Origin of the sequence: Streptomyces toxytricini (genome assembly GCF_014649915.1) — a bacterium.
In the GTDB taxonomy this organism is placed as follows: domain Bacteria; phylum Actinomycetota; class Actinomycetes; order Streptomycetales; family Streptomycetaceae; genus Streptomyces; species Streptomyces toxytricini.
Genome location: NZ_BMTY01000002.1, coordinates 116,223 through 223,440, shown reverse-complemented (window position 1 = coordinate 223,440; position 107,218 = coordinate 116,223). Strand labels below are relative to the sequence as shown.

The window sequence follows — 107,218 nt, the reverse complement described above, 5'->3', positions numbered from 1 at the left end:
GCGCAGGAACTGCAGGTAGGCGCCGTCGTTCGCGAGGCGTTCCGCCTCGAGCTCGTCCAGCCGGAAGGCCTTCATCGTCGTTGTGCCCCTCGTGTTCTCGCGTCCCGGCATCAGCGGATCCGCCGATGTCCCACCGGGATCTTCTCTGCCACGATCAGACACATGACGAATTTCGTAGTCAAGACGCTGGCGAACGCCGCCGCCCTCGCCGTGGCCATCTGGCTGGTCGCCGGCATCACGCTGGACGACCACTCGAGCTCCCTGGGGCACAGGACGCTGACCCTGGTGCTGGTCGCCCTGGTCTTCGGCCTGGTCAACCTCATCGTCAAGCCGGTCGTGAAGTTGCTGTCACTGCCGCTCTTCGTCCTGACCCTGGGCCTGTTCACCCTCGTCGTGAACGCCCTCATGCTGCTCCTGACGTCCTGGCTGGCCGAGCAGCTCGACCTCAGCTTCCACGTCGAGGGCTTCTGGAGCGCCCTGCTCGGCGGCCTGATCATCTCCGTCGTGTCCTGGGCCGTGAACCTGGCCCTGCCCGACAAGGACTGACCGGCCGCAGAGCCGGCCCACCGTGAAGGAGCACACCGCATGAACGGGAACGACCGCACCGATGGCCGGGCTCCCGCACCCGCCCCGGCGGGGGAGGGCACCCGCGCCGTGCGGGCCGGCCTCCCGGACCCGGTGAAGAACGAGCCGCCGCTGCCCGGCCCGGTCTTCGCCGCCCACTTCCACCTGCCCGGCGACGTCGAGGGCCCGTACACCTACGGACGGGACACCAACCCCACCTGGACCCTGCTGGAGCAGGCCATCGGCGAGCTGGAGGCCCCCGGTACGGACGGCGCGCAGACCGTGGTCTTCGCCTCCGGCATGGCCGCCGTCTCCGCCGTTCTCCTCTCCCAGGCCCGGGCCGGCGACACCGTCGTCCTGCCCGACGACGGCTACCAGGCGCTGCCCCTGGTGCGCGAGCAGCTCGCGGCGTACGGGGTCAGCGTCCGCACCGCCCCCACCGGCGGGGATGCCCAGCTCGCCGTCCTCGACGGTGCCCGGCTGCTGTGGATCGAGACGCCCTCCAATCCCGGGCTGGACGTCTGCGACGTACGGCGCCTGGCCGAGGCGGCACGGGCGGGCGGCACCCTGGTGGCCGTCGACAACACCCTCGCCACCCCGCTCGGACAGCGGCCGCTGGAGCTGGGCGCCGACTTCTCCGTGGCAAGCGGCACCAAGGGGCTGACCGGCCACGGCGACCTCCTGCTCGGCTACGTCGTCTGCCGCAGCCCTGAACTCGCGGCGGCCATCCGGCGCTGGCGCAAGATCATCGGCGCCATTCCGGGCCCCATGGAGGCCTGGCTCGCCCACCGCTCGCTGGCCACCCTGCAGCTGCGCACCCGCCGCCAGTGGTCCAACGCCCTGGCCGTCGCCGAAGCCCTGGCCGGACGAGCCGAGGTCACCGGGCTCCGCCACCCGGGACTGCCCGGCGACCCCTCGCACGCCACGGCGGCCCGCCAGATGCAGGGCTTCGGCTCCGTCGTCTCCTTCACCCTGCCCGACCGGGCCCACGCCGAGCGGTTCATGGCCGCGCTGCACCTGGTCGAGGACGCGACGAGTTTCGGCGGCGTCCGGTCCACCGCGGAACGGCGGCGCAGATGGGGCGGTGACGCCGTCCCGGAGGGCTTCATCCGCTTCTCCGCCGGCATCGAGGACGAGGACGACCTGGTCGCGGACGTGCTGCGGGCCCTCGACGACGCGGCCGCGGACGGGCCTTGAGCAGGCGCGGAAGGCGGTCCGAGCCTCCCCCCTCCTGGCTCGGACCGACCCCGGGTTCCGCGCAGGAACCGTGCGCTCAAGGCTAGTTGACCGTGCGTCAGAGTCCAATCACCGTAGCGACAGGGGCCTATCGGCATATTTATAGTGGAAGGCCCACCGAGAGGGGCCGCCATGGACCTGGCCCTGCTGCGCACCTTCGTAGCCGTGCACCGGGCGGGCTCGTTCACCCGGGCCGCAGCCCTGCTCGGGCTGTCGCAGCCCGCCGTCACCTCGCAGATCCGGACCCTCGAACGCCAGTTGGGACGACCCCTGTTCCACCGACGCTCCCGCGGGGTCACCCCGACCGCCGTCGGCGACGAGCTCGCCCACAAGGCCGCCCCGCACCTCGACGCCCTGCTGCGGATCACCGAAGCCGAGCGGGAGGCGGCCGGCGCCCAGCGGACGCTGCACCTCGCCGGTCCGCCCGAGTTCCTCTCCCTGCGGGTCCTGCCCGCGCTCGCCCCGCTCGTCGGCCAGGGCCACACCCTGCGCACCGCCCTGCGGACCGACGCCGAAGAAGCCCTCGACGGCCTCGCCGCCGGCCACCACGACCTCGTCACCACCACCGTCCGGCCGCGCGGCGGGCTCTTCACCGCCACCGCCCTCTGCGACGAGGAGCACCTGCTGGTCGCCGCCCCGTACTGGGCGGCACTCGTCGACGCCGACCGGCTGCGCGAGGCAGGGCCGGCCACCCTCGACGGCATCCCGCTGGTCGAGGTGCACGAGAGCATGCCGCTGGCCACGCGGTACTGGGCGGCAGTCTTCGAGAGCCGGCCCGAGACCCGGCCCGACGCCGCGACCGTCGTCGTACCCGATCTGCGGGCCGTGCTGGAGTGCGTACGGGCGGGCGCCGGGCTCGCCGTGCTGCCGCGCTACCTGTGCCGGGAGGCCCTCGACCGCGGGGAGGTCGTCGCCCTGCCCGAGCCGCCCGTCCCCCCGCTGCGCACCTGGTTCCTCGTCGTCCGCACGGGAAGCCTCGCACTCTCCCACCTGTCCCGCGCCCACGAGCTGCTGGTGGGTGCGGCGGCGCACTGGTGAACCGGCGCATTCCGGCCGACGGCGCGTTTCAGAACCGGAGTCCCGGGCCACTCTTTCCCCATGACCGAACGTCCCGTGGTCAAACGCACCGCCCGCGCGATCCTGCTCGACGGTGACGACCTGATCCTCATCAAGCGCACCAAACCCGGCGTCGACCCCTACTGGCTCACCCCCGGCGGCGGTGTGGAGCCCACCGACGCCACCGTCGTCGACGCCCTCCACCGCGAGGTCCACGAGGAGCTCGGAGCCAAGATCACCGATGTGGTGCCCTGCTTCGTCGACACCGTCGAGCACATCGCCGAGGGCGGGGTCACCGGGGTGAAGGTGCAGCACTTCTTCGTCTGCCGCCTGGCCTCCATGGACCCTGGCCAGCGGCACGGCCCCGAGGTCGACCAGCCCGAGGGCGAGTACGAGATCGTCCGCGTGCCGTTCAGCCGGGTCGGCATCGCCGCAGTCCACCTCGTCCCGCTGTCCCTGCGCCACTACCTCGACGGCAACATCGAGGGGGTCCGGGCCATGCACGCGCCCGATCTGGGCTGAGCCCGCAGCGGCCGGCCGGTTCCAGGAGCCTCGGGCGTCAGCCGGCCGCGCCCACCAGCTCACCGACCGCGTCGTAGCGGATACGGTCCTGCGGGATGCCGATCCGCCGCAGCTCGTCCACCCCGCTGCGGATCATCGCCGGCGGCCCCGAGACGAACGCGTCGTACGAACTCCACGGGCCGTGCTCGCCCACGGCCTGGGGGAGCTGCCCGGCCAGCCCCTCGCCGACCACCGGGCGCACCGACAGCCAGGGGTGCGAGCGCTGGAGGCCCAGCAGGGTGTCCTTGTCGTAGAGGTCCCCGTCGCTGCGCGCCCCGAAGAAGACCTCCACCGGCCGGCGCTCGCCGTGTTCCGCCACGTCCTCGATCAGTGCCTTGATCGGGGCGATCCCCGTGCCGCCGCCCAGGCAGAGCATGCCGTTGTCGGTGCTGTGGTCGACCACCATGGACCCGGCCGGGGGACCGAGCCGGAGCACGTCACCGGGCCGGGCGTGGCGCACCAGGGCATTGGAGACCCAGCCCGCGGGCACGGCCTTCACGTGGAAGGAGAGAAGCCCGTCGGCGCGCGGCGCGGAGGCGAAGGAGTAGTGGCGCCACACGCGGGGCCACCACGGGGTCTCCAGGCTCGTGTACTGGCCCGCCACGAAGGGGTACGGCTGGTCGGGGCGGACCGTCAGCACCGCGATGTCCTGGGTGCGCAGCTCGTGGGAGACGACCTCCGCGTGCCACCAGGCCGGGGACGTCCGCTCGTCCTCGGCAGCCGCGTCGATCATCGTCTGGGAGATGGCGGTGTACGCGCGCACCCACGCCGCTTCCGCCCCGGCTCCCCAGGTGGCGGTCGCGTAACGGGCCAGCGCGCCGATCAGCGCCTCGCCGACCACCGGGTAGTGCGCGGGCTGCGTGCCGTACTTGCGGTGGCCCGTGCCCAGGCGCCGCAGGTACGGGGTGAGCGCGCCGGGGTCGTCGATGTGCTCGGCGGCGGTCAGCAGCGCCTTGAGGAGGCGGTCGCGCTGGGTGTCCATCGCGGCGGGGAACATGTCCCGCAATTCCGGGTGCCGGGTGAAGACCAGGGCGTAGAAGTAGGACGTCACCCGGTCTGCGACGGGGGCGATCTCCTCCAGGGTCCGGCGGATGAGCACCGCGTCCGGGGACGGTTCGGCCCGGCAGCTCCCGGACGGTATCCGGGCCGCGGGTCTGGCCGGTCTGGTGGGCGGAGCGTCCATGCGGTGCCTCGCTTCGAGCATCTCGGTCGACAAGCACGCCACGGCCTTCGATCCGTGGTTCCGGGTCCCACAGCCTGCCAGCCGATCGAAAAAACCCGCGGGGGATTGGGGAAAGTCCGCGTTCCCGACGCTCTTTCCTCCTAAGATGCTGCGACTCCCGGGCGTGCCTCGGCGACGAGCTGGTAGGCCTCCCGGAGGTCCCGGCCCTCGTAGACGTGCGTCGCCCGCTCGGCGAGGAAGGGGCGGGCGTTGACCGCCACCGACACCGGCACGGCTGCGAAGAGCACCTCGTCCGTAGCCGAATCCCCGTACGCCACGCATTCGGTCCGGGCCAGCCCAAACCGCTCGCACAGCCGGTCTGCCACCGTGACCTTGTCCTTGGGCGTCAGGATGCCCGCGACGTCCATCGGGCCGATGAACGGCACCTGCGGGAAGAGCGAGCCGTGGGCGGCGTGCGCACCCCACTCCAGCAGCAGCTCCACGAAGAACGACGGCGACAGCGAGACCACGGCGCAGAACTCGCCGCGCTCCCTGATCTCCGACCACACCTCCCGGATGCCCGACAGCCAGGGGGAGCCATCGAAGGCCGCGCGGACATGCGCCGGCGTCAACTCCGCCCACAGCGCGTGCACCGCGAGGGAGAACTGCGACGGGTCCAGCTTCCGGGCGCTGAAGGCCCGCTCCAGCTCCGCGATCTCGGACCCCAGGCCGAGCTGCCGGGAGATCTCGACCGGTGCCGCCGATCCGTACATCAGGGTGCCGTCGAGGTCGAACAGGTGCAGGCGCGTCATGGCAGGGAGGCTAGCGGCTGGTTTCACGTGAAACGGCGCCTTCCACGGGAAACCCCGGCATGGTTTCACGTGAAACTCCGCCAGGTTTCACGTGAAACATCAGCCGGTTCGCCGGCGAACTTCGGCCGAATTCCCCTGGACGCCCTTCCCGTGATGATCCAGTCTGGGCCGGTGACACCACCACACCTCACCGACCTGCCGATCCGGGCGCTGACCGTGGACGATCTCCGCCGCTGCGCCGACCTGTCCCAAGACCGCGGGTGGCCGCGCGAGGACCACAAGTGGGGGCTCCTCCTCGCCGCAGGCTCCGGTTACGGCATCGACGCTCCGGACGGAGCAGGGCTCGCCGCGGCCTGTGTCGTCACCTCGTACGGACCTTCCCCCGATGAACCGGAACTGTCGGCGATCGGGATGGTCCTGGTGGCCGACCGGTACGCCCGCCGCGGCCTCGGCCGCCGGCTGATGACGCATGTGTGCGATGACGTCCTGAAGGGCGTGCCGCTCACCCTCCATGCCACGCCCTACGGCCGCCCCCTCTACGAGGAGCTCGGCTTCGCCGTGACGGGGAGGGCCGAGATGCTGAGGGGCTCCTTCCGCCCCGGTCCGGCAGGGCCGGATCCGGCCGCGGCAGTGGTGCGCCCGGCCACCGGCGAGGACATCCCGCGGATCGTGCACCTGGACACCGAGGTCTTCGGAACCGACCGCACGCACATGATCACGCGGCTCCCGGCGTTCGCGGACCGCCTGCTCGTCGCCGAGGACGGAGCGGGCCGGCTCATCGGCTACGCGGCCATGTGGCCGAACATGGAGACGCATGTGATCGGCCCGCTGATCGCCCGGGACACGGAGGGCGCGAAGGCACTGACGACCGCACTCGCGGACCTGACCGACCGCCCCCTGCGCACGGATGTCGACGTACGCCACGAAGAGTTCATCGCCTGGCTCAGGCGGCGCGGCCTGGAGTCCGTTGCCTTCAACGCGGTCATGACCCGCGACCTCACCGCCCTTCCCGGAGACTGGACCCGCCGCTGGGCCCCGCTCACCGTGGCCGCCTGCTGAGAAAGGAAGCACCGTGTCAGACCTGCCCGAGGCCGTCATCCGCCCGGCATCCGAAGAGGACCTTCCGGCCATCGTCGCCATGCTGGCCGACGACCCCCTGGGTGCCGCGCGCGAGTCGCCGGACGACCTCACCCCCTATCGGGCGGCCTACCGGCAGCTCGCCGCGGACCCGAACCAGCACGTGATGGTCGCGGTCCGCGACGGCCGCGTGGTGGGCACCCTCCAACTGACGTTCATCCCGGGCCTCTCCCGCAAGGGCGCGATGCGCTCGGTCATCGAGGGCGTCCGCGTCCACGCCGATGAACGGGGCAGCGGCCTGGGCACCCGGTTCATCGAGTGGGCGGTCGAGCAGTCCCGGGCGGAAGGCTGCCGGCTGGTGCAGCTCACGTCGGACGTGACGCGAAAGGACGCCCACCGCTTCTACGAGCGGCTCGGCTTCACCGCCTCACACGTGGGCTTCAAGCTCGCCCTCTGACCGCGGCCGCTCAGCCGATGCCGCGCCAGCCCTGCGGGTCCACACCGCCCGGAACGGGCGCCTCGGGGTCGTAGGGCTGCCGGGTGAACACGAAGGAGCCGAGGTCGAGGTGGCTCACGGTGCCGTCGGCCCGGCGCACGGCCCGCAGGGTCTCGCCCGCGTAGTAGCCGGAAAGGCCCAGCCAGCTGCCGTCGGGCTGCGGGCGGAACCGGGCGGCACGGCCCTGCGCCGCCACCGGGCCGAGCTCCAGGTGGCCGTCGGAGCGCAGCCGCACCGCGTGCGCGGCAGTCCCCCAGTACCAGGGGCCGCACACCTCCAGGGCCACCGGATCCGCCTCCGCGAACGGCTTCCACGGGGCGGGGATCGGCGGCTCCGCCTCGGCCACGAGGTGCAGCAATTCCGCCGCGACGGTCGCGGCGGGCAGGCCCGACGTGCAGTTGGCCAGCACGACCGCCGACACGTCGTCCGCCGCGCTCACCCACAGGCCGGCGACGAAGCCGGGCAGCGAGCCGCTGTGGCCGGCGATCCGCCGGTCGCCGCTCTGCACGAGCTGCAGCCCCAGGCCGTACCCGTGGTCGGCGAGCCCCGGCTCCGGAGGGGACGCCGCGACGGCCATCTCCGCGACCGTCGCGGCGCCGAGGACACGGTCGTCGCCGTGGATCAGGAACTGCCCGAACCGCGCGAGGTCCCGGGTCGTGGACCACAGTTGGCCCGCCGGGGCCATCAGGCCGAGGTCCTCCGCGGGTTCGGGAAGCATCACGTCGGCCCACGGGTGGACGGCCCAGCCGCCCGCATGCGGCGCCTGCGGCTGCACGGTGGTGCGGTCCAGGCCGAGGGGCTCCAGCACCTCCGCACGGAGCACCTCCTCCCACGGCCTGCCCCGCAGCGCCTCGACGAGCGAACCGAGCAGCGTGTAGCCCGGGTTGGAGTAGTGGTGGCGGCGGCCCGGCGCGAACCGGAAGGGCTCCTCGCCGAGTACGTCCGCGAGTTCCGGGCGGAGCGCCGAGGAGGAGCGCTCCCACCACTCGCCGGGGGTCTCGGCGGCCAGTCCGCCGGTGTGGGACAGCAGTTGGGCGACCGTCACCTCACCGGCACCGGTGCCGGGCAGGTGCTTATCGACCGGATCGGCGAGGGAGAGCAGCCCTTCGTCGCGCAGCCGCATCACGAGGACCGCGGTGAACGTCTTGGTGATGGAGCCGATCCGGTACTGCACGTTCCCGTCGGGCCCGTGCCCGTCCACCGAGGTGCGCGCACCCTCCCAGACGACGGCGCCGCCGCGGGCGACCGCGGCGGCCAGCGAGGGCGCCCGGCCCGCGCTCTGGGCGGCGGCGATCCGGTGGAGGAGCGCGCGCCGGGTGGCGGGAAGCAGGTGCAGTTCTTCAGGCAGGGCGTCCATGCCCGGATGCTACGTGTTGGCCATGTCCACGAACCGCGAATAGTGGCCCTGGAAGGCCACCGTGATCGTCGCGGTCGGGCCGTTTCGGTGCTTGGCCACGATCAGGTCCGCCTCGCCGGCGCGCGGCGACTCCTTCTCGTACGCGTCCTCGCGGTGCAGCAGGATGACCATGTCGGCGTCCTGCTCGATGGAGCCGGACTCACGCAGGTCGGAGACCATCGGCTTCTTGTCGGTGCGCTGCTCGGGGCCGCGGTTCAGCTGGGAGAGCGCGATCACGGGCACCTCCAGCTCCTTCGCGAGGAGCTTGAGGTTGCGGGACATGTCCGAGACTTCCTGCTGGCGGCTCTCGGGCCGGCGGGAGCCGCCGGACTGCATCAGCTGGAGGTAGTCGATGACCACCAGGGCCAGGTCGTTGCGCTGCTTGAGGCGGCGGCACTTCGCCCGGATCTCCATCATGGACAGGTTCGGCGAGTCGTCGATGTAGAGCGGGGCGGCCGAGACGTCGGGCATCCGGCGGGCCAGGCGGGTCCAGTCGTCGTCGGTCATGGTGCCGGAGCGCATGTGGTGCAGGGCCACGCGGGCCTCCGCGGACAGCAGGCGCATCGCGATCTCGTTGCGCCCCATTTCCAGGGAGAAGATGACGCTGGGCAGGTTGCTCTTGATGGAGCAGGCGCGCGCGAAGTCCAGGGCGAGGGTCGACTTGCCCATGGCGGGACGGGCGGCGATGACGATCATCTGGCCGGGGTGGAGGCCGTTGGTGAGGGAGTCGAGGTCGGTGAAACCGGTCGGGACGCCGGACATCTGGCCGCTGCGCGACCCGATGGCCTCGATCTCGTCGAGCGCGCCTTCCATGATGTCGCCGAGCGGCAGGTAGTCCTCGGAGGTCCGCTGCTCGGTGACGGCGTAGATCTCGGCCTGGGCGCTGTTGACGATCTCGTCGACGTCGCCGTCGGCCGCGTACCCCATCTGCGTGATCTTCGTACCGGCCGCGACCAGGCGGCGCAGGACGGCGCGCTCGTGGACGATCTCCGCGTAGTACGAGGCGTTCGCGGCCGTCGGGACCGACTGGACCAGCGTGTGGAGGTAGGAGACGCCGCCGACCTTGCCGATCTCGCCGCGCCGGGTGAGCTCCGCGCCGACCGTGATCGGGTCGGCGGGCTCGCCCTTGGCGTACAGGTCGAGGACGGCCTGGTAGATCGTCTCGTGGGAGGGCCGGTAGAAGTCGTGGCCCTTGATGATCTCGACGACGTCCGCGATGGCGTCCTTGGAGAGCAGCATGCCGCCGAGCACGGACTGCTCGGCGTCGAGGTCCTGCGGCGGGACGCGCTCGAAGCCGCCGCCGTCCCAGGCGCCGCCCTCGCGGCCGGACTCACGCTGCTCGTCCCCGCGGCCGCGGCCGTCCCCGCCGCGGCGCGAGCGGGTGGGGAGACGGTCGCCGGGACCGCTGTCGGCCCAGGGGTCGTCCGTGGGCTCGGGGATACTCACCGGGCCGCCTCCTCCCGTCCGCAGCGCGGACCTCGCCGTGCCCGTCTTCTACGGCACGGCTCTGACATTCGGGACACCCGGATCCGCTCCCGGCGGGTCGGGCAACGCACAACGGTAGGCCCGGAGGCGGCATCAGCCAATCTTGTTATCCACAGGGTGTGTGGATGAGATGTGGACGACCGAGCCAATGCTGTGGGTAACTCGCCCGAAGCTGTGCACGGACCGGGGGACAGCGCTGTGGACAAAATCACCCGCCACCCCAAAGCACCGCGCTGACCTGCGCGTTCCTCAATGAAAGCCCGCCGCGGAGAAAAATCTCGGCACCTTCCCCCAGATCGCCTCGGACGAGGTGGCGCGCACACCCGAACACCTCCTCACGTAAGGAGTACTAGCGCCTTGCATCTATTACCTGTGGAAGATTAGATTGAGCCCCATGACACAAGCCCTCGAACCGCGGAAGGCGGCACCGCGACGGCACGACCGCGAAATCCTCGCCCTCGCCGTCCCGGCCTTCGGCGCACTCGTCGCCGAGCCCCTCTTCGTGCTGGCCGACAGCGCCATCGTGGGCCACCTCGGCACCCCCCAGCTGGCCGGCCTGGGCATCGCCGCCGCCCTCCTCACCACCGCCGTGAGCGTGTTCGTGTTCCTCGCCTACGCCACCACCGCGGCGGTCGCGCGACGCGTCGGCGCGGGCGACCTCAAGGCCGCCATCCGCCAGGGCATGGACGGCATCTGGCTCGCCCTCCTGCTCGGTGCGGCCGTCGCCGCCGCGGTCCTGCCCACCGCACCCTGGCTGGTCTCTCTCCTGGGCGCCTCCGACACCGTCGCCCCACATGCCACGACGTACCTGCGGATCTCCGCCCTCGGAATCCCCGCGATGCTGATGGTCCTGGCGGCCACCGGAGTCATCCGGGGCCTGCAGGACACCCGGACCCCGCTCTATGTCGCCGTCGGCGGCTTCGCCCTCAACGCCGGCCTGAATGCCGCCCTCGTCTACGGGGCCGGCCTGGGCATCGCGGGCTCCGCGTGGGGCACGGTCCTCGCCCAATTCGCCATGGCCGGTGCCTACCTCGCCGTGGTGGTCCGCGGCGCCCGCCGGCACGGCGCCTCCCTGCGCCCGGACGCGGCCGGGATCCGGGCCTGTGCACAGGCAGGCGCACCCCTGCTGGTGCGGACGCTCTCCCTGCGCGCCGTCCTGATGATCGCCACCTTCGTGGCCGCGCGCCTCGGCGACGCCGATGTCGCCGCCCACCAGATCCTGCTCTCCCTGTGGAGTCTGCTCGCCTTCGCCCTCGACGCCATCGCCATCGCGGGCCAGGCCATCATCGGCCGGTACCTGGGCGCCGGGGACACCGGCGGGGCCAAGGCCGTGTGCCGCCGCATGGTGCAGTGGGGCATCGCCTCGGGCACCGTCCTCGGCCTCCTGCTGGCCGCCGCCCGCCCGCTGATCGTGCCCCTCTTCACCACCGATCCGGCGGTGGAGGAGGCCCTGCTGCCGGCCCTGCTCGTCGTGGCCGCCTCGCAGCCGGTCGCCGGGATCGTCTTCGTCCTCGACGGCGTCCTCATGGGCGCCGGAGACGGCCGCTACCTGGCCTGGGCCATGCTGGCCACCTTGGCGGTGTTCGCCCCTGCCGCCCTGCTCGTACCGGCCCTGGGCGGCGGCCTGACGGCCCTGTGGTGGGCGATGACGCTGATGATGCTGGTCCGCATGGCGACCCTGCAGCTGCGGACCCGCTCCGGACGCTGGGCCGTCGCCGGGGCGACCCGCTGAAGCGGGGCGCATGTTTCACGTGAAACACGGCGAAGGGCCGCACCCCGAGGGGTGCGGCCCTTCGTGCGCAGCACTCAGGCGGCGACGACCTCGACGCCCACGTTCGCGGCGACCTCGGCGTGCAGACGCACGGAGACCTGGTACGAACCGAGGGTCTTGATCGGGGCAGCCAGCTCGACGCGGCGCTTGTCGACCTTCGGACCACCGGAAGCCTCGATCGCCGTGGCGATGTCGGCCGGGGTCACGGAGCCGAAGAGGCGGCCGGCGTCACCCGAGCGGGTGGCCAGACGGACCTTCGTGCCCTCGAGCTTGGCCTTGACCTCGTTGGCCTGCTCGATGGTCGCGATCTCGTGGATCTTGCGGGCGCGGCGGATCTGCGCCACGTCCTTCTCGCCACCCTTGGTCCAGCGGATCGCGAAACCGCGCGGGACCAGGTAGTTGCGAGCGTAGCCGTCCTTGACGTCGACGACGTCGCCGGCGGCACCGAGGCCCGAGACCTCCTGGGTCAGGATGATCTTCATTGGTCGGTCACCCTTTCCTTATCGCGCGGTGGACGTGTAGGGCAGCAGCGCCATCTCACGGCTGTTCTTCACGGCCGTGGCGACGTCACGCTGGTGCTGCGTGCAGTTGCCGGTGACGCGGCGGGCACGGATCTTGCCGCGGTCGGAAATGAACTTCCGCAGCATGTTCGTGTCCTTGTAGTCCACGTACGCGGTCTTGTCCTTGCAGAACGCGCAGACCTTCTTCTTCGGCTTGCGCACAGGCGGCTTCGCCATGGTGTCTCTCCTGTGTGATCAAGAAGTGGGGATGCGAGCTTCCCTAGAAGGGGGGCTCGTCCGAGTAGCCGCCGCCGGAGCTTCCGCCCCAGCCACCGCCGCCGCCCTGCTGCTGCTGGCCGCCGGCCGGCGCGCTGGACGCCCACGGGTCGTCGGAGGGAGCTCCGCCGCCCTGCGGGCCGCCGGAGCTTCCGCCCCAGCCACCGCCGCCGCCCTGCTGCTGCTGGCCGCCGCCGTATCCACCCTGGCCGCCGCGACCGGTGGTCTTGGTGACCTTGGCCGTGGCGTTCTTCAGGCTGGGGCCGACTTCCTCGACGTCCAGCTCGAAGACCGTGCGCTTGACACCCTCACGGTCCTCGTACGACCGCTGCCTCAGCCGGCCCTGCACGACGACGCGCATGCCCCGCTGGAGGGACTCGGCGACGTTCTCGGCCGCCTGCCGCCACACCGAGCAGGTCAGGAACAGGCTCTCGCCGTCCTTCCACTCGTTCGTCTGGCGGTCGAAGGTGCGGGGGGTGGACGCGACACGGAACTTCGCGACCGCCGCACCCGAGGGGGTGAAGCGCAGCTCGGGGTCGTCGACGAGATTGCCGACGACCGTGATGACGGTCTCGCCTGCCATGGATGAACCTCTCGGCGGGGATTGCTGCTGGCTGCTGTGCTACTCGAACCCGATTACCGCTGAACCGGAGTTCAGTGGGTCTCGGGGCGGAGGACCTTGGTCCGGAGAACCGACTCGTTCAGGTTCATCTGGCGGTCGAGCTCCTTGACGACCGCAGGCTCGGCCTGCAGGTCGATGACCGAGTAGATGCCCTCGGGCTTCTTCTTGATCTCGTAGGCGAGACGGCGACGGCCCCAGGTGTCGACCTTCTCCACCTTTCCGTTGCCCTCACGGACGACGGAGAGGAAGTTCTCGATCAGCGGGGCGACAGCGCGCTCCTCGAGATCCGGGTCGAGGATGACCATCACTTCGTAGTGACGCATGTGGAACCCACCTCCTTTGGACTCAGCGGCCACGGTCGTTCCGTGGCAGGAGGGTCGTGATGCGTACTGCACGGCGCCTGAGAGCAGACACCGCGCAGACCGTACAGACTACCCCGCCGACTCCTTCCGGTTGAAATCCGGCACCGGAGCGCCACAATCTGTAGGCAACGGGTGTGCTCGGTGCTATGCCCGGCCGGGCCGCGGCCAGCCGCAGCACCCCCCGCCCCAGCCAGGAGGTGCTTTTCCGATGGCACAGGCAGTACGCACCCAGTCGTCCATCTCGCTGCTCGCAACCGACGGCAAGCCGCACCCCGTCCAGGACGCCCTGATGGCGGCCACCCTCGTCCTCGGCTTCGTGTCGTTCATCACGGCCTTCTTCCACGACCTCCACCTGCTCACCTCGTGGACCGGCCTCTTCGGCATCCTGACCGGCGCCTACGGCCAGTTCATCTCCGAGACGACACGCGAGCGCTTCGCACTGATCATCGGCCTTGGCGCGTCGGGCTTCGGCTTCTTCCTCGGCATGGCCCACGGCGGGCTCTTCGGGGGCTGGCTGGGCTGACCGGGGGCCCTCCGCGGCAGGGCACCCGCCGCTGACCGGGTGCGGGACCGGCCCGTCCCCCAGAAGGGTGGCGCCCTTGTCGCAGTAGGCTTCGCGCCATAGCCAGCGAAGCCGCCGGAGGAGACGCCCCGAATGAGCCTGTCCCTGAGGACCATCAGCCGAGAGCAGCATCTGGGATACCTCCAGACCCTGCCCTCGGCTAGCCACTGCCAGGTCCCGGCGTGGGCCGACGTGAAGAACGAGTGGCGGTCCGAGAACCTCGGATGGTTCAACCAGAACGACGAACTCGTCGGTGCCGCACTCGTGTTGTACCGCCAGCTGCCCAAGGTGAAGCGGTACCTCGCCTACCTGCCCGAGGGCCCCGTCATCAACTGGTTCGCCCCGAACCTGGAGGAGTGGCTCCAGCCGATGCTGGCCCACCTCAAGCGGCAGGGCGCCTTCACCGTGAAGATGGGCCCGCCCGTCGTCATCCGGCGGTGGAACTCCGCCGCCATCAAGGCCGGCATCCAGGACCCCGAGGTCAAGCGGCTCCGCGACGTCGAGGCCTCGCACATCGAGCCCCGCGCCTTCGAGGTGTCCGACAAGCTGCGCCGCATGGGCTGGCAGCAGGGCGAGGACGGCGGCGCCGGCTTCGGCGACGTCCAGCCGCGCTACGTCTTCCAGGTGCCGCTCGCGAACCGCTCGCTGGACGACGTCCTCAAGGGCTTCAACCAGCTGTGGCGCCGCAACATCAAGAAGGCCGAGAAGGCCGGCGTCGAGGTCGTCCAGGGCGGTTACGAGGACCTGGAGACCTGGCAGCACCTGTACGAGATCACGGCCGTGCGCGACAAGTTCCGCCCGCGCCCGCTCAGCTACTTCCAGCGCCAGTGGACGGCCCTCAACTCCGAGGACCCCAACCGCATGCGGCTCTACCTCGCCAAGCACGAGGGCGAGGCCCTGGCCGCCGCCACCATGATCACCGTCGGCCAGCACGTCTGGTACTCGTACGGCGCCTCCGCCAACCACAAGCGCGAGGTGCGCCCGTCGAACGCGATGCAGTGGCGCATGCTGCGCGACGCCTACGCCCTGGGCGCGAGCGTCTACGACCTGCGCGGCATCAGCGACACGCTGGACGAGAACGACCACCTGTTCGGCCTCATCCAGTTCAAGGTCGGCACGGGCGGCGAGGCCGTCGAGTACGTCGGCGAATGGGACTTCCCGCTCAACAAGGTGCTGCACAAGGCGCTCGACATCTACATGTCGCGCCGCTGACGCCCCGCACCCCCACACCACCGCACCGCTGCATCAGCAGCCATTTCCAGAGAGGCTCCGGACGGGCATGGCGCTCACGCTCTACGTCGACACCGCGCGCTGGCGTGCGCACCACAAGCAGATCCTCGACCAGTTCCCCGGAATGGTCCCGGTCTGCAAGGGCAACGGCTACGGCTTCGGCCACGAGCGGCTCTGCGAGGAGGCGACCCGGCTGGGCACCGACATCCTGGCCGTCGGCACCACCTACGAGGCCGCGACCATCAAGGACCTGTTCGGCGGCGACCTGCTCGTCCTCACCCCGTTCCGGCGGGGCGAGGAGCCGGTGCCGCTGCCGGACCGGGTGATCCGCTCCGTGTCCTCCCTGGACGGGGTGCGCGGCCTGGTCGGCGCCCGCGTCGTCATCGAGTGCATGAGCTCCATGCGTCGCCACGGGATCTCCGAGCAGGACCTGGGCCAGCTGGCCTCGGCGATCGAGGACGTGCGGCTGGAGGGCTTCGCCCTGCACCTGCCGCTGGACCGCCCGGACGGCTCGGACCCGGTCGAGGAGGTCATCGGCTGGATGGACCGCCTGCGGGCGGCCCGCCTGCCGCTGCACACCATGTTCGTCAGCCACCTGCGCTCCGAGGACCTGGCCCGCCTCCAGGCGCAGTTCCCGCAGACCCGCTTCCGGGCTCGCATCGGCACCCGGCTGTGGCTCGGCGACCACGACGCGACCGCCTACCGCGGCAGCGTCCTGGACGTCACCCGCGTCGCCAAGGGCGACCGGTTCGGCTACCGCCAGCAGAAGGCCGCCTCGGACGGCTGGCTCGTCGTGGTCGCAGGAGGCACCTCGCACGGCGTCGGCCTGGAGGCCCCCAAGGCCCTCCACGGCGTGATGCCGCGCGCCAAGGGCGTGGCCCGGGCCGGCCTGGCCACCGTCAACCGGAACCTTTCGCCGTTCGTGTGGGCGGGCAAGCAGCGCTGGTTCGCGGAGCCGCCGCACATGCAGGTCTCCATCCTTTTCGTGCCGTCCGACGCGCCCGAGCCGAAGGTCGGCGACGAGCTCGTGGCGCACCTGCGCCACACCACGACGCAGTTCGACCGGCTCCTCGACGCGTAGAAGGCGGCGGGCCCGGGGCAGTCCGCCCCGGGCCCGCCCGCCCGTGCCCGGGGCGGGCAGCCGCCGGGCGCGCTCCGTCATCCGCCGCGGGCGGCGCCCCACTCGACCAGCTGCTCCGGCTCCTCGTGCCGCTGCCCCCGCAGGGCGTCCGACAGCGTGAACACGTCCCCGGCGCCGTCCAGGACGCCGCCCGACGGGTCGTCCGAGCCGTCGCGGCGTACGACGTCCCGCTCGGGCATCAGGATGTCGCGGACCACCACCGCGCACAGGTACAGCGTCCCCAGCAGGTGCACCGCGATGGCCAGCTGGTAGCCCTCGGGCGGCAGCCCCTGGTGCTTGTCGCCGCTGGTGGTGTAGGCCAGGTAGAGCCAGATCCCGAGGAAGTACATGACCTCGCACGCCTGCCACACCAGGAAGTCGCGCCAGCGCGGCCGGGCCAGCGCCGCCAGCGGGATCAGCCACAGCACGTACTGCGGCGAGTAGACCTTGTTGGCCAGGATGAAGACGGCCACCACCAGGAAGGCCAGCTGGGCGAAGCGCGGGCGGCGCGGGGCCGTGAGCGTCAGCAGCCCGATGCCCGCGCAGAGCAGCAGCGTCAGGCCCGTCGCGTAGGTGTTGGCGCCGGTCAGGGGGTTCCCCGTCCGCTGCGAGATCAGCAGCCACACGGAGCCGAAGTCGATGGGCCGCTCCTGGCTGAACGTGTAGAACTTCTGCCAGCCCTCCCAGGCGAACAGCATGACCGGCAGGTTCACCACGAGCCACGACGCGGCCGCACCGAGGGCCGCCGCGCCGAAGGCGCGCCACTTCCCGGCCCGCCAGCACAGCACGAACAGCACCCCGAGCAGCAGCACGGGATAGAGCTTGGCTGCCGTCGCCAGCCCGATCAGGACGCCCGCGAGGAGGGTGCGGCTGCGGGACCACGCGAGCATGCCCGCCGCGGTCAGGGCGATGGCCAGCAGGTCCCAGTTGATCGTCGCCGTGAGTGCGTACGCCGGGGCGAGGGCGAAGAGCAGCGCGTCCCAGGGCCGGCTGCGGTGCGTGCGGGCGACGCACACGGCGATGGCGGCGGCGCAGGCCATCAGCATGCCCGCGTTGGCCATCCAGTACATCTGCTCCCGGTGCTGCATCGAGCCGCCGCCCGGGGTCAGCCAGGACGCGACCTCCATGAAGAGGCCCGTGAGCACCGGGTACTCGAGGTAGGCCATGTCGCCGGGGATCCGGTCGAAGTACGGCGTGAGGCCGTCGGCGAAGCCCCGGGCCACGAAGAGGTGCGGGATGTCCGAGTAGCAGGCGTGGGTGTACTGCGAGCCCGCGCCGCGGAACCACGCCCAGTTGTAGCAGGGCAGCTTCTGCACCATGCCGAGCGCGAACATCCCGATCGCGGTCAAGGCCACGACCCGCACCGGGTGGAGCCAGTGGCCGCCCAGCCTGGCGTGGCGGCCGATCGGCCCGCCGATGAACTCGCTGCCGGCCGCGGCGACCTCGTCCTCCCGGGTGGGAAGTGCGAGCCGGCCCTCGTGCACCTTCGTCATGCGCTCATCCTGCCGTACGCCGCCGGACGCGCGGGAGGGCCGCCGCAACCGGTGCGGCGGCCCTCCGGGGCGCGAGGGGCGGCGGGGTCAGCCCGTGAACCCCGTGCTGCCGCCCCAGCTGGTGACGCCGCCGGGGCGTCCCGGCCTGACCGATGGGGACGGGCTCGGCGAGCCGGACGAGCCGTCGCTGCCGCCGTCGACACCGCCGCTGTCGTCGGGGATGCAGTACAGCTCCCACGGCTTGCAGGGGCGGCCCGTACCGCCGCGGGAGCGGCTCGGGGACGGCGACGGGGAGGCCGAGGGGGACGGCGAGGCCGACGCCGACGGCGAGGGGACCGCCGAGGGGCTGGGGGAGGGCGCGCCCGCCCCGTCGGCGATCACGCCGATGTCCTCCGGCTCGGGGAACTGCTTGACCGGAGTGCCCTTGAGGGCGTCCTTCATGTACGCGGTCCAGATGACGGCCGGAATGTCGCCACCGTGGATGGAGTCGGTGCCGCCGACGCCCTTCATGGACATCAGCTCCTTCTCCTTCGAGTTCGGGTCGGTGCGGAAGAGGGCCACCGAGGTGGACAGCTCCGGGGTGTATCCGACGAACCACGCCGACTTGTTCTCGTCCGTCGTACCGGTCTTGCCGGCCGCCGGGCGGCCCAGCTTGCGGGCCTTGGTGCCGGTGCCGTTCTCGACGACGTTCCGGAGCACCTTGGTGACGTTGTCGGCGATGGCGTCGTCCATCGCCCGCTCCTCCTTGGGCGGCTCGAACCCGGGGAGGTCCCGGCCGTCCTTCTGGACGCTGCGCACCGAGTAGGGCTCGCGGTGGATGCCGGAGGAGGCGAACGTGGCGTACGAGTCGGCCATGCGGATGGCGCTGGGCGTCGAGGTGCCCAGGGCGAACGAGGCGTCGTTGTTCGGGTTCATGGACGAGTCCAGGATGCCCGTGGCCTTGGCCACGTCCCGGACCTTGCCGTGGCCCACGTCGAAGACGAGCTGGGCGAACGGCACGTTGATCGACTTCTCCATCGCCTCGTGGAGCGTCACGTAGCCGTACGGGTAGGGACTCTCGTTCTTCTGTCGGAACGGCTTGCCGCTCGCGTCCCGCAGCGGCTTGCCGTCCCGGTTGTTGATCACCGTGAGGTCGTTGGCCTGGTACTTGCTCTGCGGCGAGATCCCGCGGCCGCCCGAGTTCTGCGTCCCGTACTCCATGGCCGCCGCCAGCACGTACGGCTTCCAGGTCGAGCCGACCGGGACGCCGATGGTGTTGGCGTTGTTGCTGAAGTACTTCTTGTCCATGCCGGGGCCGCCGTACAGGGCGACGATCGCGCCGGTCTTCACGTCGACGGAGGCGGCACCGAACTGGACGAAGGTGTCGTACTCGGGCCGGGCCTTCTCGTCCAGGAAGTCCTTGCGGGTGTCCTCGACCGCCTTGGCCAGGGCGTCCACCTTCGGCTTCTGGAAGGTGGTCTTGATCTGGTAGCCGCCGCGGGCCATCTGCTCGGGGGTGAGCTTCGCGACCTTCATCACGTACTGCTTGGCCGTCTCGACCAGGTAGCCGGTCTGGCCGGCGAGGCTGCGGGCCTGCTCGGAGTCGACGAGCTTGGGGAACTCCCGGTACTTCTCCCGCTCCGCCTTGTCCATGCGCCCGACCGCCACCTCGCGGTCGAGCACCCAGGCCCAGCGGGCGTGGGCGCGCTTGGTGTTCTCCTCGGGCGTGGCGTTGTCGCCGACGCCGCCGTCCGGGTTGTACAGGTTGGGGCCCTTGAGCACGGCGGCGAGGAAGGCGCTCTCGGACGGGTTGAGGTCCCAGCAGTCCTTGCCGAAGTAGGCGCGCGCGGCCGCCTGGATGCCGTAGGCGTCGCGGCCGTAGTAGGCGGTGTTCAGGTAGCCGGCGAGGATCGTGTCCTTCTCCTCGGAGACGCCCAGCCTTATCGAGATGAAGAGCTCGGTGACCTTGCGCTTCAGCGTCTGGTCGGAGTCCAGGTACGTGTTCTTCACGTACTGCTGCGTGATCGTGGACCCGCCCTGGGTGGAGCCGCCCTTGGCCATGTTCCAGACGGCCCGCACGATGCCCATCGGGTCGACGCCCTTGTCGGTCTCGAAGGACTCGTTCTCCGCGGCGATCACCGCGTTCTGCATCGTCCTCGGGATCTTGTCGATCGGCACGATCTGCCGGTTCATCGAGCCGCCGGTGGCGACCATCTGGGTGTCGTCGGCCCAGTAGAAGACGTTGTTCTGCGCCTGGGCCGCCAGGTTCGGGTTGGGCGTGTCCACCGCCGCGATGCCGATGCCGGCGCCCGCGAAGACGATCGCGAAGAAGCCCAGGGCCGTGCCGCCGACCAGCTTCCAGGACGGCACGAAGCGCTGCCAGCCGTCCTTGTCGGAGCGCGGATAGTTGATCAGCCTCTTGTCCGGGCGGCCTGCTCCGCGGCCGCGTCCCGCGGGCCCCTGGGGGGCTCGCCGCGCTCCGCGGCTGCCGTGCCCCCCGCGCGGGTCTGCGTACGGTCCGCTGTGCGACGCGGTGGGGACGTTGCCCGCGGGCCCGGCACCCCGTCCGGGGCGCTGCTGGGCAGCCCTGCGGGCTGCGGCACGTCCGCCGCCTTCGGGCTGCGGCGGTTTGCGGCGGTGCTCGCTCATCGAACGACTACTCCTCGGGCAGGCGAGTGGCCTGGAAGCGGCTTGTGAGTTCCGATCCCCCCGGTGTCACGCCGCAAGACTACGCACGCTCAAAACCCGAACAGTGCCGAAGTTCACCCCAAATCAGGCAACTCGCATCCTGCGAATTGGTGATGTGATGCCGGTCACCTGATCGCTACTTGTCGCCGGAAGGCACCCGTTCTATCGTCTGGATGTATCGAGCCGATACATCAGCTCGTCATAAGGCTCAGGGTTGCAGGGGAGGCAGGCGGATGAGCAGGCGCTCGGGCATCCTCGAGTTCGCCGTCCTCGGCCTGCTCCGCGAGGCCCCCATGCACGGCTACGAGCTCCGCAAACGGCTCAACACCTCGCTGGGGGTGTTCCGGGCGTTCAGCTACGGGACGCTCTACCCCTGCCTGAAGACGCTGGTCGCCAACGGCTGGCTCGCCGAGGAACCGGGCAGCGCCCCGGAGGACGCTCTCGCCGCTTCACTCGCAGGGCGCCGCGCCAAGATCGTCTACCGGTTGACGGCCGCCGGTAAGGAGCACTTCGAGGAGCTCCTCTCCCACACCGGTCCCGACACGTGGGAAGACGAGTCCTTCGCCGCCCGCTTCGCCTTCTTCGGCCAGACCGAGCGGGACGTGCGCATGCGGGTCCTGGAAGGCCGCCGCAGCCGCCTCGAGGAGCGCCTGGAGAAGATGCGCGCCTCACTGGCCCGCACGCGGGAGCGCCTCGACGACTACACGCTCGAACTGCAGCGGCACGGCATGGAGTCCGTGGAGCGCGAAGTGCGCTGGCTGAACGAGCTCATCGAGAGTGAGCGGGCGGGACGGGATCGGAGACGACCCGGTCCGCCCGACGAAACTGCAAAGTGAGGCCTGCACCGCGCAGGCCTCGTCCGAGAACAAACAGGGAGCAACCGGAATGGGTTCGGTTCGCGTAGCCATCGTCGGCGTGGGCAACTGCGCCGCCTCGCTGGTGCAGGGCGTCGAGTACTACAAGGACGCCGACCCGGCGGCCAAGGTCCCCGGTCTGATGCACGTCCAGTTCGGCGACTACCACGTGGGCGACGTCGAGTTCGTCGCCGCGTTCGACGTCGACGCGAAGAAGGTCGGCCTCGACCTCGCGGACGCCATCGGGGCCAGCGAGAACAACACCATCAAGATCTGCGACGTCCCCACCACGGGCGTGACCGTCCAGCGCGGCCACACCCTGGACGGCCTGGGCAAGTACTACCGCGCGACCATCGAGGAGTCCTCCGAGGCCCCGGTCGACGTGGTCCAGGTCCTCAAGGACCGCCAGGTCGACGTTCTGGTCTGCTACCTGCCCGTCGGTTCCGAGGACGCGGCGAAGTTCTACGCCCAGTGCGCCATCGACGCCAAGGTCGCCTTCGTCAACGCCCTCCCGGTCTTCATCGCCGGCACCAAGGAGTGGGCCGACAAGTTCACCGAGGCCGGTGTCCCGATCGTCGGCGACGACATCAAGTCGCAGGTCGGCGCCACCATCACGCACCGCGTGATGGCGAAGCTGTTCGAGGACCGCGGTGTCCGCCTGGAGCGCACCATGCAGCTCAACGTGGGCGGCAACATGGACTTCAAGAACATGCTGGAGCGCGACCGCCTCGAGTCGAAGAAGATCTCGAAGACGCAGGCCGTCACCTCGCAGATCCCCGACCGCGACCTCGGCGACAAGAACGTCCACATCGGCCCGTCCGACTACGTCGCGTGGCTCGACGACCGCAAGTGGGCCTACGTCCGCCTCGAGGGCCGCGCCTTCGGCGACGTCCCGCTGAACCTCGAGTACAAGCTCGAGGTGTGGGACTCCCCGAACTCCGCCGGTGTCATCATCGACGCCCTGCGCGCCGCGAAGATCGCCAAGGACCGCGGCATCGGCGGCCCGATCCTCTCGGCGTCCAGCTACTTCATGAAGTCCCCGCCGGTCCAGTACTTCGACGACGAGGCGCTGGAGAACGTCGAGAAGTTCATCCGCGGCGAGGTCGAGCGCTAAACAGGTCCGGTCCGGAGCGCCGGGGCCGCCGTCCCCCGGTCTCCACCCGCCGTTCCGCCGGGGTCCCCGGGCAATCTGCCCGGGGACCCTCCGCGTGTGTGAACCTTGCCCTCATGCCCGTCGTACGTGATCTGCGCGTACTCCTGCGCCTGAGGGACTTCCGCAACCTGCTCGCCGTAAGGCTGTTCTCGCAGGCCGCCGACGGCGTCTACCAGGTGGCCCTGGCGACCCACGTGGTCTTCTCCCCGGAGAAGCAGACCTCGCCGGCCGCCGTCGCCTCGGCCATGGCGGTCCTACTGCTGCCCTACTCCCTCGTCGGGCCCTTCGCCGGAGTCCTCCTGGACCGTTGGCGCCGCCGCCAGGTCTTCCTCTACGGAAACCTGCTGCGGGCCCTCCTCGCCTGCATCACCGCCGTGCTGGTCGCCGCCTCCGTCCCCGAGTGGCTCTTCTACGCCTCGGCGCTGTCCGTGACGGCCGTCAACCGCTTCGTCCTGGCGGGGCTCGCCGCCTCCCTGCCCCGTGTCGTCGCACCCGGCCGGCTGGTCACCGCCAACGCACTGTCCCCGACGGCCGGGACCCTCGCCGCGACCGCAGGCGGAGGCCTCGCCTTCCTGCTGCGGTTCCTCGCCGCCGACTCCGACGCCCTCGTGGTCCTGCTCGGCGCCGCCCTCTACCTCGGAGCGGCGCTGATGTCCCTGCGCCTGGCCGTCGGCCTGCTGGGGCCGGACCATCCGCCGGGCACCGTCCACCCGTCCGTGCTCCAGGGCGTCGCGCTCACCGTGCGCGGGATGGCCGCGGGGCTGCGGCACCTCGCCGAGCGCCGCGAGGCCGCCCAGGCGCTGGCCGCCATGACCATGATGCGGTTCTGCTACGGGGCCCTGACGGTGACGCTGCTGATGCTCTGCCGCTACGCCTGGTCGGACACCGAGTCGGACGGCCTCGCCCTGCTGGGCCTCGCGGTGGGCGTCTCGGGGGCGGGCTTCTTCGCCGCGGCCGTGGTCACACCGGGGGCGGCCGGCCGCCTGGGCACCCGCGGCTGGATCACCGTGTGCTCGGCGACGGCAGCGCTCCTGGTGCCCGCCCTCGGCCTTTCCTTCCTGCCGGAGCCCATGCTGGCCGCCGCCTTCGTCCTCGGCCTCGCCACCCAGGGAGCCAAGATCGCCACCGACACGGTGGTGCAGTCCCGGGTGGACGACGACTTCCGAGGGCGGGTCTTCTCCCTCTACGACGTGCTGTTCAACGTCGCGTTCGTCGCCGCCGCGGCCGTCAGCTCGCTGGTGCTCCCCGCGGACGGCCGCTCGGCCGTGCTCCTCGTGGGCGTCGCAGTCCTCTACGCCCTGACCGCGCTGTACCTGGGGCGGCGACCCGATGTTTCACGTGAAACACGCCCCTGACCCCTCCGGGGGGCGGGCCGGGCCCGCGGCATGTTTCACGTGAAACACGTCCCGGGCCCCTGCCGCATTCAGGCCTGCGCGGCCCACCAGTCCCGGAGGGCCGCGACCGCCGCCGCGCGCTCCATGGGACCGTTCTCCAACCGCAGCTCCAGCAGGAACGCGTAGGCCTTGCCGACCACGGGGCCGGGACCGACGCCCAGCTCCTGCATGATCTCGTTGCCGTCCAGGTCGGGCCGGATCGCGTCCAGCTCCTCCTGCTCCTGAAGCTGCGCGATGCGCTCCTCCAGGCTGTCGTACGTCCGGGAGAGCGCGTTGGCCTTGCGCTTGTTGCGCGTCGTGCAGTCGGACCGGGTCAGCTTGTGCAGGCGGTCCAGCAGCGGGCCGGCGTCGCGCACGTAGCGCCGCACCGCCGAGTCGGTCCACTCGCCGTCGCCGTAGCCGTGGAACCGCAGGTGCAGCTCGATCAGCCGGCAGACGTCCTTGACCATCTCGTTGGAGTACTTCAGCGCGGTCATGCGCTTCTTGGCCATCTTGGCGCCCACCACCTCGTGGTGGTGGAACGAGACCCGGCCGTCGCTCTCGAAGCGGCGGGTGCGGGGCTTGCCGATGTCGTGGAGGAGTGCGGCGAGCCGCAGGACCAGGTCCGGGCCGTCCTCCTCCAGCGCCATCGCCTGCTCCAGAACGATCAGCGAGTGCTCGTAGACGTCCTTGTGCCGGTGGTGCTCGTCGCTCTCCAGCCGCAGCGCCGGCAGCTCGGGCAGCACCCGGTCCGCCAGCCCGGTGTCGACGAGGAGGCCGAGGCCCTTGCGCGGGTGGGCGGAGAGCATGAGCTTGTTCAGCTCGGCCTGCACCCGCTCCGCGGAGACGATCTCGATGCGCTGCGACATCGCCCCCATCGCGGCCACGACGTCCGGCGCGACCTCGAAGTCGAGCTGGGCGGCGAACCGCGCCGCGCGCAGCATCCGCAGCGGGTCGTCGGAGAAGGAGTCCTCCGGGGTGCCGGGCGTGCGCAGGACACCCGCCCGCAGGTCCTCCAGGCCGCCGTGCGGGTCCACGAACTCCTTCTGCGGCAGCGCCACGGCCATCGCGTTCACGGTGAAGTCGCGCCGGACGAGGTCCTCCTCGATGGAGTCGCCGTAGGAGACCTCGGGCTTGCGGGAGGTCCGGTCGTAGGACTCCGAGCGGTACGTCGTGACCTCGATCTGGAAGCCTGCCTTCTGGGCGCCGACGGTCCCGAAGGCGATCCCGACGTCCCAGACCGAGTCCGCCCACGGTCGGACGATCTTCAGGACGTCCTCGGGGCGGGCGTCGGTGGTGAAGTCGAGGTCGTTGCCGAGACGGCCGAGCAGCGCGTCGCGGACGGACCCGCCGACCAGGGCGAGGCTGAATCCCGCCTCCTGGAACAGGCGGCCGAGCTCGTCGGCGGCAGGAGCGACCCGCAGCAGTTCGCTGACCGCGCGGCTCTGCACCTGACTCAGGGCACTGGGGGTGTCTTCATTGGCGTTCGGCACAACAGAAAAGGGTACGTGCCCCGCCCGGAGGGGGCTCCCCCGTTTCCGGCACCCCGCTCTCCGGGGGCCGCGGTGCCGGGCCGATCATGTGGAGCAAGGCGCGGCACTCGCGCCCGGCGGGTCTCGTTACCATTCCTGGACGCACGAACGACGACCACTGACACTGCGAGGGACGGGTTAGCGCGTGGCCGAGCCGGCAGACAACCAGGGGGCTTCCCCCGCTCCTGCCCGGCGCCGCTGGCTGCGGCGCGCCGTCGTCCTGCTCTGCGGGACACCGCTGCTCGGCGCCCTCGTCCAGCCACCCGCCCCGGCGGACGCGGCCGAGACGGGCTCCGTGGATGTGCAGCTCACCACAGTGGCTCCCGCGGCCCCGGTCAAGGGCGACACGCTGACGATCTCCGGAACGGTGGTCAACAACGGCCGCGAGACGATCACCGCGGCCCACGTGGGGCTGCGGGTCGGGTCCGCCCTGAGCGACCGCACCTCGATCGACGAGGCAGCGGACCGGACCGGCTTCCGGGCGGGCACCGATCCCGGCGAGGTCGACCAGGCGTACTCGGTGAAGATCGCCTCGCTGCCCTCCAAGGTGAGCCAGACGTTCACGCTGACGATCCCGGTGAACAAGCTGGAGCTGGAGAAGGAGGGCGTCTACCCGCTGGGCGTCTCACTCTCCGGCGAGACCGACAGCCGCCCCTACGAGCAGGTCCTGGGCATCAAGCGGACGTTCCTGCCGTGGCAGCCGGAGCCGGCCGCCAAGCGCTCCCAGCTGACGTACCTGTGGCCGCTTGTCTCCACGACCCGCCTGACGGCCGAGACCGGCTCGGACGAGGTGCAGACCCCGGTCTTCCTCGACGACTCCCTCGCGGACGAGCTGCGGACCGGCGGCCGGCTGGAGCGGATGGTCTCCCTCGGCAAGGAGCTGCCGATCACCTGGGTCATCGACCCCGACCTGCTGTACACGGTCGACGCGATGACGAAGGGCTACCGCTACCGGACCCCCGACGGCCGGGTCGTCCAGGGCCGGAACAAGGCCGTCGCCGAGCAGTGGCTCGCCTCGCTGGAGGCGGCGGTCCAGGGCAAGAAGGTCGTGGCCCTGCCGTTCGCCGACCCCGACATCGCCTCCCTCGCCCACCAGGGCAAGGACGTCTCGGGCACCCTCGGGCAGCTCCGGCCGGCCACGGACAAGGCGAAGCAGGCGGTGGAGACCGTCCTGCACGTCACCCCGTCCACCGACTTCTCCTGGCCCGTCGACGGCGCGATCGACCCGTCGATCGTGAACGTGGCGACCTCGGCCGGGGCCCACCACGTGCTGGCGCGCAGCGACAGCCTGCAGGAGACCGGCGCTCTCGGCTACACCCCGTCGGCGGCCCGCCCCATCGGCGCGGGCGCCACGGCCGTCGTGGCTGACGCCGACCTGTCGACCGCCTTCGAGGGCGACATGCTGAGTGCCGCGAACTCCACGCTCGCCGTGCAGCGCTTCCTCGCGCACAGCCTGGCCCTGAACCTGCAGAAGACCGACAGCCAGCGGAGCTTCGTCGTCACCCCGCAGCGGATGCCGACCGCCAGCCAGGCCCAGTCCATGGCAGAGGCCCTCCGCGCCCTCCAGGCGGGCCGCTGGACGCAGCCCGCCGACCTGGAGGCCGCGGCCGCCGCCAAGCCCGACGCAGGCGTGAACACGCAGGTGCCGGGCGCCGGCCAGTACCCGGACGCGCTGCGCAAGACGGAACTGCCCGTCGCCGCCTTCGAGAAGATCCGCACCACCCTGAACACGCTCGACCACTTCAAGGCCATCCTGACGGCGCCCGACCGCGTCGAGATCCCGTTCGGGAACACCACGAACCGCGAGATGTCCACCTCGTGGCGAGGCCGCCCCCAGGACGCCGGGCACTACCGCAACCAGGTCCAGCAGTACCTGGTCGGCCTGACCGAGAAGGTCAAGCTCGTCCCCAAGTCCGACGCCACCCTGTCCGGCCACAGCGCGACGATCCCGGTGAGCGTCCAGAACGGCCTGGTCCAGGACGTGCAGGGCCTCGTCCTGCGGGTGAAGTCGGCGAATCCGACCCGTCTGGTGTTCGGCAAGAGCGGTCAGGCGGAGCAGCAGGTCACCGTCCAGGGCGGGCACAGCCAGACGGTGAAGTTCACCGCGAACGCGACGGCGAGCGGCCCCGTCGAGGTCACCGCCCAGCTCTTCACCGAGAACGGCGTCCCGTACGGCAAGGAGCGCAGGTTCACGGTGGAGGCCACCGAGATCACCCCGACCGTGATGCTCGTCATCGCGGGTGGTGTCCTCCTCCTGGTGCTGGCGGGCGTCAAGATGTACGCCAGCCGCAAGCGCGTGGCCGCCCGGGCCGCCGCGGGGGATGCCGCGGAGCCGGCCGGGGACGGCCGGGAGCCCGCCGGGGATGCCGCGGAGCCGGCCGGGGGCGGGCAGCCGGCCGACGGCATGCAGCCGAGTGACGGCACCCCGGACACCGGAGCGCAAAGCACCGGCCGGTCCGGCGCGGGTGAGACAGTGGACCGTTGAGCGATGCCGTGGCCGGCCGGCCTGGGGACGATGAGGTGGGGTTTCGATGAACGCGCCGTACGACGGTGACCGCGCGCAGGGCACTGGCGCGCCCGCGCCCTACCCGGGCGCCGACCCGGGCGCCGCGCCGCCCGGGCAGGTTCCCGCGCCCGCCCCCGGGCCGGACCGGGACCCGTACGTCCAGGACGCCTACGAACGCGACCCGTACCGGTCGCACGACCTGTCGGCGCAGGACCCCGTGGCCGAGGTGCTGTACGACCGGGCCTCCCACCCCCCGCCGCCGCCCGGCACCTACCAGGAGCCGGGGCCGCTGTACGCGGCCCCGCAGACGGCCGCGCCCGCCCCCGACCCCCGCGTGTGGGCCCAGACGCCGCCGCCCGAGCCGGACGGCCCCTCGCGCCACCTCCCGTACGGCGACCGTGCAGGCACCACCGAGTTCGTCGGCGTCGACGCGCTGGTCACCACCGCCGGCGAGGACGAGCCGCAGACCGACGCCTTCGCGCACCTGTACCGCGACCAGCAGGCCGCGCCCGGCGCGGCCGTCGAGGACGCCCCCGTCGCGTCCCCGGCGCCGAGCAAGCCGGCCGGCCGGGCCTCCGGGCTGCTGAAGTCCAGCGCCCTGATGGCCGCCGGAACGATCGTCTCCCGCATCACCGGCTTCCTGCGGACCCTGGTCATCGCCGCGGCGATCGGCGTCGGCACGTTCAACGACACCTACCAGATCGCCAACACGCTGCCGACGATGATCTACGTACTGGTCGGCGGAGGCGCGCTCAACGCCGTCTTCATCCCCCAGCTCGTACGCGCCATGAAGAACGACAGCGACGGCGGCCAGGCCTACGCCAACCGGCTGCTGACCCTCGTGGTCGTCCTGCTGGCCGCCATCACCACCATCTGCGTGCTCGCCGCACCGGTGTTCATCACGATGATGTCGCCGAAGATCGCCTCCGACCCGGACCAGATGGACGTCGCGGTCGCGTTCGCCCGCTACTGCCTGCCCACCATGTTCTTCATGGGTGTGCACGTGGTGCTCGGTCAGATCCTCAACGCGCGCGGCCGGTTCGGCGCGATGATGTGGACCCCGGTCCTCAACAACATCGTCGTCATCGCCACGTTCGGGGCGTTCATCTGGGCCTTCGGCGGCTTCACCACCTCCGGTGTCAGCGCCGCCACCGTCACCCCGGAGGGCGTGCGCCTGCTCGGCCTCGGCACCCTCCTCGGCCTCACCGTGCAGGCCCTGGCGATGCTGCCGTACCTGCGCGACGCCGGATTCTCCCCGCGCCTGCGCTTCGACTGGAAGGGCCACGGCCTCGGCAAGGCCGCCCGCCTCGCCAAGTGGACGTTCTTCTTCGTCCTCGCCAACCAGGTCGGCCTCGTCGTCGTGACCCAGCTCGCGACCTGGGCCGGCTCGGTCGCCGAGAAGCAGGGCCACCCCGGCACCGGCATCACCGCCTACAACTACGCGCTGCTGCTGTGGCAGATGCCGCAGGCCATCATCACCGTCTCCGTCATGACGGCCGTCCTGCCCCGCATCTCCCGCTCCGCCCACGACGGCGACGCGGCCGCCGTCCGCGACGACATCTCCTACGGCCTGCGCACCTCGGCCGTCGCCATCGTGCCCTGCGCCTTCGCCTTCCTCGCGCTCGGCGTCCCGATGGCCATGCTGCTGTACGCGGGTTCCGGCGACGGCGCCCGCAACATCGGCTACGTGCTGATGGCGTTCGGCCTCGGCCTCATCCCCTACTCGGTCCAGTACGTGGTCCTGCGCGGCTTCTACGCCTACGAGGACACGCGCACGCCCTTCTACAACACGGTCATCGTGGCCGCCGTCAACGCAGCCGTCTCCACAGCCGCGTTCTTCGTGCTCCCGGCCCGCTGGGCCGTCGTCGGCATGGCCGCCGCCTACGGACTCGGCTACGCGGTCGGCGTCGGCGTCGCCTGGAAGCGGCTGCGCAAGCGGCTCGGCGGCGACCTCGACGGCGCCCACGTGCGGCGCACCTACGCACGCCTCACCGGCGCCTGCATCCCCGCGGCCGCCGTCGCCGGCGGCGTCGCGTACGCGGTCACCCGCTGGCTGGGCAGCGGAGTCGCCGGCTCCCTCGCGTCGCTGACCACGGGTCTCATCGCGCTGGCCGCCGTCTTCCTCCTGGCCGCCAAGCGCATGCGCATCGAGGAGCTCAACGCCATGGTCGGGATGGTTCGCGGACGCATGGGGCGCTGATGCGCACAACCGTCGCACTCCTTCGCGTGTCGTGCATAGCGCGGGACTGTGGGCACAATTGGCATGGCTTCGCAGACTGGCCGACAGCGCGTAACGGATGGGGAGGCAGGAACGACGGTGGCGGAACGTAGCACGGCTGCCGTCGACGTGGCCGACAACGGCGGCGACCAGCCGCCGGCCGCTGGTGCGGCCAAGGCCACGGCCGACGGGGTGGAGACCCAGAACGGACGAGCCGCGGACAAACCCGTCCCCGAGGAAAAGGACGGCGAACACAGGACCGCGGCACCGGCCGCAACCCCCGAACTCCACAGCGGCCACAAGCTCGCCAGGCGCTACCGCCTGGAGGAGTGCGTCACCCGTCTGGACGGATTCAGCAGCTGGCGCGCGGTGGACGAGAAGCTGCGCCGCGCCGTCGGCGTCCACCTGCTGCCCGCCGACCACCCCCGCGCCCGGTCCGTCCTCGCCGCGGCCCGCTCCTCCGCCCTGCTCGGCGACCCCCGGTTCGTCCAGGTCCTCGACGCCGTGGAGGAGAACGACCTCGTCTACGTCGTCCACGAGTGGCTGCCCGACGCCACCGAGCTGACCTCCCTCCTCGCCGCCGGACCGCTGGAGCCCCACGAGGCCTACCAGCTCGTCAGCCAGGTCTCCCAGGCCATGGCCGCCGCCCACCGCGAAGGCCTCTCCCACCTCCGGCTCACACCCGGCGCGATACTGCGGACCTCCACCGGGCAGTACCGCATCCGCGGTCTCGCCGTGAACGCCGCCCTGCGCGGCATCACCAGCGACACCCCCCAGCGCACCGACACCGAAGCGATCGGTGCGCTGCTGTACGCCTCCCTCACGCAGCGCTGGCCCTACGAGAACGACGCCTACGGGCTCGCCGGCCTCCCCAAGGACCTCGGCCTGATCCCCCCGGACCAGGTGCGCGCCGGCGTCCACCGCGGCCTGGGCCAGCTCGCGATGCGCGCCCTCGTCAACGACGGGGCGACCGCCTCGCGGCAGGAGCCCCCCTGCACCACGCCGGAGGAGCTGGCCAAGGCCGTCGCGGCCATGCCGCGGATCAGACCGCCGGAGCCCGCCTTCACGGCGCCGCCCGAGTACCAGCACACCACCTACCAGCAGGGCAGCTACGGCCGCCCGCCGGCGCACCCCGGGACGCCCGCCACCCAGGTCATCGTGCCCCCGCCGCCCCCACTGCAAAGCCGCGCGGGCCGCGTCCTGAAGTGGGCGGTGTCCGCGCTGCTCATCACCGCGCTCGGCCTGGGCAGCTGGCAGCTGGCCGACACCCTCCTGGACCACGGCAAGGGCGACAGCGGCAACGGCGGCTCACAGCAGACCGCCCCCACCGGCGAGCCGCCGAAGGTACGGGAGCCCAAGCAGCTGAAGGTGAGCTCCGCGAGCGTCTTCGGCAGGGAGCAGATCGAGAAGGAAGACGTCCACAAGGCCGTGGACGGCGACCGCTCCGCGGGGTGGGTCACCAACCACTTCAAGGGGCAGCCGAACTTCGGCAACCTCCCCTCCTACGAGGACGGGAGCGGCGTCATCGTCGACCTCGGCAGCGTGCAGGAGGTGACCAAGCTCGAAGCGGACATGTACCTCGCGGGCCACAAGGCCCAGGTCCGCGCCGCCGCGGCCGACGCCTCCTCGCCGGTCACCCTCTCCGACTTCCCCCAGGAGCTCACGAAGCCGCAGACCACGGGGAAGACCCTGGAGACCAGGCTCGAGGCGCCGGTGAAGACCCGGTTCCTGCTGGTGCACATCACCGAGCTGCCCGCCGAGGGCGGCGTTTACCGGGGCGGCATCAACGAGATCAAGGTCATGGGCCTGGTCGACTGACGGCCGCGGCCGGGTCGCACGGCACTGGGGCCGCGGTGCACGGGACGGGCGTCCCAGGGCACCGCGGCCCTCGCCGTCTGCGGGTCGGGACGCGGGGGGCCGCCCCCTCGTGCTCGGGCCGTACAGGCCCTAGTCTCCATGCCGGGAGAAGCGAGGTGTGATGCACGAAGCAACGGCGGACGGCCGCAGCGACCGGGAGCTGCTCGCGTCGCACGCCGTCGGCGACCCCGACGCCTTCGCGGAGATCGTGCGCCGCCACCGCGACCGGCTCTGGGCCGTGGCCCTGCGCACCCTCGGAGACCGCGAGGAGGCCGCCGACGCCGTGCAGGACGCGCTCGTCTCCGCCTACCGGGCCGCCCACACCTTCCGAGGCGAGTCTGCCGTCACCACCTGGCTGCACCGGATCACCGTGAACGCCTGCCTCGACCGCGCCCGCAAGGCCGCCGTACGCAGAACCTCCCCGCTCGACGACACCGAGCGGCTCGAGCGCCTGCTGGAGCCCCACGAGTCCGCCGAGGCCCCGGCCGAACGGGAGGACCTGCACCGACAGCTCCTCGCCGCCCTGGGCACCCTGCCGGCCGACCAGCGCGCCGCCCTGGTCCTCGTCGACATGCAGGGGTACTCCGTGGCGGAAGCCGCCGACGTGCTCGGCGTCCCCTCCGGCACCGTGAAGAGCCGGTGTGCGCGCGGCCGGGCCAAGCTGGTCCCGATGCTCACTCATCTGCGCTCGAATGCCGGGGATAACACCGCCGCGGAGCGGGGAAGGAACCGGACGCCGGGGACACCCGTCCCACCAGCGGCAGACCCCGGTCATCCAGCCCCGGGCGCAGACACGGTGAAGGGCGGAGGTGGACGAACGTGACTCCCGCAGCCGGCACGATCCGGCACCCGGACGTCTCGGAGATCTCCGACCTGGCCGAGGGGCTGCTCCCCCCGGCCCGGACCGCGCAGGTGCGCCGCCACCTGGCCGAATGCCCCCTGTGCGCGGACGTGCTCGCCTCTCTGGAGGAGATCCGCTCCCTGCTCGGCACACTGCCCGGGCCGCCGCGCATGCCCGCGGACGTCGCCGGACGCATCGACGCGGCCCTCGCCGCCGAGGCGCTGCTGGACTCCACCACGCCGAGGACCGACGAAGCCGCCGCCGGCCCGGAGGCGGATGACGCTGCTCAGCCGGCTGCCTCCGGTGCTTCCGCCGCCCCGGTGCCCCGTCCGGGCGGACGGCGGCCCGCGGGCCACCCGGACGGAGCAACCGGCCCGGGCCGGCGCCGCGCCCGGCGCCGGATCGCCGTCGCCGCCGGACTGGCGGGCGCCGCGGCGTGCACCTTCGGCATCCTCTTCGCCGGGGGCCTGTTCGGATCGGGCTCGCCCGACACCGCTGCCCGCACCTCCGACCCCCGTACGACGGCCCAGCCGCCGGCCGGCGGCAGCTACACCGCCCAGGGCCTGCAGGACAGCGTGCGGCGGCTCCTCGGCCCGGCCGACGGCGCGAAGAAGGCGACCCCTCCCGAGGCGAACAGCACCTTCGGAGCGGAGAACGCCCCGCAGAGCCAGGGCCTCGCCCCCGGCGACCGGGCAGTCGGCACGGACGCGGCCGACGTGCCCGCCTGCGTACTCGGCGCCACCCGCCGTACCGAGGCCCCGCTCGCCACCGAACGCGGCAGCTACCAGGGCAGGGAGGCCTTCCTCCTCGTCCTCCCGCACCCCGGAGACGCCGGCCGCGTCGATGCGTACGTCGTCGGCACCGGGTGTACCGCCACCCCTTCGGGCGGTGCCGGAGAGCCCCTGCTGACCAGGACCTACCCGCGGAGCTGACAGCTTGGCACCCGGACGGGGAGGGCCAGGGAATGGACGCGCCTTAGGATCCGTTGGGTGGGGTGAGGCTCCACACCGGCCCCCGGCCAGCAGCGCGCAGTCCACAGAGACGAGGAAGAGACCCGTGAGCGACGTCCGAAACGTGATCATCATCGGTTCCGGGCCGGCCGGATACACGGCCGCCCTCTACACCGCACGCGCTTCGCTCAAGCCGCTCGTCTTCGAAGGCGCCGTCACCGCCGGCGGTGCGCTGATGAACACGACCGAGGTCGAGAACTTCCCCGGCTTCCGCGACGGCATCATGGGCCCCGACCTGATGGACAACATGCGCGGCCAGGCCGAGCGCTTCGGCGCCGAGCTCGTCGCGGACGACATCGTGTCCGTCGACCTGACCGGTGAGATCAAGACCGTCACCGACACGGCCGGCACCGTCCACCGCGCCAAGGCCGTCATCGTGGCCACCGGCTCGCAGCACCGCAAGCTCGGCCTGCCCAACGAGGACGCCCTCTCCGGCCGCGGCGTCTCCTGGTGCGCCACCTGCGACGGCTTCTTCTTCAAGGACCAGGACATCGCCGTCGTCGGCGGCGGCGACACCGCGATCGAAGAGGCCACGTTCCTCTCCCGGTTCGCCAAGTCCGTCACCGTCGTCCACCGCCGCGATGCGCTGCGCGCCTCGAAGGCCATGCAGGACCGCGCCTTCGCGGACCCGAAGATCCGGTTCGCCTGGGACAGCGAGGTCGCCGTGATCCACGGCGAGCAGAAGCTCTCCGGTCTGACGCTGCGCAACACCAAGACCGGCGAGACCTCCGAGCTGCCCGTGACCGGCCTGTTCATCGCCGTCGGCCACGACCCGCGGACCGAGCTCTTCAAGGACCAGCTGGAGCTCGACGACGAGGGCTACCTCAAGGTGGAGGCCCCTTCGACCCGCACCAACGTCACCGGCGTGTTCGGCGCGGGCGACGTGGTCGACCACACATACCGTCAGGCCATCACCGCCGCGGGCACCGGCTGCTCGGCCGCCCTCGACGCCGAGCGCTTCCTCGCGGCCCTCTCGCACGCCGAGAAGGCCCACGCGACGGTCTGACTCCCAGACTCCCCCCACTCAACACCCCGCAGGAAGAAATAGGAGGCCGCTGTGGCCGGCACCCTCAAGAACGTGACCGACGCCGACTTCGAGACCGAGGTCCTGAAGAGCACCAAGCCCGTCCTGGTGGACTTCTGGGCCGAGTGGTGCGGCCCGTGCCGCCAGATCGCGCCGTCCCTGGAGGCCATCGCGGCCGAGTACGGCGACCAGATCGAGATCGTCAAGCTCAACATCGACCAGAACCCGGGCACGGCGGCCAAGTACGGCGTCATGTCCATCCCGACCCTGAACGTCTACCAGGGCGGTGAGGTCGTCAAGACCATCGTCGGTGCCAAGCCCAAGGCGGCCATCCTGCGCGACCTGAGCGACTTCGTCGGCGGCCCGACCGCCTGACGGCAGTCGCCTCGGCAATGTTTCACGTGAAACGGGGCCGCCCCTGAGGGGCGGCCCCGTTTCGCACGTTTCCGGCTCCGATCGGAGCCGCGGGCGTTCACAGGGGGCGCAGTGCCGGCTCCTTGCGGGCGGCTCCGAGGAGCCGGTCCAGTGCCAACTCCACGTCCTCCTTCCAGGAGAGCGTGGAGCGCAGCTCCAACCGCAGTCGCGGGTGCGTGGCGTGCGGCCGCACGGTCTTGAAGCCCACGGCCAGCAGGTGGTCGGCGGGGAGCAGGCAGGCGGGGCCCTCCCAGCGGGCGTCGCCGAACGCCTCGATGGCGCGGAACCCGCGCCGCAGGAGGTCCTTGGCCACCGTCTGCACCATCACCCGCCCCAGGCCCTGCCCCTGGTACCCGGGACTGATCCATGCGGTGATCAGCTGCACCGCATCCGGTGAGACCGGGCTCGTGGGGAAGGCCGTCGAACGGGGGACATAGGCAGGCGGCGCGTACATCACGAAGCCGACGGGGACGTCGTCGACGTAGACGACGCGGCCGCACGAACCCCACTCCAGCAGGACGGCGGAGATCCACCCCTCTTTTTCGAGTTCGGACGTCCCGGCCTTCACAGCGGCCTCGCCGCTGACCGGGTCCAGCTCCCAGAACACACAGGACCGGCAACGCCGAGGCAGGTCCTGCAGGTTGTCCAGTGTGAGTGGTACCAACCGACGCCCCATGAGCGCATCGTATCCAGAGCCCGAATCAGGAGAAACCGCTCCAAGCCAAAGGGGCGGACCGCTCCGGCAGCACCGGCGCGATCCGCCCCTCGGCGGGCGGGAGACTCACTCCGCGGACTGACCCTGCTCCAGTACCCGGCCCTCGCCGGGAGCCAGGGTCGCCAGGATCCGCTCCAGGTCCTCCATCGAGGCGAACTCGACGGTGATCTTGCCCTTCTTCTGCCCGAGGTCGACCTTCACCCGGGTCTCGAAGCGGTCGGACAGCCGCGTCGCCAGCTCACTGAGAGCAGGGGACACCCGGCCGCCCGCGCGGGGGCCCTTCGGCTTGACCGCGGCCTCCGGCTCCGAGCCCATGAGCGAGACGATCTCCTCGACCGACCGCACGGAGAGCCCTTCGGCCACGATGCGGGCGGCGAGCTGGTCCTGGGCCTCCGGGTCGTCCACCCCGAGCAGGGCGCGGGCGTGGCCGGCCAGCAGGACACCGGCCGCCACCCGGCGCTGCACCTTCGGCGACAGCTTGAGGAGCCGGAGGGTGTTCGTCACCTGCGGACGGGAGCGGCCGATCCGGTCCGCCAGCTCGTCGTGGGTGCAGTTGAAGTCCCGCAGCAGCTGGTCGTATGCGGCGGCCTCTTCCAGCGGATTCAGCTGAGCCCGGTGGAGGTTCTCCAGCAGGGCGTCTAGCAGCATCTTGTCGTCTTCGGTGGCCCGGATGATCGCCGGAATGCGCTGGAGCCCGGCTTCCTTGCAGGCCCGCAGCCGCCGCTCGCCCATGATGAGCTCGTAGCCGCCGGCCGAAGCCCGCCGCACGACGATCGGCTGGAGCAGTCCGACCTCCCGGATGGAGGTGACCAGCTCGGCCAAGGCCGCTCCGTCGAAGACCTCACGGGGCTGCCACGGGTTCGCCTCGATCTCCTCCACGGCGATTTCCGCGAAGGTGGCTCCCGCCACCGCACCGGCCGCGGGCCCGACAGCAACCGTGTCGATCGGCTCGGCGACCGCGACCGATGTTTCACGTGAAACATCGACCTGGGCGAGGGAGGTCAGCTTCGCCGCGGCGATCCCCCGCTCGGAACCGGGCCCCGGCAGGGAGGCCGCGGCCGTAGGCCCCGTGCCTGCCGCCGCCGGCGTCCTCTCCTGGGGAGCTGCGGGGATCAGCGCGCCGAGCCCCCGCCCCAGACCCCTACGTCGCTCACTCATTGGATCCCCTCCGCCATGCTCTGCGTGCTGTTCATGCCCGCGCCCACGTGGGCGTTGCGGCCGTCGTAATGGAGTCCGGCCCCCCGCAGCGCCATCTCCCGCGCCGCTTCCATGTAGGAGAGGGCGCCGCTGGAGCCCGGGTCGTAGGTAAGCACCGTCTGCCCGTAGCTCGGTGCCTCGGAGATGCGCACCGACCGGGGGATGCTCGTCCGCAGCACCTCGCTGCCGAAGTGGGTGCGGACCTCCTCCGCCACCTGGGAGGCCAGCCGCGTCCTGCCGTCGTACATCGTCAGCAGGATCGTGGACACGTGCAGCGCCGGGTTCAGGTGCGCCCGCACCAGGTCGACGTTGCGCAGCAGCTGGCCCAGTCCCTCCAGAGCGTAGTACTCGCACTGGATCGGGATCAGTACCTCTGCGCCGGCGACCAGCGCGTTCACCGTCAGCAGACCCAGGGAGGGCGGGCAGTCGATGAGGATGTAATCCAGCGGCTGCTCGTACGCCTGGATGGCCCGCTGGAGGCGGCTCTCACGCGCCACGAGCGAGACGAGCTCGATCTCCGCACCGGCCAGATCGATGGTGGCCGGGGCACAGAAGAGCCCCTCCACGTCCACGACCGGCTGGACGACTTCGAGCAGCGGGCGGCTGTCCACCAGGACGTCGTAGATCGACGGCACCTCCGCGTGGTGGTCGATGCCGAGCGCGGTGGAGGCGTTGCCCTGCGGGTCGAGGTCGATGACCAGGACCCGTGCACCGTGCAGGGCCAGGGAGGCCGCGAGGTTGACGGTCGTCGTGGTCTTGCCCACGCCGCCCTTCTGGTTGGCGACCACGATGACGCGGGTCTGCGCCGGCCGCGGCAGCCCCTCGCCCGACCGGGCCAGCGGCTCGGCAGCGAAGGACGCGGCTGCGCCGATCGGCGCGTCGTTGTCGACAAGAGGCGGGGGCGGTGTTTCACGTGAAACATCGCCGCCCGCCGATTCAGAGCGGGGACCGGGGACCGGATCGGCCATCGGCCCCGCGAGGTTGGCGTCGGACCGCACGGTGTCACTCTCCTCGACATCAGGCTCGGGCTGAACAGAGCCTGCCATGTCACCGGGGTCGCGAACCAGCGGGGCCCGTGCACCTGTGGATGAATCCACACCTGTGGACAAGTCCGTCCCCCCTGCCTCCTTGCGTGAGCGGGGGGCCGCGGCCGCACGGCCGCGACTGATGATTCCGTGCAGCAGAGAGCGACGTTTCACGTGAAACACGATGCCGAAACGGAGTCTTCAGACCCCTCCGACACTCCGAAATCCGTACCTATCGGGCGCAACGGGTCCGATCCCGAACCCGCCGCACCCGAGGAGCGCCGTCTTCAGCGGCGGCGGCGTGTGCGGCCCACCCGGGCCGCCTTGGCCCGCTTGGCGGCGAACCTCACCCCGCCGGGGCTCTCGCCGACCTCCACACGGACCACCGTCGACATGGGATCCACCACACCCTCGCCGACATGGAGCACCGAAGTCTTCACCACACCGAGCTTGGCCAGCGCGGTCTTCGCCGCCACCAGCTCCTCCTCAGCGGTGTCGCCCTTGAGGGCCAGCATCTCGCCGTACGGGCGCAGCAGCGGCACGCCCCAGCCCGCGAGCCGGTCCAGCGGGGCCACCGCCCGCGCGGTCACCACGTGCACCGGCGGCACCTTGCCGAGCATCTCCTCGGCGCGGCCGCGGACCACCGTCACGTGGTCCAGCCCCAGCAGCTCCACCGCTTCCTGGAGGAAGGTGGTGCGCCGCAGCAGGGGCTCCAGCAGCGTGATCTTCAGGTCCCGCCGCACGAGGGCCAGCGGGATGCCGGGGAGGCCCGCGCCGGAACCCACGTCGCAGACGGTGACGCCCTCGGGCACGACCTCCGACAGGACGGCGCAGTTCAGCAGGTGCCGCTCCCACAGGCGCGGGACCTCGCGCGGGCCGATCAGGCCGCGCTTGACCCCCGCGTCGGCCAGCAGCTCCGCATACCGCACAGCTTCCGGGAAAAACTCGCCGAACACCGCGCGCGCCTGCTCGGGTGCCGGGGGAAGCTCCGCTGCCTCCGTCACGGGGACCGTCCTTCCGTATCGCGTACCGCGTGGATCAAGGGGGTGTCGAGGGGGTGCACCGCTCGGGCGGGTCCGGCCCGCTCGGCAATGCCAGGCTGACAAACATCGGCCCCGTCTGCGACACAGACGGGGCCGAGGACTCGGGCTCGGGGTCAGGCCGGGAGCACGACGACGAAGCGCTGCGGCTCCTCGCCCTCCGACTCGCTCCGCAGGCCGGCGGCCGCCACGGCGTCGTGGACGACCTTGCGCTCGAACGGCGTCATGGGGGCGAGCTTGAGGGGCTCGCCGGAGGCCTTGACGTCGGCCGCGGCCTTGGCTCCGATGGCCGCCAGCTCCTCGCGCTTCTTCGCCCGGAAGCCGGCGATGTCCAGCATCAGGCGGCTGCGGTCGCCGGTCTCGCGGTGGACGGCGAGGCGGGTGAGCTCCTGCAGGGCCTCCAGGACCTCACCGTCACGGCCGACGAGCTTCTGCAGGTCGCGGCTGCCCGAGTCGCTGACGATCGACACCGAGGCGCGGTCGGCCTCGACGTCCATGTCGATGTCGCCGTCGAGGTCGGCGATGTCCAGCAGACCCTCGAGGTAGTCGGCCGCGATCTCACCCTCCTGCTCGAGGCGGGTGAGGGTGTCGCCACTCTGGGCGGCGGCGGTGGTGGTGCCTTCCGTCACGGGAGGGACTCCTTCTTACTTCTTGGGAGAGGACTTGGAGGGCGTCTGGCGCTGCGACTTCGACTGGCGCTTGGGCTGCTGCCGCTTGGGGGCGCCGCCGCTCGCCGCGTCGGCGTCCGCCGTGGCCACGGCGCTCTTGACCACCGAGCCGTCGGCCTGGGCCGCCAGGCCCTGCTTCGTCAGCGCCGCGATGAACCTGCGCTCGTTCTCGTTGCGGTCCGGGCCCTTGGCCACGATCCCTGCGACGATCTTCTTCCGGCCCCGCCCCTTGACGCCCTCGTGGGAGGAGACGTGCTTGAGGAGGCGTGCCAGGTACTGGTCCTGGGCCTTGCTGCCCGGGGTCGGGTTCTGGTTGATCACGTACATCTGCTGGCCCATGGTCCAGACGTTGGTGGTCAGCCAGTAGACGAGGACACCGACGGGGAAGTTGACGCCCATGACGGCGAAGATCACCGGGAAGATGTACATGAGCATCTTCTGCTGCTGCATGAACGGCGTCTTGACCGTGAGGTCGACGTTCTTCTGCATCAGCTGGCGCTGGGTGTAGAACTGCGACAGCGACATCAGGATGATCATGACTGCGGTCACGATGCGGACGTCGGTCAAGGAGGCGCCGAGGGCGGCGACCTTCTCCTCGCTGTCCATGAACTTCGCCGCGATCGGGGCGCCGAAGATGCGGGCGGACCGGGCGCTGTCGACGAGCTGCTCGTCCAGGACGCCGATGGTCTTGCCGTCGGCGATGGTCGCGAGGACGTGGTACAGGGCGAAGAAGAACGGGGACTGCGCCAGGATGGGCAGGCACGAGGAGAGCGGGTTGGTACCCGTCTCCTTGTACAGCTTCATCATCTCTTCGGACTGGCGCTGCTTGTCGTTCTTGTAGCGCTCCTGGATCGCCTTCATCTTCGGCTGGAGCGCCTGCATGCCGCGCGTCGCCTTGATCTGCTTCACGAAGAGCGGGATCAGGCAGATGCGGATCAGGACCACGAGGGACACGATGGACAGGCCCCAGGCCCACCCACTGTCCGCACCGAAGATCGCACCGTACAGCGAGTGGAACTGCACGATGATCCACGAGACGGGCGTGGTGATAAAGCTGAACAGACTGGCAATCGTGTCCACTAATCAGGCTCCTTGAGCATTGCGAGATCTACGCAACGCACTGCGCAGCTGCTCGTGCCAACGCGGGCGTTTACGAGGTGGGACGTGGTCCACGCCGCCTGCGGTCCACGGATTGCACCGCAGGATCCGCCAGACGGTCAGGACCGTCCCCTTCACCGCACCATGCCGGTCGATGGCCGTGAACCCGTAGCGCGAGCACGAGGGGTAATAGCGGCACACCGGGCCGAGCAGCGGACTGATCGTCCACTGGTACAGCTTGATCAGAGCGAGCAGCGGGTACTTCATCGAGCTGCGCCTCCCAGGAGCCGCAGCAGGGCGGCATCCAGGTCCCGGGCCAGATCCTCGGGGCCGGCATCGCCCGATCCGGGCAGTGCCCGCACCACCACCAGGCTACCGGCGGGCAGCCGGGTCAGCCGTTCGCGCACGAGATGGCGCAGTCGGCGCTTGACCCGGTTGCGGACCACGGCACCGCCCACGGCCTTGCTGACGACGAAACCCGCACGCGTCGGGGGAACAGTCTCCCCCGGCTCGTGCGGGTCCGTTGCACCGCTTGTACGTAGGTGGACGACGAGGAGCGGGCGACCGGCCCTGCGGCCCCGTCGTACCGCGCTCGCGAAGTCCTCGCGCCGCCTCAGCCGATTGTCGGGAGACAGCACGACGTCACTACCTGCGTGTGGTTACGCGGAGAGGGCAGAGCGGCCCTTGCTGCGGCGGTTCGCCAGGATGGCGCGGCCGGCACGCGTACGCATCCGCAGGCGGAAGCCGTGGGTCTTGGCGCGGCGGCGGTTGTTCGGCTGGAAGGTGCGCTTGCTCACTCGGGGGCTCCAGAGAATGAATCGTTGTGGCGGGACATCGCCTGGCTGTCACCGTGCGCCCACGAGGAAGCTCGCGTGTTCGCCCGAGTGGCACCGCTCAACGATCACGACTAGTGATCCTCGCCCATCGGTAGGCAGGCGGCAGCAGCCATCGACAACTCGACCTCGTTACGGTACGCGCGGCTACGCCATCCGGTCAAACCGAGGCGATGCCACCCCGCGCTGTGCACAGGCTGTGGACAACGACTTGAACCGTACCGGCTGCGCTGACTACCGTTGCCTGACCCTGGATTTTTTGTCCCGACCGTCCCAAAGAACCACACATTCGTGGGACCCCTGTGAGAGAGCGTGCCCTGTGGCTGACGTACCTGCCGATCTTGCCGCAGTGTGGCCACGGGTGCTCGACAAGCTCCTGGGGGAGGGGCAGCAGGCCATCGAGCCCAAGGACCAGCAGTGGATCGAGCGCTGCCAGCCCCTGGCCCTGGTCGCCGACACCGCGCTTCTCGCCGTGCCCAACGAGTACGGCAAGCGTGTCCTGGAGGGCCGCCTCGCCCCGCTGATCAGCGATGCGCTCAGCCGCGAGTGCGGCCGCCCGATCCGCATCGCCATCACCGTCGACGACTCGGCCGGCGAGCCCGCTCCCATGGCGCCGCCGGCCCCGCAGCGCGGTGACGCGTACGAGCCGTACGGGGGCCAGCGCCCCGGCGGGCACACCGGGCCGGCCGACGACCAGCTGCCGACGGCCCGCCCCGCCTACCCGGACTACCAGCAGCCGCGCCCCGAGCCGGGCGCCTGGCCCCGCGGCGGCCAGCAGGACGACTACGGCTGGCAGCAGCCGCGCCTCGGCGGCTTCCCCGAGCGCGACCCCTACGCCTCCCCGCAGCCCGGCTACCTCCAGCAGCCGGAATCCGGCGGCTACGAGCAGAACCCGTACGACCAGAACGGCTACGAGCAGGGCTCCTACGAGCAGAAGCCGTACGACTCCTACGACCCGCAGCCGCTCCCCTACGAGCAGCAGCAGTACGAGCAGTCCGCGCCGCGCCCGGCGCCGGGCCGGACCGCGCCGCCGGCGCCTTCCTCCGGGTCGACCTCGGGCCCGCTGGAGCCGACGGCCCGGCTGAACCCGAAGTACCTCTTCGACACGTTCGTGATCGGCGCGTCGAACCGCTTCGCGCACGCGGCCGCGGTGGCGGTCGCCGAGGCGCCCGCCAAGGCGTACAACCCGCTCTTCATCTACGGCGAGTCCGGGCTGGGCAAGACGCACCTGCTGCACGCCATCGGGCACTACGCGCGCAGCCTGTACCCGGGGACGCGGGTGCGCTACGTGAGCTCGGAGGAGTTCACCAACGAGTTCATCAACTCCATCCGCGACGGCAAGGGCGACGCCTTCCGCAAGCGCTACCGCGAGATGGACATCCTGCTGGTCGACGACATCCAGTTCCTCGCGAGCAAGGAGTCGACGCAGGAGGAGTTCTTCCACACCTTCAATACGCTGCACAACGCGAACAAGCAGATCGTGCTGTCCTCCGACCGGCCGCCCAAGCAGCTGGTCACCCTGGAGGACCGGCTCCGCAACCGCTTCGAGTGGGGCCTGATCACGGACGTGCAGCCGCCCGAGCTGGAGACGCGCATCGCGATCCTGCGCAAGAAGGCGGTGCAGGAGCAGCTCAACGCCCCGCCGGAGGTGCTGGAGTTCATCGCCTCCCGCATCTCGCGCAACATCCGCGAGCTGGAGGGGGCCCTGATCCGGGTCACGGCCTTCGCGAGCCTGAACCGGCAGCCGGTCGACCTGGGCCTGACCGAGGACGTCCTCAAGAACCTGATCCCCGGCGGCGAGGACTCGGCTCCCGAGATCACGGCCGGGGACATCATGGCGGCCACCGCCGACTACTTCGGCCTGACGGTGGACGACCTGTGCGGCTCCTCGCGCAGCCGGGTGCTGGTCACGGCGCGGCAGATCGCGATGTACCTGTGCCGGGAGCTGACCGACCTCTCCCTGCCGAAGATCGGTGCGCACTTCGGCGGCCGCGACCACACCACCGTCATGCACGCGGACCGCAAGATCCGCGCCCTGATGGCGGAGCGGCGCTCCATCTACAACCAGGTCACCGAGCTCACGAACCGCATCAAGAACGCCTGACCGGCGCTCCGTCCACGGCATCCACAGGCCGGCCCGCGGCTCCCGCGGGCCGGCCTGTGCGCTTCCTCCCGACGGCCCGTCAAAGCACCTTCCGCAGGCTCTCGGTGCTCAGCCAAACGCATCCACAGGGCGCTTCCGGATCACTCCGGGGGCGCCCTTCTTCATGGGCGCGCCCCCGATCTGTTCGAATACGCCCCCTGGAGAGCAACTTATCCACAGATTGCGGGACTTTCTTGGGTCCACAGGGTGGGGACGGGTTTCGCCACCCACAATCTGTCCACAGGGCTGCCTGGTGAGGGACCATCAGACCAGGTCAGAAGCCTGTGGAATTGTGCACCGAAGATATCCACAGTCTGTGGACACCCGATCCGTCCACAGACCCGTCCACGGCGTTGTCCACCGCTCACCCACAGGTTGCCGCATCCTGTGCACAGGTTCCGATGACTTACCCACACCGCTGTCCACTGTTCGGCAACCGAGTGACCCCGCTCACCGGCCGGAGTGAAAGCCGTCACACCGAAGTCGACGTTTGGGCTGTGGAGTACCGGGGGAAAACTGGGGACGCAGCTGTGGAGTACTCCGGGTCATCTGGGGATGGCCTGTGCAGAACTTTCTGTTCTCCACAGCGACACCGTGTTGTCCACGGCTCCGCCCACAGGGCATGGGGATAAAAACTGGGGCTTGACCTGCGGAAACGGGCTTATCCACGGTTTCCACAACCCCTACTACTACCCCCATGGACAGTTAGCTCGGAATCGGTTTTCAAGCAGGCCCTGTGCACAACCCGGCTCGGAGGCCTCCCCGACACCTCGCTCCCGATTTGACGGGCGGCAGCACGCGCTGTCGGTGCCGTACGTCAGACTGGTTCCCGGCACCGACGGGCCGCAGCCCCCGGGGCACGGCAGCGGCGGGCCGACGACGAAGGCCGGCAGACGGACGAGCGAGCAACAGCAGGAGGCGGTTCCGGTGAAGATCCGGGTGGAGCGCGACGTACTCGCGGAGGCGGTGGCCTGGGCTGCCCGCAGCCTCCCGGCCCGGCCGCCGGTGCCCGTCCTCGCGGGCCTGCTGCTGAAGGCCGAGGACGGGACGCTGTCCCTCTCCGGCTTCGACTACGAGGTCTCGGCCCGCGTCTCCGTCGAGGCGGACGTCGAGGAGGACGGCACCGTCCTCGTCTCCGGCCGGCTCCTCGCCGACATCTGCCGCGCCCTCCCCAACCGGCCGGTGGAGATCTCCACAGACGGTGTACGGGCGACCGTGGTCTGCGGCTCCTCCCGCTTCACCCTCCACACCCTGCCGGTGGAGGAGTACCCGGCCCTGCCGCAGATGCCGACCGCGACCGGCACCGTCTCCGGCGAGGTCTTCGCCGCCGCCGCGGCCCAGGTCGCCATCGCCGCCGGCCGCGACGACACGCTTCCCGTCCTGACCGGCGTCCGCATCGAGATCGAGGGCGACCGCGTCACCCTCGCCTCCACCGACCGCTACCGCTTCGCCGTCCGCGAGTTCCTGTGGAAGCCGGAGAACCCGGACGCCTCCGCCGTCGCCCTCGTCCCGGCCAAGACGCTCCTCGACACCGCGAAGTCCCTGACCAGCGGCGACACCGTCACTCTGGCGCTGTCCGGCTCCGGTGCCGGCGAGGGCCTCATCGGCTTCGAGGGCGCCGGCCGCCGCACCACCACCCGCCTCCTCGAAGGCGACCTGCCCAAGTACCGCACGCTCTTCCCGACCGAGTTCAACTCCGTCGCCGTGATCGAGACCGCCCCCTTCGTGGAGGCCGTCAAGCGCGTCGCGCTGGTCGCCGAGCGCAACACCCCGGTCCGCCTGAGCTTCGAGCAGGGCGTGCTCATCCTGGAGGCGGGCTCCTCCGACGACGCACAGGCTGTGGAAAGGGTCGACGCGGTCCTGGAGGGCGACGACATCTCGATCGCCTTCAACCCGACCTTCCTGCTCGACGGCCTCAGCGCGATCGACTCGCCCGCCGCCCAGCTCAGCTTCACCACGTCCACCAAGCCGGCACTGCTCAGCGGCCGCCCCGCCGTGGACGCCGAGGCGGACGAGGCCTACAAGTACCTGATCATGCCGGTGCGCCTCTCCGGCTGACACCGCCCGCCACCGGGGTCCGCTCCCGCCGCCCGCGCGGGACCGGGCCCCGACGGCTGCCGCACCGCCCCGTCACCCGCGGTCCGCGGTCCCGTACGGCGGAGCCCGGAGCGCCCGTGGCGCCGTGTGCGACGGCCCGGCGTAGGCTCGGAGCCGGGTACTCCCGGGCACCGGGGGCATCCGGCACACACGGCCACAACGCTAAAGGAACCACCTGATGGAGCTCGGTCTCGTCGGTCTCGGCAAGATGGGCGGCAACATGCGCGAGCGCATCCGCCGCGCAGGCCACACCGTCATCGGATACGACCGCAACCCTGACCTCGCCGACGTCCACAGCCTCTCGGAGCTCGTGGACGGCCTCCAGGCCCCCCGCGTGGTGTGGGTGATGGTCCCGGCCGGTGCCGCGACCCAGTCCACCATCGACGAGCTCGGCGAACTGCTCTCCCCCGGCGACATCGTCGTCGACGGCGGCAACTCGCGCTGGACCGACGACGAGAAGCACGCCGAGGAGCTCGCCGCCAAGGGCATCGGCTTCGTCGACTGCGGCGTCTCCGGCGGCGTGTGGGGCCTGGAGAACGGCTACGCGCTCATGTACGGCGGCGACAAGGAGCACGTCGCGGCCGTCCAGCCGGTCTTCGACGCGCTCAAGCCCGAGGGCGACTTCGGCGCCGTCCACGCGGGCAAGGTCGGCGCCGGCCACTTCGCGAAGATGGTCCACAACGGCATCGAGTACGCCATGATGCAGGCCTACGCCGAGGGCTGGGAGCTGCTGGAGAAGGTCGACTCCGTCACCGACGTCCGCGAGGTGTTCCGGTCCTGGCAGGAGGGCACGGTCATCCGCTCCTGGCTGCTCGACCTGGCCGTCAACGCCCTCGATGAGGACGAGCACCTGGAGCGGCTGCGCGGCTACGCGCAGGACTCCGGCGAGGGCCGCTGGACCGTGGAGGCGGCGATCGACAACGCCGTCCCGCTGCCGGCGATCACCGCGTCGCTCTTCGCCCGCTTCGCCTCGCGCCAGGACGACTCGCCGCAGATGAAGATGATCGCCGCGCTGCGCAACCAGTTCGGCGGCCACGCGGTGGAGAAGAAGTAGCCCGCCGCACCACCGCACACCGCACCACACAGCAGAGCAGAGCAAGCCGGGGGAGGTCGGCGCCGCATGCACGTCACGCACCTCTCGCTGGCCGACTTCCGCTCGTACGCCCGGGCCGAGGTACCCCTCGACCCGGGCGTCACCGCCTTCGTGGGCCCCAACGGCCAGGGCAAGACGAACCTCGTCGAGGCCGTCGGCTACCTGGCCACCCTGGGCAGCCACCGGGTGTCCTCGGACGCCCCCCTCGTCCGGATGGGCGCCGAGCGGGCCGTGGTCCGCGCCGCCGTCCGGCAGGGCGACCGGCAGCAGCTGGTCGAACTGGAACTCAACCCGGGCCGTGCCAACCGCGCCCGCATCAACAGGTCCTCCCAGGTCAGGCCGCGGGACGTGCTCGGCATCGTGCGGACGGTGCTGTTCGCACCGGAGGACCTCGCCCTCGTCAAGGGCGACCCGGGGGAGCGCCGCCGCTTCCTCGACGAGCTGGTCACGGCGCGCTCCCCGCGGATGGCCGGGGTCCGCTCCGACTACGAGCGGGTCCTCAAGCAGCGCAACACCCTGCTGAAATCCGCGGCCATGGCACGCAGGCACGGCGGCCGCTCCATGGACCTGTCCACCCTGGACGTGTGGGACCAGCACCTGGCCCGGGCCGGCGCCGAGCTGCTCGCCCAGCGCCTCGACCTGATCGCGACGCTGCTCCCGCTGGCCGACAAGGCGTACGAGCAGCTCGCCCCCGGCGGCGGCCCGCTCGGCCTGGCCTACCGCTGCTCCGCCGGCGAGCCCGTCGACAGCGGCGCGGCCCGCTCCCGCGAGGAGCTGTACGAGGTGCTGCTCCAGGCGCTGGCCCAGGTCCGCAAGCAGGAGATCGAGCGGGGCGTCACCCTCGTCGGCCCGCACCGCGACGACGTGCTGCTGCGGCTCGGCGAGCTGCCGGCCAAGGGGTACGCCAGCCACGGCGAGTCCTGGAGCTACGCGCTCGCGCTGCGGCTCGCCTCGTACGAGCTGCTCCGCGCGGAGGGCTCCGAGCCGGTGCTGATCCTCGACGACGTCTTCGCGGAGCTGGACGCGCGGCGCCGGGAGCGGCTGGCCGAGCTGGTGGCCCCGGGCGAGCAGGTGCTGGTGACGGCCGCGGTGGACGACGACGTCCCCGGGGTCCTCGCGGGGGCGAGGTTCGGGGTGTCCGGCGGTGAGGTGACCCGGCTGTGAACGACCACGGGCAGGGCGGAAACGGAACCGGAAGCGGAAGCAGTGGTCCGGGCGAGCGGCCCAGGACCCCGGAGCCTTCCGGCGTCGACCTGGCGCGGCAGGCCCTGGCGGCGGCCCGCGAGCAGGCGCGCGCACGCGGCCAGGCCGCCGGCGGCCGCGGGGCCCGCCGTACCCAGCCGGGCCTGCGTTCGGGCGCCCGAGCCGACGGCCGGGACCCCATGCCGCTGATGGCGGCGCTGGACCGGCTGCGCACCGAGCGCGGCTGGGAGATGCCGATGGCGGTGGCCGGCGTGATGGAGCGCTGGCCGGAGATCGTCGGTCCCGAGATCGCCGCGCACTGCGAACCGGAACGCTATGAGGAACGCGAGCTCTTCGTCCGGTGCGACTCCTCGGCCTGGGCGGCGCAGCTGAAGCTGCTCGCCCCGCAACTGGTCGCGCGGCTGAATGCCGACCTCGGCCAGGGCACGGTCCGGCTGATCAAGGTCCGCGGGCCGGGCGGCCGCCCCAAGCCGTACGGGCCCTGGCGGGCCCCCGGCAGCTCGGGCCCGGGCGACACCTACGGCTGACGGCCCGCCCGCGTACGGCTGACGGCCCTCCCCCCGGCGGTCCCGCCGGCCGCGCCGCGGGCCCGGGGCATCACGGCCCCCGCCCCGAGCCGGGCGACAGCACGGCCGCGTCCTCGCGTCCCCTCTCCTCCCTCCCCCTCCCCACCTGCGCCTCCGGCCGAAGGCGCCCCCTTCCGCCGCGCCTTCCCCACGGGTGCGCAGGCGCCTCCGCGCGGCCGCCGGACCCGCCCGTCCCCGTGGCATCCCTCACGGTGATGAGAGGTTGACAGCCCGAAGCGCTGGACGCCCGCGTGAGCCTCTTTGGGCCCCGGTCCGGATATGGGGAGTCGGAGAGAGGAGGTTCAGGGCGGCACATGCGTACTCAGGTACCGGCAAACCCCCATCGATGTCCGTGGTACCGGTAGACTGAAGCAAATCCCGCCCGGTTGCGGGAACACGCTGACAAACGCTGACAACGCAGATCGACGCAGCCGCTCCCCCGCCGGCACGCACGCCGGCCCGGAGTCCGGCCTGTGCTGTGCCAGAAAGGGCGCTTCGTGGCCGATTCCGGCAACCTCAACGACAACCAGTCCACAGCCGGCGAGAACGGGGAGGTCACCTCCTCGTACGACGCCTCCGCGATCCAGGTCCTGGAGGGCCTGGACGCCGTGCGCAAGCGGCCCGGCATGTACATCGGCTCGACCGGCGAGCGCGGTCTGCACCACCTCGTGTACGAGGTCGTCGACAACTCCGTCGACGAGGCCCTCGCGGGCCACGCGGACACCATCGACGTGACGATCCTCGCCGACGGCGGCGTGCGCGTGGTCGACAACGGCCGCGGCATCCCCGTCGACATCGTCCCGTCCGAGGGCAAGCCGGCCGTCGAGGTCGTGCTGACCGTCCTGCACGCGGGCGGCAAGTTCGGCGGCGGGGGCTACGCGGTCTCCGGCGGTCTGCACGGCGTCGGCGTGTCCGTCGTCAACGCCCTGTCGACGAAGGTCGCGGTCGAGGTCAAGCGCGACGGCCACCGCTTCACGCAGGACTACAAGCTGGGCGTCCCCACGGCCCCCCTCGCGAAGAACGAGGAGACCGACGAGCACGGCACCTCGGTCACGTTCTGGGCCGACGGCGACATCTTCGAGACGACCGAGTACTCCTTCGAGACGCTCTCGCGCCGCTTCCAGGAGATGGCCTTCCTCAACAAGGGCCTGACGATCAGCCTGACCGACGAGCGCGAGTCGGCGAAGGCCACCGTCGGCGCCGAGACGGCCGAGGAGACCGAGGAGCCGCAGGCCCGCACGGTCAAGTACTACTACGAGGGCGGCATCGTCGACTTCGTGAAGTACCTGAACTCGCGCAAGGGCGAGCTCATCCACCCGACGGTCATCTCCGTCGAGTCGGAGGACAAGGAGCGCATGCTCTCGGTCGAGATCGCGATGCAGTGGAACTCGCAGTACACCGAGGGTGTGTACTCCTTCGCGAACACGATCCACACGCACGAGGGCGGCACCCACGAGGAGGGCTTCCGCGCGGCCCTCACCGGCCTGGTCAACCGCTACGCGCGTGACAGGAAGCTGCTGCGGGAGAAGGACGACAACCTCGCCGGCGAGGACATCCGCGAGGGCCTGACCGCGATCATCTCGGTCAAGCTGGGCGAGCCGCAGTTCGAGGGCCAGACGAAGACCAAGCTGGGCAACACCGAGGCGAAGACCTTCGTGCAGAAGGTCGTCCACGAGCACCTCAGCGACTGGTTCGACCGCAACCCCAACGAGGCCGCGGACATCATCCGCAAGGCGATCCAGGCCGCCACGGCCCGCGTCGCCGCCCGCAAGGCCCGCGACCTGACCCGCCGCAAGGGCCTGCTGGAGAGCGCCTCGCTGCCCGGCAAGCTCTCCGACTGCCAGTCCAACGACCCGACGAAGTGCGAGATCTTCATCGTCGAGGGCGACTCCGCCGGCGGCTCGGCGAAGTCCGGCCGCAACCCGATGTACCAGGCCATCCTGCCGATCCGCGGCAAGATCCTGAACGTCGAGAAGGCCCGCATCGACAAGATCCTCCAGAACACCGAGGTCCAGGCGCTCATCAGCGCCTTCGGCACCGGCGTCCACGAGGACTTCGACATCGAGAAGCTCCGCTACCACAAGATCATCCTGATGGCGGACGCCGACGTCGACGGCCAGCACATCAACACCCTGCTGCTGACCTTCCTCTTCCGCTTCATGCGCCCGCTGGTCGAGGCCGGCCACGTGTACCTCTCCCGCCCCCCGCTCTACAAGATCAAGTGGGGCCGGGACGACTTCGAGTACGCCTACTCCGACAAGGAGCGCGACGCGCTCGTCGAGCTCGGCAAGCAGAACGGCAAGCGGATCAGGGAGGACTCGATCCAGCGCTTCAAGGGTCTGGGCGAGATGAACGCCGAGGAACTGCGCGTCACCACCATGGACGTCGACCACCGCGTGCTCGGCCAGGTCACCCTGGACGACGCCGCCCAGGCCGACGACCTGTTCTCCGTGCTCATGGGCGAGGACGTCGAGGCCCGGCGCTCCTTCATCCAGCGCAACGCCAAGGACGTCCGCTTCCTCGACATCTGAGTCGGCTCTCAACGGCCGCCCGAAAGGATTTCTGACCAGCAATGGCCGACGAAACCACCCCCACCGCCGAGAACCCCGCGGAGGACGAGCCGCAGCTGCGCATCGAGCCCGTCGGGCTCGAGACGGAGATGCAGCGCTCCTACCTCGACTACGCGATGTCCGTCATCGTCTCGCGCGCCCTGCCGGACGTGCGCGACGGCCTCAAGCCGGTGCACCGCCGCGTGCTGTACGCGATGTACGACGGCGGCTACCGGCCCGAGAAGGGCTTCTACAAGTGCGCCCGCGTCGTCGGCGACGTCATGGGCACCTACCACCCGCACGGCGACTCCTCGATCTACGACGCCCTGGTCCGCCTGGCCCAGCCGTGGTCGATGCGCATGCCGCTCGTCGACTCGAACGGCAACTTCGGCTCCCCGGGCAACGACCCGGCCGCCGCCATGCGGTACACCGAGTGCAAGATGGCGCCGCTGTCGATGGAGATGGTCCGCGACATCGACGAGGAGACCGTCGACTTCACGGACAACTACGACGGCCGCAACCAGGAGCCGAAAGTCCTGCCGGCGCGCTTCCCGAACCTCCTGGTCAACGGTTCCGCCGGCATCGCGGTCGGCATGGCGACCAACATCCCGCCGCACAACCTGCGCGAGGTCGCCGAAGGCGCCCAGTGGTACCTGGCCAACCCGGAGGCCCCGCACGAGGAGCTGCTCGACGCGCTCATGGAGCGCATCAAGGGCCCCGACTTCCCGACCGGCGCGCTCGTCGTGGGCCGCAAGGGCATCGAGGAGGCGTACCGCACGGGCCGCGGCTCCGTCACCATGCGGGCCGTCGTGGAGGTCGAGGAGATCCAGAACCGCCAGTGCCTGGTGGTCACCGAGCTCCCGTACCAGGTGAACCCGGACAACCTGGCGCAGAAGATCGCCGACCTCGTCAAGGACGGCAGGATCGGCGGCATCGCCGACGTCCGCGACGAGACGTCCTCCCGGACCGGCCAGCGCCTCGTCATCGTGCTCAAGCGCGACGCCGTCGCCAAGGTCGTCCTGAACAACCTGTACAAGCACACCGACCTGCAGACCAACTTCGGCGCGAACATGCTGGCGCTGGTCGACGGCGTGCCGCGGACCCTGTCGCTGGACGCGTTCATCCGCCACTGGGTGCACCACCAGGTCGAGGTCATCGTCCGGCGGACCCGCTTCCGCCTGCGCAAGGCGGAGGAGCGGGCGCACATCCTGCGCGGCCTGCTCGCCGCGCTCGACGCCATCGACGAGGTCATCGCCCTCATCCGGCGCAGCGAGACGGTCGAGGTCGCCCGCGAGGGCCTCATGGGCCTCCTCTCGATCGACGAGATCCAGGCCAACGCCATCCTGGAGATGCAGCTGCGCCGCCTGGCCGCCCTGGAGCGCCAGAAGATCGTCGCCGAGCACGACGAGCTCCAGGCGAAGATCAACGAGTACAACGCGATCCTCGCCTCCCCGGAGAAGCAGCGCGCGATCGTCAGCGAGGAGCTGGCCGCGATCGTCGACAAGTTCGGCGACGACCGCCGCTCGAAGCTGGTGCCGTTCGACGGCGACATGTCCATCGAGGACCTGATCGCCGAAGAGGACATCGTCGTCACCATCACCAACGGCGGCTACGTCAAGCGGACCAAGACCGAGGACTACCGCTCGCAGAAGCGCGGCGGCAAGGGCGTGCGCGGCACGAAGCTGAAGCAGGACGACATCGTCGACCACTTCTTCGTGTCCACCACGCACCACTGGCTGCTCTTCTTCACGAACAAGGGCCGCGTCTACCGCGCCAAGGCGTACGAGCTGCCGGACGCCGGACGCGACGCCCGCGGCCAGCACGTGGCCAACCTGCTGGCCTTCCAGCCGGACGAGCAGATCGCGGAGATCCTCGCGATCCGCGACTACGAGGCCGCGCCCTACCTGATCCTGGCCACCAAGGCCGGCCTGGTGAAGAAGACCCCGCTGAAGGACTACGACTCGCCCCGCTCGGGCGGCGTCATCGCCATCAACCTCCGTGCGCGCGAGGACGGCAGCGACGACGAGCTGATCGGCGCCGAGCTGGTCTCCGCCGAGGACGACCTGCTGCTGATCAGCAAGAAGGCGCAGTCGATCCGCTTCACGGCGACCGACGACGCGCTGCGCCCGATGGGCCGCGCCACCTCCGGCGTGAAGGGCATGAGCTTCCGCGAGGGCGACGAGCTCCTCTCGATGAGCGTGGTCCGGCCCGGTACGTTCGTCTTCACCGCGACCGACGGCGGCTATGCCAAGCGGACCCCGGTGGACGAATACCGCGTCCAGGGGCGTGGCGGTCTCGGCATCAAGGCTGCGAAGATCGTGGAAGACCGCGGTTCGCTCGTCGGGGCGCTCGTGGTCGACGAGACGGACGAGATCCTCGCCATCACGCTCGGCGGTGGTGTGATCCGTACGCGAGTCAGCGAAGTCCGGGAGACGGGCCGTGACACCATGGGCGTCCAGCTGATCAACCTGGGCAAGCGGGATGCCGTGGTCGGTATCGCGCGGAACGCCGAGGCGGGTCAGGATGCTGACGAGGTCGAGGAGACCGAGGCCGCCGAATCAGAGGCCGCCGAGGCAGCCGGGGGCGAACAGCCTCCGGCCGGGGAGCACGAGGAGTAAGTCGTGAGTGGAGCCACGGGCGCCGGACCGGCCAGGACTGGGGAGGACGGTGCACGTGGCCCCGCCGCGGACTCCCGGGCCGGGGCCGCGGACGCCGAGGGCGGGGCGACGACCGTGACGGACAGCGCGCGCGGATCGAAGTCCAAGGCCAAGCCGCAGCCGAAGCAGGAGAAGGCCGGCAAGCAGCCGCAGCAGAAGCCCCAGCAGCAGAAGCCGCAGCCGTACCACCCGCCGCAGGCGTACGAGGCCCCCTCGGGCGCCGGTGCGCCCCGCGGCGGCGCCCCGGGCGCCTCGCAGCGCGCGCCGCGCCCGGCGGTGCGTACGACGCCGAGGACGCGCAAGGCGAGGCTGCGGGTGGCCAAGGCCGACCCGTGGTCGGTGATGAAGGTCAGCTTCCTGCTGTCGATCGCGCTCGGCGTGTGCACGGTCGTCGCGGCGGCGGTGCTGTGGATGGTCATGGACGCCATGGGCGTCTTCTCGACCGTGGGCAGCACCATCAGCGAGGCGACCGGCTCCAGCGAGAGCAACGGCTTCGACCTCCAGGCGTTCATGTCGCTGCCGCGGGTGCTCGTCTTCACCTCGGTCATCGCCGTGATCGACGTCGTGCTCGCGACGGCGCTCGCGACGCTGGGCGCGTTCATCTACAACCTGTCGGCGGGCTTCGTCGGCGGTGTGGAGCTCACGCTCGCCGAGGACGAGTAGGGCCCTGATCAGCGATTTGGGAACTCCAGCGTCTGTGCGCTAATCTTCAGGAGTCAGCGCGCAGCGCGGAGGGGCTATAGCTCAGTTGGTTAGAGCGCATCCCTGATAAGGATGAGGCCACAGGTTCAAATCCTGTTAGCCCCACAGATGGCGAAGACCCCCAGGCCGGAAGGCCCGGGGGTCTTCGTCGTTCGGCCGTCCGGGGCCTCCCAGGTCACCGAACGGTATCGATCGGTGTGTATTGTTGGCGGCCAGAGGTACCCCAACGACGACGAAAGACGAGGTCGCGCGGTGAAGAAGCTGCTCCTGGTCGCACTGGCCGCCATCGGCGGTCTCCTCGTGTACCGCCAGATCCAGGCGGACCGCGCCGAGCAGGACCTGTGGACGGAGGCAACCGACTCCGTGCCCTCCGGTTCCGGCGTGTGAGACCCGAAGGCCGATCCACGAAGCCCCGGCTGCCCTTGCGGCCGGGGCTTCGTGCTGTTCTGTGACGAATTATTCCGTTATGCAAAGAATCTGCTTGCTTTGGCAAAAACGGGGGTGGGCGTGATGGGTGGGCTGCGCAGGACGCTGCCGGCGGCGGCCGCGGCCCTGGGTCTGGCGGCGGGGCTGCCGGGCACCGCGTACGCGGCCGGGGAGCCGCTGCCGACGTACCGGACGGCCGACGGGGCGCGCCCGGTGCAGGGCGCGGAGTCCTCGGCCGACGCCCCGGCCCTGGAGCCGGGCGCGGTGTACGGCGACAGCCTCGCTCCCGGCAGCCGCTTCTACCGGCTGAACCTCGACGGCACCTCCAGCGTGTACGTCTCCGCGGTCCTGGTGCCGGGGCCCGGGGCCAGGATCGACTCCGGCGGCGACGGCCTGGAGGTCACGCTGATGACCACCGGAGGCCGCTCCTGCCCGGGCAGCCCCGGCCGGACGACCTTCGGCTACGGCCTCGGCGCCCGGCCGATCGGCGCCGCGGCGGTGCGCCGGCTCCAGGAGGACGGCGACTGCCAGCAGGCCGGCGTCTACTACGTGAAGGTCACCCGGGAGGCCTCGAAGAACTCCGACCGGTCCCCGTGGCCCGTGGAGCTCACCGTCTCCCGCGAACCCGGCCTGAAGACCGGCAGCGCCCCCGCGGCCGCCCCCAGCGGATGGCCGTCCACCCCGCCGCAGCCCCCGGCGTCCGAGCCGGTGGCCCGCGAGGGCGGCACCGGCTTCAACGACGCCCGCGCCCTGGGCACGGGGGTGTGGCGGGACGGCCTGAGGCCCGGTCAGACGCGCTTCTACCGGGTGCCGCTGGACTGGGGCCAGCAGCTGTCGGTCGGCGCGGAGCTGGCCGCGGCCAAGCTGACGAAGGACTTCGCCTCCGCCTCCACCGGGCTCGGCGTCACCCTGTACACGCCCTACCGCAGCGTGCTCGACGACAAGGACACCGGCTACGACGGCAAGCAGGCGGGCCTCACCCTGCCGCCCACCGCGCCGGTCGCCTACGAGAACCGGTTCGCGAGCAGCTCCGAGGCGGGCGGGGCCCGGGTCGCCGGCTGGTACTACCTGGCCGTCACGCTCGGCGAGAAGGTCGGGGAGTTCACGGAGGACGCCGTCCCCGTACCGCTGACGCTGCGGCTGACCGTGCAGGGCAAGGCGGCGGCCCCGCCCCCGTATGCGGAGGGGCTGGCCCGCTCCGGCTTCGGCATCGGCGACGCGGACCGCGCGGCGGCCCGGGAGGGCCTGACGGAGCCGGAGGCGGCCCTGGCCGCCGACCGGCGGGCGACCATGGGCACCGTCGCGGCGGGCGGCTTCGGCACCGGGACGCTGCTCCTGCTCGTCCTGGGCGGCTGGCTGCTGCTGGCCCGGCGGGGGCGCACCGGCTGACGGGCCCGCGCCCCGGCGCGGCTCGCCCTCAGGTCTGGGCCAGTGCCCACACGCCGACGGCGAAGCACAGCAGCGCTGCCGCCAGGAGCGCCGCGGCGGCCGCCTTCGACGGCGGGGCGACGCGCCCGCGGCCGGCCGGGGCGGGCACCGCGGCCGCGCCCCCGTCCGGGGCAGGCTCCGGCGCCGGCGGGGCGGGCTGCGGCACGGCGTGGGCCGGCGGGGCCAGGTGGAAGCCGCCCGTCGCGGAGGAGTCCTGGTACGCGGGCGCCTGCACGGCCGCCCGGGCGGGTACGGCGCCCCGGACGGGTGCGGGAGCCGCATGCGCAGGGGGAGCGGGGGGTGCCGGTGCGGCCGCGGCCGCGCGGGGGTCCGTACGGGTCGGCTCGCCGGCCCCCGCGCGGGCCGTCGGCACACCGCCCGGCGGCGAAGGGGCCGCCGGGGTGCCCGCGGCGGCCGCAGCCGCCGCGGTGGCGGCTCCCGCAGCGCTCCGGGGGTCCGGGCCGGCGCCCGCGGCGCGTTCGGGGCCCTGCGGGCCGAAGCCCGGCGGCAGCGGGCCGAGTTGGTCGAAGACCTCCACGTCGGCCGATTCGGGCGGGTCCGCCGGCAGTAGCTCCACGGCCTCGGCGAGGGCCCTGCGGACGCCCGTGGCGGTCTTGAAACGGCTCTGCGGGTCGGGCTGGAGGAGGTTCGCGACGACGTCCCACAGCGGCGCGGGCACGCCCTCGGGGGCGTCCGGGGTGCCGTGGGCGCGGAAGTGCTCCACCAGGGCGCGGGAGTCGGGCCTGGTGCCCTGGAGGAGGTACAGCGCGACCAGTCCGACCGCGAACAGGTCCGCGGGGAAGTCGGGTTCGGCGCCGAGGAGCTGCTCGGGCGCGAAGTAGCCGGGGGTGCCCACCACGTAGTCGGTCTCGGTGAGGCGGGGCTCGCCCTTGCGCATCGAGATGCCGAAGTCGGACAGCCGAAGGTGCGGCCGGCCGGTCCCGGTCGCCTCCAGCAGGATGTTGGCGGGCTTGATGTCGCGGTGGACGACGCCCTCCGCGTGCACCGCGGCCAGCCCCGCGAGGAGCTGGTCGAGGAGCGTGCACACGAAGCGCGGCGGCAGCGGCCCGTAGTCGCCGATCAGGTGGGCGAGCGAGCCGCCTCCGACCAGGTCCATCGTGAAGAGGACCTTGTCGTCGTCCGCCGCCCAGCTGGCCGGTGCCAGGACGTTCGGGTGGTCGATCCGCAGGGCCTGCTCGCGCACGAAGCGCAGCAGGGTGTGGGCGTCGCCCTGCTGGAGGACCTTGGCGGCGACGTACCGCCGCCGCCGCTGGTCCCAGGCCCGCCAGACGGCGCCCATGCCGCCCCGGCCGATCGGGTCGACCAGCTCGTAGCGGCCGGCGAAGACCTCACCCATGGCTGTGCATCCCCCGTTGTGGTGTCCGTCCGCGCCCGGAGGCGTCAGTTCTGATGCGCCTCGTAGTGCGCGACGGCGTCCGCCGTGCGGCCGGCGCCGTACACCCGGAGGAACTCGGCGAGCTCCGGGTGGCTGGGCGCGAGACTGTTCGCGGCGTCGAGTATGTCGCCGGCGGCGGAGACCGACCGCAGCAGGGACTGGATCTCGCGGACGACGCGCTTGACCGTCGGGGCGCCCGAACCGGTGCTGTTCTGGGTGCTGCTGCTGAGGACGGAGCCGCCCTGGGTCCGCTTGATCTCGTCCATGCGGTCGGTGGCCTCGGCGGCGCTGACGCTGCCGTCCGCCACCTGGCTCGCAAGGTCCTGGAGCGCCTGCACCCGCTGCACCACCGCGGGGTTGCCGATCTTCGCCCGCTGGCCGCTCATCAGCTGCGACAGCATGGGCGCCGACAGGCCGAGGACGGCAGCGAGGCGGGCCTGGTTCAGGCCGAGGTCGTCTATGAGCCGGCGGAAGAGGGCACCGAGGGGCTCGCCGTACCAGCTGCGCTGGAGCTCCCTGGCTCTGGCCGTGGCCTCTTGCTGTACTGCGTCCACTCTTCCTACTCCCCTTCGCTGGTGCGAACCTCGCCGAGCATCTTACGGAGAGTGGTCGCACGAGGGGAGTCCCCATCATTTTGCGGGATGCGGCCGAGAACCCGGTACTCTGTTGTGCGGAACGGCCACTCCTCTGCCGGGGGATTGGTCGCGTCCGCGTTCCGGGGCTTTAGCTCAGTTGGTAGAGCGCTGCCTTTGCAAGGCAGATGTCAGGAGTTCGAATCTCCTAAGCTCCACCGGAAGAGAGGCCCCTGGCCTGCGAACACGCAGGCCAGGGGCCTTTTTCGCGTGTGCGCGGCCAGGCCTGCGGGCCTACGCTGGGCGGGGGGCGTTCCCCTGCGGAGGTGACGAGATGGCCCGGTTCCGGAAGGCGGCCGCCGCACTGGCCGCCGGCTGCTCGGCCGCACTGCTGACGGGCCTCGCCCCGGCCGGCAACGGCATCGAGGACGAGAGCCCCCGCGCGATCGTCGACAAGGCCCGGACGGAGCTGACGCAGGCCCGCTCCGTGCACATGGTGGCGCACGCCGACGGGGAGAAGGGGGCGACCACCCTCGACCTCCGCTTCGACGTGGACGGCAACTGCGCCGGGTCGGTGTCCCTTCCGCGCGGCGGGGGCCGCGCCGAGATCGTCAAGCGCGGCCAGGACATCTGGGTGAAGCCGGACGGGGCCTTCCTCCGGTCGCAGGTGCCCGCGCCGGCCGCGGACGGCGCCGCCGCCCTGATCGGCGACCGCTGGCTGCACGGCACGTCCGACAACGTCCTGCTGCGCAAGCTCACCGACGTCTGCGACCTGAAGGACTTCCAGCGCGCCTACGCCTCCCGGCTGACCACCGGACAGCTGCGCAAGGGCGGCCCCGCGACCGTCGGCGGCACCCCGGCGGTCACCGTCACCGGGACCCGCGGCGGCGACACGGCCACCTTCTACGTCGCCACCGAGGGCGAACCCCGCCTGCTGCGCCTCGAAGGCCGCGAGGACGGGCGGAGCGCGCGGGCGGACTTCCTGGAGTACGGCGCCCCGGTGCCGGCCCGCACCCCGCCGCCGGGGGAGTCGGTGGACATCTCCGAGCTCCGGTAGCGGCCGGTCCGGGGCGCCGGACGTCCCCCGGACGGGTCGGCCGCGGGGCCCGCGGCAGGGACCTGTCCGACAGTGGAGTGGCAGGCACGGAGCCGGGGGGCGAGACCACGCCGGAGGCGCATGACATGGGACTCTTCGACTTCCTGAAGTCCGAGAAGAAGAAGCAGGCTGCTGCCCGGAAGGCCGCCGGTACGGCGCCCGCCGACTATGCGGCGACCTACACCGACGCGGTCAACGCGACGCGCGCCGCCGCCGAGCGGATGGCCGCCGCGGCCCCGCCGAAGGCCGCTCCGGGACCGCCGAAGGCCGCGGCCCCGCAGCGCCCCGCCGCGGCGGGCCGGCCGCCGCACACGCCGACGCCGTCCTCGGCGGCGCACAAGGCCGTCCCGGCGGCCCCCGCGCCGGAGCCCGGGCCCGCGGCGGGCGCCGCCAAGCGCACGTACACGGTGCGCAAGGGCGACACGCTGATGCTGATCGCCCGCCGGGAGCTCGGCAACGAGGCCCGCTGGCGGGAGCTGTACGCCGTGAACCGCGCGGTCATCGGATCCGACCCGCACCTGGTCCACCCCGGACAGGTGCTCACCCTGCCGGGCTGAGGCCGCAGGGCGACGCGCGGGGCCCGGATCCACCGGATCCGGGCCCCGCGCACGCACCGCCCACGGCGGCCGCTCACTCCTCCTCGGTGGCCTCGCGCTCCTTCTCGGCGAGCTCGTCGTCGAAGCTCGCCGCGGCGTCCTGGCGGGAGGACAGCTCGGTCGCGGCGGGCGGCTCGACCAGCCAGTCCGGGCTCGACTGCCGGTCCCACCAGCGCCAGGCGGCGTACGCGGCGCCGGCCGCGGCCGCGGCCACCGCCAGCCCCTTGAGCACGCGCCCGGTGCGGGCCCGCCGCTCGTGCCGCCTGATCAGCCGCTGCACCTCCTGCGCCGACACCTGGCCGCGCAGCGCCGCGATCGCCGCCACGGACCGGGAGGCGGCCTCCTCGGCCACGGGGCGGCCCGCCGCGATGGCGTGCTCCAGCCTCGGGCCCGCGTAGTCGGCGGCCTGCCGGGCCACTCGGCGCGTCTCGTGCACGGCCTGGACGGCGGCACGGTCGACGTTCGGCGGCACATGCGTGCGCGCGGCCTTCAGCCGCGGATGCAGATGGCACTCGTACGCCGTGCGCGCCTGCCGCGACGCCTGGTGGGCCGTCTGGGCCACCAGCGGCGCGAGCCGGTCGTTCGCCTCGTGCGCGTAGTGGACCGCCGCCTCCTTGGCGGTCTCTGCGTACGGCGCCACCACTTCCGCTGCGTGCCTCATGGTGTCCCGGGCGCTGTCGGCGCACAGGCGCACGCTGTCCTTGCGGGTCACGTGATCCTCCTCATCGGTGGCGGACACAGTTCACCTTTCCACCCTTTGTCGGATCATGCCTGGGTTGGCGGCGGGCGGCATGCACGACAGGGCATCCGGGTGGGCGATTTCCGTTCCGTACCGCTCTCCGTGGGAGGATCGGGAACCGACAGTGCCGACTAGGAAGGCGGACCCGTGGCCGACAAGCTCTACGCCACCCTGAAGACCAGCCACGGCGACATCGAGGTCGAGCTGCTGGAGAACTTCGCCCCGAAGACCGTGCGGAACTTCGTGGAGCTCGCCACCGGCGCGCGCGAGTGGACCCGCCCCACCGACGGCCAGAAGACGACGGACCCGCTGTACGACGGCACGGTCTTCCACCGCGTCATCAGCGGCTTCATGATCCAGGGCGGCGACCCGCTGGGGAACGGCACCGGCGGCCCCGGCTACCAGTTCGCCGACGAGTTCCACCCCGACCTGGCCTTCACCAAGCCGTACCTGCTGGCCATGGCCAACGCCGGGCCGGGCACCAACGGCTCGCAGTTCTTCATCACCGTCGCCCCCACCGCGTGGCTCACGCGCAAGCACACGATCTTCGGCGAGGTGACGGGCGCGGCCGGCCGGAAGGTCGTCGACACCATCGCCGGGCTGCCGACGAACCCCCGCACCGAGCGGCCGCTGGAGGACGTCGTCATCCAGTCCGTGACGGTCGAGCGGCGCTGACGCCGGGCCGGGAACCTTCCGCCCCGCCCGTCCGTCCTGAGGGCATACCGGACCGGCGGGGCGCGCCGTGCCCCGCCGCTGATCGAGGGGACCGATGGACAGCGACCGCCTGCCGGGCTGCTACCGCCACCCGGACCGCGACACGGCCATCCGCTGCACCCGCTGCGAGCGGCCCGTCTGCCCGGACTGCATGATCAGCGCAGCCGTGGGCTTCCAGTGCCCCGACTGCGTCCGCGGGGGCTCCGGCACGGGGCACCGGCCGGGGGCGAACGCGCCGCGGACGCTGGCGGGCGGCCGGGTCGAGTCCGACCCCCACCTCGTCGCCAAGGTCCTCATCGGGGTGAACGCCGCCGTGTTCCTCGCGGCCCTGGCCGTGCCCGGCCTGGCGGTGCAGCTGGAGCTGCTCGGGCTGTACGTGCAGTTCTGGGGCGGCCCCGTGCAGGGCGTGGCCACCGGGGAGTACCACCGGCTGCTGACGTCGGTGTTCCTGCACGTGGAGTGGTGGCACATCGCGGGCAACATGCTCGCCCTGTGGTTCCTCGGCGCTCCGCTGGAGGCCGCGCTCGGCCGGGCCCGCTTCCTCGCCCTCTACGTGCTGTCCGGGCTCGGCGGGAGCGCCGTGGTGTACCTGCTGACGCCGCCGAACGCGCCGACGCTCGGCGCCTCGGGCGCGGTGTTCGGGCTGCTGGGGGCGACCGTGGTGCTGGTGCGGCGCACGCGCCAGGACATGCGCCCGGTCGTGGTCATGCTCGTGCTGATGCTGGTGCTGACCTTCGCGCCGTACGGGGGCCGGCTGGAGGTGTCCTGGCAGGCGCACGTGGGAGGCCTGGTCACGGGCCTGCTGCTCGGGGCGGCCATGATCCGGCCCGCCGGCGGGGGAAAGCGCCCGCTCATCCAGTGGGGTGCCTGTGCGGCGGTGTTCCTGCTGGTCGCGGCGCTGGTGCTGGTCCGGACGGCGGCACTCACCTGATCACACCGGCGTCAACCCTCCACAAGGTTATCCACAGATCTTCTGCCTTTTCCTCAGGTGTGGATGACGCTGTGGATAACTCATGGGGAGAACTTGCGGGCCGGGCGGCCGGTGTGCTCCGAGCCGCCCGGGCCCCGCGACCTGCCTACTTCCACTGCGTGGAGACGCCGAACCCGGCCGCGATGAATCCGAACCCGACCACGATGTTCCAGTTGCCGATGGACTCGATCGGCAGCTGGGTCTCGCTCACGTAGAAGACGACGATCCAGGCCAGGCCGATCAGGAAGAACGCCAGCATGACCGGGGCGACCCAGCTCCGGTTCGTCAGCTTGATCGGCTGCGCCTTCACGGGCGGCGGGGTGAACTCGTCCTTCTTGCGGATACGTGACTTCGGCACGAGGGGCTCTCCTGTCGATGCGCTGGGGACCTGCCTGCCCCGGGCGTCCGTTAGCGTAGTGGACCTGTGGCGTTGAAGGAGAAGGGTACGTTGAGCGATTCCGACGACTCCTCCGCGGGTCCCCGTCGCCGGTTCCGGGCGGTCCGGCTGCTCACGGCCGCCGTCTTCGCCCTGGCCGGACTCATCTTCGTCACCAGCTTCAACACCTCCAAGGGTACGAACATCCGCACGGACGCCTCGCTCCTGCGGCTCACCGACCTCATCCACGAGCGCAGCCAGGACAACGCGCTGCTGGAGCAGTCCACCGCGGCCGCCCGCGGCCGCGTGGAGGCCCTCGCCGACCGCGACGACGGCAGCACCCGCGCCGAGGACGCCAGGCTGGCCGCCCTGCGCGCCACCGCCGGACTGGAGCCGCTGTCCGGCAAGGGCCTCACCGTCACCCTCAACGACGCCCCGCCGAACGCCACCGCCCGCATCCCGAACGTCCCCGAGCCGCAGCCCAACGACCTGGTCATCCACCAGCAGGACCTCCAGGCCGTCGTGAACGCCCTGTGGCAGGGCGGCGCCCAGGGCATCCAGGTCATGGACCAGCGGCTGATCTCGACCAGCGCGGTGCGCTGCGTCGGCAACACCCTGATCCTCCAGGGCCGCGTCTACTCGCCGCCCTACAAGGTGAGCGCCGTCGGCGACCCCGCCGCGCTGCGCCGGGCGCTCGCGGCCTCCCCTGCACTGCAGAACTACCAGATGTACGTCGCCGCGTACGGGCTCGGCTGGAAGGTCGACGAGCCCAGGGAGCTGAAGCTCCCCGGCTACTCCGGCACCGTCGACCTCCACCACGCCAAGCCGGCCGACGCCCCCTCCGCGCCCGCCACGCCCTGACCCGCCGGCGGCCCGCGCCCCCCGGGCCCGTCCGGGGTTCGGGCAGGAGCCCCTCCCCGGTGCGCCGCTGGCTTTACCCTGTGTGCGTACCGCCCCCGCGGTGCGAGAGCGAAAGGGACGCGGACGGGATGTACGGCTGGATCTGGCGGCATCTGCCGGGCAACGCGTGGGTGCGCGCGCTGATCTCCCTCGTACTCGTCCTCGCGGTGGTCTACGTGCTGTTCCAGTACGTCTTCCCGTGGGCCGAGCCGCTCCTTCCGTTCAACGACGTAACGGTGGACGAGGGATCGGGAGCCACTCCGTGAGCGCGCGCATTCTGGTCGTGGACAACTACGACAGCTTTGTCTTCAACCTGGTCCAGTACCTGTACCAGCTCGGCGCCGAGTGCGAGGTGCTGCGCAACGACGAGGTCGCCCTCGCCCACGCCCAGGACGGCTTCGACGGCGTGCTCCTCTCCCCTGGGCCGGGCACCCCCGAGGAGGCGGGCGTCTGCGTCGACATGGTCCGCCACTGCGCCGCCACCGGCGTCCCCGTCTTCGGCGTCTGCCTCGGCATGCAGTCCATGGCCGTCGCGTACGGCGGCGTCGTCGGCCGCGCGCCCGAGCTGCTGCACGGCAAGACCTCCCCGGTGGTCCACGAGGGGCTCGGGGTCTTCCGCGGGCTCCCCTCGCCCTTCACCGCGACCCGCTACCACTCGCTCGCGGCCGAGCCGCAGACCCTGCCGGACGCGCTGGAGGTCACGGCGCGGACCGAGGACGGCATCATCATGGGCCTGCGGCACCGCGAGCACGACGTCGAGGGCGTGCAGTTCCACCCCGAGTCGGTGCTCACCGAGTGGGGCCACCGGATGCTCGCCAACTGGCTCGTCCGCTGCGGCGACGAGGGCGCGGTCGAGCGCTCCGCGGGGCTGGCCCCGGTGGTGGGCAAGGCCGTCGCGTGACCTCGCTCGCGCCGTCCGCCCCCACGGAGGGCCGGGCCGCGCGGCGCAGGGCCGCCCAGCAGGCCGCCAGACGGGCCCGCAGGCGCGGGGGCGGGCGGAGGCGCAAGCGGCCGGCCTCGGGCGGCCCTGCGGTCGTCCTGAGCCGTCTGGCGGGCGAACTGCTGATCACCACGGGGCTGGTGATGCTGCTGTTCGTCGCCTACCAGCTCTGGTACACCAACGTGCTCGCGCAGCGCACGGCCGACGGGGCCGCCGGCTCGCTGCGCCAGACCTGGGAGCGGCAGCCCGAGCGGGACGCCGCCCCGCCGCCGGCCGCCTTCGAGCCGGGCCAGGGCTTCGCCATCCTCCACATCCCGAAACTGGACGTGAAGGTGCCCGTCGCCGAAGGCACCAGCAAGGCCAAGGTGCTGGACCGCGGCATGGTCGGGCACTACGCGGACGGGGCGCTGAAGACGGCGATGCCCTCGGACAGGCAGGGCAACTTCGCGGTCGCGGGCCACCGCAACACGCACGGCGAGCCGTTCCGCTTCATCAACCGGCTGGTGCCGGGCGACCCCATCGTGGTCGAGACCCGGGACGCGTACTACACGTACGAGATGGCCTCGGTGCTGCCGCAGACGCCGCCGACCAACGTGTCCGTGCTCCAACCGGTGCCGAAGGGCTCGGGGTTCACCGAGCCGGGCCGCTACATCACGCTGACGACCTGCACGCCCGAGTTCACCAGCACCTACCGCCTGATCGTATGGGGCAGGATGGTCGACGAACGCCCCCGCGGCCAGGGCGCTCCGCCCGCGCTGGCCGCCCGCTGAGCCCGCAGCGGCTCTCCCGCCCGAAGGACGAACCGCAGTGCCCCCTACCGCGCCGCCCCGGAACCGCAGTCTGCTCGCCGGGTTCCTGAGCCTGCTGGGCGAGTTCCTGATCACGGTCGGCCTGGTGCTCGGCCTGTTCGTGGCGTACTCGCTGTGGTGGACCAACGTGCTCGCCGACCGGCAGGCCTCCTCCCGCGGCGACGAGATCCGCCGCCAGTGGCTGAGCGCCCCCGCGGCCGGCGCCCCCGCCGAGCCGGGCGCGCTGGACACGCAGGGCGGCGTCGGCTTCCTGCACGTGCCGGCGATGGGCGGCGGCGAGGTGCTCGTCAAGCGGGGCACGTCGCCCGAGGTGCTGAACCACGGCGTCGCCGGCTACTACACGGACCCGGTGAAGTCGGCGCTGCCCTGGGAGGCCGCCGGGAACTTCGCGCTGGCGGCGCACCGCGACGGGCACGGCGCCAAGTTCCACGACATCCACAAGGTCCGCAGGGGCGACGCGATCGTCTTCGAGACGCGGGACACCTGGTACGTCTACAAGGCCTTCGCGGAACTGCGGCAGACCTCCAAGTACAACACCGACGTCATCTCCCCCGTGCCCAAGGAGTCGGGCAGGACGGCCCCGGGCCGCTACATCACCCTGACGACCTGCACCCCCGTCTACACCTCGAAGTACCGCTACGTGGTGTGGGGCGAGCTGGTGCGCACGGAGAAGGTCGACGCGAAGCGGACGCCGCCGGCCGAGCTGCGCTGAGGCGCCGCCGGCCCCGGCCGGCAGGCACGCAAGGGGCCCGGCTCCTCCCGCGGGGGAGTGGCCGGGCCCCTTCGGGTTCCCGAGGCCGGTCAGCGGCCGCCGGTCAGGCCTCCGAAGAAGCCGCCGTTGTTGCCGCCCTGCTGGTTGCCGCCGCCGGGAACGGTGAAGACGTTCACCGCGCTGCCGGTCTGGACGGGCGAGCCCGCGTTCGGGTCGGAGCGCACGATCACCGCGTTGTCGTCGGTCGGGCCCGACAGGACCTGGCCGAAGGTCAGTCCCCGCGACGCGAGGAACTGCTTGGCCTGTCCGACGGTCTGTCCGGCGAGGTTCGGGACCTGGGTCGGCTGTGCTCCTTTGCTGATCTGCACGTTGACCGTCGTCCCCGGGGCCAGCTGCTCGCCGGCCGGGTACTGCTGCTGGACGATGGTCTTCGGCGTTGCGCCCGGCGAGTCGACCTCGGTCGTGCTGCCCAGCTTCAGCTTCGCGGCGTTGAGGAGTTTGATCGCCTCCTCGCGGGTCTTGCCCATGATGTCCGGCATCGCCGTCTTGGCCGGCTCCTTGGCCACCGTCAGCGTGACCGTCGAGCCCTGCTGGGCCTGCGCGCCGGGCTTCGGACTCTGCTCCAGGACCGTGCCGGGGGTCCGCTCGGAGTCCTGGAGCTTCTTCTCGACCTGGAACTTCTTGTCCCTGAGCGCCTTCTCCGCCTCCTCGAACGGCATGTTGAGAACGTCGGGCAGGGACTGCATCGGCGCGCCGGCGGAGATCGTGAGCTTGATCACGGTGCCCTCGTCGACGCGGGTGTCGGCAGCCGGATCCTGCTTGCAGACGCTGCCCTTGGGCTGGTCCGCGCAGGGCTCGTCGCCCGCCTTCTCCACCTTGAGCCCGACGTTGTCGGCGCTCCGCTGCGCCGCGTCGAAGGTCTGGCCGACCAGCTTCGGCACGGCGGGCCGGTTGTCGGCCGTGCTGCTGAAGAGCGAGCGGCCGATCAGGATCGCCCCGACCAGCACCAGTATTCCCGCCGTGACGAGCAGGATCGTCGAGGCCCGGCTCTTCTTCTGCTGCCGGCCGCGGCCGTGGCCCTGGTCGTAGCCGGGGCCCTGGTCCGGGTAGTAGCCGCCGTCGCCGCCCGGCGGCATCGGCGGCATCATCGACGTCTGGCCGGCGTCGGCCGGGCGCATGGCGGTGGTCGGCTGGTCGTAGCCCTGCGACCCGTACGCGTGGTTCGGGTCGGGGTAGCCGTAGCCGGCCGTGCCCATCGTCGCGGCCGCGGCGACCGGCTGGCCCTCCAGGCAGGCCTCGATGTCGGCGCGCATCTCGTCGGCCGACTGGTAGCGGTAGTCGGGGTCCTTGACGAGCGCCTTCAGCACGATCGCGTCCATCTCGGGCGTGATCTCGGGGTCGAAGTTCGACGGCGGCTGGGGCTCTTCGCGGACGTGCTGGTAGGCGACCGCCACGGGGGAGTCGCCGATGAACGGGGGCCGCACGCACAGCAGCTCGTACAGCAGGCAGCCCGCGGAGTAGAGGTCGGAGCGCGCGTCGACCTGCTCGCCCTTGGCCTGCTCCGGGGAGAGGTACTGGGCGGTGCCGATGACGGCCGCGGTCTGGGTCATGGTCATGCCCGAATCGCCCATGGCGCGGGCGATGCCGAAGTCCATGACCTTGACCTGGCCGGTCCGGGTGAGCATGACGTTGGCGGGCTTGATGTCGCGGTGGACGATGCCGGCGCGGTGCGAGTACTCCAGCGCCTGGAGGATGCCGATCGTCATCTCCAGCGTGCGCTCGGGCAGCAGCTTGCGGCCGGAGTGCAGGAGCTCGCGCAGGGTCGAGCCGTCGACGTACTCCATCACGATGTACGGGATGGAGATGTTGTCGACGTAGTCCTCGCCGGTGTCGTAGACCGCGACGATCGCCGGGTGGTTGAGCGAGGCTGCCGACTGGGCCTCGCGCCGGAACCGGGCCTGGAAGGACGGGTCTCGGGCCAGGTCGGCGCGCAGGGTCTTGACGGCGACGGTACGGCCGAGCCGGGTGTCGTGGGCGAGGTACACCTCGGCCATGCCACCGCGGCCGAGCACGTGGCTCAGCTCGTACCGGCCGCCGAGGCGACGCGGCTCTTCCATAACGTTCCAGCCCTCTCCGTCAGTCCCGACCGCACCCGTGTGTGGTCCGGCGGTGTGCTGTTCGCGCAAAGGCTACCGGCCGATCGTCGGTGATCGGTTGGCGGCCACAGCCTGATACCGGACCGGTACAGTGCGCTCGCTCGGCGGTGCCGCCGGCGGTCCGGTCCCCCGCGGCGGCGGCCCTCGCGCCCCGCTGCGGTCGTCCCATTGTCCGTCCCGTCCGCCGGTCCACCGCGCCCGTCAGATCTTGCTCTTCAGGACGGCTTCCATGACGGCCTTGGCGACCGGGGCGGCCAGGCCGCCGCCGCTGATGTCCTCGCGGTCGGCACTGCTGTCCTCGATGACGACGGCGACGGCGACCGGGGAGGTTCCGTCCGGGTTCTGGACGTAGGAGATGAACCAGGCGTAGGGGCGCTTCTTGTTGCCCTCGCCGTGCTGCGCGGTGCCGGTCTTGCCGCCGACCGTGACGCCCTTGATCTTCGCGGGCTTTCCGGTGCCGTTCTCCACGACGTCGACCATCGTCTGCTGGATCTTCTGCGCGTTCGCGGCGGAGACCGGGCGGCTCATCTCCTCCGGCTCGTGCTTCTCGACCACGTCGAGGTTGGGCGCCGTCAGCTCGTCGACCATGTACGGCTTCATCAGCTTGCCGTCGTTGGCGATGGCGGCGGTCACCATGGCCATCTGCAGCGGGGTGGCCGCCGTGTTGAACTGGCCGATGGAGCTCTGGGCGTTGCCGTCGCGGTTCATCGTCTTGTCGTAGACGCTCGCGAAGGCGCGCACCGGGGTGTCGATCTTGTCGTTGTTGAAGCCGAACTTCTCGGCCGTCTCGACCATCTTGTCCCGGCCGACCTTGTCGCCGAGGTTGGCGAAGACCGAGTTGCAGGAGACGCGCATCGCCGCGAGGAGGCTGGCCTTCTCGCAGCCCTGGGCGTGGTTGACCATCGGCGTCCGGGTGCCGGGCAGGATGTACGGCTCCGGGGTGTCCGTCGGCTCGTTGACGTCCTTGACGACGCCGTGCTCCAGCGCGGCGGCCGCGGTGACGACCTTGAAGGTGGAGCCGGGCGGGTACGTCTCGCGCAGGGCGCGGTTGACGAGCTTCTTGTCCTCGCCGTCCTTCAGCTCGACCCAGGCCTTCTCGTCCGCCTTGGAGTTGCCCGCGAAGCTGCCGGGGTCGTACGAGGGGGTGCTGACCAGGGCCAGGATCGCGCCCGTGCGCGGGTCGATGGCCGCCACCGCGCCCTTGTTGTTGCGGAGCGCGTCGAAGGCGGCCTTCTGCACGTCCGGCATGAGCGTGGTGACGACGTTGCCGCCGGCCTTCTTCTCGCCGGTGAACATGCCGATGGTGCGGTCGAAGAACAGCCGGTCGTCGTTGCCGGTGAGGATCTTGTCCTCCAGGGCCTCCAGCTGCGTGGACCCGAAGGCCTGCGAGGCGTAGCCGGTGACCGGCGCCCACAGGGCGCCGTCGACGTAGGTCCGCTTGTACTTGTAGTCGCTGCCGTCGGTGGCCGTCGAGCCGGTGATGGCCTGGCCGCCCTTGACGATGATGTTGCCGCGCTGGATCGCGTACTGGGCGATCTGGACCCGGCGGTTCTCCTTGCGGGTGCTGAGCTCCTCGGCCTGCACGTACTGCAGCCAGTTCGTGCGCACGAGCAGGGCGAGGACCAGCAGCCCGCAGAAGATCGAGATGCGGCGCAGCGGCTTGTTCATGACGGGCGGACCACCTGGGTCATCTCGGAGTCGGGGGACGGCGCGGGGGCGGGCGCGGGGCGGCGCGCGGTGTCGCTGATCCGGATGAGGATGCCGATCAGGGCCCAGTTGGCGAGGACGGACGAACCGCCGGACGCGAGGAAGGGCATGGTCATGCCGGTCAGCGGGATGAGTCCCATGACGCCGCCGGCGACCACGAAGATCTGGAGCGAGAACGCTCCGGACAGGCCGATGGCGAAGAGCTTGCCGAACGGGTCGCGGGCGGCCAGCGCGGTGCGCACACCCCGCTCGATGATCAGGCCGTACAGCAGGAGGAAGGCCATCACACCGGAGAGCCCGAGCTCCTCGCCGACCGTGGAGAAGATGAAGTCGGAGTTCGCGGCGAAGCCGATGAGGTCCGAGTTGCCCTGGCCCCAGCCGGTGCCGAGGACGCCGCCCGAGCCGAAGCTCATGATCGACTGGCCGACCTGCTCGCAGGCGCCCGAGGTGGTGTAGCAGCCGAAGGGGTCGAGCCAGGCGTTGACGCGGGCCTGGACGTGGCTGGCGAAGGTGCCGACGACGACGGCGCCGCCGACGCTCATGAGCAGGCCGATCACGATCCAGCTGGTCCGCTCGGTCGCCACGTACAGCATGATCACGAACATGCCGAAGAAGAGCAGCGAGGTGCCGAGGTCGTTCTCGAAGACGAGGATGAGCAGGCTCATCGCCCAGATCATCAGGATCGGGCCGAGGTCGCGGCCGCGCGGCAGGTACAGGCCCATGAAGCGGCGGGAGGCGAGCGCCAGGGCGTCGCGCTTGACCATGAGGTAGCCGGCGAAGAAGACCGCGATGACGATCTTGGCGAACTCGCCCGGCTGGATGGAGAAGCCGGCGACGCTGATCCAGATCTTCGCGCCGAAGACGTCCGCGCCGAGGCCCGGGATGACCGGCAGGATCAGCAGGACGAGCGCGGCGGCCATCGAGATGTACGTGAACCGCTGGAGCGTGCGGTGGTCCTTCAGGAGCAGCAGCACCGCGGCGAACAGGGCGATGGCCACCGCGGTGTACATCATCTGGCGCGGCGCCGACTCCGAGAACGCGCCGAAGCTCCGCTTGGCCAGGTTCTGGAGCCGCTCCGACTGGTCGAGCCGCCAGATCAGCACGCAGCCGAGGCCGTTGAGCAGGGTGGCGATCGGCAGCAGCAGCGGGTCGGCGTACTTGGCGTAGCGGCGTACGACGAAGTGGGCGAGGCCCGCCAGGACGGCGAGGCCGCCCCCGTAGGCGAGCATGCCCGGGGGCAGCTCCCCGTGGATCGCGAGACCCACGTTGGCGTAGGCGAAGATCGGGATGACCACGGCGAACACGAGCAGCATGAGCTCGGTGTTCCGCCGGCTCGGCAGCTCGATGGCACCGATGGTGGTCGTGTTGGTGACAACGCTCATGGTGTGGCAGGCCCCCTGTGCCCGCGTGGGTCTACTGCTTCTGGCACTGGCCGACCAGCTGCTGCTCCTCGGGAGTCAGGCTGGGGCCGGGTGTCGGGCTGTTCTGCGCCTCGGCCTTGCGGCGCTCCTCTTCCTTCTTGCACGCGGCGACCTGGGTGCCGAGTTCATCGACCTTCTTGCGGGCCCCGTCGAGGCTGGTCTCGCCGATGGTGTCCTCCACCAGCTTCCGCTTGAAGGGCGGCAGGTACTTCAGTTCGATGTCGGGGCGGTCGTTCTCCACCTTGGAGAGCTGGATCGGCCCCAGATTCTGGCTGATGCCGCGGAAGAGCGCCACGTGGTCGCCCTTGACGCCGATGTAGTACTGCGTCTGCGTCCAGCGGTGGGCCGCGTAGAGGCCGCCGCCGACGACGCCGGCGACGAGCAGCAGGAGCAGGGTGCGGGTGGTCCACTTGCGCCCTTTGCCGCGGCGCCTGCGGGGGTTGTCGTACCCGTCGTCGAAGGCCGCGCCGTCGTCGTACGGCTCGGGGTCGCCGAAGCTGCCGTACGCGCCGCCGCCCTGGCCCTGGTCGGGGTAGCCGTAGCCGGGGACGTCGCCGCTGCCGGGCGGCCCGAAGGCGCCGGCGGGCGGGGGCGCCTGCCGGCCGAGGCCGGCGGCGCGGCCCGCGGGGGTCTGCATGGCGCCGCCGTCGAAGAGCTGGTGCTGGTTCTCGGCGACCGCGCCGACGACGACCGGGGTGTCGTTCAGCTGGGCGGCGAGCGTGTCGCCGCTGTCGGTGTCGAGGACGTCCGCGACGATGCAGGTGATGTTGTCCGGGCCGCCGCCGCGCAGGGCGAGCTGGATCAGGGACTGCACCGTCTCGTGCGGGCCGTGGTAGTCGGCGAGGGTCTCCTCCAGGGTCTGGTGGGAGACGACGCCGGAGAGGCCGTCCGAGCAGATCAGGTAGCGGTCGCCGGCCCGGACCTCGCGGATCGACAGGTCGGGCTCGACGGTGTCGCCGCTGCCCAGCGCCCGCATGAGCAGCGAGCGCTGCGGGTGGGTGGTGGCTTCCTCTTCCGTGATGCGGCCCTCGTCGACGAGGCGCTGCACCCAGGTGTGGTCCTGCGTGATCTGCGTCAGGACGCCGTCGCGCAGCAGGTACGCGCGGGAGTCGCCGACGTGGACCAGGCCGAGCCGCTGGCCCGTCCACAGCAGGGCGGTCAGCGTGGTGCCCATGCCTTCGAGCTGGGAGTCCTCCTCGACCATGATGCGCAGCTGCTCGTTGGCGCGCTGCACGGCGGTGCCGAGGGAGGTGAGGATGTCGGAGCCCGGGACGTCGTCGTCGAGCTGCACGAGGGAGGAGATCACCTCGGAGCTGGCGACCTCGCCGGCGGCCTGGCCGCCCATGCCGTCGGCGACCGCGAGGAGGCGCGGGCCGGCGTACCCGGAGTCCTCGTTGCCCTCCCGGATCATGCCCTTGTGGGATCCGGCGGCGAACCGCAGGGACAGACTCATGTGCACCTGCCCTGTCGACGCCTCGTCGGGGTACAGCCGGTCTCGAGCCACACTGCCCACCCTCCGGTCGGGAGCGCGCTCGGGTCCGTGCCCCGGGCGGGACGGACTGCCGCGGCTCGCTCGCTCCGCTCGCTCATTCTCGTACTACTTCCGCAGCTCGATGACGGTCTTGCCGATGCGGATCGGGGCGCCCGGCGGGATGGGCGTCGGGGTGGTCAGCCGGGTCCGGTCGAGGTACGTGCCGTTCGTGGACCCGAGATCCTCGACGATCCACTGGCCGTCACGGTCGGGGTAGATCCTGGCATGGCGGCTGGAGGCGTAGTCGTCGTCCAGCACGATGGTGGAGTCGTGGGCCCGGCCCAGCGTGATCGTCTGGCCTGCCAGGGCGACCGTGGTGCCGGTCAGGGTGCCCTCGGAGACGACGAGCTTGGTGGGCGCGCCCCGGCGCTGGCGCTGCTGCGGGGGCCCGGCGGCCTGGCGGCCGGCCGCTTGCGGCGCCGCGGCGCCGCTGCCGCGGCGCGAGCCGCGCTGCGTGACGCGCGTACCGAAGAGGTCGCTGCGGATGACCTGGACGGCCACGATGACGAACAGCCACAGAACGGCCAGGAAACCCAACCGCATGACCGTCAGGGTCAGCTCTGACATTGCCCCCGCTTCACCCTTCGGCTTGCCGGTAAATGATGGTGGTGCTGCCCACGACGATCCGCGAGCCGTCGCGGAGCGTAGCGCGGGTGGTGTGCTGCCCGTCCACCACGATGCCGTTGGTGGATCCGAGATCCTGGATCGTCGAGGGCGTTCCGGTCCGGATCTCGCAGTGCCGGCGCGAGACGCCGGGGTCGTCGATCCGCACGTCGGCCTCGGTGCTTCGGCCGAGTACGAGCGTCGGGCGGGAAATCTGGTGGCGGGTGCCGTTGATCTCGATCCAGTGTCGCCGCGGGCCGCCGCCGGGGGCGGCGGGTCCGGCGGCCCCGGCCGGGGCTCCGGGCCGGTGGCCGGGGGCGCCCGGGGGCGGCCCGGCCGGCATGGGAGGCGCGGCGACCGGCGGGTAGCCGTAGCCGCCCTGCGGGGCCTGGGGCTGGGAGGTGCTGGCGGCCAGGGTACGGCTGCGGACCCGGTAGAGGCCGGTGTCCAGGTCCTCGGCCTTCTCCAGGTGGACCTTGATCGGGCCCATGAAGCTGTAGCGCTGCTGCTTGGCGTAGTCGCGGACCAGGCCCGCGAGCTCGTCGCCGAGCTGGCCCGAGTACGGGCTCAGGCGCTCGTAGTCGCCGGTGCTCAGCTCCACGATGAAGTCGTTGGGGACGACCGTCCGCTCACGGTTCCAGATCGTGGCGTTGTTGTCGCACTCCCGCTGGAGGGCGCCGGCGATCTCGACGGGCTGGACCTCGGACTTGAAGACCTTGGCGAAGGTGCCGTTCACCAGACCTTCGAGTCGCTGCTCGAACCGCTTCAGAACTCCCATGGGGCACCTCCTCCGTCGCTGTCGCCCTGTACTGCTTACTGATCGTATCCACGCGTGGCGGATTCGGGTGGTTCCCCCTGGGACCTGTGCGGACGAGTGTTGGTCCTCACAAGGGATCGTAGGGGTGTGCAAGGGACAGTGTCCCGCACCCGGAGCGCTGTGCGGGAGGGGCGTTCCCGGTCGGCTCCCGGGTGCCCGCGGAAAGCGATGTGAATCCACCCCCGATGACGTGCTAATGTTTCGACGTCGCCAGGGGGACGGACCGAAAGGGAAGAACCACTGGGACGCTGCTCGGGCGAGTGGCGGAACGGCAGACGCGCTGGCTTCAGGTGCCAGTGTCCTTCGGGACGTGGGGGTTCAAATCCCCCCTCGCCCACTGACAGAACCCCTGGTTCGGAGAAATCCGAGCCGGGGGTTCTTTCGTCGTACCCCCAACTTCGTGTGACCCGGCCGACTTTCGTCGGCCGGAACGCGACGAAAGAGGGCGGCCCCGCGCCCGCGCGGGTGTTTAGGGTCGTCGCGTGGATGTGACGGCGAAGACACGTGCGGGCCTGCGGTGGCTGCGGGGCCCCGAGCCATGGACCGGCCGGATGCTCGCGGCCGACCTGGCGCTGGCCGCGGCCGTCGCCCTGCTCGGCCTCGGCGTGGAGGAGCTCGACAGCGGCGGCCCGGTGCGGATGGCGCTCGGCGCCGCGGCCGTGTTCCCGCTGGTCCTGCTGCGCCGCCGGCTGCCCGCGGCGACCCTCGTCGCCGCCGCGGCCGTCGGCCCGTTCCTGCCGGGCACGGTGCTGGTCACCCTCCCGCTCGGCTGGTCCGCGGGCCGGCGGATCGTCGGGGCGGGGCGGGCGCTCGCGGCGTTCGTCCTGGCCTTCCTCGCCTCCGTGGGCTTCGGCGTCCTCGAACAGTGGGCGGGGATGCGGCCGCTGCTGGTCGTGGTCTTCACCACGCTGATGTTCCTGGTGACGACCGTGATGCCGGGCCTCGCCAGCCGGTACTGGTCGCAGCGCCGGACCCTGCTGCAAGCCCTGCAGGAGCGCAACGGGCAGCTCCTGCGGGAGCGGGCCATGGTCGCCGGCCAGGCACGGCTGCGCGAACGCCAGCGGATCGCCCAGGACATGCACGACAGCCTGGGCCACCAGCTCGCCCTGATCTCGGTGCACACCGGAGCCCTGGAGGTCGACCCGGAGCTCACGGACCGCCAGCGCGAGGCCGTCGGCGTGCTGCGGCAGGCCTCGGTGTCGGCCATGCACGAACTGCGCGAGGCCGTCGGCATCCTGCGCGACGGCGTGGAGGCGCCCGCCCCGGTCGAGGAGGCGCAGCCCGCCGCCCGCGGGGTCGCCGGCATCGCCGGGATCGTCGAGGCGGCGCGCAGCGCGGGCACCGACGTGCGGCTGGGCACGGCGGGTAGGCCCCGGCCGCTGGCCGCGGCATGCGACCACGCCGCGTACCGCATCGTGCAGGAGGCGCTGACGAACGCGTACAAGCACGCGCCGGGCGCGGCGATCGCGGTCGAGCTGCGCTACGAGGACGACTCCCTGGTCGTTGAGGTCGCCAACGGGCCGGCTCCCGCGGCGGCCGCCGGGGCGGTGGTCTCCGGCGGGCAGGGGCTCACCGGCCTGCGGGAGCGGGCCCGGCTCGTCGGCGGGATGGTGCACGCCGGGGCGACCGGGGACGGCGGCTTCCGGATCGCCGGCGTGCTGCCGTACGGCGCCGAGCCGGCCGGGGCCGAGGACGCCGCCGACGACTTCGGCCAGCAGGAGCGGGGGTTCGCCGGAGCGCCGCCGATGGACTGGGCTGCCGTCGACCGGGAGCTGGCGGCCGGGGGGCGCAGCCGGCTCGGGGGGCTCGCGCTGGGCTGCGGCATAGCGGTGGCGTCCCTGGTGGCGCTCCTCATCGTGTTCGCCGCCATGGTCGCCCTGTTCATAGGGTCGGCGAACAACGCCATGATCAGCCGCGCGGACTACGACCGGGTGCGCGTCGGCGATTCCGAGCAGGCCGTGCGGGACCGGCTGCCCGACGGGGACAGCTTCCTGACGGACGGCCTGGACCGGAAGGGGCCGCCGCGGCCCGAGGGATCGGAGTGCCTGGCCCTGATGTCGGTCGACGACTCGGACTTCGGCACCGATACGGTTTTCCGGTTCTGCTTCAAGGACGGCAAGCTCGTCGACAAGCAGTCGTACGAGGCCGAGCAGTAGGAGCACGGGTGACAGCCAAGGTGATCCGCGTGGTGATCGCTGACGACGAGCCGCTGATCCGGGCGGGGATCAGGATGATCCTGACCTCGGACCCGGCGATCGAGGTCGTCGCGGAGGCGTCCGACGGCCGGCAGGCCGTCGATCTCGCCCGCGCCCACACCCCCGACGTGGTGCTGCTGGACATCCAGATGCCGGTGATGGACGGCCTGACCGCGCTCGGCGAGCTGCGCCGGGCCGTCCCGGAGGTGCGGGCGCTGGTCCTGACGACCTTCGGGGAGAAGGAGAACGTGCTGCGGGCGCTCGGCCAGGGCAGCGCCGGGTTCCTGCTGAAGGACTCGGCGCCGGGCGAGCTGATCGGCGCGGTCCGGGCGGCCGCCGCGGGCGACGCCTACCTCTCGCCGGGGGCGACCCGGCACGTCGTGGACCAGCTGGCCACGGGCCGGGCCGCCGCCCGCAGCGAGGAGGCGCGGCGGCGGATCGCCGAGCTGAGCGAGCGGGAGTGCGGGGTGCTGGCGCTGCTCGGCGAGGGGCTGTCCAACGCGGACGCCGGCCGGCGGCTCCACATGAGCGAGGCGACGGTCAAGACGTACGTCAGCCGGATCCTGTCGAAGCTGGGCTGCGAGAACCGGGTCCAGGCGGCCCTGCTGGCCAGGGACGCCGGGCTGTAGGTAGGTTCGCCCGCATCGGAAGGCAATTCGGACCGCAGCGCTCGGCGGCGGTCGGGGCGGGGGCACGGATGACGGTGGCGGAGCAGTACGCGGCGGGCGCGGGCCTGGCCGCATCGGTGCTGGGGGCGGCGGACGGCGGCCGGATCCCGGCGGTGCGCGGCTTCGCGCCGCGGCACGAGGCGGGCTCGCCGAAGGAGACCGGCAAGGCGCTGCGCGAGCGCGTCCCGCGGTCCGCGCACGCCCGGTTCGAGCCGCCCGCCGGACGGCCCGACGCCGTGCAGGCCGTGGAGGAGTCCAACGCCGGGCGGGTGGCCGCGCTGACGCCGATAAGAGTCGGCCGGATGGCCGCGAACCCGTTCGCGTTCCTGCGCGGTGCGGCCGGGCTGATGGCGCACGACCTGTCCGCCGGGCCGGTGACCGGGATCGGCGCCCAGATCTGCGGCGACGCGCACGCGGCGAACTTCGGCCTGTACGGTGACGCCCGCGGCGGGCTCGTCATGGACCTCAACGACTTCGACGAGACCGTCTTCGGCCCGTGGGAGTGGGACCTGAAGCGGCTGGCGACCTCGCTCGTCCTGGCGGGCCGCGTGGCCGGCGCGGACGAGGACGCCTGCCGGGCGGCCGCCCTCGACGCGGTCGGCGCCTACCGGCGCACCCTGCGGCTGCTGGCGAAGCTGCCCGCGCTGGACGCGTGGAACGCCATCGCGGACGAGGAGCTCGTCTCCCACACCGACGCCCGCGACCTGCTGGGCACGCTCCAGCGCGTCATGGAGAAGGCCCGCAACAACACCTCCGCCCGGTTCGCCGCCAAGTCGACCGAGCAGGGCCCCGACGGCGGGCGGCGCTTCGTCGACGCCCTCCCGGTGCTGCGCCGGGTCGGGGACGCCGAGGCGGCCGCCGTGGCGTCGTCGCTGGACCCGTACCTGCACACCCTCCAGGGCGACCGGCTGCCGCTGCTGGCCCGGTACGCGATCCACGACGTGGCCTTCCGGGTCGTGGGCACCGGGAGCGTCGGCACCCGGTCGTACGTGGTGCTGCTGGTGGACCACCGGGGCGAGGCGCTGGTGCTCCAGGTGAAGGAGGCGCGGCCGTCGGTGCTGCTGCCGCACCTGCCGGAGGTGGGCTTCGCCGCCCGCGCCGAGGAGCACGAGGGACGGCGCGTGGTGTCCGGGCAGAAGCGGATGCAGGTGGTGTCCGACATCCTGCTGGGCTGGACCACCGTGGAGGGGCGCCCGTACCAGGTGCGGCAGTTCCGCAACCGCAAGGGGAGCGTGGACCCGGCGGCGCTGACCGCGGCCCAGCTCGACGACTACGGCCGGATGACCGGCGCCCTGCTGGCCCGGGCGCACACGCACACCGCGGATCCGCGGCTGCTGGCCGGCTACTGCGGCAAGAACGGCGAGCTGGACGAGGCGGTCGCCGCGTTCGCGGTGGCGTACGCGGACCGCAGCGAGGCCGACCACGCCGACCTGGTGGCGGCGGTGCGGTCGGGGCGGATCGCCGCCGAGTCCGGCGTCTGAGGCCGGCGCCGCGCCGGTGGCGGCCGGCGGCGGCCGGTGGCGGCCGGTGCGCCGCGTCCGTCCGGGTCACGGTCGCGGACCGATGTTCCACGTGAAACATCGGTCCGGGCGCACCGGCCTTAGGCTGGCCGGGTGAGCGAGCAGCAGACTGAGGAAACCGCCGCCGGGGCGCCCGGCGGCGCCGGCGGCGGTGCGGCCGGCGGCGAGCGGCCCGAGGCCCGCTTGGAGCGGGCCGTGCGGGCGGCCGAGCAGGCGCTGATCGAGTTCGAGATCGCGGTCGAGACCTTCCGGGTGGAGGTGGAGAACTTCTCCCGGCTGCACCACCAGAAGCTCGGCCCGATGTACACCCGCCTCGACGAGCTGGACGCGCTGATCGCGGAGGCCCGCGCGGCCCGCACCGGCGACGAGGAGGACCTGCGGCTGGCCCGTGAGGCCCGGTCGCTGGTGATGCCGATGCCGGGCGTCGACGAGCTCTTCCACGACTGGATGGACTCCGACGGCATCTCCGACGACGCCGCCGCGATGCTCACCGACCGGCCGGTGCGCCCGCCGCAGCGGGTGCGGCCCACGGAGGAGGTCCGCCGCCTCTACCGCGACCTGGTCCGCCGGGCGCACCCCGACCTCGCGCAGGACGACGCCGAGCGCGAGCGCCGCGACGCCTTCATCGCGCGGGTCAACGCCGCGTACGGGCGCGGCGAGGAGCAGCAGCTGCGCGAGCTGGCCGCCGAGTGGGAGGCCGGCCCGGCCGCCGCGGAGGCGCAGGGGTACGGCGAGAGCGAGGAGCTGTACGCCCGCCTGGAGTGGCTGGCGCAGCGCAAGGAGCTGCTGTCGGTGGTGGCCCGGGAGCTGGAGGACAGTGCGATCGGCGCCATGCTGCGGATGGCGCCCGAGGACCCGGACGGACTGCTCGACGAGATCGCGGAGCAGCTGCTCGCGCAGGTCTCCGAGAAGGAGGCCCTGCTGGCGGAACTGACCGACCGGGCTTAGCGGGGCTGCGCGGTCCGCCGGCTCGGCTAAGTTGGGGGGTCGGACCTGTGACGAGAGAGGGCGACGTATGAACTTCGGGCCGCTTCCCTCGGTGGACGCCGCCGCGGTGCCCGCCGAAGGGTTTGTCCTGGACGTCCGCGAGGACGACGAGTGGGCCGCGGGCCACGTCGAGGGCGCGCTGCACATCCCCATGAGCGATTTCGTGGCCCGCTTCGGCGAGCTGACGGAGGCGGTCGAGGACGGCCGCCGGGTGCACGTGGTGTGCCGGGTCGGCGGGCGCTCCGCCCAGGTGACGCAGTACCTGGTCCGCCAGGGCATCGACGCGGTCAACGTCGACGGCGGCATGCAGGCCTGGCAGGGCGCCGGCCGCGCGATGGTGACGGAGTCCGGCGCGGACGCCTTCGTCCTCTAGGCAGGGGCCCTCAGGAGAGCGGGTGGGCGGCCAACAGGTCGCCCAGTTCCTCTTCGTGGGCGGCGGCCGGGCCGAGCTGGAGCTCCAGCTGCTTGGCCCAGGCGTGGTAGCGGTGCAGCGGGTAGCCGGTGTCGGCGCCGAAGCCGCCGTGCAGGTGCTGGGCGGTCTGGACGATGCGGCGCACGCCCTCCGACGCCCAGACCTTCGCGACGGCGAGGTCTGCGGCCGCGGGCAGCGGGCCTCCGGCCCCGTCGGCGTCGAGGCGCCAGGCCGCCTGCCAGAGGACGGCCTCCATCGCGCGCAGGTCGACGTAGCGGTCGGCGGCCTGCACGGCGACCGCCTGGAACGTGGCGACCGGGAATCCGAACTGCTCGCGCTGCGAGGTGTACCGGCTGGTCATGCCGAGGACGGCCGAGCCGACGCCGACCGCGAGCGCGCACGTCCCGAGGGTGAGGAGCCTGCGCAGCCGGTGCCAGGCCTGCGGGGCCCGCAGGAGGTGCGCCTCGGGGACGCGGACACCGTTCAGGGTGAGCTCCGCGAGCTTCTCCCCGCTGGTGGAGAACTGGTCGGCGAGGACGAGGCCGGGCGCGCCGCGCGGTACCAGGGCGAGTACGGCCGCCCCGCCGCCGGTGTGCGCCGGTACGGCGGTCCAGTCCGCGCCGTGCGCCCAAGGGACGGCGGTCTGCATGCCGTCCAGGACCCAGTCGGAGCCGTCGCGGCGGGCGGTCACGGCCAGCTCGGCCGGGTCGTGGCCGGTGCGGCCGTGCGCGGCGGCGGTCAGGACGATCCGGCCCGTGCCGGCGCCGGGCAGCAGGGCGGCGGCCAGCTCGGGGCCGGCGTGGGCCTGGAGCGCCGCGGCGGTGGCGCAGTGCTCCAGCAGCGGCACTCGGGCGAGCACCCTGCCCGCCTCGCGCAGCACCAGGCACAGGGCGGTGGCGCCGAGGCCCGCGCCGCCGTGCTCCTCGGCCAGCACCAGGCCGAGGAGGTCCGCGCCGGCGAGGCGGGACCACAGGGCGCGGTCGAAGTCGTCCGCGACGGCGCCGGGGACCAGGGCCGGGCTCGGCACCCCGTCCGGTGCGGTGTCCGCGAAGACGGCCGCGGCCGCCTCCGCGGCGGCCTGCTGCTCCTCGGTGAAGGTGAAGTCCACTGCCCGTCCTCCCGATGCGCCGGAACCCGCCCCGTTGTCTGACGGAGCGTCAAGATAGGGCAGGTTCCGGCAATTGGACAGGCCGCGGTCGGCGGTGGGGCGTCAGCGGTCGAAGTCGATCTCGACTTCCTCGGTCAGCGCGTGCGACTGGCAGGCCAGCACGAACCCGGCCTCCGTCTCCTCGGCCTCCAGGGCGAAGTTCCGGTCCATCCGGACCTCGCCCGAGACGACGAACGCGCGGCAGGTGCCGCAGACGCCGCCCTTGCAGGCGTACGGCGCGTCCGCCCGGTTCCGCAGGACCGTGTCGAGCAGCGACTCGCCGGCCTGCACGGGCCAGGTGCCGGCGCGGCCGTCCAGGCGGGCGGTGACCCGGCCGTGGGCAGGCGCCGCGGCGGCGCCTGCCGCGGGCGCGGCGGGGGCGGCGGTGTCCTCGACGTGGAAGACCTCCTCGTGGATCCGGGTGCGGACCACGCCCAGCGAGCCGAGGGCCCGCTCCGCCTCGACGACCAGGCCGTACGGGCCGCACAGGTACCAGCCCGTCACGTCGGCGACGGGCAGCAGCGCGGGCAGCAGGCCCGTCAGGCGCTCCTCGTCGAGCCGGCCCGACGGCAGGCCCGCCTCCTGCTCCTCGCGGGAGAGCACCGTCACCAGCTGGAAGCGGTCCGGGTAGCGGTCCTTGAGGTCGGCGACCTCCTCCAGGAACATCGTCGAGGCCGCCGTGCGGTCGCTGCGCACCAGGCAGAACCGGGCGTCGGGCCGGGCCGCGAGCAGCGTCGCCGCGATGGACAGCACCGGGGTGATGCCGCTGCCGCCGACGACGGCCGCGTAGTGGGCGCCCGCGGGGGCGGCCGCCGCGTCGAGGACGAAGCGCCCGGCCGGGACCATCACCTCCAGGACGTCGCCGGCGGCGGCCTCCTTGTGCGCGAAGGTGGAGAACTCGCCGCCCTCCACCAGGCGGACGCCGACCTGGAGCGACGCCGGGCCGGGGCCGGCCGGGTCGGGGGCGGGGGAGCAGATCGAGTACGTGCGCCGCACCTCGGCGCCGCCGGGGGCGGTGCGGCGCAGCGTCAGGTGCTGGCCCGGAGCGTGCCGGTAGGCGTCGCGCAGCTCCTCGGGGACCGACAGCGTCAGTGCCACGGAGTCGTCGGTGAGCCGGTCGACCGCCGCGACCGCCAGCCGGTGGAAGGCGCCGTGGCGCGCGGGTCGCGCGGGGCTCGGCGCGGGCGCCGGCGTCGTCGCGGCCATCTACAGCTCCTTGAAGTGGTCGAACGGTTCGCGGCAGGCGGTGCAGCGGCGCAGCGCCTTGCACGCGGTGGAGGAGAAGCGGCTGAGCAGCTCGGTCTCGGTGGACCCGCAGTGCGGGCAGCGCACCGACAGGGCGACCGGCACCGGTCCGCCCGCCGCGTGCGGGCGGGGCGGGGCGATGCCGAACTCGGCCAGCTTGCGGCGGCCTTCGGCCGTGATGTCGTCGGTCGACCAGGCCGGCGAGAGCACGGTGCGCACCCGCACGTCGGGGATGCCGTGGCCGGCGAGGACGCGCTCGATGTCGGCGGACATCGCCTCCACCGCCGGGCAGCCGGTGTAGGTGGGGGTCAGGGTGACCTCGGCGTGGCCGTCCTCGTGCATCCGCACGCCGCGCAGGACACCGAGGTCGGCGAGGGTGAGCACGGGCAGCTCCGGGTCCGGGACGGAGCCGGCGAGGGCCGCCAGCTCCTCCTCCAGGCGGGTCGCGGTCGCGGTGCCGGATCCGGAGCCGGCCGGGCCGGTCACCACGACGCCCCCGGGTGGCTGCGGTGCAGGTGCTGCATCTCGGCGAGCATCCTGCCGAACGGCTCGGTGTGCAGGCCCTGCCTGCCCGCCCCGGCTGCCCAGGCGCCGGTGCGCGGCCCCTCGGGGACGGCGAGGCCGGCCTGTTCCAGGACCCCGGTCAGGGCGGTGAGCCAGCGGCCTTCCAGGACCGCCCAGTCGATCCCGTCGAGCCCCTCGACCGGCTGGAACATCTCTCCGGTGAACTTCCACAGGGCGTCCAGGGCGGCCCGCATCCGGCGCCGGCTCTCCTCGGTGCCGTCGCCCAGGCGGAGGGTCCACTGCACGGCGTGGTCGCGGTGGTAGGCGGTCTCCTTGACGGCCTTCGCGGCGAGCCCGGCGAAGGGGCCGTCCCCGGCGGCGAGGTCCGTGTGCAGCTCGTGCTGGTACAGGCTGAAGTACAGCTGCCGGGCGATGGTGTGCGCGAAGTCGCCGTTCGGCTGCTCCACGAGCTGGAGGTTGCGGAAGGACCGCTCCTCGCGGAGGAAGGCCATCTCGTCCTCGTCGCCCGCCATGGACAGCAGGAAGCGGGCCTGCCCGAGCAGGTCGAGCGCGATGTTGGCGAGGGCGACCTCCTCCTCCAGCTCGGGGGCGTGGCCGGCCCATTCCCCGAGGCGGTGCGAGAGGATCAGCGCGTCGTCGCCGAGGGCGAGTGCGGCGTTGACGGTCGGCGTGTCGGTGGCCGTCACAGGTGGCTCACCCCCTCCGGGATGTCGTAGAAGGTCGGGTGCCGGTACGGCTTGTCGGCGGCGGGCGCGAAGAAGGGGTCGCGCTCGTCCGGCGAGGAGGCGGTGACCTCGGCGGAGGGCACCACCCAGATCGAGACGCCCTCGCTGCGCCGGGTGTACAGGTCGCGGGCGTTGCGCAGGGCCATCTCGGCGTCCGGCGCGTGGAGGCTGCCCGCGTGCGTGTGCGACAGGCCTCGCCGCGAGCGCACGAACACCTCCCACAGCGGCCAGTTCTGCGTCATACCCGTGCCTCCTCGTTCCGTGCCGCCGCGGCCGGTGCCGCCGCGTGCTTGCGTGCGTAGGCCGCGGCGGCCTCGCGGACCCACGCGCCCTCCTCGTGCGCCCGGCGGCGCTGGCTCAGCCGCTGCTCGTTGCAGGGGCCGTTGCCCTTGAGGACGTCCCAGAACTCCGCCCAGTCGATCGGGCCGAAGTCGTAGTGCCCGCGCTCCTCGTTCCACTTCAGGTCCGGGTCGGGCAGGGTGAGGCCGAGGGTCTCGGCCTGGGGGACGGCGATGTCCACGAACCGCTGGCGCAGCTCGTCGTTGGAGTGGCGCTTGATCCGCCAGGCCATGGACTGCGCCGAGTGCGCCGACTCGTCGTCCGGCGGGCCGAACATCATCAGCGAGGGCCACCACCAGCGGTCGACCGCGTCCTGCGCCATCGCGTGCTGCTCCGGGGTGCCCTTCGAGAGGGCGAGGAGGAGCTCGAAGCCCTGCCGCTGGTGGAAGGACTCCTCCTTGCAGATGCGGACCATCGCGCGGGCGTACGGCCCGTAGGAGCAGCGGCACAGCGGCACCTGGTTGGTGATCGCCGCGCCGTCCACGAGCCAGCCGATCGCGCCGACGTCCGCCCACGTCAGCGTGGGGTAGTTGAAGATCGACGAATACTTCTGCCGGCCGGAGTGCAGCTTGTCGAGCAGCTCGTCCCGGCTGGTGCCGAGGGTCTCGGCCGCGCTGTACAGGTACAGGCCGTGCCCGGCCTCGTCCTGCACCTTGGCCATGAGGATCGCCTTGCGCCGCAGTGAGGGCGCGCGCGTGATCCAGTTGGCCTCGGGCTGCATGCCGATGATCTCGGAGTGGGCGTGCTGCGCCATCTGGCGGACGAGCGAGGCCCGGTACTCCTCGGGCATCCAGTCGCGCGGCTCGACGCGCTCGTCGGCCGCGACCGCGGCGTCGAACGCCGCCGCGAGCTGCGCCCCGAGGTCAGCCCCGAGGCCCGAGTCCTGCCCCGATTCCGGGGTCACTGCCACCATCCCGGCCCCCTGCCAGAGTCCTTTGACCGCCCGACCGACCGATCGTTCGGTTCATGCCCTTCAATGGTGAGTCGGCGCCCCGTAGGGTGTCAACCTCTGAGGTCACCCTGTGGACGGCGAAACGATCGGGGCGGGATGGAAGCGAACGGGCGCGAGGCCGTGGAGGAGCCCCTTCCACCCGGTGCCCCGCCCCCCGCCCGGGCGCCCGGCATCGCGGGCCTCTCCGCCCCCGGCCGCGTCACGGCCTCGGCGGCCCTGGCCGCCGTCGCCCTCACCGCCTGCGCGCACCTCGCGGCCGTCTTCCTGCACGTCGCCCCGGCCAACACGCTCAGCAAGCGGCACGCCGGGGCCGTGGACGCCTGGATCTACCCCGAGTTCGAGCAGAACTGGAAGCTCTTCGCCCCCAACCCCCTCCAGCAGAACATCGCCGTCGAGGCGCGCGCCCAGGTCCGCACCCGCGACGGCGGCCTTGTCACCGAGGCGTGGCGCGACCTCTCCGCCGAGGACGGCGCGGCCATCCGGCACAGCCTGCTCCCCAGCCACACCCGCCAGAACGAGCTGCGGCGCGCCTGGGACTTCTTCACCGCCTCGCACGACGAGGAGGACCGGCCCGTCGGCGAGCGCGGCGGGCTGTCGGAGCAGTACCTGAAGCGGATCGCGCTGAACCGGCTGCGGGCCGCCCGCCCCGGCGACGGCGGCGAGATCGTCCGCATCCAGCTCCGCTCCGCCACCCGCGCCGTCGCGGCCCCCGTGTGGAGCGACGAGGAGACCGACACCCGCACCTACCACCGGGAGCTGTCGTGGTGGACGGTGTGAGACGGGCCCGGGCCGCCGCCGGCCGCGCCCTGGCCCGCGCCACGGGGGAGGCGCTCGGCCCGTACCAGAGCGCCGTCGTCCGCATCGGCTTCGCGACGACCTGGCTCTGCTTCCTGCTGCGCGAGTTCCCCCACCGGCACGAGCTGTACGGGCCCGACGGCCCGTGGAGCTGGGAGCTGGCGCAGAAGCTCGTCGGCTCCAACCACGCCTTCACCGTCCTGCTGTGGTCCGACTCCGCCCTCTGGTTCGAGGCCGTGTACGCGCTGTCGGTGGCGGCGAGCGCCCTGCTCGCCCTGGGATGGCGGACCCGGGCGGTTTCCGTCGTGTTCGCGGCCGGGGTGCTGTCGCTTCAGAACCGCAGCGTGTTCATGGGAGACGGCGGGGACAACGTCATCCACCTGATGGCGATGTACCTGGTCCTGACGCGGTGCGCGCAGGTGTGGTCGCTGGACGCGCGCCGGGCCCGGCGGCACGGCTCGGCCTCGGCCGGGGCGGCCGGGCCGGTGCTGTGGGGCGCCCTCGGCGCGGTGTTCGCCTTCGGGACGGTGACCGGGCGGCTCGGCCACGGCTGGGTCGCCGCCTTCGCCGCCCTGTGGGTCGTCTGCGCCGTGTGGTGGATGGTCGACCGGTACGAGCCGCGCAGCGAGGCCCGGGCCGTCCTCGACGTCCTGGCGAACACGGTGCACAACGCGGGCATGCTCGTCATCGCGGCCGAGGTGTGCCTGATCTACGCCACCGCCGGGTGGTACAAGGTCCAGGGGTCGCGGTGGCAGGACGGGACCGCCCTGTACTACCCGCTCGGCCTCGACTACTTCAGCCCCTGGCCGGAGCTGTCGTCGCTGCTGGCGGGCAGCGGCACGCTGGTGATGCTGCTGACGTACGGCACGGTCGCGGTGCAGGTGGCGTTCCCGTTCACGGTCTTCCAGCGGCGCGTGAAGAACGTCCTGCTCGCCGTGATGGTGCTGGAGCACGCGGGCATCGCGGTGCTGCTGGGACTGCCGTTCTTCTCCATGGCCATGATCGCCGCCGACGCGGTGTTCCTGCCGACCGCCTTCCTGCTGTGGCTCGGGGCACGGGCCGCAGGAGCGCGCAGCGGGCTCGCACGGCGGCTCGGCCGGTCGCGGCCGGACGGGCCGGCGGGCGCCGGGCTCCCGCCGCAGCGGGCCCCCGGCGGCACGGCGGGGCCCGGCCCCGGTCCCCCGCCGTCGGATGCGCGGGCCGCGGGCTGAGCGCGGCGCCGTAGGGTCGGGGCATGAGCGACGAGACGGTGCGGGAGTGGCAGGCGGGGCTGGAGCAGGACGGGCTCGTGCTGCTCGACGGGTTCCACGCCCTCAAGCACGCCCTGCGGTTCGGCGCCGACGTGCGGATCGCGGTGGCCCGGGACCCCGACGCCGCCCTCGCCCTGGCCGCGCAGCTCGCCCCGGACGTCCTCGGCGACGTACGGCGGCTGCTGCGCCCCGCCGACCTGCGCGGGCTCGTCGCCCGCGTGCACCCGACCGGGGTCGCCGCCCTCGCCGTACGGCCGGACGCGGCGCGGGGGCGGGCCCTGCTGGACCGGCGCCCGCGGAGCGCGCCCGTGGTGGTCCTGGACAACCCGCGCAACCTCGGCAACGTCGGAGCCGTGGTGCGGCTGGCCGCCGGCTTCGGCGCCACGGGCGTGGTGACCCGCGGCGACCTCGATCCCTGGCACCCGAACGTGGTCCGGGCCGGCGCCGGGCTGCACTATGCGACGACCGTGGACCGGGTCACCCTCGACACCCTGCCCGAGGGCCCCCTGTACGCGCTCGACCCGGAGGGGGAGGACATCCGCGCCCTCACCCTCCCGGACGACGCCCTGCTGGCCTTCGGCTCCGAGCGCCACGGCATCTCGCCCGAGCTGCGGGCCCGCGCCGACCACCTGGTGTCGCTGCCGATGCGGCCCCAGGTGTCCAGCTACAACCTGGCCACCAGCGTGGCCATGTCCCTCTTCCACTGGGGCGGGCCCAAGGCCGGCTGAGCCGCCGGCCGTGCCCCGCTGCTGTCCGCGGCCGTCAGGCCTGGCGGCGGACCTCCACCATGCGGAACCGGTTCGCGACGAACGCCCCGTCGCACAGCGCCGCGTTCGCCGCGGGGTTGCCGCCCGAGCCGTGGAAGTCGGAGAAGGCGGCCGTCTGGTTGACGTACACCCCGCCGGTCAGGTTCAGCGACAGCTGCGCCGACTCCTCCAGGCAGACCTCCTCGACGGCCCGCTCGGTGTCCGCCGAGGTGGTGTACGCGCCCACCGTCATGGCGCCCTTCTCGCGGACCGTGCGCCGCAGCAGCTCCAGGGCGTCCGCCGTGGAGTCCACGGCGACCGCGAAGGAGACCGGGCCGAAGCACTCGGAGAAGTAGGGCGCCGCGTCGTCCGGCTTGGCCGCGTCCAGCTTCACCATGACCGGGGTGCGGACCACGGCGTCCGGGAAGTCGGGGTTCGCGACCTCGCGGGAGGCGAGCGCCACCTCGCCGAGCTCGGCGGCCGCCTCCAAGCGGGCCTTGACGTCCGGGTTGACCAGGGCGCCGAGCAGGGCGTTGGCCCGGGCGTCGTCCCCGAGGAGGCCGCCGACCGAGGCCGCGATGTCCGCGACGACCTCGTCGTAGGTCTTGCGGCCGGCGTCGGTGTCGATGCCGTCGCGCGGGATCAGCAGGTTCTGCGGGGTCGTGCACATCTGGCCGCTGTACAGGGACAGCGAGAAGGCCAGGTTCGCCAGCATGCCCTTGTAGTCGTCGGTGGAGTCGACGACGACCGTGTTGACGCCGGCCTTCTCCGTGTAGACCTGTGCCTGGCGGGCGTTGGCCTCCAGCCAGTCGCCGAACTCCGTGGAGCCCGTGTAGTCGATCACCTTGACCTCGGGGCGGACCGCGAGGGCCTTGGCGATGCCCTCGCCGGGGCGCTCGGCCGCCAGCGCCACCAGGTTCGGGTCGAAGCCCGCCTCCGCCAGGACGGTGCGGGCGACCTGCACGGTCAGGGCGAGCGGGAGCACCGCGCGCGGGTGCGGCTTGACCAGCACCGGGTTGCCGGTGGCGAGGGAGGCGAAGAGGCCCGGGTAGCCGTTCCACGTGGGGAAGGTGTTGCAGCCGATGACCAGGGCGATGCCGCGCGGGACGGCCTTGAAGGTCTTGTCCAGCCGGAGCGGGTCCTTCTTGCCCTGCGGCTTGGACCAGGCGGCCTCGCCGGGCACGCGGGTCTGCTCCGCGTACGCGTACGCCACGGCCTCCAGGCCGCGGTCCTGCGCGTGCGGGCCGCCCGCCTGGAACGCCATCATGAAGGCCTGGCCGCTGGTGTGCATCACCGCGTGCGCGAACTCGTGCGTCCGGGCGCTGATCCGGGCCAGGATCTCGATGCAGACCAGGGCGCGCGCCTCCGGGCCGGCGTCCCGCCAGGCGGCCATGCCCGCCTTCATCGCGGGCAGCAGCACGTCGATGTCGGCGTGCGGGTACTCCACGCCCAGCTCCGGGCCGTACGGGGAGACCTCGCCGCCGGTCCAGCCGTCCGTCCCCGGCTGGTCCAGCTCCAGGCGCGTGCCGCGCAGCGCCTCGAAGGCCGCCAGGCCGTCGGCCGGGGCGGTCTCGCCGTAGGCCTTGGGGTGCTCCGGGTGCGGGGACCAGTACGCGCGGCTGCGGATGGCCTCCAGCGCCTGGTCGAGGGTGGGCCGGTGCCGGGCGGAGAGCTCCGACAGGGCGGTCGTCTGGGGGCGGGTGGGCTCGGCGGCCATCAGGGACCAACTCCTCGTTGAGCCGGGCGGGATCGGACTGGATCGCGGGCTGGAATCAGGCAAGGGCGGGTGAAGACGAGCAGACTGGAGTTAGAGTAACCGAACGATCGGTCGGGACAAGAGGGCCCGACCGGCCTGTGGACAACCCGGTGCGGGAGGATCAGGACATGACAGCAATCGAGCGGTCCCGCACCGTGGCGGTCGTCGGCGCCGGCACCATGGGCCAGGGAATCGCCCAGGTCGCCCTGATGGCGGGCCACCGCGTCCTGGTCCACGACGTCAACGCCGGCCTCGCCGCCGACGCCGTCGGCATCGTCCAGGACCGCGTGGAGCGGATGGCCGCCAAGGGCCGCATCGAGCGCGCCGAGGCCGCGGACGCGGTCGGCCGGATCGGATCGGCGGCCACCCTCGCCGACCTCGCGGACGCCGCCCTGGTCATCGAGGCCGTCGTCGAGGACACCGCCGTCAAGCGGGCGCTGTTCGCCGCGCTCGAGGAGGTCGTCGCACCGGACGCCCTGCTCGCCACGAACACCTCCTCCCTCTCCGTCACCGAGCTCGCGGGCGGCCTCGCCCACCCGGGCCGCTTCCTCGGCCTGCACTTCTTCAACCCGGCCCCGCTGCTCCCGCTCGTCGAGGTGGTCAGCGGCTTCGCGACCGACCCGGCCGCCGCCGAGTCCGCGTACCGCACCGTCCTCGGCTGGGGCAAGACGCCGGTGCGCTGCGCCGACACCCCCGGCTTCATCGTCAACCGGATCGCCCGGCCCTTCTACGCCGAGGCCTTCGCCGTGTACGAGGAGCAGGGCGCGGACCCGGCCACGATCGACGCGGTGCTCCGCGAGTGCGGCGGCTTCCGGATGGGCCCCTTCGCGCTGACCGACCTGATCGGACAGGACGTCAACGAGGCCGTCACCCGCTCCGTGTGGGAGTCCTTCCACCGCAGCCCGAAGTTCAACCCCTCGCTCGCGCAGCGCCGCCTGGTCCAGTCGGGCCGCCTCGGCCGCAAGTCGGGGCACGGCTGGTTCCCGTACGGGCCGGACGCCGAGCTCCCGCAGCCGCACACCGCCGCGCCCGAGGAGGCGCCGGAGAAGGTGGCCGTCGTCGGCGACCTCGGGCCGGCCGCGGAGCTCGTGGACCTGATCGAGGAGGCGGGCGTGGCCGTCACGGCCGCCGGCAGCGGCGGCCCGTACATCCAGCTGCCCGGCGAGGGCCAGCTGGTCCTCGCCGACGGCAGGACGTCCGTCGAGTTCACCGACGTCGTCTACTTCGACCTCTCGCCCGACTACCGCGGCGCCACCCGGATCGCCCTGTCCGCCTCGGCGGACACGAGCGAGCGCACCCTCGCCGAGGCCGTCGGCCTCTTCCAGCGGCTCGGCAAGCAGGTCTCCGTCATCGGCGACGTGCCCGGAATGATCGTGGCCCGCACGGTCGCGATGCTGATCGACCTCACCGCGGACGCCGTCGCCCGGGGCGTCGCCACCGCCGAGGACGTCGACACCGCGATGAAGCTGGGCGTGAACTACCCGCTCGGCCCCTCCGAATGGCAGCGCCGCCTCGGCCGCGACTGGGCCTACGACCTGCTGCACCACCTGGACGAGCGCTGCCCGGGCGGCCGGTACGCGCCCTCCCTGGCGCTGTTCAAGCTCGGCTACGCAGAGGACGCGGCGGATGCCGAAGAGGCCGGGGACGGCGCGGACGGGCAGGACGGGGACGGCGCATGACGACCGCCAGGCGCGACACCTACACCCCGGAGAGCCTGCTCTCCGTCGCGGTCCAGGTCTTCAACGAGCGCGGCTACGACGGCACCTCCATGGAGCACCTCTCCAAGGCGGCGGGCATCTCGAAGTCCTCGATCTACCACCACGTCGCGGGCAAGGAGGAGCTCCTGCAGCGCGCCGTCAGCCGGGCCCTGGACGGGCTGTTCTCCGTCCTCGACGAACCCGGCGCGGTACGCGGCCGCGCGGTGGAGCGCGTGGAGTACGTGACCCGGCGCACCGTCGAGGTGCTGGTCGACGAGCTGCCGTACGTGACGCTGCTGCTGCGGGTGCGGGGCAACACCCGGACCGAGCGGTGGGCGCTGGAGCGGCGCCGCGAGTTCGACCACCAGGTCGCGGAGCTGCTGAAGGCCGCCGCGGCGGACGGCGACCTGCGCGCGGACGTGGACATCAGGCTGGCCACGCGCCTGCTGTTCGGCATGGTGAACTCGCTGGTCGAGTGGTACCGGCCGCACCCGGGGACCACGCCCGGCCAGCTGGCCGACGCGGTCGTCCACATGGCCTTCGACGGGCTGCGCACCGCCCGGCCGTAGCGGACGGCCTCCTTCCGTCCGGCCTGCGGTTTTTGGCCGAAAAATTGTGCGATCAAGAGGGCCCGGCGGCATGTACGCTGGGCCCGACTCGATCCTGAGCGTGTTCAAAAATCAACATGGGGGGCCGGTGCGCAACCGCCGTCTTGTCATATCCGCCGCCGTCGCCGTGGCGGCCAGCTTCGGAACGGTCCTGGTGCCGGCAGCGGCACAGGCCGCTCCCGCCCGACCCGCGGCCAAGGGGGCGCCCGCCGGGGGCGTGGACGCGGGCCCGCTGGCCAAGCCCGAGGCGAAGACCTTCCACAGCCCGGCCGAGCGGTCGGTCCGCAAGGCACTGCCCGGTACGAAGGGCAAGGCGGGCGCCGACGCGAAGGCGGGCGCCACCGCGCAGTCCGACGCCACGGCGCAGGCGGAGCCCGCCCCGGCCGCGAACGAGGAGCTGGCCGTCGTCCTGAACGGCCGCACCACCACCGCCCACGGCGTCGAGCTGCAGGCGGCGATCGTGAGCGCCCCCGGCACCACCCTCAAGGTCACCTTCGACTGGGGCGACGGCAGCACCGAGACCGCCGACGGCCTGCCCGGCTTGGAGGTCAAGCGCCAGCACCGCTACGCCGAGCTGGGCGAGTACAACGTCAAGGTCACCGTGACCGACGCCGCGAACAACGCCCAGGTCGTCAACGAGGTCCCGCTCTCGACCAGCGGCTCGGACTTCACGCCGCACACCCCGACCCGCCTGCTGGACACCCGTACCGGCGGCGGCAAGGTCGCGCCCTACACCTCCACCCGGGTGAAGATCGCCGGGAACGCGAAGATCCCGGCCGGTGCCACCGCGGTCGCACTGAACGTCACCGTCACCAACACCGCCACGGGCGGCCACGTCACCGCCTTCCCCGGCGGCGGCCAGCGCCCGGCCACCTCGAACCTCAACTTCGAGGCCGGCCAGACCGTCCCCAACATGGTGATCGTGCCGGTCGGCAAGGACGGCACCGTCGAGCTGTACAACGGCGGCTGGGAGGCGGTGGACCTCATCGCCGACGTCACCGGCTACTTCAGCCGCAGTGCCTCCAGCGGCTACACGCCGATGACGCCGGTCCGCACCGTCGACACCCGCTCCGGCCTCGGCGCGCCCCGCGGCCAGGTCCCCGGCCGGGGCAGCTTCTCGACCCAGCTCGGCGGCCTGTACGTGCCCTCGAACGCCACCGCCGTGGCGCTGAACGTGACGGCGACCGGCCCGCGCGAGGCCGGCCACCTGACCGTCTACCCGAGCGGCCAGGCGGCCCCGAACACCTCGAACGTGAACTTCACGGCCGGGCAGACCATCGCCAACTCGGTGATCGTCCCGGTCGGCTCCGACGGCCGGATCAGCGTCATGAACGGCGCCTGGGCGGGCGTCGACGTCATCGTCGACGTGGTCGGCTACTACAGCCCCGACAGCTCGGGCGCCTTCATGGCCGTCGCCCCGCACCGCCGCCTGGACACCCGCGAGTGGGGCAGCGGCCCGCTGGCCGGCCAGGACTACATCTGGATGGCCATCTCCCACAAGGAGGAGGGCATCGCCGGGTACGTGCTGAACACGACGGTGACCAACACCCGCGACAGCGGCTTCCTCTCCGTCGCCCCCGACGTCAACGCGCCGGCGTCCTACTTCGACGGCACGGCCGTCTGGCAGGACCCCCCGCGGTCCTCGTCGCTCAACTTCACGCCGGGCAAGACGGTCCCGAACCTGGTGCAGGCGAGCTCCGGCGGCACCAACGGCACCATCGACCTGTGGAACCAGAGCTTCGGCGACATCGACCTGATCGTCGACATGTTCGGGTACTACGAGACGAAGTGACCCCGTGACCGGCGCCCCGGAGGCAGGCCCGCAAGGCCGCCTCCGGGGCGCCGCCGCGTCCGGCGCGGGGCCGGCGGGGCCGGCGGGGCCGGCAGGGCGCGGCTACTCCTCTGCGATGGCCCGGGCGCCGCCGCCGGGGCCCGCGTCGAGCAGGTCGGTCTCCTCGAAGACCAGCAGGGTGCGCGTCGAGAGCACCTCCGGGATCGCCTGGAGGCGGGTGAGGACCAGTTCGCGCAGCGTGCGGTTGTCGGGCGTGTGAACCAGCAGCAGGACGTCGAAATCGCCGCTGACCAGCGCGATGTGGGCCGCGCCGGGCAGCTCGCGGAGCTTCTCGCGGACCGTCCGCCAAGAGTTCTGCACGATCTTCAGCGTGATGTAGGCGGAGGCGCCCTGGCCCGCCCGCTCGTGGTTGACGCGCGCCGTGAACCCGCGGATCACGCCGTCGTCGATGAGCCGGTTGATACGGGCGTAGGCGTTGGCCCGGGACACGTGCACCTGCTCGGCGACCGACCGTATGGACGCCCGTCCGTCCGCCTGGAGCAGCCGCATGATCGAACGGTCGATGGGGTCCAGTGGGCGGGGAGGGGCCTGAGGGGCGGGAGCGGCACCTCCTGCCGGGTCGGGTGCGGATCCCGCTGCGGAGCCCGCCGCGGCCATTTGTTCATCCGGCATTGCCCACTGCCTCCCTGTCCTGGACGTCCTGCATCCATCCCAGGGCCCCGGCGCCACTTTGTCCACAGCCTGCACCCGCCTGTAGCCAAATTGCGCCATCGACCGAACAATCGGTTGGTGAGGCGCCTCACACCCGTGGCCGCGTCCCTCCCCCCAGCCCACCCGCTGGGCGGTACCCCAGCCCGCTTCCCAAGAGGAGGTGTACGCCGCCATGACGGTCCAAGAGCTGCCCGGCGCAGGTGCGTCCCACCGGTCGACCCCGCCGCCCGCCTGGAGGCCCCGTACGGACGCCGCTCCGCTGCTCCCGGACCCCGAGCCGTACCGGGTGCTGGGCACGCCGGCCGCGGAGGAGCTCGACGCCGACCTGATGCGCCGCTTCCACGCGGAACTGGTCCGCGGCCGCCGCTACAACGCGCAGGCCACCGCGCTGACCCGGCAGGGCCGGCTCGCCGTCTACCCCTCCACCGTCGGCCAGGAGGCCTGCGAGATCGCGGCCGCCCTGGTCCTCCAGGAGCAGGACTGGCTCTTCCCGAGCTACCGCGACACCCTGGCGGCCGTGGCGCGCGGCCTGGACCCCGTCCAGGCGCTGACCCTGCTGCGCGGCGACTGGCACACCGGCTACGACCCGCGCGAGCACCGCATCGCCCCCCTCAGCACCCCGCTGGCCACCCAGCTGCCGCACGCGGTCGGCCTGGCCCACGCGGCCAGGCTGCGCGGCGACGACGTGGTGGCGCTCGCCATGGTCGGCGACGGCGGAACCAGCGAGGGCGACTTCCACGAGGCCCTGAACTTCGCGGCCGTCTGGAAGGCCCCGGTGGTCTTCCTCGTCCAGAACAACGGCTTCGCGATCTCCGTCCCGCTGTCCAAGCAGACGGCCGCCCCGACCCTTGCGCACAAGGCCGTCGGCTACGGCATGCCCGGCCGCCTGGTCGACGGCAACGACGTCGCCGCCGTCCACGAGGTGCTGTCGGAGGCCGTGCGACGGGCCCGCTCGGGCGGCGGACCGACCCTGGTCGAGGCCGTCACCTACCGCATCGAAGCCCACACGAACGCCGACGACGCGACCCGCTACCGCGGGGACGCCGAGGTCGAGGCATGGAAGGCGCACGACCCCGTGGCACTGCTGGAGCGCGAGCTGACCGCCCGCGGGATCCTGGACGAGCAGGCCGTCCAGGCGGCCAAGGACGCCGCCGAGGAGATGGCCGCCGACCTGCGCGAGCGGATGAACGCCGACCCGGTCCTGAACCCGATGGACATCTTCGCGCACGTCTACGCGGAGCAGACCGGCCGGCTGCGCGAGCAGGCGGACATGCTGCGCGCCGAGCTCGACGCGGAGGAGCAGTCGTGACGACGGTGGCGGCGAAGCCCGCGACGATGGCGCAGGCCCTGAACCGGGCCATGCGCGACGCGATGGCCGCGGACCCGGCCGTGCACGTGATGGGCGAGGACGTCGGCACCCTCGGCGGCGTCTTCCGCATCACCGACGGGCTGGCGAAGGAGTTCGGCGAGGACCGCTGCACGGACACCCCGCTCGCCGAGGCCGGCATCCTGGGCACGGCGGTCGGCATGGCCATGTACGGCCTGCGGCCGGTCGTGGAGATGCAGTTCGACGCGTTCGCCTACCCGGCGTTCGAGCAGCTCATCTCGCACGTGGCGCGGATGCGCAACCGCACCCGCGGCGCGATGCCCCTGCCGATCACCATCCGCGTGCCCTACGGCGGCGGCATCGGCGGCGTCGAGCACCACAGCGACTCCTCCGAGGCGTACTACACGGCCACCCCCGGGCTGCACGTGGTGACCCCGGCGACCGTCGAGGACGCCTACGGGCTGCTGCGCGCGTCCATCGCCAGCGACGACCCGGTCGTCTTCATGGAGCCGAAGCGGCTCTACTGGTCGAAGGCCGACTGGAACCCCGAGGCCCCGGCCGGCGTGCCGGGCATCGGCAAGGCGCTCGTCCGCCGCGCCGGCACCGGCGCCACGCTGATCACATACGGGCCGTCGCTGCCCGTGTGCCTGGAGGCGGCCGAGGCGGCACGCGAGGAGGGCTGGGACCTGGAGGTCCTGGACCTGCGCTCGCTGGTGCCGTTCGACGAGGAGGCGGTCGTCGCCTCGGTGCGCCGCACCGGGCGCGCCGTGATCGTCCACGAGGCGAACGGCTTCGGCGGACCCGGCGCGGAGATCGCCGCCCGCATCCAGGAGAAGTGCTTCCACCACCTGGAGGCGCCGGTGCTGCGCGTGACGGGCTTCGACATCCCGTACCCGCCGCCGATGCTGGAGAAGCACCACCTGCCCGGTGTGGACCGGATCCTGGACACCGTGGCCCGCCTCCAGTGGGAGAACTGATGGCGCAGGTAATGGAGTTCAAGCTCCCCGACCTCGGGGAGGGACTGACCGAGGCCGAGATCGTCCGCTGGCTGGTCGCGGTCGGCGACGTCGTCGCCGTCGACCAGCCGGTGGTCGAGGTCGAAACGGCCAAGGCGATGGTGGAAGTGCCGTGCCCCTACGGCGGTGTCGTCACCGCCCGCTTCGGGGAGGAGGGCACGGAACTCCCCGTCGGAGCACCGCTGATCACGGTGGCGGTGGGTGCGGGCGCGGGTGACGCGGCCGGCGCGGGCACGGTGCAGGAGCCGGAGGAGTCCGGTTCGGGCAACGTCCTGGTCGGCTACGGCACGGACCACTCGCGCACGGCGCGTCGGAGGCGGGTGCGACCCGCCTCCGCGGCTCCGGCCCCCGCTCCCGCCGCCCCCGCGGCCGTGGCCGCCCCGGCCGCGCCTCCCGCTCCGGCCTTCCGGCCCGCCGGGCCGGTGCCGGTCATCTCGCCGCTGGTGCGCAAGCTGGCCCGCGACAACGGAATCGACCTGCGGGCCCTGACCGGGTCCGGGCCCGACGGCCTGATCCTGCGCGCGGACGTCGAGGCGGCGCTCCGTGTGCCGGCCGCCGCCCCTGCCGCTCCCGCTGCCGCTCCGGCCGCCGCCGCGGCGCCGGCCGGCGCCGAGCGGATCCCGCTCAAGGGGCTGCGCGGCGCGGTCGCCGACAAGCTCTCGCGCAGCCGGCGCGAGATCCCGGACGCCACCTGCTGGGTGGACGCCGATGCGACCGAGCTGATGGCGGCGCGCGCGGCGATGAACGCCGCAGGCGGCCCGAAGGTCTCGGTGCTGGGCATGCTGGCCCGGATCTGCACGGCGGCGCTGGCCCGGTACCCGGAGCTCAACTCCACGGTGGACCTGGCGGCGAACGAGATCGTCCGCCTGCCCTCCGTGCACCTGGGCTTCGCCGCCCAGACGGAGCGCGGCCTGGTCGTCCCGGTCGTCCGCGACGCCCACGAGCGCAACGCCGAGTCGCTGACGGCGGAGTTCGCGCGGCTGACCGAGCTGACGCGCACCGGGAAGCTCGCCCCGTCCGACCTGACGGGCGGCACCTTCACCCTGAACAACTACGGGGTGTTCGGGGTGGACGGCTCCACGCCGATCATCAACCACCCGGAGGCCGCCATGCTCGGGGTCGGCCGGATCACCCCCAAGCCGTGGGTGCACCGGGGCGAGCTCGCCGTCCGCCAGGTCGTGCAGCTGTCCTTCACCTTCGACCACCGGGTGTGCGACGGCGGCACGGCGGGCGGCTTCCTCCGGTACGTCGCCGACTGCGTGGAGAACCCGGCGGTGCTGCTGCGCACCCTGTAGGCCCGCCCGCGGGCGGGGCAGCCGGTCCGGGCGGGGGTCAGACCGCCCGGACCGGCGCGCCGACGCGCCCGGCCGTCCGGCTCCGCCGCGGTGCGCGGCGGGGTCACACGGCCAGCAGCACCTTGCCGACGTGGGCGCCGGACTCCACCAGCCGGTGCGCCTCGGCGGCCTCGCGCATCGGCAGCACGGTGTGGACGACGGGCCGTACGCGGCCCGCCTCCACCAGCGGCCAAACGTGCTCCCGTACGGCCGCGACGATCGCGGCCTTCTCCTCCCGCGGACGCGCGCGCAGCGTCGTCCCGGCGACCGCGGCCCGCTTGGCGAGCAGTGCGCCCAGGTTCAGCTCGGCCTTCACGCCGCCCTGGAGGCCGATCACGACGAGCCGCCCGCTCACGGCGAGGGCGTCGACGTTCCGCGCGAGGTACTTGGCACCGATGATGTCCAGGACGACGTCGGCCCCGGCGCCGCCGGTCGCGGCCTTCACCTCCGCCGCGAAGTCCTGCGTCCGGTAGTCGATCAGGACGTCGGCGCCGAGCTCCTTGCATCGGGCGAGCTTCTCGGGGCTGCCCGCCGTGACCGCCACCGTCGCCCCGGCGGCCTTCGCCAGCTGGATCGCCATGGTGCCGATGCCGCTCGCGCCGCCGTGCACCAGCACGGTCTCGCCGGGGCGCAGGTGGGCGACCATGAAGAGGTTCGACCAGACGGTGCAGGCTGCCTCGGGCAGGGCTGCGGCCGTCGCCAGGTCGGTCCCCGCCGGGACCGGCAGCAGCTGGCCCGCGGGGACGGCGACCCGCTCCGCGTAGCCGCCGCCGCTGAGGAGGGCGCACACCTCGTCGCCGACGGCCCAGCCGGACACGCCGGGCCCGACGGCGGCGATCCGCCCCGAGCACTCCAGTCCGGGGTGCGGGGAGGTGCCGGGCGGCGGGTCGTAGAAGCCCTGCCGCTGGAGGAGGTCGGCGCGGTTCACCGCGCTCGCGGCGACGTCGACGAGGACCTCTCCCTCGCCCGCCACCGGGTCGGGTGCCCGGTCCCAGACGAGGGCCTCGGGACCGCCGGGCTGCTCGATCGTGATCGCATGCATGGCCCGGAGCGTACGCCAAGGCGCCGCCCCGGGCCGGTCCGTGCAGCGGTGCGCTCAGTCGGCCGGGCCGAGGCTGATCGGGGGCTGGGCCGCCGGGGCGGCGCGCACGATGGTGATCAGGCGGTCGGTCAGCTGGAGGGGGCTGGCATGCGGGTCGGTGTACGGCAGCAGCCGGTGCCCGCGCAGCACGCTGACCACGAGGTCCTCGGTCTCCCGCACCCCCTTGCCGACCTCGGACTTCTTCACGGGCCGCTCGACCAGGTCCAGGCCGCTGCCCTGCTGGATGAGGTCCTCCATCACCTCGCCGGAGCTGGGGCTCAGCACCGACAGCCCGAGCAGCCGGCCGGCCGCGCTCGCGCTGGTGATGACCGCGTCGGCGCCCGACTGGCGCAGCAGGGGGGCGTTCTCCTCCTCGCGGACCGCGGCGACGATCTTGGCGCCGCGGTTCAGCTGGCGGGCCGTCAGCGCGACCAGGACAGCGGTGTCGTCGCGCTGGGTGGCGATGACGACCTGGCGCGCCTTCTGGAGCTCCGCGCGCCGCAGGACGTCCGAGCGGGTCGCGTCGCCCACGACGCCCGTGAGGCCTTCGGAGTTGGCGATGTCGATGACCTTGGAGCTGGGGTCGACGATGACGACCTGCTCCTTCTGGAGGCCGGTGGCCAGCAGCGTCTGCAGGGCCGAGCGGCCCTTCGTGCCGAAGCCGACCACGACCGTGTGATCGCGCAAGTTCTTCCTCCAGCGGCTCAGCCGCCACTCTTCCCTGGTGCGCTCCGTGAGCACTTCCAGGGTGGTTCCCACCAGGATGATCAGGAACAGCACCCGCAGCGGCGTGATCAGCAGGATGTTGACCAGGCGGGCGCTGTCGCTGTACGGGACGATGTCGCCGTAGCCCGTCGTCGACAGGGTCACCGTCGCGTAGTAGAAGCAGTCGAGCAGGTCGACCGTCTCGTTGGCGTTGTCGTGGTAGCCCGCACGGTCGAGCCAGACGATCAGCACCGTCAGGAGGAGCACGAACAGCGCCATCAGCAGCCGCTTGGCGACCTGGCGAATCGGTTTGTCCACCACGGGGCGCGGCAGTTTGATCCGGCGTGAGACGAGCTTCTCGTCCGCCGCGCGCGCCATGGCGTCATGGCCGGGCAGTTTCACGTGAAACATCCTCCCGAGACCCACGGCAGGTCGAGGATCTCCAGCTCCTGGCCCGACCGCGCACCGTGCGGCGGGACGACGGCCAGCGCGTCGGCGGCGGCGATGCCGCGCAGCATCGCGGGCCCGTTGTAGCGCAGCGGCACGGCGTGCTCGTCGGTCAGCCGGACCGGGACGAGCCGGGTGTCGTACGGGTGGCCCGGCACGTCGCCCTGGACGGGCGCCCCGTAGCGGGGCCGCCGGCGGCGGCCCGCCAGGGCCCGCAGCAGGGGGTCGGCGAGGGTCAGCAGGCCGGAGACGGCGGCGAGCGGGTTGCCGGGCAGGCCCACCACGTGCCGGCCGTCGGCGGGGCCGCCGAGGCGGGCCAGCAGCATGGGGTGCCCGGGCCGTACGGCCACCCCGTCGACGAGCAGCTCGGCGCCGGCCCGGCGCAGGACCGGGTGGACGTGGTCGACGGGGCCGGAGGCGGTGCCGCCGGTGGTGACGACGACATCGGCCTCCGAGCCGGTGACGGCCTCCAGCAGTGCCTCGGCGCCGGCGTCGTCGTCCCCGATCCGGCGGGTACCGGTGACCTCGGCGCCGAGCCGCTCCAGCCAGGGGCCGAGCATGGGGCCGAGGGCGTCGCGGATCAGGCCGTCGTGCGGGAGCCCCTCCGTCAGCAGCTCGTCGCCGAGGACCAGCACCTCGACGCGGGGCCGGGGCCGGGTGGCGAGCTCGTCGTACCCGGCGGCCGCGGCGAGTCCCAGGACGGCCGGGGTGACCAGTGAGCCGGCAGGCAGCAGCAGATCGCCGGAGCGGCACTCCTGGCCGCGGGGGCGGATGTCCTGGCCGGTGGTGACGGGCCGGTCGGCGTAGAGCTGCCCGCCGGCCTCGCGGGAGTGCTCGCTGCGCAGGACGGCGGTGGTGTCGGCGGGGATCCGGGCGCCGGTGGCGATCCGCACGGCCTCGCCGTCGGCCAGGGGCTCGGGCCGCCCGGAGCCCGCGAGCACGCCGCCGTCGGCGCGGACGGCCCAGGGTCCGGGGCCGGCGACAGCCCACCCGTCCATGGCGGAGGTGTCGAAGGACGGCAGGTCGGTGAGGGCGTCCAGGGGTGCGGCGAGGACCTCGCCGAGGGCGTCCGCGAGGGGGACGCGGCGGGTGCGCGGCCGGACGCCGGAGCCGGCGCGGGCGGCGGCGTCGCGGGCCTGGGGCCAGGCGGCTGCCCGGTGCCGGCCGCCGCCGGAGCCGCCCGATCCTGCGGGGCCGCTCCCGCCGGCTCCGGCGGGGGCGGGGTTGACCAGGGCGAGCGCCTCGTCGAGGGCCCGCATGGCGTGGTCGGAGTCCGTGGGCGTCATTGCGGGGCCGCCCCGTTCTCCCCGGTCCCGGCCTCGGCGGCCCACTGCTGCGCGAGCGCGGCGGCCTTGCCGAGGGCCTCGGCCAGGGCGGCGGCCGGGTCCGCCCCCGCGGCCTCGGCGCGCGCCGCCGCATAGCCGACGAGGAAGGTCGTCAGGGGGGCGGCGGGCCGGGCGACGCCGTGGGCGGCGTCCCGGGCGAGGTCGAGCAGGGCCTTGGTGTCGACGTCGATGTCGATGCCGAGCTCGGCCTTGGCAGCGGTGATCCATTGGTCCAGCACGTTCCCATGCTCCCTGATCGTGGCGCGGGCGGATGCGAGATCGTCCCAGGTGTCGCAGTCGAACGAGGCGAGTGGCCCAGTATCCGTCACGTGGGCCAGTTCCAGTTCGGCGGTCAGCGCGCGCAGCGGCAGCCCGGTGAGGGTGCCGTGCTCGGCGGCCAGCAGGGCGATCTCGCGGCGCAGCGGCTCCGCCCGGTACGCGGCGACGAGCGGCTGGTCCCGCCCGGCGCGGTCGCGCAGCAGGGCGCCCTCCGCGTCCGCGGGCGGGGCGAGCCGGCCGAGGAGGGCGCGGACCGTGCCCCGGTCGAGGAAGGGCAGGTCGGCGGAGAGGACGAGGACGGTGTCTGCGGTGGTGCGCCGCAGCCCGGCGTCGAGCGCGGCGACGGGGCCCGCGCCGGGCGGGCTCTCCAAGGCCCAGGAGACGGGCCGGGCCGTGGGCCGGCGGCCGCCGACCACCACGGTGGCCGCGGCGTCGGGGCAGGCGTCGAGGACGCGGTCGAGCAGCGTGCGGCCGCCCACGCGCAGCCCGGGCTTGTCCGCTCCGCCGAGGCGCCGCGCGGCGCCGCCGGCGAGGACGATCGCGTCGTAGCTCATGCCCACGAGTATGCGCGGACCATGTTCCGCGGCGGGAGCCGCACTTGCCGGACCCGGCGATGCGGCCGGTCCGCCCACCCGGGGCCGACCGCGCTCCGGCCGTCCCGGCCGCCCGGCCCCGGACACTCGCCCGCGCCGGGCGGGATGCCGGCGGACGGGCCGGCACCGTCCGGCGCGGGCCGGCACGGCGGGGCTGCGGCGCGGCGCCGCCGCCCGGCTACAGGTAGGGGCCGGAGCGGACCGCGCCGTGCGGTCCGTCCTCTTCGCCGTCGTGCTGGCCGCCGGCCGGCAGCGCGCGGCGCATCTGCTCCAACTGCGCGCGCGCGGCCATCTGCTGCGCGAACAGGGCGGTCTGGATGCCGTGGAACAGGCCCTCCAGCCAGCCCACCAACTGCGCCTGCGCAATGCGCAGTTCCGCTTCGGAGGGCACGGCCTCCTCGGTGAACGGCAGGGAGAGGCGCTCCAGTTCCTCGACGAGCTCCGGAGCCAGGCCGTCCTCCAGCTCCTTCACCGACGCCGCGTGGATGTCCTTCAGACGGACCCGGCTGGCCTCGTCCAGAGGTGCTGCGCGCACTTCTTCCAGAAGTTGCTTGATCATGCTGCCGATCCGCATGACCTTGGCGGGCTGTTCGACCATCTCCGTCACCGGGACCTCGCGCGACTCGTCATCGGCGCCGCCGACCGCCATCCCGTCCTGTCCCACGATCAGGACGTGCGGGGGACTGTCCTGCGACCGTTCACTCCTCGGCATCTCCATGCCGGCCATTCTCTCGCACACCTGCGTGTACACACGGTGTGCCCCCGTACGGGCGTGATCCACCCTGTACGGGGGCACCGGCCGTGCGGCGCGGGCCGGCGGGGGTCAGCCGGCGGCGCGCCGGGCGATGCCGCCCGCGGACCGGGTCACCGCGGCGGCGAGCAGGGCCGCGCCCAGCGGGACCAGGAGGAGGAGCGCCGCGAAGGTGTCCCACGGCAGCACGATCGGCACGAACGGCACCTCGTCCCCGATCCCGGAGGCCTCCGCCATGTCGGCGATCTCGCGCCGCTGTGCGAGCCGCAGCGCGACCGCGGGGAGGATGCCGGAGGCGGTGCCCAGGACGACGCCCATGAGGGCCACCACGCCGCACTGGAAGCCGCTGAGGGTGCGCCGCACCCGCGGGGGTGCGCCGACTGCGGAGAGGGTCTTCAGGTCGGCTTCGGCGTCGGTCTGCGCGAGGCCCGTGGCGATGCCGGCGGCGCCGACGGTGACGAGGGCGGCGAAGACGGTCAGCGCGAGCATGGCCGTGGTGTCCTCGGGTTCGTAGCCGGACTCGATGTCGACGGGCGCCTCCACGCCGATCCGGTCGATCTCGGCGGCCAGCTGCTGCCGCTGCCGCTGCGTCGGCTTCCCGTCCAGCGTGAAGTACGAGGCGGACGGCTGGGTGGCGAGGCCGGCGGCATGCACGGCGGAGGGCGGCAGGACCAGGGAGATGCCGTAGCCGTTGGTGCCCGCGGGCGCCTGGTGCACGGGGAACACCCTGTCCTCGCCGGGCGGCTCGCCCTCCCCGGTGAACGCGCGCTCGGCCTCGGAGGTGATGAGCCGGACGGTGGCCTTGCCGTCCTTGACGTCGCGCGGTTCGAAGGAGACGGCCTTGCCGGACTTCAGCGCGGCAACCGTGCCCGGGTCGGTCACGGCGAGCGCGGTCAGCAGCTTCTCGTCGGCGACGACCAACTCGTACATGCCGCCGTGCCGCGACGTGATGCACCGCCAGTCCCGGCGCAGCTCCTTGGTTTGCGCCGGGGTGAAGTCGCGGTCCCCGTCCTCCCAGAGGGGGCAGCGCTGGTCCTTCGGCCGGACGATCTGGGCCCGGCCGCAGGCGCCCGGTCCCGTGATCCGCTCGCAGCCGGGCGCACCGACCTGCACGCGGTCCACGTCCGCCCGCAGGGCGACGGGGAGTTCCCGGCTGACGGCCTGGCGGACGGCGCCCATGGACTTCTGGTGCCCTGAATCGTGCAGCTCCACCTTGCCGGAGCCGGCCGGCAGCCGCGCGACGTATGCGGCGCGCTGCTGCGCCTCGCTGCTCTGCTGGTACGTGGCCAGCGCGACGGTGCCGGCGACGGCGGCGAGCACGGCGGCCACGGCGGGCGCGGTGCGGCCCCGGTTGCGGACGGCGTCGCGCAGGGCGAGCCGGGGCGAGAGCGGCAGCCAGCGTCCCGTCCGGCCGAACAGTCCGACGAGGACGGGGGTGAGGGCGACGACGCCGAGCTCGGCGAGCGCGCTTCCTCCGGCGACGACGGTGGCGCCCGCGTCGGCGGTCGTGCCGTAGAGGGCGATGGCCGCGCCGAGGGCGACGGCCGCGAGCCCGGCGAAGGGCAGTACGCGGTTGGCCCGGCGGATGCCGCGCCGCCCGGTCAGCGAGGACAGGACCGTCTCCCGGGAGGCGGTGAACGCGGGGACCACGGCCGCGAGCAGGCCGGTGAGGACGGCGAGCACGGCGATGCCGAGGAGTTCCAGGGGCCGGAGGTCGAAGCTGCCGAAGCGGACGCCGATGTGCTCTTCCAGCAGCGGCTGCAGCGCGACCGTGAGGAGGATGCCGGCCGTGGTGCCGACGACGGCGGCCGCGGCGCCGATGACGAGGCCCCCGGAGAGGACGATGGCCCGGATGTGGCGCCGGTCGCCCCCGTTGGCGCCGACGAGGCCGAGCTGGCGGCGCGAGCGGCGGGCGCCGACCGCGAAGGCGGGGCCGGCGAGCAGGCAGATCTCCAGCATGGCGAGGCCGACGACGGTGGCGAGGATGGCCGTCTCACTGGCCGGCAGCGACCCGAAGTCGCGTTCGCCCCTGCTGTCCATCTGCGCGAACAGGGGGACGTCGGACCGCGCGGGCGGGTCGAGGGCGACGGCCCGGGAGTGGACGACGACGCCCTTGGTGTTGGCCTCCTTGACCATGTTCCACGTGAAACCACCGGGCCCGGTCTTCACGAGGTAGGAGTCGTCGGCGACCACTCCGGGCACCCCGGCGGCCCGCAGCTCCTTGTCGAGCGGGGCGAGCAGGGTGCCGGGCGGGGCGGTGATCTCGACCTTCTTCAGGTCGGAGGGGAGCTCGTACGCGCCGACGATCCGGTACCACGTGGCAGAGCCGCGGGGGGTGAACTGCGAGCCCACGAAGAGCCCGGAGGCCTCCAGGAAGGCGTTGGTGGCGACGACCTCGCCGGCCTCCTCGGGCGTCCGCCCGCGGTCCATGACGATCATGCCCTTGACCAGGGGGTCGGCGGTGTCGACCTCGCGCAGCTCGGTCTGCAGCAGCCCGTACCGGCTGCGGATCTTGGTGTGGCCGGTGCTGATCTTCAGTATCTCGGCTCCGGCGGGTACCGCGGACTTCGCGCGGTCGGTCCCGGGCTCCGGGGGAGGCTGGACCGCGTGGTCGGCCGCGGCCGTGTAGCCGTCCCCGTCGGGCCGTTGGTGGATGGCCGCGCCGATGCCGGAGGAGGTCAGCAGGGCGTCGGCAGCGCCGATCTTGCGGCTGACCGCCTCGGCGGGCGAGAGCTCCGAGCTGCGCAGGGTGACGTCCGCGGCGCTGACACCGATGATCGGCAGGGCGATCATCGCGAGGACGAGGAAGCTGCGGCCCTTGGCGCGCCAGGCGTCGCGCCGGGCTATGCGGAGGGCCGCGACCCAGGAGTGGTACGCCTTCACCGGCCGCCCGCCTGCCCCGGCAGCAGCGATTCGGCGTGGCTGCGCAGTGTGGAGTCGACGACGTTGCCGTCGCGCAGGAAGACCACGCGGTCCGCCCAGGCGGCGAACCGCGGTTCGTGGGTGACGAGGATGCCGGCGGCGCCCGCGTCGCAGCGCGACCGGAGCAGGGCGAGGACGGATTCGCCGGTCTCGGAGTCGAGGGCGCCGGTGGGCTCGTCGGCGAGGACCAGGCGGCGGTCGCCGACCAGGGCGCGGGCGATGGCCACGCGCTGCTGCTGGCCGCCGGACATCTCGTCCGGGAACCGGTCGGCGGTCGCCCGCAGCCCCATCTCGTCGAGGGCGGCCAGCGCGCTGGTGCGCGCCTTGCGGGCCGCGACCCCGTCGAGTTCGAGGGGCAGGGCGATGTTCTCGGCGGCGGTGAGGGCCGGGATCAGGTTGTAGTCCTGGAAGACGTATCCGATGCTGCGGCGGCGCAGGGCCGCGAGTCGGCTGCGGCTCGCGGTGGTGATGTCGGTGCCCTCGACGAGGACGCGGCCGCTGGTCGGCATGTCGAGGCCGCCGGCGAGGGTGAGCAGCGTGGACTTGCCGGAGCCCGAGGGGCCCATGACGGCGACGAGTTCGCCGGGGTACACGGACAGGTCGACGCCGCGCAGGGCGTGCACCTCGGTGGCGCCGGTGCCGT

Annotated in this window: 96 protein-coding genes, 3 tRNA genes and 3 pseudogenes; 56 read left to right on the top strand and 46 right to left on the bottom strand. The window is 72.4% G+C overall.

Annotation, left to right across the window (positions count from 1 at the left end):
* Nucleotides 1-75 (bottom strand): annotated as a pseudogene (locus IE170_RS32405) (cupin domain-containing protein); the annotation flags it as partial.
* Between the two features lie 87 nt (nt 76-162).
* Here IE170_RS32405 and IE170_RS03205 point away from each other — a divergent pair.
* The 4 genes from IE170_RS03205 (at nt 163) to IE170_RS03190 (ending at nt 3,378) form a co-directional block, all read left to right on the top strand.
* Complete coding sequence (locus tag IE170_RS03205) at nt 163-546, top strand: phage holin family protein (protein ID WP_189807774.1); 384 nt, start codon at nt 163-165, stop codon at nt 544-546.
* A 39-nt stretch (nt 547-585) separates the two neighbouring features.
* Complete coding sequence (locus tag IE170_RS03200; protein ID WP_189807773.1) at nt 586-1,761, top strand: cystathionine gamma-lyase; 1,176 nt, start codon at nt 586-588, stop codon at nt 1,759-1,761.
* Nucleotides 1,762-1,932: 171 nt separating this feature from the next.
* Entirely contained in the window at nt 1,933-2,838 is a 906-nt protein-coding gene (locus tag IE170_RS03195; RefSeq protein ID WP_189807772.1) for a LysR family transcriptional regulator, read from the top strand.
* Nucleotides 2,839-2,898: 60 nt separating this feature from the next.
* Complete coding sequence (locus tag IE170_RS03190; RefSeq protein ID WP_114058319.1) at nt 2,899-3,378, top strand: NUDIX domain-containing protein; 480 nt, start codon at nt 2,899-2,901, stop codon at nt 3,376-3,378.
* A gap of 37 nt (nt 3,379-3,415) precedes the next feature.
* On the opposite strand, the pseudogene IE170_RS03185 reads toward IE170_RS03190, so the two are convergent.
* Both IE170_RS03185 and IE170_RS03180 read right to left on the bottom strand, forming a co-directional pair.
* Nucleotides 3,416-4,576: pseudogene (locus IE170_RS03185) on the bottom strand (globin domain-containing protein); the annotation flags it as partial.
* Between the two features lie 164 nt (nt 4,577-4,740).
* On the bottom strand, nt 4,741-5,391 hold the full coding sequence (locus IE170_RS03180; RefSeq protein WP_189807771.1) for an HAD family hydrolase: 651 nt from the start codon (nt 5,389-5,391) through the stop codon (nt 4,741-4,743).
* Nucleotides 5,392-5,544: 153 nt separating this feature from the next.
* On the opposite strand from IE170_RS03180, the gene IE170_RS03175 reads away from it, so the two are divergent.
* Both IE170_RS03175 and IE170_RS03170 read left to right on the top strand, forming a co-directional pair.
* Nucleotides 5,545-6,450: a GNAT family N-acetyltransferase gene (locus IE170_RS03175; RefSeq protein ID WP_373298943.1), complete on the top strand. Its 906-nt coding sequence runs from the start codon at nt 5,545-5,547 to the stop codon at nt 6,448-6,450.
* 22 nt (nt 6,451-6,472) lie between these two features.
* Nucleotides 6,473-6,925, top strand: a complete 453-nt coding sequence (locus IE170_RS03170) for a GNAT family N-acetyltransferase (protein WP_223855561.1) — start codon at nt 6,473-6,475, stop codon at nt 6,923-6,925.
* 10 nt (nt 6,926-6,935) lie between these two features.
* On the opposite strand, the gene IE170_RS03165 is transcribed toward IE170_RS03170, so the two are convergent.
* Nucleotides 6,936-8,321, bottom strand: a complete 1,386-nt coding sequence (locus tag IE170_RS03165) for a serine hydrolase domain-containing protein (protein WP_189807768.1) — start codon at nt 8,319-8,321, stop codon at nt 6,936-6,938.
* Between the two features lie 9 nt (nt 8,322-8,330).
* Nucleotides 8,331-9,806 (bottom strand): replicative DNA helicase, encoded by a 1,476-nt coding sequence (gene dnaB / locus IE170_RS03160; RefSeq protein WP_189807767.1) that lies wholly within the window; start codon nt 9,804-9,806, stop codon nt 8,331-8,333.
* A 433-nt stretch (nt 9,807-10,239) separates the two neighbouring features.
* On the opposite strand from dnaB, the gene IE170_RS03155 reads away from it, so the two are divergent.
* Nucleotides 10,240-11,577, top strand: a complete 1,338-nt coding sequence (locus tag IE170_RS03155; RefSeq protein ID WP_189807766.1) for an MATE family efflux transporter — start codon at nt 10,240-10,242, stop codon at nt 11,575-11,577.
* Between the two features lie 74 nt (nt 11,578-11,651).
* Here IE170_RS03155 and rplI read toward each other — a convergent pair whose 3' ends face one another.
* The 4 genes from rplI to rpsF all read right to left on the bottom strand — a co-directional run bounded on the left by rplI (nt 11,652) and on the right by rpsF (nt 13,337).
* Nucleotides 11,652-12,098 (bottom strand): 50S ribosomal protein L9, encoded by a 447-nt coding sequence (gene rplI / locus IE170_RS03150; RefSeq protein ID WP_114058325.1) that lies wholly within the window; start codon nt 12,096-12,098, stop codon nt 11,652-11,654.
* Between the two features lie 18 nt (nt 12,099-12,116).
* Nucleotides 12,117-12,353, bottom strand: coding sequence for a 30S ribosomal protein S18 (gene rpsR, locus IE170_RS03145; RefSeq protein ID WP_005315025.1), 237 nt, complete (start codon nt 12,351-12,353; stop codon nt 12,117-12,119).
* Between the two features lie 43 nt (nt 12,354-12,396).
* On the bottom strand, nt 12,397-12,975 hold the full coding sequence (locus IE170_RS03140; protein ID WP_189807765.1) for a single-stranded DNA-binding protein: 579 nt from the start codon (nt 12,973-12,975) through the stop codon (nt 12,397-12,399).
* Nucleotides 12,976-13,046: 71 nt separating this feature from the next.
* Nucleotides 13,047-13,337, bottom strand: coding sequence for a 30S ribosomal protein S6 (rpsF, locus tag IE170_RS03135; RefSeq protein WP_003956532.1), 291 nt, complete (start codon nt 13,335-13,337; stop codon nt 13,047-13,049).
* Between the two features lie 247 nt (nt 13,338-13,584).
* On the opposite strand from rpsF, the gene IE170_RS03130 reads away from it, so the two are divergent.
* The 3 genes from IE170_RS03130 to IE170_RS03120 all read left to right on the top strand — a co-directional run bounded on the left by IE170_RS03130 (nt 13,585) and on the right by IE170_RS03120 (nt 16,249).
* The gene (locus tag IE170_RS03130; protein ID WP_189807764.1) at nt 13,585-13,899 is read left to right on the top strand and encodes a hypothetical protein; all 315 of its coding nucleotides are present in this window, start codon (nt 13,585-13,587) and stop codon (nt 13,897-13,899) included.
* A gap of 132 nt (nt 13,900-14,031) precedes the next feature.
* The gene (locus IE170_RS03125; RefSeq protein ID WP_189807763.1) at nt 14,032-15,150 is read left to right on the top strand and encodes a lipid II:glycine glycyltransferase FemX; all 1,119 of its coding nucleotides are present in this window, start codon (nt 14,032-14,034) and stop codon (nt 15,148-15,150) included.
* A gap of 67 nt (nt 15,151-15,217) precedes the next feature.
* Nucleotides 15,218-16,249, top strand: coding sequence for an alanine racemase (locus tag IE170_RS03120; protein WP_189807762.1), 1,032 nt, complete (start codon nt 15,218-15,220; stop codon nt 16,247-16,249).
* 77 nt (nt 16,250-16,326) lie between these two features.
* Here IE170_RS03120 and IE170_RS03115 read toward each other — a convergent pair whose 3' ends face one another.
* A complete protein-coding gene (locus tag IE170_RS03115; RefSeq protein WP_189807761.1) occupies nt 16,327-17,781 on the bottom strand; it encodes a glycosyltransferase family 87 protein in 1,455 nt (484 codons plus the stop codon).
* Between the two features lie 87 nt (nt 17,782-17,868).
* On the bottom strand, nt 17,869-20,409 hold the full coding sequence (locus tag IE170_RS03110) for a transglycosylase domain-containing protein (protein ID WP_189807760.1): 2,541 nt from the start codon (nt 20,407-20,409) through the stop codon (nt 17,869-17,871).
* Between the two features lie 272 nt (nt 20,410-20,681).
* Here IE170_RS03110 and IE170_RS03105 point away from each other — a divergent pair, with 272 nt between their 5' ends.
* The 3 genes from IE170_RS03105 (at nt 20,682) to IE170_RS03095 (ending at nt 23,810) form a co-directional block, all read left to right on the top strand.
* Complete coding sequence (locus IE170_RS03105) at nt 20,682-21,284, top strand: PadR family transcriptional regulator (RefSeq protein ID WP_114058332.1); 603 nt, start codon at nt 20,682-20,684, stop codon at nt 21,282-21,284.
* A 49-nt stretch (nt 21,285-21,333) separates the two neighbouring features.
* Nucleotides 21,334-22,416, top strand: coding sequence for an inositol-3-phosphate synthase (locus IE170_RS03100; RefSeq protein WP_189807759.1), 1,083 nt, complete (start codon nt 21,334-21,336; stop codon nt 22,414-22,416).
* Nucleotides 22,417-22,529: 113 nt separating this feature from the next.
* Nucleotides 22,530-23,810, top strand: coding sequence for an MFS transporter (locus tag IE170_RS03095; protein WP_189807758.1), 1,281 nt, complete (start codon nt 22,530-22,532; stop codon nt 23,808-23,810).
* Between the two features lie 68 nt (nt 23,811-23,878).
* On the opposite strand, the gene IE170_RS03090 is transcribed toward IE170_RS03095, so the two are convergent.
* Nucleotides 23,879-25,321, bottom strand: coding sequence for a CCA tRNA nucleotidyltransferase (locus IE170_RS03090; protein ID WP_189807757.1), 1,443 nt, complete (start codon nt 25,319-25,321; stop codon nt 23,879-23,881).
* Between the two features lie 184 nt (nt 25,322-25,505).
* Between IE170_RS03090 and IE170_RS03085 the strand changes: the two genes are divergently transcribed.
* The 7 genes from IE170_RS03085 (at nt 25,506) to trxA (ending at nt 35,191) form a co-directional block, all read left to right on the top strand.
* Nucleotides 25,506-27,845, top strand: a complete 2,340-nt coding sequence (locus IE170_RS03085; protein WP_189807756.1) for a DUF6049 family protein — start codon at nt 25,506-25,508, stop codon at nt 27,843-27,845.
* Between the two features lie 46 nt (nt 27,846-27,891).
* A complete protein-coding gene (murJ, locus tag IE170_RS03080) occupies nt 27,892-30,066 on the top strand; it encodes a murein biosynthesis integral membrane protein MurJ (RefSeq protein ID WP_189807755.1) in 2,175 nt (724 codons plus the stop codon).
* 117 nt (nt 30,067-30,183) lie between these two features.
* Complete coding sequence (locus IE170_RS03075; protein WP_189807754.1) at nt 30,184-31,902, top strand: protein kinase family protein; 1,719 nt, start codon at nt 30,184-30,186, stop codon at nt 31,900-31,902.
* Nucleotides 31,903-32,062: 160 nt separating this feature from the next.
* Nucleotides 32,063-32,764, top strand: a complete 702-nt coding sequence (gene sigM / locus IE170_RS03070; protein WP_189807753.1) for an RNA polymerase sigma factor SigM — start codon at nt 32,063-32,065, stop codon at nt 32,762-32,764.
* Entirely contained in the window at nt 32,761-33,714 is a 954-nt protein-coding gene (locus IE170_RS03065) for an anti-sigma factor family protein (RefSeq protein WP_189807752.1), read from the top strand. The genes sigM and IE170_RS03065 overlap by 4 nt, the downstream gene beginning before the upstream one ends.
* Before the next feature lie 124 nt (nt 33,715-33,838).
* On the top strand, nt 33,839-34,798 hold the full coding sequence (gene trxB / locus IE170_RS03060; protein WP_189807751.1) for a thioredoxin-disulfide reductase: 960 nt from the start codon (nt 33,839-33,841) through the stop codon (nt 34,796-34,798).
* Between the two features lie 51 nt (nt 34,799-34,849).
* The gene (gene trxA / locus IE170_RS03055; RefSeq protein WP_189807750.1) at nt 34,850-35,191 is read left to right on the top strand and encodes a thioredoxin; all 342 of its coding nucleotides are present in this window, start codon (nt 34,850-34,852) and stop codon (nt 35,189-35,191) included.
* A gap of 97 nt (nt 35,192-35,288) precedes the next feature.
* Here trxA and IE170_RS03050 read toward each other — a convergent pair whose 3' ends face one another.
* From IE170_RS03050 to rpmH, 9 genes are all read right to left on the bottom strand, one after another.
* A complete protein-coding gene (locus IE170_RS03050; RefSeq protein WP_189807749.1) occupies nt 35,289-35,906 on the bottom strand; it encodes a GNAT family N-acetyltransferase in 618 nt (205 codons plus the stop codon).
* A gap of 105 nt (nt 35,907-36,011) precedes the next feature.
* A complete protein-coding gene (locus IE170_RS03045; RefSeq protein WP_189807748.1) occupies nt 36,012-37,103 on the bottom strand; it encodes a ParB/RepB/Spo0J family partition protein in 1,092 nt (363 codons plus the stop codon).
* On the bottom strand, nt 37,100-38,188 hold the full coding sequence (locus IE170_RS03040; protein WP_189807747.1) for a ParA family protein: 1,089 nt from the start codon (nt 38,186-38,188) through the stop codon (nt 37,100-37,102). Before IE170_RS03040 ends, IE170_RS03045 begins: the two co-directional genes overlap by 4 nt.
* Nucleotides 38,189-38,454: 266 nt before the next feature.
* Nucleotides 38,455-39,171 (bottom strand): 16S rRNA (guanine(527)-N(7))-methyltransferase RsmG, encoded by a 717-nt coding sequence (gene rsmG, locus IE170_RS03035; protein WP_189807746.1) that lies wholly within the window; start codon nt 39,169-39,171, stop codon nt 38,455-38,457.
* A gap of 152 nt (nt 39,172-39,323) precedes the next feature.
* Nucleotides 39,324-39,836 (bottom strand): Jag family protein, encoded by a 513-nt coding sequence (locus IE170_RS03030; RefSeq protein ID WP_189807745.1) that lies wholly within the window; start codon nt 39,834-39,836, stop codon nt 39,324-39,326.
* 15 nt (nt 39,837-39,851) lie between these two features.
* Complete coding sequence (gene yidC, locus IE170_RS03025; protein ID WP_189807744.1) at nt 39,852-40,955, bottom strand: membrane protein insertase YidC; 1,104 nt, start codon at nt 40,953-40,955, stop codon at nt 39,852-39,854.
* Nucleotides 40,956-40,958: 3 nt separating this feature from the next.
* Complete coding sequence (yidD, locus tag IE170_RS03020) at nt 40,959-41,240, bottom strand: membrane protein insertion efficiency factor YidD (protein WP_114058348.1); 282 nt, start codon at nt 41,238-41,240, stop codon at nt 40,959-40,961.
* Nucleotides 41,237-41,611 (bottom strand): ribonuclease P protein component, encoded by a 375-nt coding sequence (gene rnpA / locus IE170_RS03015; RefSeq protein WP_189807743.1) that lies wholly within the window; start codon nt 41,609-41,611, stop codon nt 41,237-41,239. Before rnpA ends, yidD begins: the two co-directional genes overlap by 4 nt.
* A gap of 21 nt (nt 41,612-41,632) precedes the next feature.
* A complete protein-coding gene (rpmH, locus tag IE170_RS03010) occupies nt 41,633-41,770 on the bottom strand; it encodes a 50S ribosomal protein L34 (protein ID WP_007265229.1) in 138 nt (45 codons plus the stop codon).
* Between the two features lie 355 nt (nt 41,771-42,125).
* On the opposite strand from rpmH, the gene dnaA reads away from it, so the two are divergent.
* The 11 genes from dnaA (at nt 42,126) to IE170_RS02955 (ending at nt 56,631) form a co-directional block, all read left to right on the top strand.
* Nucleotides 42,126-43,910, top strand: coding sequence for a chromosomal replication initiator protein DnaA (gene dnaA, locus IE170_RS03005; protein ID WP_189807742.1), 1,785 nt, complete (start codon nt 42,126-42,128; stop codon nt 43,908-43,910).
* 966 nt (nt 43,911-44,876) lie between these two features.
* Entirely contained in the window at nt 44,877-46,007 is a 1,131-nt protein-coding gene (gene dnaN / locus IE170_RS03000; RefSeq protein WP_125542065.1) for a DNA polymerase III subunit beta, read from the top strand.
* Nucleotides 46,008-46,224: 217 nt separating this feature from the next.
* Nucleotides 46,225-47,100, top strand: coding sequence for a phosphogluconate dehydrogenase (NAD(+)-dependent, decarboxylating) (gene gnd, locus IE170_RS02995; RefSeq protein WP_189807741.1), 876 nt, complete (start codon nt 46,225-46,227; stop codon nt 47,098-47,100).
* A gap of 66 nt (nt 47,101-47,166) precedes the next feature.
* Entirely contained in the window at nt 47,167-48,303 is a 1,137-nt protein-coding gene (recF, locus tag IE170_RS02990; RefSeq protein WP_125542068.1) for a DNA replication/repair protein RecF, read from the top strand.
* Nucleotides 48,300-48,869, top strand: coding sequence for a DciA family protein (locus IE170_RS02985; RefSeq protein WP_373298940.1), 570 nt, complete (start codon nt 48,300-48,302; stop codon nt 48,867-48,869). The genes recF and IE170_RS02985 overlap by 4 nt, the downstream gene beginning before the upstream one ends.
* Before the next feature lie 512 nt (nt 48,870-49,381).
* The gene (gene gyrB / locus IE170_RS02980; RefSeq protein ID WP_308428355.1) at nt 49,382-51,439 is read left to right on the top strand and encodes a DNA topoisomerase (ATP-hydrolyzing) subunit B; all 2,058 of its coding nucleotides are present in this window, start codon (nt 49,382-49,384) and stop codon (nt 51,437-51,439) included.
* Between the two features lie 41 nt (nt 51,440-51,480).
* A complete protein-coding gene (gyrA, locus tag IE170_RS02975) occupies nt 51,481-54,075 on the top strand; it encodes a DNA gyrase subunit A (protein ID WP_189807739.1) in 2,595 nt (864 codons plus the stop codon).
* A gap of 3 nt (nt 54,076-54,078) precedes the next feature.
* A complete protein-coding gene (locus IE170_RS02970) occupies nt 54,079-54,777 on the top strand; it encodes a DUF3566 domain-containing protein (protein ID WP_189807738.1) in 699 nt (232 codons plus the stop codon).
* Between the two features lie 70 nt (nt 54,778-54,847).
* Nucleotides 54,848-54,921 (top strand) — tRNA-Ile (locus IE170_RS02965).
* A gap of 147 nt (nt 54,922-55,068) precedes the next feature.
* Nucleotides 55,069-55,203 carry a DLW-39 family protein gene (locus tag IE170_RS02960; RefSeq protein WP_208809277.1) on the top strand — a complete coding sequence of 45 codons (135 nt, stop codon included), beginning with the start codon at nt 55,069-55,071 and terminating at the stop codon, nt 55,201-55,203.
* Between the two features lie 123 nt (nt 55,204-55,326).
* Nucleotides 55,327-56,631, top strand: coding sequence for a hypothetical protein (locus tag IE170_RS02955; protein ID WP_223855503.1), 1,305 nt, complete (start codon nt 55,327-55,329; stop codon nt 56,629-56,631).
* Nucleotides 56,632-56,659: 28 nt separating this feature from the next.
* On the opposite strand, the gene IE170_RS02950 is transcribed toward IE170_RS02955, so the two are convergent.
* Entirely contained in the window at nt 56,660-58,027 is a 1,368-nt protein-coding gene (locus IE170_RS02950; RefSeq protein ID WP_189807737.1) for a serine/threonine-protein kinase, read from the bottom strand.
* A gap of 44 nt (nt 58,028-58,071) precedes the next feature.
* Nucleotides 58,072-58,620, bottom strand: a complete 549-nt coding sequence (locus IE170_RS02945; protein WP_125540936.1) for a helix-turn-helix domain-containing protein — start codon at nt 58,618-58,620, stop codon at nt 58,072-58,074.
* Nucleotides 58,621-58,783: 163 nt separating this feature from the next.
* Between IE170_RS02945 and IE170_RS02940 the strand changes: the two genes are divergently transcribed.
* The 3 genes from IE170_RS02940 to IE170_RS02930 all read left to right on the top strand — a co-directional run bounded on the left by IE170_RS02940 (nt 58,784) and on the right by IE170_RS02930 (nt 60,291).
* Nucleotides 58,784-58,856, top strand: a tRNA-Ala gene (locus tag IE170_RS02940).
* A gap of 116 nt (nt 58,857-58,972) precedes the next feature.
* Nucleotides 58,973-59,695: a hypothetical protein gene (locus IE170_RS02935; RefSeq protein ID WP_189807736.1), complete on the top strand. Its 723-nt coding sequence runs from the start codon at nt 58,973-58,975 to the stop codon at nt 59,693-59,695.
* A gap of 125 nt (nt 59,696-59,820) precedes the next feature.
* The gene (locus IE170_RS02930) at nt 59,821-60,291 is read left to right on the top strand and encodes a LysM peptidoglycan-binding domain-containing protein (protein ID WP_189807735.1); all 471 of its coding nucleotides are present in this window, start codon (nt 59,821-59,823) and stop codon (nt 60,289-60,291) included.
* Nucleotides 60,292-60,364: 73 nt separating this feature from the next.
* On the opposite strand, the gene IE170_RS02925 is transcribed toward IE170_RS02930, so the two are convergent.
* Nucleotides 60,365-61,042 carry a DUF5324 family protein gene (locus IE170_RS02925; protein WP_189807734.1) on the bottom strand — a complete coding sequence of 226 codons (678 nt, stop codon included), beginning with the start codon at nt 61,040-61,042 and terminating at the stop codon, nt 60,365-60,367.
* Between the two features lie 174 nt (nt 61,043-61,216).
* Here IE170_RS02925 and IE170_RS02920 point away from each other — a divergent pair, with 174 nt between their 5' ends.
* Together IE170_RS02920 and IE170_RS02915 are read left to right on the top strand one after the other, a co-directional pair.
* Nucleotides 61,217-61,744 carry a peptidylprolyl isomerase gene (locus IE170_RS02920; RefSeq protein ID WP_189807733.1) on the top strand — a complete coding sequence of 176 codons (528 nt, stop codon included), beginning with the start codon at nt 61,217-61,219 and terminating at the stop codon, nt 61,742-61,744.
* A gap of 94 nt (nt 61,745-61,838) precedes the next feature.
* Entirely contained in the window at nt 61,839-62,714 is an 876-nt protein-coding gene (locus tag IE170_RS02915; protein ID WP_189807732.1) for a rhomboid family intramembrane serine protease, read from the top strand.
* Nucleotides 62,715-62,859: 145 nt separating this feature from the next.
* Here IE170_RS02915 and crgA read toward each other — a convergent pair whose 3' ends face one another.
* Nucleotides 62,860-63,111, bottom strand: coding sequence for a cell division protein CrgA (gene crgA / locus IE170_RS02910; RefSeq protein WP_189807731.1), 252 nt, complete (start codon nt 63,109-63,111; stop codon nt 62,860-62,862).
* A gap of 90 nt (nt 63,112-63,201) precedes the next feature.
* Between crgA and IE170_RS02905 the strand changes: the two genes are divergently transcribed.
* The 5 genes and pseudogenes from IE170_RS02905 (at nt 63,202) to IE170_RS02885 (ending at nt 66,490) form a co-directional block, all read left to right on the top strand.
* Nucleotides 63,202-63,990 carry a DUF881 domain-containing protein gene (locus IE170_RS02905; RefSeq protein ID WP_189807730.1) on the top strand — a complete coding sequence of 263 codons (789 nt, stop codon included), beginning with the start codon at nt 63,202-63,204 and terminating at the stop codon, nt 63,988-63,990.
* A 128-nt stretch (nt 63,991-64,118) separates the two neighbouring features.
* Nucleotides 64,119-64,295 (top strand): hypothetical protein, encoded by a 177-nt coding sequence (locus IE170_RS02900; RefSeq protein WP_185902496.1) that lies wholly within the window; start codon nt 64,119-64,121, stop codon nt 64,293-64,295.
* On the top strand, nt 64,292-64,930 hold the full coding sequence (locus IE170_RS02895; protein ID WP_189807729.1) for an aminodeoxychorismate/anthranilate synthase component II: 639 nt from the start codon (nt 64,292-64,294) through the stop codon (nt 64,928-64,930). The genes IE170_RS02900 and IE170_RS02895 overlap by 4 nt, the downstream gene beginning before the upstream one ends.
* Nucleotides 64,885-65,739, top strand: a pseudogene (locus IE170_RS02890) (class E sortase); the annotation flags it as partial. The gene IE170_RS02895 and the pseudogene IE170_RS02890, both read left to right, overlap by 46 nt.
* A gap of 37 nt (nt 65,740-65,776) precedes the next feature.
* On the top strand, nt 65,777-66,490 hold the full coding sequence (locus IE170_RS02885) for a class E sortase (RefSeq protein WP_189807727.1): 714 nt from the start codon (nt 65,777-65,779) through the stop codon (nt 66,488-66,490).
* 89 nt (nt 66,491-66,579) lie between these two features.
* On the opposite strand, the gene pknB is transcribed toward IE170_RS02885, so the two are convergent.
* The 6 genes from pknB to IE170_RS02855 form a co-directional block, all read right to left on the bottom strand.
* Entirely contained in the window at nt 66,580-68,607 is a 2,028-nt protein-coding gene (gene pknB / locus IE170_RS02880; RefSeq protein ID WP_189807726.1) for a Stk1 family PASTA domain-containing Ser/Thr kinase, read from the bottom strand.
* A gap of 240 nt (nt 68,608-68,847) precedes the next feature.
* The gene (locus IE170_RS02875; RefSeq protein ID WP_189807725.1) at nt 68,848-70,314 is read right to left on the bottom strand and encodes a peptidoglycan D,D-transpeptidase FtsI family protein; all 1,467 of its coding nucleotides are present in this window, start codon (nt 70,312-70,314) and stop codon (nt 68,848-68,850) included.
* Complete coding sequence (locus IE170_RS02870; RefSeq protein ID WP_189807724.1) at nt 70,311-71,735, bottom strand: FtsW/RodA/SpoVE family cell cycle protein; 1,425 nt, start codon at nt 71,733-71,735, stop codon at nt 70,311-70,313. Before IE170_RS02870 ends, IE170_RS02875 begins: the two co-directional genes overlap by 4 nt.
* A 31-nt stretch (nt 71,736-71,766) precedes the next feature.
* Nucleotides 71,767-73,227, bottom strand: a complete 1,461-nt coding sequence (locus IE170_RS02865; protein ID WP_189807723.1) for a PP2C family protein-serine/threonine phosphatase — start codon at nt 73,225-73,227, stop codon at nt 71,767-71,769.
* A 144-nt stretch (nt 73,228-73,371) separates the two neighbouring features.
* A complete protein-coding gene (locus tag IE170_RS02860) occupies nt 73,372-73,872 on the bottom strand; it encodes an FHA domain-containing protein FhaB/FipA (RefSeq protein ID WP_189807722.1) in 501 nt (166 codons plus the stop codon).
* A 10-nt stretch (nt 73,873-73,882) separates the two neighbouring features.
* Nucleotides 73,883-74,686: an FHA domain-containing protein gene (locus IE170_RS02855; protein WP_189807721.1), complete on the bottom strand. Its 804-nt coding sequence runs from the start codon at nt 74,684-74,686 to the stop codon at nt 73,883-73,885.
* Between the two features lie 293 nt (nt 74,687-74,979).
* On the opposite strand from IE170_RS02855, the gene IE170_RS02850 reads away from it, so the two are divergent.
* The 6 genes from IE170_RS02850 (at nt 74,980) to IE170_RS02825 (ending at nt 80,468) form a co-directional block, all read left to right on the top strand.
* Nucleotides 74,980-75,062: transfer RNA gene (locus IE170_RS02850), tRNA-Leu, on the top strand.
* A 145-nt stretch (nt 75,063-75,207) separates the two neighbouring features.
* Nucleotides 75,208-76,881, top strand: a complete 1,674-nt coding sequence (locus IE170_RS02845; RefSeq protein WP_229884574.1) for a sensor histidine kinase — start codon at nt 75,208-75,210, stop codon at nt 76,879-76,881.
* Between the two features lie 8 nt (nt 76,882-76,889).
* Complete coding sequence (locus IE170_RS02840) at nt 76,890-77,549, top strand: response regulator (RefSeq protein ID WP_308428354.1); 660 nt, start codon at nt 76,890-76,892, stop codon at nt 77,547-77,549.
* Between the two features lie 68 nt (nt 77,550-77,617).
* Nucleotides 77,618-79,069 carry a DUF2252 domain-containing protein gene (locus IE170_RS02835; RefSeq protein WP_189807720.1) on the top strand — a complete coding sequence of 484 codons (1,452 nt, stop codon included), beginning with the start codon at nt 77,618-77,620 and terminating at the stop codon, nt 79,067-79,069.
* A 132-nt stretch (nt 79,070-79,201) separates the two neighbouring features.
* Nucleotides 79,202-80,056 (top strand): J domain-containing protein, encoded by an 855-nt coding sequence (locus IE170_RS02830; protein WP_189807719.1) that lies wholly within the window; start codon nt 79,202-79,204, stop codon nt 80,054-80,056.
* A gap of 67 nt (nt 80,057-80,123) precedes the next feature.
* The gene (locus tag IE170_RS02825; RefSeq protein ID WP_189807718.1) at nt 80,124-80,468 is read left to right on the top strand and encodes a rhodanese-like domain-containing protein; all 345 of its coding nucleotides are present in this window, start codon (nt 80,124-80,126) and stop codon (nt 80,466-80,468) included.
* Between the two features lie 10 nt (nt 80,469-80,478).
* Here the strand turns inward: IE170_RS02825 and IE170_RS02820 are convergent, their stop codons facing one another.
* The 6 genes from IE170_RS02820 to paaA all read right to left on the bottom strand — a co-directional run bounded on the left by IE170_RS02820 (nt 80,479) and on the right by paaA (nt 85,401).
* Nucleotides 80,479-81,615, bottom strand: a complete 1,137-nt coding sequence (locus IE170_RS02820) for an acyl-CoA dehydrogenase family protein (RefSeq protein WP_189807717.1) — start codon at nt 81,613-81,615, stop codon at nt 80,479-80,481.
* A 102-nt stretch (nt 81,616-81,717) separates the two neighbouring features.
* Complete coding sequence (locus IE170_RS02815; RefSeq protein WP_189807716.1) at nt 81,718-82,860, bottom strand: 2Fe-2S iron-sulfur cluster-binding protein; 1,143 nt, start codon at nt 82,858-82,860, stop codon at nt 81,718-81,720.
* Nucleotides 82,861-83,385 carry a 1,2-phenylacetyl-CoA epoxidase subunit PaaD gene (paaD, locus tag IE170_RS02810; RefSeq protein ID WP_189807715.1) on the bottom strand — a complete coding sequence of 175 codons (525 nt, stop codon included), beginning with the start codon at nt 83,383-83,385 and terminating at the stop codon, nt 82,861-82,863.
* Nucleotides 83,382-84,110: a 1,2-phenylacetyl-CoA epoxidase subunit PaaC gene (paaC, locus tag IE170_RS02805; RefSeq protein WP_189807714.1), complete on the bottom strand. Its 729-nt coding sequence runs from the start codon at nt 84,108-84,110 to the stop codon at nt 83,382-83,384. Before paaC ends, paaD begins: the two co-directional genes overlap by 4 nt.
* Nucleotides 84,107-84,391, bottom strand: a complete 285-nt coding sequence (gene paaB / locus IE170_RS02800; RefSeq protein ID WP_189807713.1) for a 1,2-phenylacetyl-CoA epoxidase subunit PaaB — start codon at nt 84,389-84,391, stop codon at nt 84,107-84,109. Before paaB ends, paaC begins: the two co-directional genes overlap by 4 nt.
* Nucleotides 84,388-85,401, bottom strand: coding sequence for a 1,2-phenylacetyl-CoA epoxidase subunit PaaA (gene paaA, locus IE170_RS02795; RefSeq protein WP_189807712.1), 1,014 nt, complete (start codon nt 85,399-85,401; stop codon nt 84,388-84,390). Before paaA ends, paaB begins: the two co-directional genes overlap by 4 nt.
* 135 nt (nt 85,402-85,536) lie before the next feature.
* Between paaA and IE170_RS02790 the strand changes: the two genes are divergently transcribed.
* From IE170_RS02790 to IE170_RS02780, 3 genes are read left to right on the top strand one after another with little or no spacing between them, the layout of a single operon-like run.
* Nucleotides 85,537-86,217, top strand: coding sequence for a DUF5819 family protein (locus tag IE170_RS02790; RefSeq protein WP_308428353.1), 681 nt, complete (start codon nt 85,537-85,539; stop codon nt 86,215-86,217).
* The gene (locus tag IE170_RS02785) at nt 86,205-87,446 is read left to right on the top strand and encodes an HTTM domain-containing protein (RefSeq protein ID WP_373298938.1); all 1,242 of its coding nucleotides are present in this window, start codon (nt 86,205-86,207) and stop codon (nt 87,444-87,446) included. The genes IE170_RS02790 and IE170_RS02785 overlap by 13 nt, the downstream gene beginning before the upstream one ends.
* Nucleotides 87,447-87,469: 23 nt before the next feature.
* Nucleotides 87,470-88,213, top strand: coding sequence for a TrmH family RNA methyltransferase (locus IE170_RS02780; protein ID WP_189807710.1), 744 nt, complete (start codon nt 87,470-87,472; stop codon nt 88,211-88,213).
* Between the two features lie 34 nt (nt 88,214-88,247).
* Here the strand turns inward: IE170_RS02780 and paaN are convergent, their stop codons facing one another.
* Nucleotides 88,248-89,948 carry a phenylacetic acid degradation protein PaaN gene (paaN, locus tag IE170_RS02775; protein WP_189807709.1) on the bottom strand — a complete coding sequence of 567 codons (1,701 nt, stop codon included), beginning with the start codon at nt 89,946-89,948 and terminating at the stop codon, nt 88,248-88,250.
* A 167-nt stretch (nt 89,949-90,115) separates the two neighbouring features.
* On the opposite strand from paaN, the gene IE170_RS02770 reads away from it, so the two are divergent.
* From IE170_RS02770 to IE170_RS02760, 3 genes are all read left to right on the top strand, one after another.
* On the top strand, nt 90,116-91,666 hold the full coding sequence (locus tag IE170_RS02770; protein WP_189807708.1) for a 3-hydroxyacyl-CoA dehydrogenase: 1,551 nt from the start codon (nt 90,116-90,118) through the stop codon (nt 91,664-91,666).
* Nucleotides 91,663-92,253, top strand: coding sequence for a TetR/AcrR family transcriptional regulator (locus tag IE170_RS02765; RefSeq protein ID WP_114053296.1), 591 nt, complete (start codon nt 91,663-91,665; stop codon nt 92,251-92,253). Before IE170_RS02770 ends, IE170_RS02765 begins: the two co-directional genes overlap by 4 nt.
* A 127-nt stretch (nt 92,254-92,380) precedes the next feature.
* A complete protein-coding gene (locus tag IE170_RS02760; RefSeq protein WP_189807707.1) occupies nt 92,381-94,084 on the top strand; it encodes a PKD domain-containing protein in 1,704 nt (567 codons plus the stop codon).
* A 102-nt stretch (nt 94,085-94,186) separates the two neighbouring features.
* Here IE170_RS02760 and IE170_RS02755 read toward each other — a convergent pair whose 3' ends face one another.
* Nucleotides 94,187-94,756, bottom strand: coding sequence for an Lrp/AsnC family transcriptional regulator (locus IE170_RS02755; protein ID WP_189807706.1), 570 nt, complete (start codon nt 94,754-94,756; stop codon nt 94,187-94,189).
* 211 nt (nt 94,757-94,967) lie between these two features.
* Between IE170_RS02755 and pdhA the strand changes: the two genes are divergently transcribed.
* The 3 genes from pdhA to IE170_RS02740 are packed head-to-tail and all read left to right on the top strand — an operon-like array spanning nt 94,968 to nt 98,433.
* Nucleotides 94,968-96,104: a pyruvate dehydrogenase (acetyl-transferring) E1 component subunit alpha gene (gene pdhA, locus IE170_RS02750; RefSeq protein ID WP_189807705.1), complete on the top strand. Its 1,137-nt coding sequence runs from the start codon at nt 94,968-94,970 to the stop codon at nt 96,102-96,104.
* Nucleotides 96,101-97,099 carry an alpha-ketoacid dehydrogenase subunit beta gene (locus tag IE170_RS02745; protein WP_125540904.1) on the top strand — a complete coding sequence of 333 codons (999 nt, stop codon included), beginning with the start codon at nt 96,101-96,103 and terminating at the stop codon, nt 97,097-97,099. Before pdhA ends, IE170_RS02745 begins: the two co-directional genes overlap by 4 nt.
* Nucleotides 97,099-98,433 (top strand): dihydrolipoamide acetyltransferase family protein, encoded by a 1,335-nt coding sequence (locus tag IE170_RS02740; RefSeq protein ID WP_189807704.1) that lies wholly within the window; start codon nt 97,099-97,101, stop codon nt 98,431-98,433. Before IE170_RS02745 ends, IE170_RS02740 begins: the two co-directional genes overlap by 1 nt.
* A gap of 103 nt (nt 98,434-98,536) precedes the next feature.
* On the opposite strand, the gene IE170_RS02735 is transcribed toward IE170_RS02740, so the two are convergent.
* From IE170_RS02735 to IE170_RS02705, 7 genes are all read right to left on the bottom strand, one after another.
* Nucleotides 98,537-99,514: an NAD(P)H-quinone oxidoreductase gene (locus tag IE170_RS02735; RefSeq protein WP_189807703.1), complete on the bottom strand. Its 978-nt coding sequence runs from the start codon at nt 99,512-99,514 to the stop codon at nt 98,537-98,539.
* A 54-nt stretch (nt 99,515-99,568) separates the two neighbouring features.
* The gene (locus IE170_RS02730) at nt 99,569-100,669 is read right to left on the bottom strand and encodes a potassium channel family protein (RefSeq protein ID WP_189807702.1); all 1,101 of its coding nucleotides are present in this window, start codon (nt 100,667-100,669) and stop codon (nt 99,569-99,571) included.
* Nucleotides 100,657-101,991 carry a molybdopterin molybdotransferase MoeA gene (locus tag IE170_RS02725; protein ID WP_189807701.1) on the bottom strand — a complete coding sequence of 445 codons (1,335 nt, stop codon included), beginning with the start codon at nt 101,989-101,991 and terminating at the stop codon, nt 100,657-100,659. The genes IE170_RS02730 and IE170_RS02725 overlap by 13 nt, the downstream gene beginning before the upstream one ends.
* On the bottom strand, nt 101,988-102,863 hold the full coding sequence (locus IE170_RS02720) for an NTP transferase domain-containing protein (RefSeq protein WP_189807700.1): 876 nt from the start codon (nt 102,861-102,863) through the stop codon (nt 101,988-101,990). Before IE170_RS02720 ends, IE170_RS02725 begins: the two co-directional genes overlap by 4 nt.
* A gap of 217 nt (nt 102,864-103,080) precedes the next feature.
* Complete coding sequence (locus tag IE170_RS02715) at nt 103,081-103,620, bottom strand: bacterial proteasome activator family protein (RefSeq protein ID WP_189807699.1); 540 nt, start codon at nt 103,618-103,620, stop codon at nt 103,081-103,083.
* A 105-nt stretch (nt 103,621-103,725) separates the two neighbouring features.
* Nucleotides 103,726-106,536: an FtsX-like permease family protein gene (locus tag IE170_RS02710; RefSeq protein ID WP_229884573.1), complete on the bottom strand. Its 2,811-nt coding sequence runs from the start codon at nt 106,534-106,536 to the stop codon at nt 103,726-103,728.
* Nucleotides 106,533-107,218 (bottom strand): ABC transporter ATP-binding protein (locus tag IE170_RS02705; protein WP_229884572.1); only part of this gene is annotated, 686 nt, incomplete at its 5' end. The genes IE170_RS02710 and IE170_RS02705, both read right to left, overlap by 4 nt.

Bases quoted from the DNA above. Each gene is read 5' to 3' on its own strand.
- recF (WP_125542068.1), top strand. From the start codon at position 47,167: ATGCACGTCACGCACCTCTCGCTGGCCGACTTCCGCTCGTACGCCCGG.
- pdhA (WP_189807705.1), top strand. From the start codon at position 94,968: ATGACGGTCCAAGAGCTGCCCGGCGCAGGTGCGTCCCACCGGTCGACC.
- IE170_RS03050 (WP_189807749.1), bottom strand. From the start codon at position 35,906: ATGGGGCGTCGGTTGGTACCACTCACACTGGACAACCTGCAGGACCTG.
- rpsR (WP_005315025.1), bottom strand. From the start codon at position 12,353: ATGGCGAAGCCGCCTGTGCGCAAGCCGAAGAAGAAGGTCTGCGCGTTC.
- IE170_RS03110 (WP_189807760.1), bottom strand. From the start codon at position 20,409: ATGAGCGAGCACCGCCGCAAACCGCCGCAGCCCGAAGGCGGCGGACGT.
- IE170_RS02730 (WP_189807702.1), bottom strand. From the start codon at position 100,669: ATGTTTCACGTGAAACTGCCCGGCCATGACGCCATGGCGCGCGCGGCG.
- IE170_RS03115 (WP_189807761.1), bottom strand. From the start codon at position 17,781: ATGACGAAGGTGCACGAGGGCCGGCTCGCACTTCCCACCCGGGAGGAC.
- IE170_RS02770 (WP_189807708.1), top strand. From the start codon at position 90,116: ATGACAGCAATCGAGCGGTCCCGCACCGTGGCGGTCGTCGGCGCCGGC.
- paaN (WP_189807709.1), bottom strand. From the start codon at position 89,948: ATGGCCGCCGAGCCCACCCGCCCCCAGACGACCGCCCTGTCGGAGCTC.
- IE170_RS03130 (WP_189807764.1), top strand. From the start codon at position 13,585: ATGGCACAGGCAGTACGCACCCAGTCGTCCATCTCGCTGCTCGCAACC.
- yidD (WP_114058348.1), bottom strand. From the start codon at position 41,240: ATGAAGTACCCGCTGCTCGCTCTGATCAAGCTGTACCAGTGGACGATC.
- murJ (WP_189807755.1), top strand. From the start codon at position 27,892: ATGAACGCGCCGTACGACGGTGACCGCGCGCAGGGCACTGGCGCGCCC.
- IE170_RS03205 (WP_189807774.1), top strand. From the start codon at position 163: ATGACGAATTTCGTAGTCAAGACGCTGGCGAACGCCGCCGCCCTCGCC.
- IE170_RS03140 (WP_189807765.1), bottom strand. From the start codon at position 12,975: ATGGCAGGCGAGACCGTCATCACGGTCGTCGGCAATCTCGTCGACGAC.
- IE170_RS02715 (WP_189807699.1), bottom strand. From the start codon at position 103,620: ATGGAGATGCCGAGGAGTGAACGGTCGCAGGACAGTCCCCCGCACGTC.
- IE170_RS03165 (WP_189807768.1), bottom strand. From the start codon at position 8,321: ATGGACGCCCTGCCTGAAGAACTGCACCTGCTTCCCGCCACCCGGCGC.
- IE170_RS02900 (WP_185902496.1), top strand. From the start codon at position 64,119: ATGTACGGCTGGATCTGGCGGCATCTGCCGGGCAACGCGTGGGTGCGC.
- IE170_RS03200 (WP_189807773.1), top strand. From the start codon at position 586: ATGAACGGGAACGACCGCACCGATGGCCGGGCTCCCGCACCCGCCCCG.
- IE170_RS02790 (WP_308428353.1), top strand. From the start codon at position 85,537: ATGGAAGCGAACGGGCGCGAGGCCGTGGAGGAGCCCCTTCCACCCGGT.
- gnd (WP_189807741.1), top strand. From the start codon at position 46,225: ATGGAGCTCGGTCTCGTCGGTCTCGGCAAGATGGGCGGCAACATGCGC.
- IE170_RS03195 (WP_189807772.1), top strand. From the start codon at position 1,933: ATGGACCTGGCCCTGCTGCGCACCTTCGTAGCCGTGCACCGGGCGGGC.
- IE170_RS02740 (WP_189807704.1), top strand. From the start codon at position 97,099: ATGGCGCAGGTAATGGAGTTCAAGCTCCCCGACCTCGGGGAGGGACTG.
- IE170_RS03155 (WP_189807766.1), top strand. From the start codon at position 10,240: ATGACACAAGCCCTCGAACCGCGGAAGGCGGCACCGCGACGGCACGAC.
- IE170_RS02815 (WP_189807716.1), bottom strand. From the start codon at position 82,860: ATGGCCGCGACGACGCCGGCGCCCGCGCCGAGCCCCGCGCGACCCGCG.
- IE170_RS02915 (WP_189807732.1), top strand. From the start codon at position 61,839: ATGGACAGCGACCGCCTGCCGGGCTGCTACCGCCACCCGGACCGCGAC.
- IE170_RS03040 (WP_189807747.1), bottom strand. From the start codon at position 38,188: ATGGCAGGCTCTGTTCAGCCCGAGCCTGATGTCGAGGAGAGTGACACC.
- IE170_RS02870 (WP_189807724.1), bottom strand. From the start codon at position 71,735: ATGAGCGTTGTCACCAACACGACCACCATCGGTGCCATCGAGCTGCCG.
- paaB (WP_189807713.1), bottom strand. From the start codon at position 84,391: ATGACGCAGAACTGGCCGCTGTGGGAGGTGTTCGTGCGCTCGCGGCGA.
- IE170_RS03180 (WP_189807771.1), bottom strand. From the start codon at position 5,391: ATGACGCGCCTGCACCTGTTCGACCTCGACGGCACCCTGATGTACGGA.
- paaA (WP_189807712.1), bottom strand. From the start codon at position 85,401: ATGGTGGCAGTGACCCCGGAATCGGGGCAGGACTCGGGCCTCGGGGCT.
- IE170_RS02935 (WP_189807736.1), top strand. From the start codon at position 58,973: ATGGCCCGGTTCCGGAAGGCGGCCGCCGCACTGGCCGCCGGCTGCTCG.
- gyrA (WP_189807739.1), top strand. From the start codon at position 51,481: ATGGCCGACGAAACCACCCCCACCGCCGAGAACCCCGCGGAGGACGAG.
- IE170_RS02835 (WP_189807720.1), top strand. From the start codon at position 77,618: ATGACGGTGGCGGAGCAGTACGCGGCGGGCGCGGGCCTGGCCGCATCG.
- IE170_RS02755 (WP_189807706.1), bottom strand. From the start codon at position 94,756: ATGCCGGATGAACAAATGGCCGCGGCGGGCTCCGCAGCGGGATCCGCA.
- IE170_RS02860 (WP_189807722.1), bottom strand. From the start codon at position 73,872: ATGTCAGAGCTGACCCTGACGGTCATGCGGTTGGGTTTCCTGGCCGTT.
- rpsF (WP_003956532.1), bottom strand. From the start codon at position 13,337: ATGCGTCACTACGAAGTGATGGTCATCCTCGACCCGGATCTCGAGGAG.
- IE170_RS02855 (WP_189807721.1), bottom strand. From the start codon at position 74,686: ATGGGAGTTCTGAAGCGGTTCGAGCAGCGACTCGAAGGTCTGGTGAAC.
- IE170_RS02780 (WP_189807710.1), top strand. From the start codon at position 87,470: ATGAGCGACGAGACGGTGCGGGAGTGGCAGGCGGGGCTGGAGCAGGAC.
- IE170_RS02930 (WP_189807735.1), top strand. From the start codon at position 59,821: ATGGGACTCTTCGACTTCCTGAAGTCCGAGAAGAAGAAGCAGGCTGCT.
- IE170_RS03120 (WP_189807762.1), top strand. From the start codon at position 15,218: ATGGCGCTCACGCTCTACGTCGACACCGCGCGCTGGCGTGCGCACCAC.
- rplI (WP_114058325.1), bottom strand. From the start codon at position 12,098: ATGAAGATCATCCTGACCCAGGAGGTCTCGGGCCTCGGTGCCGCCGGC.
- IE170_RS03175 (WP_373298943.1), top strand. From the start codon at position 5,545: ATGATCCAGTCTGGGCCGGTGACACCACCACACCTCACCGACCTGCCG.
- IE170_RS02865 (WP_189807723.1), bottom strand. From the start codon at position 73,227: ATGAGTCTGTCCCTGCGGTTCGCCGCCGGATCCCACAAGGGCATGATC.
- IE170_RS03045 (WP_189807748.1), bottom strand. From the start codon at position 37,103: ATGAGTGAGCGACGTAGGGGTCTGGGGCGGGGGCTCGGCGCGCTGATC.
- IE170_RS02955 (WP_223855503.1), top strand. From the start codon at position 55,327: ATGGGTGGGCTGCGCAGGACGCTGCCGGCGGCGGCCGCGGCCCTGGGT.
- IE170_RS02765 (WP_114053296.1), top strand. From the start codon at position 91,663: ATGACGACCGCCAGGCGCGACACCTACACCCCGGAGAGCCTGCTCTCC.
- IE170_RS02950 (WP_189807737.1), bottom strand. From the start codon at position 58,027: ATGGGTGAGGTCTTCGCCGGCCGCTACGAGCTGGTCGACCCGATCGGC.
- IE170_RS03095 (WP_189807758.1), top strand. From the start codon at position 22,530: ATGCCCGTCGTACGTGATCTGCGCGTACTCCTGCGCCTGAGGGACTTC.
- IE170_RS03100 (WP_189807759.1), top strand. From the start codon at position 21,334: ATGGGTTCGGTTCGCGTAGCCATCGTCGGCGTGGGCAACTGCGCCGCC.
- sigM (WP_189807753.1), top strand. From the start codon at position 32,063: ATGCACGAAGCAACGGCGGACGGCCGCAGCGACCGGGAGCTGCTCGCG.
- IE170_RS03190 (WP_114058319.1), top strand. From the start codon at position 2,899: ATGACCGAACGTCCCGTGGTCAAACGCACCGCCCGCGCGATCCTGCTC.
- IE170_RS02825 (WP_189807718.1), top strand. From the start codon at position 80,124: ATGAACTTCGGGCCGCTTCCCTCGGTGGACGCCGCCGCGGTGCCCGCC.
- IE170_RS02875 (WP_189807725.1), bottom strand. From the start codon at position 70,314: ATGAACAAGCCGCTGCGCCGCATCTCGATCTTCTGCGGGCTGCTGGTC.
- pknB (WP_189807726.1), bottom strand. From the start codon at position 68,607: ATGGAAGAGCCGCGTCGCCTCGGCGGCCGGTACGAGCTGAGCCACGTG.
- IE170_RS03125 (WP_189807763.1), top strand. From the start codon at position 14,032: ATGAGCCTGTCCCTGAGGACCATCAGCCGAGAGCAGCATCTGGGATAC.
- IE170_RS03105 (WP_114058332.1), top strand. From the start codon at position 20,682: ATGAGCAGGCGCTCGGGCATCCTCGAGTTCGCCGTCCTCGGCCTGCTC.
- IE170_RS02720 (WP_189807700.1), bottom strand. From the start codon at position 102,863: ATGAGCTACGACGCGATCGTCCTCGCCGGCGGCGCCGCGCGGCGCCTC.
- IE170_RS02735 (WP_189807703.1), bottom strand. From the start codon at position 99,514: ATGCATGCGATCACGATCGAGCAGCCCGGCGGTCCCGAGGCCCTCGTC.
- IE170_RS02725 (WP_189807701.1), bottom strand. From the start codon at position 101,991: ATGACGCCCACGGACTCCGACCACGCCATGCGGGCCCTCGACGAGGCG.